General features: G+C 64.6%; 115 protein-coding genes and 2 tRNA genes (2 of these 117 cut by a window edge). 48 read left to right on the top strand and 69 right to left on the bottom strand.

Annotation, left to right across the window (positions count from 1 at the left end; all coding sequences use genetic code 11):
• Both mfd and R4P57_RS22925 read right to left on the bottom strand, forming a co-directional pair.
• On the bottom strand, positions 1–2,627 hold the 5' portion of the coding sequence (mfd, locus tag R4P57_RS22930; protein WP_317805188.1) for a transcription-repair coupling factor. Its footprint begins 952 nt before the window's first position; 2,627 of the gene's 3,579 nt are visible here — the first part of the coding sequence; it begins with the start codon at positions 2,625–2,627; its stop codon lies off the left edge, out of view.
• Positions 2,628–2,844: 217 nt separating this feature from the next.
• The gene (locus R4P57_RS22925; protein WP_317805156.1) at positions 2,845–3,414 is read right to left on the bottom strand and encodes a TetR/AcrR family transcriptional regulator; all 570 of its coding nucleotides are present in this window, start codon (positions 3,412–3,414) and stop codon (positions 2,845–2,847) included.
• Positions 3,415–3,469: 55 nt separating this feature from the next.
• On the opposite strand from R4P57_RS22925, the gene R4P57_RS22920 reads away from it, so the two are divergent.
• Complete coding sequence (locus tag R4P57_RS22920) at positions 3,470–4,450, top strand: alpha/beta hydrolase (protein WP_317805154.1); 981 nt, start codon at positions 3,470–3,472, stop codon at positions 4,448–4,450.
• Here R4P57_RS22920 and R4P57_RS22915 read toward each other — a convergent pair whose 3' ends face one another.
• Positions 4,451–5,095: a ScbR family autoregulator-binding transcription factor gene (locus tag R4P57_RS22915; RefSeq protein ID WP_032395696.1), complete on the bottom strand. Its 645-nt coding sequence runs from the start codon at positions 5,093–5,095 to the stop codon at positions 4,451–4,453.
• Between the two features lie 189 nt (positions 5,096–5,284).
• Positions 5,285–5,923 carry a TetR/AcrR family transcriptional regulator gene (locus tag R4P57_RS22910; RefSeq protein WP_094613864.1) on the bottom strand — a complete coding sequence of 213 codons (639 nt, stop codon included), beginning with the start codon at positions 5,921–5,923 and terminating at the stop codon, positions 5,285–5,287.
• Positions 5,924–6,144: 221 nt separating this feature from the next.
• On the opposite strand from R4P57_RS22910, the gene R4P57_RS22905 reads away from it, so the two are divergent.
• From R4P57_RS22905 to R4P57_RS22865, 9 genes are all read left to right on the top strand, one after another.
• Positions 6,145–6,215, top strand: a tRNA-Gln gene (locus R4P57_RS22905).
• Positions 6,216–6,268: 53 nt separating this feature from the next.
• A complete protein-coding gene (gene glmU, locus R4P57_RS22900) occupies positions 6,269–7,741 on the top strand; it encodes a bifunctional UDP-N-acetylglucosamine diphosphorylase/glucosamine-1-phosphate N-acetyltransferase GlmU (RefSeq protein ID WP_317805153.1) in 1,473 nt (490 codons plus the stop codon).
• Positions 7,738–8,721 (top strand): ribose-phosphate diphosphokinase, encoded by a 984-nt coding sequence (locus R4P57_RS22895; RefSeq protein ID WP_317805152.1) that lies wholly within the window; start codon positions 7,738–7,740, stop codon positions 8,719–8,721. Before glmU ends, R4P57_RS22895 begins: the two co-directional genes overlap by 4 nt.
• A gap of 172 nt (positions 8,722–8,893) precedes the next feature.
• Positions 8,894–9,523, top strand: a complete 630-nt coding sequence (locus R4P57_RS22890; RefSeq protein WP_317805150.1) for a hypothetical protein — start codon at positions 8,894–8,896, stop codon at positions 9,521–9,523.
• A gap of 18 nt (positions 9,524–9,541) precedes the next feature.
• Complete coding sequence (locus R4P57_RS22885; RefSeq protein ID WP_317805149.1) at positions 9,542–10,738, top strand: sensor histidine kinase; 1,197 nt, start codon at positions 9,542–9,544, stop codon at positions 10,736–10,738.
• Positions 10,738–11,397, top strand: coding sequence for a response regulator transcription factor (locus R4P57_RS22880; protein WP_317805148.1), 660 nt, complete (start codon positions 10,738–10,740; stop codon positions 11,395–11,397). Before R4P57_RS22885 ends, R4P57_RS22880 begins: the two co-directional genes overlap by 1 nt.
• Positions 11,398–11,478: 81 nt before the next feature.
• Entirely contained in the window at positions 11,479–12,231 is a 753-nt protein-coding gene (locus R4P57_RS22875; protein WP_317805147.1) for an ABC transporter ATP-binding protein, read from the top strand.
• On the top strand, positions 12,228–13,610 hold the full coding sequence (locus R4P57_RS22870) for an ABC transporter permease (RefSeq protein ID WP_317805146.1): 1,383 nt from the start codon (positions 12,228–12,230) through the stop codon (positions 13,608–13,610). The genes R4P57_RS22875 and R4P57_RS22870 overlap by 4 nt, the downstream gene beginning before the upstream one ends.
• A 784-nt stretch (positions 13,611–14,394) precedes the next feature.
• Entirely contained in the window at positions 14,395–14,673 is a 279-nt protein-coding gene (locus tag R4P57_RS22865; RefSeq protein WP_317805145.1) for an endonuclease domain-containing protein, read from the top strand.
• Positions 14,674–14,781: 108 nt separating this feature from the next.
• Here R4P57_RS22865 and egtD read toward each other — a convergent pair whose 3' ends face one another.
• Genes egtD through egtA form a run of 4 tightly spaced genes read right to left on the bottom strand, consistent with a single transcriptional unit; the run spans position 14,782 to position 19,058 of the window.
• Complete coding sequence (gene egtD / locus R4P57_RS22860; protein ID WP_317805144.1) at positions 14,782–15,750, bottom strand: L-histidine N(alpha)-methyltransferase; 969 nt, start codon at positions 15,748–15,750, stop codon at positions 14,782–14,784.
• Between the two features lie 9 nt (positions 15,751–15,759).
• On the bottom strand, positions 15,760–16,500 hold the full coding sequence (egtC, locus tag R4P57_RS22855) for an ergothioneine biosynthesis protein EgtC (protein ID WP_317805143.1): 741 nt from the start codon (positions 16,498–16,500) through the stop codon (positions 15,760–15,762).
• On the bottom strand, positions 16,501–17,805 hold the full coding sequence (gene egtB, locus R4P57_RS22850; protein WP_317805142.1) for an ergothioneine biosynthesis protein EgtB: 1,305 nt from the start codon (positions 17,803–17,805) through the stop codon (positions 16,501–16,503).
• Positions 17,802–19,058: an ergothioneine biosynthesis glutamate--cysteine ligase EgtA gene (egtA, locus tag R4P57_RS22845; protein ID WP_317805141.1), complete on the bottom strand. Its 1,257-nt coding sequence runs from the start codon at positions 19,056–19,058 to the stop codon at positions 17,802–17,804. Before egtA ends, egtB begins: the two co-directional genes overlap by 4 nt.
• Positions 19,059–19,205: 147 nt before the next feature.
• On the opposite strand from egtA, the gene R4P57_RS22840 reads away from it, so the two are divergent.
• On the top strand, positions 19,206–20,375 hold the full coding sequence (locus R4P57_RS22840) for an aminotransferase class V-fold PLP-dependent enzyme (RefSeq protein ID WP_317805140.1): 1,170 nt from the start codon (positions 19,206–19,208) through the stop codon (positions 20,373–20,375).
• On the opposite strand, the gene R4P57_RS22835 is transcribed toward R4P57_RS22840, so the two are convergent.
• A complete protein-coding gene (locus R4P57_RS22835; RefSeq protein ID WP_317805138.1) occupies positions 20,318–21,253 on the bottom strand; it encodes a DMT family transporter in 936 nt (311 codons plus the stop codon). The two genes, R4P57_RS22840 and R4P57_RS22835, sit on opposite strands and share 58 nt — an antisense overlap.
• 73 nt (positions 21,254–21,326) lie before the next feature.
• Between R4P57_RS22835 and R4P57_RS22830 the strand changes: the two genes are divergently transcribed.
• From R4P57_RS22830 to pth, 3 genes are all read left to right on the top strand, one after another.
• Positions 21,327–21,899: a helix-turn-helix domain-containing protein gene (locus R4P57_RS22830; protein ID WP_317805137.1), complete on the top strand. Its 573-nt coding sequence runs from the start codon at positions 21,327–21,329 to the stop codon at positions 21,897–21,899.
• Positions 21,900–22,113: 214 nt separating this feature from the next.
• On the top strand, positions 22,114–22,776 hold the full coding sequence (locus tag R4P57_RS22825) for a 50S ribosomal protein L25/general stress protein Ctc (protein WP_317805135.1): 663 nt from the start codon (positions 22,114–22,116) through the stop codon (positions 22,774–22,776).
• Positions 22,777–22,857: 81 nt separating this feature from the next.
• Positions 22,858–23,463 carry an aminoacyl-tRNA hydrolase gene (gene pth / locus R4P57_RS22820; protein ID WP_317805134.1) on the top strand — a complete coding sequence of 202 codons (606 nt, stop codon included), beginning with the start codon at positions 22,858–22,860 and terminating at the stop codon, positions 23,461–23,463.
• On the opposite strand, the gene R4P57_RS22815 is transcribed toward pth, so the two are convergent.
• Positions 23,464–25,098 (bottom strand): fatty acyl-AMP ligase, encoded by a 1,635-nt coding sequence (locus tag R4P57_RS22815; RefSeq protein WP_317805133.1) that lies wholly within the window; start codon positions 25,096–25,098, stop codon positions 23,464–23,466.
• A 161-nt stretch (positions 25,099–25,259) separates the two neighbouring features.
• Between R4P57_RS22815 and R4P57_RS22810 the strand changes: the two genes are divergently transcribed.
• The 3 genes from R4P57_RS22810 to R4P57_RS22800 all read left to right on the top strand — a co-directional run bounded on the left by R4P57_RS22810 (position 25,260) and on the right by R4P57_RS22800 (position 28,427).
• Positions 25,260–26,954 carry a peptide chain release factor 3 gene (locus tag R4P57_RS22810; protein ID WP_317805132.1) on the top strand — a complete coding sequence of 565 codons (1,695 nt, stop codon included), beginning with the start codon at positions 25,260–25,262 and terminating at the stop codon, positions 26,952–26,954.
• A 6-nt stretch (positions 26,955–26,960) separates the two neighbouring features.
• Complete coding sequence (gene pnuC, locus R4P57_RS22805; protein ID WP_317805131.1) at positions 26,961–27,614, top strand: nicotinamide riboside transporter PnuC; 654 nt, start codon at positions 26,961–26,963, stop codon at positions 27,612–27,614.
• A gap of 147 nt (positions 27,615–27,761) precedes the next feature.
• Positions 27,762–28,427 (top strand): hypothetical protein, encoded by a 666-nt coding sequence (locus R4P57_RS22800; RefSeq protein WP_317805130.1) that lies wholly within the window; start codon positions 27,762–27,764, stop codon positions 28,425–28,427.
• 10 nt (positions 28,428–28,437) lie between these two features.
• Here R4P57_RS22800 and R4P57_RS22795 read toward each other — a convergent pair whose 3' ends face one another.
• From R4P57_RS22795 to R4P57_RS22780, 4 genes are all read right to left on the bottom strand, one after another.
• Positions 28,438–29,436, bottom strand: a complete 999-nt coding sequence (locus R4P57_RS22795; RefSeq protein WP_317805129.1) for an enoyl-CoA hydratase/isomerase family protein — start codon at positions 29,434–29,436, stop codon at positions 28,438–28,440.
• A 45-nt stretch (positions 29,437–29,481) separates the two neighbouring features.
• Positions 29,482–30,165 (bottom strand): DUF4166 domain-containing protein, encoded by a 684-nt coding sequence (locus tag R4P57_RS22790; protein ID WP_317805128.1) that lies wholly within the window; start codon positions 30,163–30,165, stop codon positions 29,482–29,484.
• 79 nt (positions 30,166–30,244) lie between these two features.
• A complete protein-coding gene (locus R4P57_RS22785; RefSeq protein ID WP_317805127.1) occupies positions 30,245–32,041 on the bottom strand; it encodes an ABC-F family ATP-binding cassette domain-containing protein in 1,797 nt (598 codons plus the stop codon).
• Positions 32,041–32,976 (bottom strand): 4-(cytidine 5'-diphospho)-2-C-methyl-D-erythritol kinase, encoded by a 936-nt coding sequence (locus R4P57_RS22780; RefSeq protein ID WP_317805187.1) that lies wholly within the window; start codon positions 32,974–32,976, stop codon positions 32,041–32,043. Before R4P57_RS22780 ends, R4P57_RS22785 begins: the two co-directional genes overlap by 1 nt.
• 105 nt (positions 32,977–33,081) lie before the next feature.
• Between R4P57_RS22780 and R4P57_RS22775 the strand changes: the two genes are divergently transcribed.
• Together R4P57_RS22775 and R4P57_RS22770 are read left to right on the top strand one after the other, a co-directional pair.
• Positions 33,082–34,071 (top strand): YafY family protein, encoded by a 990-nt coding sequence (locus R4P57_RS22775; RefSeq protein ID WP_317805126.1) that lies wholly within the window; start codon positions 33,082–33,084, stop codon positions 34,069–34,071.
• 12 nt (positions 34,072–34,083) lie between these two features.
• Positions 34,084–34,899 (top strand): DNA/RNA non-specific endonuclease, encoded by an 816-nt coding sequence (locus R4P57_RS22770; protein WP_317805125.1) that lies wholly within the window; start codon positions 34,084–34,086, stop codon positions 34,897–34,899.
• 9 nt (positions 34,900–34,908) lie between these two features.
• On the opposite strand, the gene rsmA is transcribed toward R4P57_RS22770, so the two are convergent.
• The 3 genes from rsmA to R4P57_RS22755 all read right to left on the bottom strand — a co-directional run bounded on the left by rsmA (position 34,909) and on the right by R4P57_RS22755 (position 37,894).
• Positions 34,909–35,784 carry a 16S rRNA (adenine(1518)-N(6)/adenine(1519)-N(6))-dimethyltransferase RsmA gene (gene rsmA, locus R4P57_RS22765; protein WP_317805124.1) on the bottom strand — a complete coding sequence of 292 codons (876 nt, stop codon included), beginning with the start codon at positions 35,782–35,784 and terminating at the stop codon, positions 34,909–34,911.
• Between the two features lie 52 nt (positions 35,785–35,836).
• On the bottom strand, positions 35,837–36,964 hold the full coding sequence (locus R4P57_RS22760) for a transglycosylase family protein (RefSeq protein ID WP_317805122.1): 1,128 nt from the start codon (positions 36,962–36,964) through the stop codon (positions 35,837–35,839).
• A gap of 102 nt (positions 36,965–37,066) precedes the next feature.
• A complete protein-coding gene (locus tag R4P57_RS22755) occupies positions 37,067–37,894 on the bottom strand; it encodes a TatD family hydrolase (protein ID WP_317805121.1) in 828 nt (275 codons plus the stop codon).
• 21 nt (positions 37,895–37,915) lie between these two features.
• Here R4P57_RS22755 and metG point away from each other — a divergent pair, with 21 nt between their 5' ends.
• Positions 37,916–39,460, top strand: a complete 1,545-nt coding sequence (gene metG, locus R4P57_RS22750) for a methionine--tRNA ligase (protein ID WP_317805120.1) — start codon at positions 37,916–37,918, stop codon at positions 39,458–39,460.
• Between the two features lie 69 nt (positions 39,461–39,529).
• Here metG and R4P57_RS22745 read toward each other — a convergent pair whose 3' ends face one another.
• Positions 39,530–40,909: a wax ester/triacylglycerol synthase family O-acyltransferase gene (locus R4P57_RS22745; protein WP_317805118.1), complete on the bottom strand. Its 1,380-nt coding sequence runs from the start codon at positions 40,907–40,909 to the stop codon at positions 39,530–39,532.
• A 170-nt stretch (positions 40,910–41,079) separates the two neighbouring features.
• On the opposite strand from R4P57_RS22745, the gene R4P57_RS22740 reads away from it, so the two are divergent.
• Positions 41,080–42,099 (top strand): alpha/beta hydrolase, encoded by a 1,020-nt coding sequence (locus tag R4P57_RS22740; protein WP_317805117.1) that lies wholly within the window; start codon positions 41,080–41,082, stop codon positions 42,097–42,099.
• A gap of 14 nt (positions 42,100–42,113) precedes the next feature.
• On the top strand, positions 42,114–42,542 hold the full coding sequence (locus R4P57_RS22735) for an SRPBCC family protein (protein WP_317805116.1): 429 nt from the start codon (positions 42,114–42,116) through the stop codon (positions 42,540–42,542).
• A 4-nt stretch (positions 42,543–42,546) separates the two neighbouring features.
• Here R4P57_RS22735 and rsmI read toward each other — a convergent pair whose 3' ends face one another.
• Positions 42,547–43,371: a 16S rRNA (cytidine(1402)-2'-O)-methyltransferase gene (gene rsmI / locus R4P57_RS22730; RefSeq protein ID WP_317805115.1), complete on the bottom strand. Its 825-nt coding sequence runs from the start codon at positions 43,369–43,371 to the stop codon at positions 42,547–42,549.
• A 107-nt stretch (positions 43,372–43,478) separates the two neighbouring features.
• Between rsmI and R4P57_RS22725 the strand changes: the two genes are divergently transcribed.
• Positions 43,479–44,990 carry a dolichyl-phosphate-mannose--protein mannosyltransferase gene (locus R4P57_RS22725; protein ID WP_317805186.1) on the top strand — a complete coding sequence of 504 codons (1,512 nt, stop codon included), beginning with the start codon at positions 43,479–43,481 and terminating at the stop codon, positions 44,988–44,990.
• Positions 44,991–45,029: 39 nt separating this feature from the next.
• Here R4P57_RS22725 and R4P57_RS22720 read toward each other — a convergent pair whose 3' ends face one another.
• From R4P57_RS22720 to R4P57_RS22710, 3 genes are all read right to left on the bottom strand, one after another.
• Positions 45,030–45,452, bottom strand: coding sequence for a DoxX family protein (locus tag R4P57_RS22720; RefSeq protein WP_317805114.1), 423 nt, complete (start codon positions 45,450–45,452; stop codon positions 45,030–45,032).
• 66 nt (positions 45,453–45,518) lie between these two features.
• Entirely contained in the window at positions 45,519–45,887 is a 369-nt protein-coding gene (locus tag R4P57_RS22715; protein ID WP_037191990.1) for a GntR family transcriptional regulator, read from the bottom strand.
• 10 nt (positions 45,888–45,897) lie between these two features.
• Positions 45,898–46,566, bottom strand: coding sequence for an NAD(P)H-binding protein (locus R4P57_RS22710; RefSeq protein WP_317805113.1), 669 nt, complete (start codon positions 46,564–46,566; stop codon positions 45,898–45,900).
• 65 nt (positions 46,567–46,631) lie between these two features.
• Between R4P57_RS22710 and arsC the strand changes: the two genes are divergently transcribed.
• Complete coding sequence (arsC, locus tag R4P57_RS22705) at positions 46,632–46,979, top strand: arsenate reductase (glutaredoxin) (RefSeq protein ID WP_317805112.1); 348 nt, start codon at positions 46,632–46,634, stop codon at positions 46,977–46,979.
• 4 nt (positions 46,980–46,983) lie between these two features.
• Here the strand turns inward: arsC and R4P57_RS22700 are convergent, their stop codons facing one another.
• The gene (locus tag R4P57_RS22700) at positions 46,984–48,222 is read right to left on the bottom strand and encodes an arginine deiminase (protein ID WP_317805111.1); all 1,239 of its coding nucleotides are present in this window, start codon (positions 48,220–48,222) and stop codon (positions 46,984–46,986) included.
• 64 nt (positions 48,223–48,286) lie between these two features.
• Between R4P57_RS22700 and soxR the strand changes: the two genes are divergently transcribed.
• Positions 48,287–48,787 (top strand): redox-sensitive transcriptional activator SoxR, encoded by a 501-nt coding sequence (soxR, locus tag R4P57_RS22695; protein ID WP_317805110.1) that lies wholly within the window; start codon positions 48,287–48,289, stop codon positions 48,785–48,787.
• Here the strand turns inward: soxR and R4P57_RS22690 are convergent.
• From R4P57_RS22690 to R4P57_RS22630, 13 genes are all read right to left on the bottom strand, one after another.
• Positions 48,703–49,605, bottom strand: a complete 903-nt coding sequence (locus R4P57_RS22690) for an SDR family oxidoreductase (protein WP_317805109.1) — start codon at positions 49,603–49,605, stop codon at positions 48,703–48,705. The genes soxR and R4P57_RS22690 overlap by 85 nt on opposite strands.
• 75 nt (positions 49,606–49,680) lie before the next feature.
• Positions 49,681–49,851, bottom strand: a complete 171-nt coding sequence (locus tag R4P57_RS22685; protein ID WP_170945719.1) for a hypothetical protein — start codon at positions 49,849–49,851, stop codon at positions 49,681–49,683.
• Positions 49,852–49,909: 58 nt separating this feature from the next.
• On the bottom strand, positions 49,910–50,584 hold the full coding sequence (locus R4P57_RS22680; RefSeq protein WP_317805108.1) for a ScbR family autoregulator-binding transcription factor: 675 nt from the start codon (positions 50,582–50,584) through the stop codon (positions 49,910–49,912).
• A 189-nt stretch (positions 50,585–50,773) separates the two neighbouring features.
• Positions 50,774–51,208, bottom strand: coding sequence for an effector binding domain-containing protein (locus R4P57_RS22675; protein ID WP_317805107.1), 435 nt, complete (start codon positions 51,206–51,208; stop codon positions 50,774–50,776).
• Positions 51,208–51,660 carry an effector binding domain-containing protein gene (locus R4P57_RS22670; RefSeq protein ID WP_317805106.1) on the bottom strand — a complete coding sequence of 151 codons (453 nt, stop codon included), beginning with the start codon at positions 51,658–51,660 and terminating at the stop codon, positions 51,208–51,210. Before R4P57_RS22670 ends, R4P57_RS22675 begins: the two co-directional genes overlap by 1 nt.
• A 408-nt stretch (positions 51,661–52,068) precedes the next feature.
• Positions 52,069–52,932 carry a glycosyltransferase family 2 protein gene (locus R4P57_RS22665; RefSeq protein WP_411742417.1) on the bottom strand — a complete coding sequence of 288 codons (864 nt, stop codon included), beginning with the start codon at positions 52,930–52,932 and terminating at the stop codon, positions 52,069–52,071.
• A 166-nt stretch (positions 52,933–53,098) separates the two neighbouring features.
• On the bottom strand, positions 53,099–53,743 hold the full coding sequence (locus R4P57_RS22660) for an acetyltransferase (RefSeq protein ID WP_317805103.1): 645 nt from the start codon (positions 53,741–53,743) through the stop codon (positions 53,099–53,101).
• Entirely contained in the window at positions 53,740–54,582 is an 843-nt protein-coding gene (locus tag R4P57_RS22655) for a glycosyltransferase family 2 protein (protein WP_317805102.1), read from the bottom strand. Before R4P57_RS22655 ends, R4P57_RS22660 begins: the two co-directional genes overlap by 4 nt.
• A 350-nt stretch (positions 54,583–54,932) precedes the next feature.
• Positions 54,933–55,005 (bottom strand) — tRNA-Ala (locus R4P57_RS22650).
• 55 nt (positions 55,006–55,060) lie between these two features.
• Positions 55,061–55,930: a gephyrin-like molybdotransferase receptor GlpR gene (gene glpR / locus R4P57_RS22645; RefSeq protein WP_317805101.1), complete on the bottom strand. Its 870-nt coding sequence runs from the start codon at positions 55,928–55,930 to the stop codon at positions 55,061–55,063.
• Between the two features lie 150 nt (positions 55,931–56,080).
• Positions 56,081–56,728 carry a GNAT family N-acetyltransferase gene (locus R4P57_RS22640; protein WP_037191969.1) on the bottom strand — a complete coding sequence of 216 codons (648 nt, stop codon included), beginning with the start codon at positions 56,726–56,728 and terminating at the stop codon, positions 56,081–56,083.
• 72 nt (positions 56,729–56,800) lie between these two features.
• Entirely contained in the window at positions 56,801–58,060 is a 1,260-nt protein-coding gene (glp, locus tag R4P57_RS22635) for a gephyrin-like molybdotransferase Glp (protein WP_032395737.1), read from the bottom strand.
• Between the two features lie 33 nt (positions 58,061–58,093).
• On the bottom strand, positions 58,094–59,047 hold the full coding sequence (locus R4P57_RS22630; protein ID WP_037192236.1) for a UTP--glucose-1-phosphate uridylyltransferase: 954 nt from the start codon (positions 59,045–59,047) through the stop codon (positions 58,094–58,096).
• Between the two features lie 107 nt (positions 59,048–59,154).
• Between R4P57_RS22630 and R4P57_RS22625 the strand changes: the two genes are divergently transcribed.
• From R4P57_RS22625 to mscL, 4 genes are all read left to right on the top strand, one after another.
• Positions 59,155–59,751 (top strand): 5-formyltetrahydrofolate cyclo-ligase, encoded by a 597-nt coding sequence (locus tag R4P57_RS22625; RefSeq protein ID WP_317805100.1) that lies wholly within the window; start codon positions 59,155–59,157, stop codon positions 59,749–59,751.
• A gap of 153 nt (positions 59,752–59,904) precedes the next feature.
• Positions 59,905–60,249, top strand: coding sequence for an FmdB family zinc ribbon protein (locus R4P57_RS22620; RefSeq protein WP_037192233.1), 345 nt, complete (start codon positions 59,905–59,907; stop codon positions 60,247–60,249).
• 89 nt (positions 60,250–60,338) lie between these two features.
• Positions 60,339–61,001 carry an SAF domain-containing protein gene (locus R4P57_RS22615; RefSeq protein WP_317805099.1) on the top strand — a complete coding sequence of 221 codons (663 nt, stop codon included), beginning with the start codon at positions 60,339–60,341 and terminating at the stop codon, positions 60,999–61,001.
• 43 nt (positions 61,002–61,044) lie between these two features.
• A complete protein-coding gene (gene mscL / locus R4P57_RS22610) occupies positions 61,045–61,512 on the top strand; it encodes a large conductance mechanosensitive channel protein MscL (protein WP_317805098.1) in 468 nt (155 codons plus the stop codon).
• A 110-nt stretch (positions 61,513–61,622) separates the two neighbouring features.
• Here mscL and R4P57_RS22605 read toward each other — a convergent pair whose 3' ends face one another.
• From R4P57_RS22605 to R4P57_RS22570, 8 genes are all read right to left on the bottom strand, one after another.
• Positions 61,623–62,066 carry a hypothetical protein gene (locus R4P57_RS22605; RefSeq protein WP_317805097.1) on the bottom strand — a complete coding sequence of 148 codons (444 nt, stop codon included), beginning with the start codon at positions 62,064–62,066 and terminating at the stop codon, positions 61,623–61,625.
• 145 nt (positions 62,067–62,211) lie between these two features.
• Positions 62,212–62,985: an MspA family porin gene (locus R4P57_RS22600; protein WP_317805096.1), complete on the bottom strand. Its 774-nt coding sequence runs from the start codon at positions 62,983–62,985 to the stop codon at positions 62,212–62,214.
• Positions 62,986–63,548: 563 nt separating this feature from the next.
• Positions 63,549–63,752 carry a hypothetical protein gene (locus tag R4P57_RS22595; RefSeq protein ID WP_317805095.1) on the bottom strand — a complete coding sequence of 68 codons (204 nt, stop codon included), beginning with the start codon at positions 63,750–63,752 and terminating at the stop codon, positions 63,549–63,551.
• A gap of 8 nt (positions 63,753–63,760) precedes the next feature.
• The gene (locus R4P57_RS22590; RefSeq protein WP_037191958.1) at positions 63,761–64,258 is read right to left on the bottom strand and encodes a molybdenum cofactor biosynthesis protein B; all 498 of its coding nucleotides are present in this window, start codon (positions 64,256–64,258) and stop codon (positions 63,761–63,763) included.
• A gap of 89 nt (positions 64,259–64,347) precedes the next feature.
• Complete coding sequence (locus R4P57_RS22585; RefSeq protein ID WP_317805094.1) at positions 64,348–65,892, bottom strand: S1C family serine protease; 1,545 nt, start codon at positions 65,890–65,892, stop codon at positions 64,348–64,350.
• Between the two features lie 101 nt (positions 65,893–65,993).
• Positions 65,994–67,445, bottom strand: a complete 1,452-nt coding sequence (locus tag R4P57_RS22580; protein WP_317805185.1) for a HAMP domain-containing sensor histidine kinase — start codon at positions 67,443–67,445, stop codon at positions 65,994–65,996.
• Entirely contained in the window at positions 67,445–68,131 is a 687-nt protein-coding gene (locus tag R4P57_RS22575; RefSeq protein ID WP_032395747.1) for a response regulator transcription factor, read from the bottom strand. Before R4P57_RS22575 ends, R4P57_RS22580 begins: the two co-directional genes overlap by 1 nt.
• A 65-nt stretch (positions 68,132–68,196) precedes the next feature.
• Positions 68,197–68,811, bottom strand: coding sequence for a trimeric intracellular cation channel family protein (locus tag R4P57_RS22570; protein ID WP_317805093.1), 615 nt, complete (start codon positions 68,809–68,811; stop codon positions 68,197–68,199).
• Positions 68,812–68,922: 111 nt separating this feature from the next.
• On the opposite strand from R4P57_RS22570, the gene R4P57_RS22565 reads away from it, so the two are divergent.
• Positions 68,923–69,204, top strand: a complete 282-nt coding sequence (locus R4P57_RS22565; protein ID WP_317805092.1) for a PASTA domain-containing protein — start codon at positions 68,923–68,925, stop codon at positions 69,202–69,204.
• Positions 69,205–69,351: 147 nt separating this feature from the next.
• Entirely contained in the window at positions 69,352–70,368 is a 1,017-nt protein-coding gene (corA, locus tag R4P57_RS22560; RefSeq protein ID WP_317805091.1) for a magnesium/cobalt transporter CorA, read from the top strand.
• A 63-nt stretch (positions 70,369–70,431) separates the two neighbouring features.
• Here corA and R4P57_RS22555 read toward each other — a convergent pair whose 3' ends face one another.
• From R4P57_RS22555 to mrf, 6 genes are all read right to left on the bottom strand, one after another.
• Positions 70,432–72,150 carry a metallophosphoesterase family protein gene (locus R4P57_RS22555; RefSeq protein ID WP_317805090.1) on the bottom strand — a complete coding sequence of 573 codons (1,719 nt, stop codon included), beginning with the start codon at positions 72,148–72,150 and terminating at the stop codon, positions 70,432–70,434.
• Positions 72,151–72,313: 163 nt separating this feature from the next.
• On the bottom strand, positions 72,314–73,495 hold the full coding sequence (locus tag R4P57_RS22550) for an RtcB family protein (protein WP_317805089.1): 1,182 nt from the start codon (positions 73,493–73,495) through the stop codon (positions 72,314–72,316).
• 320 nt (positions 73,496–73,815) lie between these two features.
• Entirely contained in the window at positions 73,816–74,874 is a 1,059-nt protein-coding gene (locus tag R4P57_RS22545; RefSeq protein ID WP_317805088.1) for a VIT1/CCC1 family protein, read from the bottom strand.
• Positions 74,875–74,900: 26 nt separating this feature from the next.
• Complete coding sequence (gene rpmF / locus R4P57_RS22540; protein WP_317805087.1) at positions 74,901–75,068, bottom strand: 50S ribosomal protein L32; 168 nt, start codon at positions 75,066–75,068, stop codon at positions 74,901–74,903.
• Positions 75,069–75,071: 3 nt separating this feature from the next.
• Positions 75,072–75,332, bottom strand: coding sequence for a type B 50S ribosomal protein L31 (locus tag R4P57_RS22535; protein WP_317805085.1), 261 nt, complete (start codon positions 75,330–75,332; stop codon positions 75,072–75,074).
• Positions 75,329–76,561: a ribosome hibernation factor-recruiting GTPase MRF gene (gene mrf, locus R4P57_RS22530; RefSeq protein WP_317805184.1), complete on the bottom strand. Its 1,233-nt coding sequence runs from the start codon at positions 76,559–76,561 to the stop codon at positions 75,329–75,331. Before mrf ends, R4P57_RS22535 begins: the two co-directional genes overlap by 4 nt.
• Before the next feature lie 138 nt (positions 76,562–76,699).
• On the opposite strand from mrf, the gene rpmB reads away from it, so the two are divergent.
• The 7 genes from rpmB (at position 76,700) to R4P57_RS22495 (ending at position 79,804) form a co-directional block, all read left to right on the top strand.
• Complete coding sequence (gene rpmB, locus R4P57_RS22525; RefSeq protein WP_032404320.1) at positions 76,700–76,936, top strand: 50S ribosomal protein L28; 237 nt, start codon at positions 76,700–76,702, stop codon at positions 76,934–76,936.
• Complete coding sequence (gene rpmG / locus R4P57_RS22520) at positions 76,933–77,103, top strand: 50S ribosomal protein L33 (protein WP_170944568.1); 171 nt, start codon at positions 76,933–76,935, stop codon at positions 77,101–77,103. Before rpmB ends, rpmG begins: the two co-directional genes overlap by 4 nt.
• Before the next feature lie 3 nt (positions 77,104–77,106).
• Positions 77,107–77,412 carry a 30S ribosomal protein S14 gene (rpsN, locus tag R4P57_RS22515; protein WP_317805084.1) on the top strand — a complete coding sequence of 102 codons (306 nt, stop codon included), beginning with the start codon at positions 77,107–77,109 and terminating at the stop codon, positions 77,410–77,412.
• 16 nt (positions 77,413–77,428) lie between these two features.
• Entirely contained in the window at positions 77,429–77,683 is a 255-nt protein-coding gene (gene rpsR / locus R4P57_RS22510) for a 30S ribosomal protein S18 (RefSeq protein WP_008719028.1), read from the top strand.
• A gap of 85 nt (positions 77,684–77,768) precedes the next feature.
• The gene (locus tag R4P57_RS22505; RefSeq protein WP_317805083.1) at positions 77,769–78,695 is read left to right on the top strand and encodes an AEC family transporter; all 927 of its coding nucleotides are present in this window, start codon (positions 77,769–77,771) and stop codon (positions 78,693–78,695) included.
• A gap of 46 nt (positions 78,696–78,741) precedes the next feature.
• Positions 78,742–79,206 (top strand): hypothetical protein, encoded by a 465-nt coding sequence (locus R4P57_RS22500; protein ID WP_317805082.1) that lies wholly within the window; start codon positions 78,742–78,744, stop codon positions 79,204–79,206.
• 25 nt (positions 79,207–79,231) lie between these two features.
• On the top strand, positions 79,232–79,804 hold the full coding sequence (locus R4P57_RS22495) for a DUF1707 domain-containing protein (protein ID WP_317805081.1): 573 nt from the start codon (positions 79,232–79,234) through the stop codon (positions 79,802–79,804).
• A 1-nt stretch (position 79,805) separates the two neighbouring features.
• On the opposite strand, the gene R4P57_RS22490 is transcribed toward R4P57_RS22495, so the two are convergent.
• The 13 genes from R4P57_RS22490 to R4P57_RS22430 all read right to left on the bottom strand — a co-directional run bounded on the left by R4P57_RS22490 (position 79,806) and on the right by R4P57_RS22430 (position 96,429).
• Complete coding sequence (locus R4P57_RS22490; RefSeq protein WP_317805080.1) at positions 79,806–81,752, bottom strand: VWA domain-containing protein; 1,947 nt, start codon at positions 81,750–81,752, stop codon at positions 79,806–79,808.
• Positions 81,752–83,137, bottom strand: a complete 1,386-nt coding sequence (locus R4P57_RS22485) for an ATP-binding protein (protein WP_317805078.1) — start codon at positions 83,135–83,137, stop codon at positions 81,752–81,754. Before R4P57_RS22485 ends, R4P57_RS22490 begins: the two co-directional genes overlap by 1 nt.
• A 215-nt stretch (positions 83,138–83,352) precedes the next feature.
• Complete coding sequence (locus tag R4P57_RS22480; protein WP_317805077.1) at positions 83,353–84,123, bottom strand: hypothetical protein; 771 nt, start codon at positions 84,121–84,123, stop codon at positions 83,353–83,355.
• A gap of 150 nt (positions 84,124–84,273) precedes the next feature.
• Complete coding sequence (gene purH, locus R4P57_RS22475) at positions 84,274–85,830, bottom strand: bifunctional phosphoribosylaminoimidazolecarboxamide formyltransferase/IMP cyclohydrolase (RefSeq protein WP_317805076.1); 1,557 nt, start codon at positions 85,828–85,830, stop codon at positions 84,274–84,276.
• Positions 85,827–86,441 (bottom strand): phosphoribosylglycinamide formyltransferase, encoded by a 615-nt coding sequence (gene purN, locus R4P57_RS22470; protein WP_317805075.1) that lies wholly within the window; start codon positions 86,439–86,441, stop codon positions 85,827–85,829. The genes purH and purN overlap by 4 nt, the downstream gene beginning before the upstream one ends.
• A gap of 80 nt (positions 86,442–86,521) precedes the next feature.
• Positions 86,522–87,970: a DUF6350 family protein gene (locus R4P57_RS22465; protein WP_317805074.1), complete on the bottom strand. Its 1,449-nt coding sequence runs from the start codon at positions 87,968–87,970 to the stop codon at positions 86,522–86,524.
• A gap of 75 nt (positions 87,971–88,045) precedes the next feature.
• Positions 88,046–89,227 carry a DUF5336 domain-containing protein gene (locus R4P57_RS22460; protein ID WP_317805073.1) on the bottom strand — a complete coding sequence of 394 codons (1,182 nt, stop codon included), beginning with the start codon at positions 89,225–89,227 and terminating at the stop codon, positions 88,046–88,048.
• Between the two features lie 95 nt (positions 89,228–89,322).
• A complete protein-coding gene (gene sfnG / locus R4P57_RS22455; RefSeq protein WP_317805072.1) occupies positions 89,323–90,447 on the bottom strand; it encodes a dimethylsulfone monooxygenase SfnG in 1,125 nt (374 codons plus the stop codon).
• A gap of 107 nt (positions 90,448–90,554) precedes the next feature.
• Positions 90,555–91,778, bottom strand: a complete 1,224-nt coding sequence (locus R4P57_RS22450; protein WP_317805071.1) for an acyl-CoA dehydrogenase family protein — start codon at positions 91,776–91,778, stop codon at positions 90,555–90,557.
• Between the two features lie 77 nt (positions 91,779–91,855).
• Positions 91,856–92,203 (bottom strand): DUF2200 domain-containing protein, encoded by a 348-nt coding sequence (locus R4P57_RS22445; protein WP_317805070.1) that lies wholly within the window; start codon positions 92,201–92,203, stop codon positions 91,856–91,858.
• 130 nt (positions 92,204–92,333) lie between these two features.
• On the bottom strand, positions 92,334–93,245 hold the full coding sequence (sucD, locus tag R4P57_RS22440) for a succinate--CoA ligase subunit alpha (protein WP_317805068.1): 912 nt from the start codon (positions 93,243–93,245) through the stop codon (positions 92,334–92,336).
• Between the two features lie 8 nt (positions 93,246–93,253).
• Complete coding sequence (gene sucC / locus R4P57_RS22435) at positions 93,254–94,417, bottom strand: ADP-forming succinate--CoA ligase subunit beta (RefSeq protein ID WP_317805066.1); 1,164 nt, start codon at positions 94,415–94,417, stop codon at positions 93,254–93,256.
• Positions 94,418–94,563: 146 nt separating this feature from the next.
• A complete protein-coding gene (locus R4P57_RS22430) occupies positions 94,564–96,429 on the bottom strand; it encodes a hypothetical protein (protein WP_317805065.1) in 1,866 nt (621 codons plus the stop codon).
• Positions 96,430–96,669: 240 nt separating this feature from the next.
• Between R4P57_RS22430 and R4P57_RS22425 the strand changes: the two genes are divergently transcribed.
• Positions 96,670–97,704 (top strand): M23 family metallopeptidase, encoded by a 1,035-nt coding sequence (locus R4P57_RS22425; protein ID WP_317805064.1) that lies wholly within the window; start codon positions 96,670–96,672, stop codon positions 97,702–97,704.
• A 69-nt stretch (positions 97,705–97,773) separates the two neighbouring features.
• On the opposite strand, the gene R4P57_RS22420 is transcribed toward R4P57_RS22425, so the two are convergent.
• Positions 97,774–100,269 carry a UvrD-helicase domain-containing protein gene (locus tag R4P57_RS22420; protein ID WP_317805063.1) on the bottom strand — a complete coding sequence of 832 codons (2,496 nt, stop codon included), beginning with the start codon at positions 100,267–100,269 and terminating at the stop codon, positions 97,774–97,776.
• Between the two features lie 294 nt (positions 100,270–100,563).
• On the opposite strand from R4P57_RS22420, the gene R4P57_RS22415 reads away from it, so the two are divergent.
• Positions 100,564–100,854, top strand: coding sequence for a chorismate mutase (locus R4P57_RS22415; protein ID WP_032396247.1), 291 nt, complete (start codon positions 100,564–100,566; stop codon positions 100,852–100,854).
• A gap of 49 nt (positions 100,855–100,903) precedes the next feature.
• Here R4P57_RS22415 and R4P57_RS22410 read toward each other — a convergent pair whose 3' ends face one another.
• A complete protein-coding gene (locus R4P57_RS22410; protein WP_317805182.1) occupies positions 100,904–102,355 on the bottom strand; it encodes an NAD-dependent succinate-semialdehyde dehydrogenase in 1,452 nt (483 codons plus the stop codon).
• Between the two features lie 82 nt (positions 102,356–102,437).
• Between R4P57_RS22410 and pgi the strand changes: the two genes are divergently transcribed.
• Entirely contained in the window at positions 102,438–104,087 is a 1,650-nt protein-coding gene (gene pgi, locus R4P57_RS22405; protein WP_317805062.1) for a glucose-6-phosphate isomerase, read from the top strand.
• Between the two features lie 129 nt (positions 104,088–104,216).
• On the top strand, positions 104,217–105,185 hold the full coding sequence (locus tag R4P57_RS22400) for a hypothetical protein (protein WP_317805061.1): 969 nt from the start codon (positions 104,217–104,219) through the stop codon (positions 105,183–105,185).
• A gap of 57 nt (positions 105,186–105,242) precedes the next feature.
• On the opposite strand, the gene R4P57_RS22395 is transcribed toward R4P57_RS22400, so the two are convergent.
• Positions 105,243–106,859: an acyl-CoA dehydrogenase family protein gene (locus tag R4P57_RS22395; protein WP_317805060.1), complete on the bottom strand. Its 1,617-nt coding sequence runs from the start codon at positions 106,857–106,859 to the stop codon at positions 105,243–105,245.
• The gene (locus R4P57_RS22390) at positions 106,846–107,448 is read right to left on the bottom strand and encodes a TetR/AcrR family transcriptional regulator (RefSeq protein WP_317805059.1); all 603 of its coding nucleotides are present in this window, start codon (positions 107,446–107,448) and stop codon (positions 106,846–106,848) included. Before R4P57_RS22390 ends, R4P57_RS22395 begins: the two co-directional genes overlap by 14 nt.
• A 61-nt stretch (positions 107,449–107,509) precedes the next feature.
• On the opposite strand from R4P57_RS22390, the gene R4P57_RS22385 reads away from it, so the two are divergent.
• The 3 genes from R4P57_RS22385 to R4P57_RS22375 are packed head-to-tail and all read left to right on the top strand — an operon-like array spanning position 107,510 to position 109,780.
• Entirely contained in the window at positions 107,510–108,274 is a 765-nt protein-coding gene (locus R4P57_RS22385; RefSeq protein ID WP_121870687.1) for a crotonase/enoyl-CoA hydratase family protein, read from the top strand.
• Positions 108,271–109,518 (top strand): hypothetical protein, encoded by a 1,248-nt coding sequence (locus R4P57_RS22380; RefSeq protein WP_317805058.1) that lies wholly within the window; start codon positions 108,271–108,273, stop codon positions 109,516–109,518. The genes R4P57_RS22385 and R4P57_RS22380 overlap by 4 nt, the downstream gene beginning before the upstream one ends.
• Positions 109,519–109,534: 16 nt before the next feature.
• A complete protein-coding gene (locus tag R4P57_RS22375; protein ID WP_317805057.1) occupies positions 109,535–109,780 on the top strand; it encodes a DUF2630 family protein in 246 nt (81 codons plus the stop codon).
• 14 nt (positions 109,781–109,794) lie between these two features.
• Here R4P57_RS22375 and R4P57_RS22370 read toward each other — a convergent pair whose 3' ends face one another.
• Entirely contained in the window at positions 109,795–110,553 is a 759-nt protein-coding gene (locus R4P57_RS22370; RefSeq protein WP_317805056.1) for an SDR family oxidoreductase, read from the bottom strand.
• Positions 110,554–110,582: 29 nt separating this feature from the next.
• Between R4P57_RS22370 and R4P57_RS22365 the strand changes: the two genes are divergently transcribed.
• Positions 110,583–112,025, top strand: coding sequence for an NAD(P)/FAD-dependent oxidoreductase (locus R4P57_RS22365; protein WP_317805055.1), 1,443 nt, complete (start codon positions 110,583–110,585; stop codon positions 112,023–112,025).
• Here R4P57_RS22365 and R4P57_RS22360 read toward each other — a convergent pair.
• Positions 112,019–113,425 (bottom strand): APC family permease, encoded by a 1,407-nt coding sequence (locus R4P57_RS22360; RefSeq protein ID WP_317805054.1) that lies wholly within the window; start codon positions 113,423–113,425, stop codon positions 112,019–112,021. The genes R4P57_RS22365 and R4P57_RS22360 overlap by 7 nt on opposite strands.
• 60 nt (positions 113,426–113,485) lie before the next feature.
• On the opposite strand from R4P57_RS22360, the gene R4P57_RS22355 reads away from it, so the two are divergent.
• Both R4P57_RS22355 and R4P57_RS22350 read left to right on the top strand, forming a co-directional pair.
• Positions 113,486–113,614 carry a hypothetical protein gene (locus tag R4P57_RS22355; protein WP_317805052.1) on the top strand — a complete coding sequence of 43 codons (129 nt, stop codon included), beginning with the start codon at positions 113,486–113,488 and terminating at the stop codon, positions 113,612–113,614.
• A 9-nt stretch (positions 113,615–113,623) separates the two neighbouring features.
• Positions 113,624–114,380, top strand: partial view of an IclR family transcriptional regulator gene (locus R4P57_RS22350; protein WP_317805051.1) — the 5' portion only. The gene runs 20 nt beyond the window's last position; 757 of the gene's 777 nt are visible here — the first part of the coding sequence; its start codon is at positions 113,624–113,626; its stop codon lies off the right edge, out of view.

The following is a 114,380-nucleotide window of genomic DNA, read 5'->3' as shown; positions in this document are numbered from 1 at the left end:
TCGAGTGTTTCCTCGTTCATCTGACCGTGCGCTGTGGCCACCCGCGCCTCGGGAACCAGATCGCGAATCTTCTTGGCGGCCTTGTCGATCGAGCTGACTCGGTTGTGCACGAAGAACACTTGGCCGTCGCGCAACAGCTCACGCCTGATGGCCGCCGCGACCTGCTTGTCGTTGTACGCACCCACGTAGGTGAGCACCGGGTGCCGCTCCTCGGGCGGAGTGAGGATGGTCGACATCTCACGGATCCCGGCGAGGCTCATCTCGAGCGTTCGCGGAATCGGAGTCGCAGACATCGTCAGGACGTCCACGTGAGTTCGGAGCGACTTGATGTGCTCCTTGTGCTCGACGCCGAAGCGCTGCTCCTCGTCGACGACGACCAACCCGAGGTCCTTCCAGGCGACACCGGTCTGCAGAAGACGGTGCGTACCGACGACGATGTCGACCGTCCCGTCGGCCAGCCCGGCCATGACCTCCTTGGATTCGGAGCCATGGGTGAACCGGGAGAGCCCCTTGACGGTCACCGGGAACGACGCCATGCGCGCGGTGAAGGTCTGCAGATGCTGTTGCGCCAGAAGCGTTGTCGGAACCAGTACGGCGACCTGCTTGCCGTCCTGCACTGCCTTGAACGCGGCGCGAACCGCGATCTCGGTCTTGCCGTAGCCGACGTCACCGAGAATGACGCGGTCCATCGGAACCGCCTTCTCCATGTCGGCCTTGACGTCGGTGATGGCTGTCATCTGGTCGACCGTCTCGGTGAAGCCGAACGCATCTTCCATCTCGAGCTGCCACGGGGTGTCGGGTCCGAAAGCGTGCCCGGGAGCGGCCTGACGAGCGGCGTACAGCTGCACGAGTTCGCCGGCGATCTCGCGAACTGCCTTACGCGCCTTGCGTTTGGTGTTGGCCCAGTCGGATCCGCCGAGCTTGCTCAGAGACGGCAGCTCACCACCGACGTAGCGCGAGAGCTGATCGAGCGAGTCCATCGGGACGAAGAGTCGGTCTCCGGGATGGCCACGCTTGCTGGGTGCGTACTCCACGACGAGGTATTCGCGTCGGGCACCGCCGATGGTGCGTTCGACCATCTCGACGAATCGACCGATGCCGTGCTGATCGTGCACGACACTGTCGCCGGCGACGAGGGCGAGCGGATCGACCTGATTACGACGCTTCGCGGGGAGCTTGCGTCCCTCGCCCGCTGCGGCCACGCGGTTGCCGGTCAGATCGCTCTCGGTGACGACCACGAGTTTCGCGTCGGGAAACACCAGGCCGTCGTGCAACGATCCGCACAGAACATTCACAACGTCGGCTACCGGAACCGCACCGGAATCGAGATGTGTCGCAGGCACTTCGGCCTCGGCGAGACGTTCGATGATGCGGGTGGCGGTACCTGCGCCCGCGACGGAGATGACCGCCCGACCACCGGTGGCGATATGCGCTCGCAGGGTCGCGAACAGGGCCGTCAGCGCCTCCTCGGACCCCCGAACCTCCGGGACCGAATCGACGGCGAGCTCGACTTCTTCCCCGTTGCCGGATGCCAACGGGCTGATGGTCCACCACGGCCGACCGTGCACCTGCGCGGACTCGCGTACCTGCCGAAGCGAACGGTAGGCCGAGGCACCGAGATCGAGTGACGCACCTTCGAGGCTGGAGGTGTCGAGGGTGGAGGTATCGAGCGGCGCAGCTCCACCGATCGATGCTGCCGTCCAGGATGCTTCGAGGAACTCCTGGCCCGTGCGCACCAGATCTGTTGCGCGCGTGCGGATTCGCTCGGGGTCGCAGAGCAATACGTGTGTTCCTGCGGGGAGGGTATCGGCGAGCAACTGCAACTCACCCGGCTGCAGCAGCGGCAGCAACGCCTCCATGCCCTCTACCGGGACGCCGGCGGACAGCTTGTCGAGCATCTCGACCAACGCGGTATCGCCGGCATTGTCGGCTGCGAGAACCGCGGCGCGGTCGCGGACTTCCTGTGTGAGCAGCAGTTCGCGGCACGGCGGAGCGATGACGAAATCGACCTCGTGGTCGGGTAGCGAACGCTGATCGGAGACCGCGAACGCGCGGAGTTCGGTGATCTCGTCGCCCCAGAATTCCACGCGCACCGGGTGATCTGCCGTCGGCGAGAAGAGGTCGAGGATGCCGCCGCGGACGGCGAACTCGCCGCGCTTACCGACCATGTCCACACGCAGGTAGCCGAACTCGACGAGACGGTGGATCAAGCCGTCGAAGTCGATGTCCAGGCCGACCTTCAGGGTCACGGGTTCGATCTCGCCGAGACCGGGAGCCATGGGCTGCACCAACGAGCGGACGGTGGTGACGATGACGCGCAGAGGATCGCCGTAATCGGTGTCACCGGGGCGAGCAAGCCGGCGGAGCACGTCCAGTCGCTTGCCGACGGTGTCGGCGCTCGGTGAGAGTCGCTCGTGCGGCAGCGTTTCCCACGACGGGAACATGACCACGCCGCCGCCGAGGATCTGGCGGAGTTCGTCGGTGAGATCGTCCGCTTCCCGCCCGGTGGCGGTGACGATCAACAGCTGAGCGTGTTGCGCGATCGCGGCGGCGACGAACGGGCGAACCGAGTGCGGTCCGATCAGCGTGTGCTCGGCGGTTCCGATCGCGTCGGCGACGGCCACCATGGACGAATCGGTCAGCGCGACGCTGGCCAGACCCGAGAGTTGCAGCGCCGCGTCGGGAACGATCGGGGCCGGCCCGGATGGAGAAATGGCAGGCAGAGAATCGGAAGACAACAGCAATGCTCCTACACGCGATTCGAGGCGACGGTTGCATACGCACAGTCATGGACGAGTCTATGGGAGTACACCGACAGCCCGGCAGGCGGGAGAGGCCGACGGGCTACGTCAGAGCTGCATCCACCATCGCCGAGAGAGCCTCGGCAGCAGCAGCCGAGTCGTACTCCGGGTCGTGCAGGCGCTCGGTGACTATCGCGTCGATCCCACCGCCGACGATGATGGACAGGGTGCGTGAATCGACGCCTGCCGTCCCGCGAGTCCGGACGGATGCGTCGATGATGTCGGCCAACGGACGCCATCGGTCCTCCGGGGTGTGCCCCAGAGCAGAGTTGCCGAGCGCCTCGACCAACATGCGGGTGTGCGTCGGGTGATCGCGCAGGTGGCCGACCATCGCACGTACGTACGCCTGGGGGCCCTCCCGGGCGTCGACGGCCTCGACAGCGGCCGCCACATCCTCCACCAGTGCCGCGAGAACGAACCGATACGCGGCGTCGATCACTGCATCCTTGGTTCGGAAGTGATACAGCACAGCAGCTTTGGTGATCCCGGCATTGTCTGCAATGCGTGCGAGCGAGACCTTCGCGTACCCGTGCTGGGCGACCGAGTCGATCGTGACATCGATCAACTGAGCGCGTCGCGCCCGCTCGACGAAGCTCGGTTCTCTCGTTGCCACGATCGCCAGCCTACCGTACGGTTGAATTACTTACCGATCGGTTAGGAGATTCGAAATGACCGTCCGAACACCGAACACGCGGCGTCGATACCTGAAGATCGCCGCTGGGGCGTTGACCGTCGGCGCGCTCGTCCTCGCGTTCGCACTCCGGTCACCGTCACCGGTCGGCCATTGGAACAGCGCAGCGAGCGAGGACAGATTTCTCGCCGCTTACGACCGTGCGTTCGACGATCTGCCCGATCCGGCGGAGACGCTCGACATCAGAACTGACTATGGCGTCGTCCGCGTGTACCGATTCGAGGGCACCGGAACCTCCACGCACCCTCTGCTCTTGCTTCCCGGCCGCTCCTCGGCCACGCCGGTATGGGCGGCCAACCTGCCCGGCTTGCTGACGATAGGCGACGTCTACACCGTCGACCTGCTCGGCGAGCCGGGACGCAGCATCCAGGAACGGCCGATCACCAACGACGAGGACCAGGCCGCGTGGCTCGAACAGACACTCGACGCTCTGCCGACCGACAAGGTCCATCTCGTCGGTCTGTCGATCGGTGGGTGGACCGCAGCGAACCTGGCCCTACACGACAGCACGCACCTCGCCACACTCACGCTGATCGACCCGGCCCAGACCTTCGCCGACATTCCCTGGGGCACCGCGATTCGGGCCCTCCCTGCTGCCGTGCCGTGGCTCCCGAACTCCTGGCGGGACAGCTTCAACTCCTACACCGCGGGCGGTGCCGAGGTCGAGGACGTTCCCATCGCGGACATGATCGAAGCCGGGATGCAGGGCTACTCGCTGAAACTGCCGCAGCCCACGCGCATCGCCGAGGAGCGACTCGCGATGCTCGACCTGCCTGTCCTGGCCGTCATCGCGGGCAGGTCCGTGATGCACGACGCGCAGGAAGCAGTCGCCACGGCCGAGAAGACACTGCCCGACGGGACCGTCCGGCTCTATCCGGACGCCTCACATGCCGTCAACGGCGAGTATCCGGAACGACTGCGCGACGACATCGCTGACTTCGTGATGCGGTACCGGTAGTTACGGGCCGAAGCGGATCACTCGACGCGCCGCGAACTCGCGGAAATAGTCGAGTTTGTTGGCAGGAACCAGGGCCGGCAGCAGGTAATACCACAGGCGTTCCATGCGCGACGGCAGTTCCTCGGTGGTGGAGGTGGCGACCGCAACCATGTGCACGCCGGTGAGAATTTCCAGGACGAGCGAACCGATGGTGCGCGAATCCGAGTTGGGGTCGATGTCGCCCTGTGCGATGGCCTTGGCGGCGAGCCTGTCGAACGATTCGCTCCACCCGGCCATGACATTGCCCTCGGTGCCCCGGTAATCGCCGATCTGATGGCTCAATCGGAGCATGGCCGAGACCATGGGATCGCTGACCGACAGGTCGACGACGATGTAGGAGATGCCGATCGCCGCCTCGAGCGCCGGGATACGGCCGTCGTTGAACTGCGAGCAGGCCGTGGTCAGACGAGCGTTGCCCTCGTCGATGACCGCACGCGCCAGTTCTTCCTTGGACCCGAAATGGAAGTACAGCGCGCCTTTGGTGACCTGAGATTGAGAAATGATTTCGCTGAGGCTCGCGTTCGCGTACCCGAGGCGAAGGAAAACGTTCGCTGCGCCCGCGAGCACGGTGTCGCGGGTTATTTCAGCGCGGGCCTGCCTGACCATGGGATCCGCCTTCGCAATTCTGAACTGCCACTGCGCAAATTACGCCCGAACGGTACCACTGAGTGGCTTTACGTCTCATGCCAACATGCATCGGTCCGGTTGAGCACTACCTCGAGAGTGACGTAGCTCTCATGGCCGACAAAGGGGACGATACCCCTTCTTTCAACGCGAAGAGACGAAACCGAGTACTCATTCCTCGGTCAGTCGAGGGTCCGCTTCCAGATTTGTCAACCCGTTCCAGCACAAGTTGACCACGTGTGCTGCAACCACTTCTTTCGACGGTGTTCGTACGTCGAGCCACCATTGCGCCGTCATCGACACCATTCCGACCAAGGCCTGGGCGTACATCGGCGCGAACTCGGGATCGAGTCCGCGGCGAGAGAAATCCCCGGCCAGCATGTGCCCGACGCGACCGATGGCCTCGTTGAGCAACGACGAGTACTTGCCGTCCTCGGCGGCCGCAGGGGAATCGCGAACGAGAATGCGGAAACCGTCGGTCCGGTCCTCGATGTAGGTCAGCAGTGCAAGTGCGACACGTTCGACGCGAATCCGCGAGCGATTGAGGTCGAGCGATTTGGTGATCATCCCGAGAAGCGTCGACATCTCCCGGTCGACTATGACGGCGTAGAGACCTTCCTTGCCGCCGAAGTGCTCGTAGACGACCGGCTTGGACACGTTCGCGCGTCCGGCGATCTCCTCGACCGACGCGGCCTCGTACCCGCGTTCGGCGAACAGCGTCCGGCCCACCTCGATCAACTGCTCACGCCGTTGCGTCCCGGTCATTCGGACCCGAGGTGAGCGTTCCTGCTCGGAGGCTGCGCCTGTCATGGAAAACCGCTCCCGTTACCGACCCTGCATTTCCCGACGCCGGAATCGACGCCGCCTCCACACTAGCGATGTCCGATCCATCCGTTTGTCCTTGCCAATCTGGATCGCGGTTCGACTCACCACCACCTCGCGTGCGAGGATCGGTGCGCTCAGTGGGAGCGCAGCGGCAGACGAATGAGTCGTTCGATTCGTCGGCCACTGGTGAAACCGCTGGCCGTTTATCCGCCGTGGTGTAATGGCAGCACCTCTGATTTTGGTTCAGATAGTTCAGGTTCGAGTCCTGGCGGCGGAGCGAGCAACATCATTCATGCATTCCGTCATTCGCGTTACCGCCTGAGGAGCTCAATGCCTGTGCAGACCGCCGTGGTCGTTCTCGCTGCGGGTGCAGGTACCCGAATGCGGTCGAAGACTCCGAAAGTTCTGCATCCCCTCGCCGGACGCACCATGCTCGCGCACGCCCTCCACGCAGCCGCTGACCTGGGCCCCGACCACCTGGTGACCGTCGTCGGACACGATCGTGAACGAGTGACCGAGGCCGTCCAGGACCTTGCGGCCACCTTCGGTCGGACGATTCACACCGCCGTCCAGGATCGCCAGCTCGGCACCGGGCACGCCGTCCAGTGCGGCCTGGCTGCCCTCCCCGACGATTTCGAAGGCACGATCCTCGTCACCGCGGCCGACGTACCCCTGCTCGACGGCCACACTCTCAAGGCTCTGCTCGACGAGCATCTGAGCGCCCCCCGGCCCGCGGCCGCCACGGTTCTGACCTTCCTCCCCGACGATGCCAACGGCTACGGCCGTATCGTCCGCACCGACGACGGCGAAGTGGCCGAGATCGTCGAGCACGCCGACGCCACCCCCGCTCAAGTGCTGATCGGTGAGGTCAACTCCGGCGTCTACGCGTTCGACGCCGTTGCGCTGCGTACCGCCCTGGGCAAACTCAGCACCGCCAACGCTCAGCACGAGCTGTATCTGACCGACGTCGTCAAGATCAGCAAGGCCGACGGCAAAGCCGTCTACGGCACCCAGCTCGCCGATCCCGATCTGGTCGTGGGCGTCAACGACCGCGTCCAGCTGGCCCACGTCACCTCCGTGTTGAACCGTCACATCATCGAACGACACATGCGGGCCGGCGTCACCGTTGTGGATCCGTCGACCACCTGGATCGACATCGACGTCACCCTCGGCGCGGACGTCCGCATCGAACCCGGCGTCCAGCTCCACGGCAAGACCCACATCGCCGACGACGCGATCGTCGGACCCGACTCGACGCTGCGTGACGTCGAGATCGGCGAGCGCGCGTCGGTCGTGCGCACCCACGCCGAGCAGGCCGTGATCGGACCGGACGCCACCGTCGGACCGTTCACCTACCTGCGTCCCGGCACGGTGCTGGGCGAGGGCGGCAAGCTCGGGGCGTACGTCGAAACGAAGAATTCGACGATCGGCAAGCACACCAAGGTTCCGCACCTCACCTACGTTGGGGACGCCACGATCGGCGATTACAGCAACATCGGTTGCTCCAACGTCTTCGCCAACTACGACGGCGTCAACAAGAGCCGCACGGAAATCGGATCCCACGTACGGACCGGTTCCGACTCGACGTTCGTCGCTCCCGTACATGTGGGCGACGGCGCTTACACCGGTGCAGGAACAGTGGTTCGGGACGATGTTCCTCCCGGCGCGCTGGCCGTCTCCGGTGGCAAGCAACGCAATATCGAAGGCTGGGTCATCGACAACAGGCCCGGAACCGAAGCTGCGAAAGCAGCGGCGCTCGCAGATCGTGATCGGCACGAACAAAAGGACGGCGAAGAGCAGTGAGCACCCCCAATTGGATCGACAACCAGAAGAACCTGATGTTGTTTTCTGGTCGAGCACATCCGGAGTTGGCCGAGCAGGTCGCCAAGGAACTCGGGATCGAGATCACCCCGCAGACCGCGCGTGACTTCGCCAACGGCGAGATCTTCGTTCGCTTCGAGGAGTCGGTCCGCGGATCGGACGCCTTCGTGCTGCAGTCGCATCCGTTCCCGCTCAACACGTGGCTGATGGAACAGCTCATCATGATCGACGCGCTCAAGCGCGGATCGGCCAAGCGCATCACCGCGATCCTGCCGTTCTACCCGTACGCCCGTCAGGACAAGAAGCACCGGGGACGCGAGCCCATCTCCGCTCGTCTGGTCGCAGATCTGCTCAAGACCGCCGGTGCCGACCGCATCATCACCGTCGACCTGCACACCGATCAGATCCAGGGCTTCTTCGACGGCCCCGTCGATCACATGCACGCACACAGCCAGCTCGCCGATCACATCCGGGCGACCTACAGCCTCGAGCACATCACCGTGGTCTCCCCCGACTCCGGCCGCGTGCGCGTCGCCGAGAAGTGGGCCGACTCGTTCGACGGCGCGCCGCTGGCGTTCATCCACAAGACGCGTGACCCGTTGGTGCCGAACCAGGTCAAGTCCAACCGCGTCGTCGGTGACGTCGAAGGCCGCACCTGCATCCTCATCGACGACATGATCGACACCGGCGGCACCATCGCCGGTGCCGTGAAGGTGCTCAAGGAAGCCGGAGCCGGTGACGTCGTCATCGCCGCCACCCACGGCGTTCTGTCCCACCCGGCCGCCGAGCGTCTCGCGAACTGCGGTGCCAAGGAAGTCGTCGTCACCAACACTCTGCCGATCAGCGACGAGAAGCGCTTCGCAACACTGACCGAGCTCTCGATCGCGCCGCTGCTGGCTCGCACCATTCGCGAGGTCTTCGAAAACGGCTCCGTCACAAGCCTTTTTAACGGCAGCGCATAGTACCCCTGGGTCGTTCCGCAGGCCCCACTCCCGACCTCCAGGTCTGTTTCATCCCGCCCCGCCCACTCTCCGTCCGCGCCGCATGAACTACGTCACGTCCGTGACCGGAACCTGCAGCTCGCGAGACGGGGGTGTGCGGGGCGGGTTTTGTTGTCACCTAAGATGACTCGTCGTGATCGACGCAGACTCTCCCCACGGCCCGGCTGGAACTACTACGGTCAGAATTGCCCGATGGACGCCGGGCGGGTGCGTCTGGTGCGGTAGCACCGACAGCGTCGAGGACTTCCGAAACGAGCCGCGCTGCGGTCTGTGCCGCGAGAAGGAAGCCGTCATCGACGAGGCCAAGCACTTCATCGGGATGTATGGTCTGCGGCCCTTGGGCGGCACGCTGGCGTCCGAGGACGAAGAGGAGCGCGAGTACCGCGTCACCGCTCGGGATGCGCGTGAGGTGCTCAACCGTATCCGCCTCGAAAAGCTGCCCGATCCGGCTGCCGTCCGCAAAGCGTTGCGTCCCAGGGCCGCTGCTGCGGGGAACGCGCCGGCCTCTACGGCGTCCGGAGCGCCCGCCAAGGCACCGACGAAGAAGTCGCAAGCCGGTGTCACCGGCATCGATGCAATCGAACTGCAGTCCCGTGTGCAGAAGTTGCTCGGCCAGCTCACCTCCGTCGACGAGCAGATCAGCGCGCTCGACGGCGTGCAGGGCCTGCCGGCACGTGCTCGCATGAAGGATCTCGAACGGCAGCGCACCACCGTACTGTCGACTCTGGCCGCGCTCGAGAAGGCTCGTCGCCGCACCAACTGATCCACGTAGTCTGATCGAGTGCTGCGCAAGCGTTCGATCTCACGGCGGGTGCTCGATGTCACCTACGCCGTCGTCTTCGTTCTGCTCCTGCTGCCGTCCACGCTGAACGGAGCCTTCGGTACCGGAGCCGTCGGTGTGTTGGCCGGCTTCGGCGTCGCGTTGGCCATCCGGCGTCGCTCACCCCGATTGTCGTTGGCACTCGCCTGGGTTGTGGCCATCGTGCAGATGGTCAGCGGGGTGCTCCCCTTGTCTGCCAATACGGCAATCTTCGCGATTCTGTACTGCTCGGCCGCGTACGGCGACAGCGTCGTTCGACGCTTCGGGCTCGCGTCGGCCGTCGGCGGCGGAGTGATCGCGGCGCTGTACATGGCGTATGTGGACGGCAATCCGTTCGGCCCGCCCACGGAAGAGGGCTACCAGGAACCCCGGATCGCGCAGTTCGCCCTACTCCTCGCCGGCCTGTGGGCCATGCTGGGGTTGTCCTGGGCACTGGGCCGCCTCGCCTACGCCCGGCGCACCGCCATCGAATCCGCACACGCGCGCGAGCTCGCCGAAGTACATCAGGCCCGCGCCGAACACGAAGTGGCAATCGAGCAGGAGCGCAACAGAATTGCCCGCGACATGCACGACATCGTGGCGCATTCGCTGGCCGTGGTGATCGCGCAGGCCGACGGTGCACGCTATGTGCGCGCCGTCGATCCCGCTGCCGTCGACACTGCCCTGACGACCATCTCCGACACCGCGCGCGGGGCACTCTCCGACGTTCGGGTGTTGCTCGGACAACTTCGGCACAGTCAGGGCGATCTACCGAACCCGACACCCGACGATCTCGAGCGCCTGTTCGACCAGGTGCGCGCAACCGGACTGACCATCGACTCCTCGATCGACACCACGTCGGTGTCGTTGGGTGCCGGGGCGCACCTGGCGCTCTACCGGATCGCGCAGGAATCGCTGACCAATGCCCTACGTCACGGCGATCCCGACCAGCCGGTTACCGTCACTATCGAATCCGACTCCGCCGGCATCGAATTGACGGTGCGCAACAGTGTGTCCTCGGTGCGTTCGGCATCGGAATCGGGCGGCCACGGAATCGCCGGTATGAAGGAACGCGCCAGTCTCGCCGGTGGCATGTGCACCGCGTCCGGCGACGGCTCGTCGTGGACCGTGACTGCCTGGCTTCCTGCTGCCGGCTCGTCCACGAAGGGAATCAACTGATGGCCGATCGAATCAAGGTGGCTCTGGTCGACGATCAGCAGCTGTTCAGGGCGGGCATTCGCATGCTCATCTCCTCGCAGGCCGATCTGGAGTTCGTCGGTGAGGCGGGGAACGGAAAGGAAGCCGTGGAGCTCGCCGCGTCGGCGCGGCCCGACGTGATGCTCATGGACGTCCGGATGCCGGTGCTCGACGGTATCGCCGCGACCGAGCAGATCGTGGCCGCGTCCGATACTCCACCGCGCATTCTGGTGCTCACGACGTTCGATCTCGACGAGAGTGCGGCGCGAGCGATTCGTTCGGGGGCAAGTGGATTCGTACTCAAGGACGCGGACCCGGAATTTCTGCTCGCGGCGATCAGGACGGTTCATGCGGGCAACTCGGTGATTGCCGCGTCGGCGACGACGGGGCTGCTGGCGCACTTCACACCCACACCCGTGGTGCCGAAGGTCCCTGCAGAGTTCGCCACCCTCACCGCACGGGAGAAGGAGCTCTTCCGACTCACCGCCCGTGGGCTGAGCAACTCCGAGATCGCCGCGATGGAGTTCTTGAGCGAGGCGACGGTGAAGACGCACATCAGTCGAATCTTCGCCAAACTCGCGCTGCGCGATCGGGTGCAGTTGGTGGTCTACGCGTTCGAGCACGGACTCACTGGAGACTGACACCGAAGTCATCCTCCCGATGTACGAGGCGAAGACTCGCGCCTGATTACTCCGGTCCGCCGAATTCATAGCGTTGTGGGCATGACGATCACAGCAGGCCCCGTTGCCCGGGCATTTCAAGTCAGCAAACATTTCGGCGACTCGTCCAATCCGGTGAGCGCCCTCGACAACGTGTCTCTCGACATTCACGGCGGCCAGTTCACCGCCATCATGGGACCGTCCGGCTCCGGCAAATCGACCCTGATGCATGTGATGGCAGGACTGGACAACGCCAGCTCCGGACATCTGATGCTGGCCGGTGCCGACATCACAGCGGCCAACGACGACGCACTGACGACGCTGCGCCGCACGCAGGTCGGCTTCATCTTCCAGTCGTTCAATCTCGTTCCCACCCTTGATGTTCGGGGCAACATACTGCTGCCGTTCGAGCTCGACGGCCGCGCACCGACCGCCGAGGAGGCGGCCTGGATCGAGCAGCTCATCGACACTCTGGGATTGCAGGGGCGGGTGAACCACCGCCCGCATCAGCTCTCGGGTGGGCAGCAGCAGCGCGTCGCGATCGCCCGCGCGCTGGGTACGCGGCCACACCTCATCTTTGCCGACGAACCCACCGGCAACCTCGATTCTCGCACCGGCCGTGAGGTTCTCGGCCTACTCGCCGCAGCGGTGCGCGAGTACGGCCAGTCGATCGTGATGGTCACGCACGACCCCATCGCGGCCAGTTACGCCGATCGCATCGTCTTCCTCGCCGACGGTCACATCGTCAACGAACTGGGACGTTCGACGGCGGAGCAGATTTCGAGCTACATGCTGGGAATGGAGAGCGTCCGATGAGTGCGCTGACTTCGGCTCAGGCGTCGAAGGAGCACGGTGCCAGTCTTCTGGTCACGTCGCTGGCGTCGTTCTTCGGTGTGGTGTTGATTCAGGCGACCGCGTTCTTGGTCGATATCTTCGGCGGCGGGGAAGGCGGCGCGGCCATCACCGCGCTGTACAGCGTGGCCCTGGTGTTCATCGGTCTTGCACTGTATGTCGCGGCGGTGGTCACCTCGAACACGTTCGCGACGATCGTCGCGGGACGCACCCGCACCATCGCCCTTCTTCGGCTACTGGGTGCCCGGGCGCGTGACCTGCGTCGATCGGTGGCCAGGGAAGGCTTCCTCGTCGGGTTGTTCGGTGGTGCAGTCGGTGTGGTTCTCGGAATCGGTGCCAGTCACCTCGCGCGGGCGGTTGCGGTCTCGGCCGGTCAGTTGCCGGATGTGGAGTACACGTCCGTCCAGCCGCTGGTGATCCTGCCGGTCGTCATCGTGGTGCTGACGACTACCCTCGCGTCGTACGTCGGGTCTCGAAAGGTGTTGGACGTGACACCTGTTCAGGCCACGGGAGGCGCAGTGGACACGGGAGTGGAGGCTCCGCGGTCGCGTCGTATCAGGACGGTGCTGTCGATCGTGCTGATCGCGGGCGGAGTGGCGTTGCTCGGGCTCGGGATCCTGATCGGGATGGTGAACCCGACCGGCGTTCTGGTCGCGTTCCTCGGCGGTGTCGCCTCGTTCACCGGCATCATGGTCGGTGCCTATCGAATTCTGCCCGCGACGCTGAGGCTGGCCGGGAGACTGTTCGGCCGCGGACCTGCGGCGAGATTGGCCTCGGCCAACGCAATTCGCTATCCGGATCGCAGCACCCGCACCGCGGTGGGATTGCTGATCGGGGTGACGCTGGTGACCACGTTCGCCGTCGCGATGTACAGCTACCGGTCGATGCTCGTCAACGAGTACGACGAAGCCTCCGTCGACCAGGTACTCACCGTGACCGTAGGAATCATGACCGGACTGATCGGGTTCTCGGCTGTGATCGCGGCGGTCGGGATGGTGAACAACCTGCTGTTGAGCATTCTGCAGCGCACCCGAGAGATCGGTCTGTTGCGTGCACTCGGATTCACCCGCAAGCAGATTCGGGCGATGATCGTCTCGGAGAGCAGCCAGATGGTGGTCGCCTCGATGGGCTTCGGTCTGATTCTCGGCATCGGCTACGGCTGGGCCGCAGCACAATCGCTGCTGGGCTCACTGGATTCGCGCGGGCTCACGGCCCCCACTCTGCCGTGGGCCGTGATCGCCGGAACCGTGCTGTGCGGTGGACTCCTCGCGCTCGGGGCCTCACTGACTCCGGCACGACGGGCGAATCAAATTTCGCCGGTGGTCGCGTTGGCCGACGCCTGATCTCGAGGTCGGTGGTGCTCGGCGATGCCGGCCGGGCAGGGTTGCGCACTATCGACGCCGATCGACGGGATTCCGTCGATCGGCGGTCGTAGCGTGCACTGGTGCCCACTCTGCCGGGCACTGCCTGTGGATAACGTCATCGAGTTATCCACAATTGCGAGATTGCCACTGTTGCGCGGGCTCCCCAGCCGCAACGGTGTAGCAATGGGGGTTTACACAGTGCAACAGTTGGTGGCGCAAGGACTCAGTACGAGTGGCATTTCGAGGCGATCGCAGTCGGGAGAGCTCGTACGCCTGTTGCCGAAGGTCTACGCGACAGAGAAACCGGACTACTTCGGACTGTGCACCGGTGTGACTCTGTGGAAACCGAATGCCGTACTGAGCCACGAAAGTGCCGCCTGGTTGTGGGGACTGATCGAGTACGAACCGCGTCTGGTCGACGTCACGGTTGCCCCGAACGTCCAGTCGAGGTCGGTGCCATGGGTTCGAATTCATCGCCGACGCCTCATCGAGGTCCAGCTACACCGAGGCCTGCGAGTGGTGTCGCTGGAGCAGACATTCGTCGACGTCGCGACCTCGTTGTCGACGCCTGATCTCGAGAAGTTCTTCGACACCGCCATCGGCCATCATCTGCCGTGGCGACGGGTTGCCGAACTGTGCACCACGGCAAAGGGAATGCACGGGATGGCTGCCGTCCGGAAGCAGCTTGGAACATGCTGCCCGAGAACAAGATCCGAGCCGGAGCGCGTCGTAGCGCGGGCGTTGACCGCTCGCAACTTCCGCGATGGAGATCAATGCGCGCGTGGGGAAGTTCTACGGCGACCTGGTCGACTTTTCCGCACGAGTCATCGTCGAAATCGACGGCCGAGAGTTCCATACGGATTCCGCAACGTTCAACACCGATCGTCGACGCCAGAACGAGTTGGTACTCGATGGATGGTTGGTGCTGCGATACTCGGCGGCCACGGCGCTTGCGGACCTCGACCGCGTCGTGGACGAAATCATCACCGTGGTGCGGCGTCGTCGGAAATCGATCGCAGCAACGGACCGTCGACTCCCGTGAATACGCGGATGCGGCGGGCCAGGTTGCACGCTACGCGCGCTGATCGACGGGATCCCGTCGATCAGCGGTCGTAGCGTGCAATGGTGCCCACTCTGGCCGAGTAGGTCGCTACCCGCCCTTCCGAGCAAGGATGAGCGCGAAGCGAGATTCTGCATCGGACCACAGATGCTCGACGTCGAATCCTGCTGCAGCGAGTTCTTCTGTGATTCCCTCGGGCCGGAATTTCGCCGAGATCTCCGTGCGTAGGTCCTCACCGGCCTCGAAATGCACGTGCAGATCGAGGTCGGCGAGGTACACCTCCTGCGGCGAGGTAGCCCGCAGTCGCATCTCGATCCACTCCTGCTCGGCATTCCACAGCGCGACATGCTCGAAGGCATCGGGATCGAAGTTGCCGCCCAGGCGAGAGTTGATCACCGACAGCACGTTTCGATTGAACTGTGCAGTCACCCCGGCAGCGTCGTCGTACGCCGGCACGAGCACGTCCGGGTCGATGACCAAACCGACACCGAGAAGCAGATACTCGCCGGGATCCAGGGCGTCGGCGATGGCCTTCAGGAATTCCTTGCGCTCATCGGGCGTCAGATTACCGAGCGTTCCGCCGAGAAAAGCGATGGTCCGGCCATCGCCGCCCGGCAGATTGTGCAGGGTGTCGGTGAAATCGCTGACGATGCCGTGCACCTCGAGCGCCGGAAACTCCTGCGTGATCTGGCCGATGGCACCCTCGAGCGCCGAGATGGATACGTCCTGTGGCACATAAGTTTTCAGTGATCCGTGCTTGACTCCGGCGGAGAGCAGCAACTTCGTCTTCTCCGACGAGCCGGAACCGAGCTCGATCAACATGGTGGATTCGGTTGCCTCGGCGATGTCCAGAGCATGCTCCTCGAGGAGGGCGCGCTCGGTGCGTGTCGGGTAGTACTCCGGCAGCACCGTGATCTGCTCGAACAGCTCGCTGCCCAGAGCGTCGTAGAAGTACTTCGGCGAGAGCCACTTCGGTTCGGCAGTGAGACCGTCGCGCACGTCCTTGCGCAATTCGTCGACCAATGCTGTGTCGGCCAGATGTACGTCCACCGTGCTCATGAGGCTCCTTTACGATTCCAGGCTGGAAATGGTGAGGTCGGTTGTCGTGGCGACGACCATGCGTCGGTCGTCGATGAAAATCCAGTCGGGTCGATCATCGAGGGGTTCGGATGCGATCGTCACCGAATCCTCGGTCCGCAGAACCGACAGTGAATGATGCACCGCCGTGGCGTACATGCTCTCGCCGTCCGACAGTAGAAAGTTCAGACGAGCCTTGGGCGAGGTTGCGAGGACCCTACGAACCAGCATGCGCAGTGCCGACTCGGGATCGTGGGCGCGCAGCAGGGTCTGCAGCACGACCCACAGGGCGGCGGCATCGGTGGGCGCGGGCAACGCGAGCGCATCGATCGGCGGTACCTCCGACCACAATTCGGCCATCGACTGCGGCCAGCCGAACACCACACCGTTGTGACTGAACGCCCATCGGCCGTCGGTGAACGGGGCGCAGGCGCTGCGCTCGACCGGCATCCCGACGGTTGCCGATCGCACTGCAGCGATCACCGACCTCGACTGCACCTGCGGCAGAACATCGTCGACTGCCGGGTCTGTCCAGATGGGCATCGGGTTGCGGTAGCTGTGCACTGCACTCTTGCTGTCCCACCACGCGACACCGAATCCGTCGGCGTTGACGGTGCCGCCGCCGCGCATGTCGTTCGGTGCGAAGGATTGGGTGCGCAGTGAATGATCACCCTGCGTCAGCAGCGACCCGACAGAGGTGGCCGCGCCCAGATACCCGAGATGACGGCACATTCAGCTGGGCTCGACGTCGCGGGCCAACCGGAATCCGCTGAAGATCTGGCGGCGGATCGGGTGGTCCCAGTTGCGGAACGTGCCTCGACACGCCACCTCGTCGGTGCCGAACGAGCCACCGCGCAACACCTTGTAGTCGCCGCGGAGAAACACCTCGGAGTACTCGGCATAGGGGAACGCCTCGAACCCGGGGTACGGCTCGAAATCCGAGGAGGTCCACTCCCACACGTCACCGATGAGGTGATGCACACCGGCCGAGGAGGCACCGTCGGGATACGCGCCGACGTCCGCCGGTTCCAGATGCCGCTGATTCAGATTGGCATGTGCAGCAGTGGGTTCGGCGTCGCCCCACGGGTAGGCGTTGCTGGTGCGAGTGTCGGCGTCGAAACGCGCGGCCTTCTCCCACTCGGCCTCCGTCGGCAGACGCTTGCCTGCCCAGCGGGCGTAGGCGTCGGCCTCGAACCAGCACACGTGCACTACGGGCTGATGCGGGCGGACCGGCTTACGCACGCCGAAGCTGCGACGCCACCACGTGCCATCGGAGTCGGACTCCCAGAACTGCGGCGCGGTCAGGTTCGCGTCGAGGAGATGCTGCCAACCCTTCTCGGTCCACAGTTCACGGCGTTCGTAACCGCCGTCGGCAATGAAGTCCATGAACTGCGCGTTGGTGATCGGGGCCCGATCGATGGCGAAGGTCGGCACGTGCACGGCATGAGCCGGTCGCTCGTTGTCCAGTGCCCACGGGTCGAGCGAGGTCCCCATCGAGAACGGACCACCGGCAATGACGGCCTCACCCGACACCGGCACCACCGAGGCCGGTGAAGCAGGAGCCGTCAGAACCGCAGGCCCCGAACGCAATTGATGGGTCCCGAGCATGGTCTCGTCGTGCTGCTGCTCGTGCTGGGCGATCATGCCGAACGCGAAACCGTGCTTTTCGACCGGCCGACCCTCGAAAGTGCTGCGGCCGAGCACATCCCAGGCCTTGTCGCGGACGGTCCGAACGTAGACACGCGCCTCCTCCGGAGTGAGCAGCGGAAGCGACGTACGTGAAGAACGCGAGTGCTTGAACGCGTCGTACAGCTCGTCGATGTCCGGACGGACGGGGTCACGGCCCCCGACGTCGCGCACGAGCCAGAGTTCTTCCTGGCTACCGATGTGTGCGAGATCCCAGACCAGCGGACTCATCAACGGCGAATGCTGCGCCATCAGTTCGGTCTCGTCCACGCAGTCGGTGAGTGCTGCACTGCGGGCACGACTGCGAGTGAGGACCGTTTCGATCCTGCTCCTGAGTTGCTCAGCGCTCACACCGATTCCTTTCGAGTCTGAAATGCCCTTGTCGCCGTGTCGAATTCACTGGGGGGCTCGCCGGCACCGCACCGGCGAGATGCCGCCGACAGGTACTCGGAGAACTCGCCACCGACATCTGCTGCGAGGTCGAGCAATTCGGTTGCGGCGATGCGTAGGTCACGATCTGCCAGCCCGACGCGGGCCGCGTCGAGCCACCGTCCGGCCGTCCCGCCGCCGATCTCGGTGGCGCGTGCCACCAGTTCGGGTGTGGACAGCAGTGCCTCGAACGCCGCCGCCGGAACCACCCATTGACCGTCCGGCTGCGCGTCGAGATAGCGAATCTCGAGGTGCCCGCAGGCGCGTACCTGGGGGAACAGGGTGGTCAGGTGATAGTCGAGGTCACTGGAGTTCGGCGCGCGTCCGACGATGTCGGGATCGTCCAACCACTGAGCGAACGTGGTGCCCACCGGCGCTTCCCAGTTCTGGGTGCCGCCTTGGATGCAGAGCAGTGGAACGTCGAGTGCCCAGCGTGCGTAGTCGGCGATCGGGTCGCCGGTGTTCGGAGCCGCAGTTCTGCTGGAATCGGTTCTGCTGGAATCGAGTTCGATCCAGGTTCGCATCCGCTGCGATGCCCAGTTCCCCCCGGGCGCGCCGGCGAGTTCGGGAGAGCGCGCAAACGCGGCCACGAAGGCAGGACCGATGACGTGCAGCATGTGCCAGCGCGCGGCCACCTCGGCGCGATCACGTCCCGCGTCGACGCTCACCTGAGCCGCAGCGGTGTTGCACATCATCAACTTCCCGAAGGGGCCGATGGTGGTGAACCGATTCTCCATCGCGCAGTACCGCGGTAGAACGAGGAGGCGTTCGGGTGCCCGAACGGTATCGGCCGGAACAGATGCGATGTCGATGCCGGCACTACCGAGAATGTCCCGCAGCAGCCGCGCATCGGCGTCGAGCATCGGTGCGAGATGGGAAACGGATGCATAAGGCGAACTGGACAATTCGACCTGACCGCCGGGTTCGACGGTGACGATGCTGCCGCCCGGCAACGACAGGGCGGGTGACTCGGGATCGAGACTGCGCGGGGAATGAACACCGAGCGCAGCGGCCAGAGCTGAGAGGGTCGGACGGGTTCCGTCGTCGAGGGCGGTGAGCCACTCGAGTTCGGCACCGATGAGAGCCGGCGGCCCCAGTTTGAAACACACCTTCGACACATATGCCTCTGCTGCCGGGCGCGAGCTCAGCCCGAGAGACTTCTCGTTGGACGACACTTTTTCCTTCTTTCCGCACTCAACACGTTTTCCGCTTGGAGAACGTACCCAGCTGCGGGGATCGAAAACGCCGCGATCCCTCGTCTTGTCGAGGCTACCGATTGTGGAACTCTGGTGCCCGAGAGTTCGCCACCGAAAGGACGACCGATGCTCGATCACGACCGCATTCGACGCGACACCCCCGGCGCGTCGGGCCGGGTGTTCCTCGACAGCGCCGGATCCTCGTTACCTCCGACCGTCGTCCTCGATACTGCGATCGCGCACCTGCGACGGGAAGCAGAAATCGGTGGCTACCGGGCCGCACACGAACGACTCGATGACCTCGCCGCGGTCAAGACCTCGATCGGAACCTTGATCGGAGCCCCGGCGTCGACCATCGCACTGAGCGATTCTGCGACACGAGCCTGGACCGACTTCTTCTACTCGGTACCGCTGTCCCCTGGCGACCGAATCCTGCTGTGCGAGGCCGAATACGCCAGCAATGCCATCTCGGCCCTCCACCGCGCCGAGGTCACCGGTGCAACGGTGGAGATAGTCCCGAGTGACGAATCGGGACGCATCGACGTGCACGCACTGGAATCGATGCTCGACGACCGGGTGAAACTGGTCTCGGTGGTACACGCCCCCACCAACGGCGGCCTGATCAATCCCGCCCGCGCCGTCGCCGATCTCGCGCACCGCCACGGCGCACTGGTCCTGCTCGACGCCTGCCAGTCCATCGGGCAGATGCGCGTCGACGTCGAGGAACTGGGAGTCGATGCGCTCTCGGCCACCGGCCGCAAATGGCTGCGCGGCCCGCGCGGAACCGGCTTCCTCCACCTGCGACCGGGCTTGGCGTCGACGCTGCATCCGCCGGCTCTCGACTTGCACAGCGCCCAATGGGTCGACCGACAGACGTATCGAATGGCCGACGATGCCACGCGATTCGAGTTCTGGGAATGCGACGTCGCGGCCAGGCTCGCACTCGGCGCTGCCGTCGACTATCTACTCGAGCTCGGTCTCGACCGCGTCGAAGAAGCAGTCGCCGAACGCGCCGAATACCTGCGCGCCGGACTCCGGAGAATCCCCGGGGCGACGGTGCGGGATCTGGGCGATCGCAAGAGTGGCATCGTCTCGTTCACCGTCGACGGCGAAGATCCCGTCGCCGTGCGTGACCGACTCGCCGACAGCTCGGTGACGGTGACCGTCAGCCACCGCAGCTCGACGCGCCTGGACATGACGGGCCGGGGACTCGACGCCGTCGTTCGTGCATCTCCCCACTATTTCGTCACGTTCGCGGAACTGGACACGATGCTCGCTGCGCTCGCAGGTGCATGAAACTTCGGCGTCTGGGTCGAAGTTCCACTCACATAGGCAGCAACCCCGATTGCCGAGACCACCAGACCACCGACTCCGAGCCAGGTGATCGCATCACCGAACATGAGCCAGGCCCACAGCATCGTCGTCGGCGGAGTCAGATAGAGCAGCACGCTGGCGCGAGTGGGGCCGTTGCGACGCACCACGAACAGGTACGCGCCGTATGCCCCGAAGGTCGAGAGCACGACCGTCCAGGCGACAGCCGCGAGGAAGCCCGTCGTCATCGGCGGTGCGACATCGCCGGCCAGCGCGCTCCACGTCATGAATCCGACTGCACTGATGGAACATTGGATCGCCATCGCCAAGGGGATCGGCTCCTTGGGGTCGAGTATCCGTTGACCGATCGTGCCCACCGACAGTGCCAGCATCCCCGCAGCCGGTAGTAGATAGACCGGCCAGGCGAGATCGGCACCGGACAGGTCTCCGACCACCACCAGAGAGACACCCGCAATCCCGACGACGAGTCCCAGGGTCTGCCGTCCTCCGACGCGTTCGCCGAAGATCCGGCTCGACGCCATCGCGACCACCAGCGGCTGCAGTGCGGCGATCAACGCGGCGACACCGGGTGGCACGCCCATCCCGATGCCGGTGATGGTGGCACCGAGGTAGAGAAACTGACAGAACAGGCCGAGGACTGCGTGGATTCGGATGGCACGCCAGGTGGGGGTCAACTTCCGGTACCGGCACCACGCGATCAGCAGCGCGACGGCGGCGAGGTAGCGCCAGGCCAGAAGGGTGTGGGCCGGTGCTTCGGCGGTTCCGAGTTCTGCTCCGATGAAGCCCGAACTCCACAGCACCACCAGTGCAGTACCTGCGATGGCGTCGACGCGTGATCTCATGAACCGATGTAAACATACAGGTCTGTATACTTGCAGTGCACCTGCCGCTGACCAGCGCTTTCGAAAGGCAACCATGCTCGACAAGCCACTCACCCCGGCCGGAGAACGCATCCTGACCGTCGCCAGCGAACTGTTCTACGCCCGGGGCATCCGAGCCGTCGGAGTCGACCTCATCGCGGAGGAAGCCGGCACCACGAAGAAGACCCTGTATGACCGATTCGGCTCCAAGGACGGCCTGGTGCAGCGCTACCTCACCCGCCGATACGGTCTGTGGTGCGATCACGTGACGCAGTACGTCGAATCCCTCGAACCCGGCGACGCGCGCATCCTCGGGGTGTACGACGCCCTCGACATCTGGATGCGCGACAACCATCGTGGCTGCGGATTCGTCAACGCCTTCGCGGAGTTCGGCGGCACCGACAGCCCGGTGCTCGCGATCATCGAGTCCGAGAAGAACTGGACGAGATCGTTGTTCGCGCGACTAACCGGCGAAGCCGGATACCCCGATGCCGAACAGCTGGGAACACGGCTCGCGGTGCTGCACGAGGGCGCGGTGGTGATGGGGACGGCCGGCGGCCGTGATGATGCGATATCCGTGGCGCGTGGTGTTGCCGCCGAGTTGCTCGCTGCGCTCGCAAGTGAGTGACACTTCGTAGCAGGGGTCGAACTTCCACGCACATGACGTGGTCGTGTATTGTTTTCCAGGTTGTCTCGGCGAGGGTAGATCCGACGAATTCCGGGTCCACCGTTATCGACGCGGCTCGGCCCCGTTGGCCGCGCTCGATCGTGTCCGCCCCGACGAGCTTGACCGCCCGACGAAGTACGCCGCACGAACCACAGTTATCAGGAGCAGTAGCACCATGGCATCGAAGACCAACAATCTCACCGCACTCGTCCGCACCGAATTCGGCAAGGGCGCAGCACGCCGCACCCGCCGCGACGGCCTCGTGCCCGCCGTTCTGTACGGACACGCCACCGACCCCCGCCACCTCGCACTCGACGCCCGCGCATTCGCAGCAGTGCTCCGTAACAACGGAACCAACGCCGTGCTCACCCTCGACATCGACGGCACAGAGCAGGTTGCACTGACCAAGTCGATCGTCGTGCACCCGATCCGTCGCAGCATCGAGCACGCCGACCTCCTCGTCCTGAAGAAGGGCGAGCGCGTCACCGTCGAGGTCAACGTCATCGTCGAGGGCGACGCCGCCGCCGGCACGCTGGTCACCACCGACTCCACCTACGTCGAGATCGAAGCCGACGCACTGGAGATCCCGGAGTCCATCACCGTCTCCGTCGAGGGCGCGGAGATCGGCACGCAGATCACCGCAGGCGACCTGCAGCTGGAAGACGGCGTCGTGCTGATCTCCGACGCAGAACTCCTCCTTGTCAACGTCGTCGAGGCTCCGTCCGAGGAAGACCTCGAGGCCGATGGCGAAGGCACCGAGCCGATCACCGAGGAAGGCGAAGCCGAGACTCAGGAAGAGGCAGCGTCCGAGGACGAGAACAGCTCCGACGAGAGCTGATACTCACCCAGCACGAAAGAACGGCGCGCCACTTCTCACGGGAGGTGGCGCGCCGTTCGCCTTCGAATAGTCGATGAGAGAATGACGCACGTGAGCACCGAACCTGCCCCACTCGACGGGCCCGCACTGATCGTCGGCCTGGGAAATCCCGGTCCGCAGTACGAAAAGACCCGTCACAACGTGGGATTCATGGTGGCCGACGCCCTAGCCGGACGCATCGGCGGGGCGTTCTCCTCGCACAAGAAGTCCAACTCCGACATCGTGCAAGCCCGTCTCGGCAGCCGCTCGGTTGTCATCGCCAAGCCGCGCACCTTCATGAATCTCTCGGGACAGCCGGTGGCTGCGTTGGCGCGCTTCTTCTCGATCGAGCCGGCGAACATCGTGGTGGTGCACGACGAGCTGGACATCGACTTCGGTGCACTGCGGCTCAAACTCGGCGGCGGCGAAGGCGGCCACAACGGCCTCCGCTCGATCTCGCAGCACCTGAGCACCAAGGACTACCTGCGGGTGCGCGTCGGCGTCGGGCGGCCACCGGGGCGGATGGATCCGGCGTCGTTCGTGCTCAAGCCGTTCTCCGCGGCCGAGCGCAAGGATCTCGGCGTCGTCGTCGAGGAAGCCGCCGATGCCGCAGAGCTCCTGCTCTCGGCCGGCCTCGAAGCGGCACAGAACAGGGTGCACCCGCGCTGATCACGCCAGCAGCGACGCCGAATTCGCCCGTCGTAGTTTGCCGCTCGACGTCTTCGGAATACTGCCCGGCCCCAACACCGCAACGGTTCGCGGCCGCACACCCACCTCCGAGTGCACCGCGTGGATCACTTCACGTTCGATGCGCTTGACCTCGTCCGGCTTGTCCACGTCGTTGGTTTCCACTGCCACCGCGAAACTTTCGCGTTTGTCACCGGCATCGAGCCGGATGGCGACGGCATTGCCCGGCCGCACACCGGCAACAGTGCCCGCGGCCCGTTCGATGTCGGTGGGATAGATGTTGCGACCACCCATGATGATGACGTCCTTGATGCGCCCGCAGACGACCACCAGTTCGTCCTCGGTGATGTAGCCGACGTCGCCGGTATCGAGCCAGCCGTCGGCGTCGAGCGTCGACACCGGGCCCTCGACGGTGATGTATCCGGGCGTGACGGCCTTGCCGCGCACCTCGATGATGCCGACGCCCCGTGCGGTGAGCACCTGCCCCTCCTTGTCGACGACGCGTCCCTCCAACCCGGGGACGAACCTGCCGAGCGTCGCGAGGGAACGGGTGTTGCCGCGAGTGGACGGGACGGCGCGACCGAGGGTCTCGAGCAGGTCCGCGTCGACCACGTCGATCACCTGCCCCTGAGCGGGATCCGGAATCGACACTGCGAGAGTGGTTTCCGCCATTCCGTAGACCGGAGCCAGAGCCAGAGGGTTCAGCTTGTACTGGGCCCCGGCCTCGGCGAGCGCGATCATGGTGTCCGGATCGACCGGCTCGGCCCCGTTCCAGGCGTAACGCAGAGTCGACAGATCGAGATCCAGATCGTCCTCGGCCTGACGCAACCGCCGCGCCAGCAGCGAGTACGCGAAGTTGGGCGCTGCGGTGACGGTTCCGCGGTACTTGTGAATCAGCTTGGCCCACAACAGCGGCGAGCGCAGGAAGTCCAGTGGAGTGATGCTGACGACCTCGGCACCGACCTGCATCGGCACCGACAGAAAGCCCACCATCCCCATGTCGTGGAACAGTGGCAGCCAACTGACCATCACATCGGAATCGACATCGAATTCGATGCGGTCGATCATGGCGTAGGCATTGACGTAGAAGTTCTCGTGCGTGATCCGCACGGCCTTCGGCGAACCGGTCGAGCCGGACGTGAGTTGCTGCAGCGCGATATCGGACTCGGCTGTCGGCACCGGATCGATGTCGCGACCGGTCTTCATGTCCTCGATCTTCAGCACGGTGATGCCGCGCTCCTCGAGCACGGGTGCGGCGATGTCGAACGGAGCCCCGAGAATCACGGCCTTGGCCTCGATCATCCGTACGACGGTCTCGGTGTCCTCACCCCAGACGGCGAGGTCGGTCCTCGGAGTGGGCTGGTGCAGCATCGTCACCGATCCCCCGCGCATCCACGTCGCCTGGCACGCGGGCGCGATGTCCACCGGCTGACCGGCCAGGATCCCGATCGCGTCCCCGTGTTCGACGCCTGCGTCGGCCAGAGCTCCGGCCATTCGCCGCGCCTGCTCGTGGATCTCACCCCAGGACTGCCGAAGCGCCTCGTCGGGCTCGCCGGTGACCAGACCGTGCTTGCTGGTGCTCGCGGTCTCGAACATCTCTTCGGTGAACTTGCTCAACGCGCGTCTCCTCGTGAGGGATCTCCCGGCCCACCGTTCACAGTAGGCACTCCCGCCCCGACCGAGGGGAACAACGGGCCGCGTATCCTGAGAAATCGAATGCAGGATTTCTGCTCCGGCCACTCTTTCGGTGCCGCCCTTGCTACGAGAATGAGGTCTTCGTGAGTACCCCGTCCAGCACCCCCGACGTCGACGCAACGCTCGAAGGGTCCGGACCGGCAGCGCTCGACGAGTCCGGGACCACCCGAAGCCAGGCCAAAGAGCTCGAGACCGAGGTCGCGAGGCGTCGAACATTCGCGGTGATCTCGCACCCCGACGCCGGTAAGTCGACGCTCACCGAGGCTCTGGCCCTGCATGCACGTGTCATCTCCGAGGCCGGTGCCATCCACGGCAAAGCCGGCCGCCGCTCCACCGTCTCCGACTGGATGGAGATGGAGAAGGCCCGCGGTATCTCGGTGAGTTCGACTGCGCTGCAGTTCAATTACCAGACCTCGCCCGACGCCGAGATCACCAACGTCATCAACCTCGTCGACACCCCCGGTCACGCCGACTTCTCCGAGGACACCTACCGCGTGCTCACCGCCGTCGACGCGGCCGTGATGCTGATCGACGCCGCCAAGGGCCTCGAACCGCAGACCCTCAAGCTGTTCCAGGTGTGCCGCCAGTTCGGCATCCCGGTCATCACCGTCATCAACAAGTGGGACCGCCCGGGCCAGTCGCCGCTCGAGCTCCTCGACGAGATCGAGTCGCGGATCGGCCTGACGCCGACGCCTCTCTACTGGCCCGTCGGGATCGCCGGTGACTTCCGCGGCCTGCTCGACGTACAGGACGGCAGCTACATCCGCTTCACCCGGACCGCCGGTGGTGCGACCATCGCGCCCGAGGAATTCATGACGGCCGAGGCCGCGGCCGAACGTGAGGGCGTCGACTGGGACACCGCCGTCGAGGAGAGCGATCTGCTGATCTCGAGCGGTCAGCAGCACGATCAGGAGATGTTCCTGGCCGGTCAGACGTCGCCGGTGATCTTCGGCTCCGCGATGCTCAACTTCGGCGTCCGGCAGATTCTCGACACCCTCGTGGCCCTCGCGCCGCCACCCGGCCCGCGAGACGACGTCTCGGGCGGTGTACGCGAGGTCGACGACCCGTTCAGCGCCGTCGTGTTCAAGGTGCAGGCGGGCATGGACACCGCGCACCGCGACCGACTGGCTTTCATGCGTGTGGTCTCCGGAGTGTTCGAGCGCGGCATGGTCGTCACGCACTCGCAAACCAAGAAGCCGTTCACCACCAAGTACGCATTGACGGTGTTCGGTCGCGATCGTACGACCGTCGAGAACGCCTACCCGGGAGACATCGTCGGCCTCGTCAACGCGACCGCACTCGCCCCGGGTCACACGCTCTACACCGACAAGAAGGTCGAGTTCCCGCCCATTCCGTCGTTCGCACCCGAGCACTTCTCGGCCCTGCGCGTCGACAGCGCCGACAAGTACAAGAAGTTCCGCCGCGCCGTCGAGCAACTCGACTCCGAGGGCGTCGTTCAGGTGCTGCGCAACGACATTCGCGGCGACGCGTCCCCCGTACTCGCCGCCGTCGGACCCATGCAGTTCGAGGTGGTCACCGCACGAATGAAGACCGAGTTCGGCGTCGACGCTCGGATGGAACCACTCGGATACTCCCTTGCTCGACGCACCGACGCGGCCTCGGCCGTCGAGTTGGGTCGCCAACGCGGTGTCGAGGTCTTCACCCGCACCGACGGCGCGCTGCTGGCGCTGGTGAGCGACAAGTGGCGTCTGCAGTACATCCAGAAAGAAATGCCCGAGCTGACCCTCGAACCACTCGTCGCCGCGGGTGATCAGTAGCACCCCGTGCTGATCGATCTGCTCGACGCAGAATTCTCCGTTCTGGGGCACCCGATTCTGTGGCGTGAGGTGGTCGGCAACGGTTTCGGCTTGCTCTCGGCGATCGGCGGGATGCGCCGCGTCGTATGGGCGTGGCCGGTGGGGATCATCGGAAATGCGCTGCTGTTCACCGTCTTTCTGGGCGGCGTGTTCCACACTCCGCAGGCGCTCGATCTGTACGGCCAGGCCGGGCGACAGCTGATGTTCATCGCCGTGAGCGTCTACGGGTTGATGCGCTGGCTGCGGGACTCGAAGCGATCGGGGGCCGCGGTTCTACCGCGGTGGGGCACAGCGCGGGAGCGGACGGCGATGATCGTCGTCGCGATCGTCGGCACGGTGGTGTTCGCGCAGCTGTTCGGCTACCTCGGCTCGTTCGGCAAGTGGGCCGACGCGTGGATTTTCACCGGATCCATGCTGGCGACCTTCGGAATGGCGCGTGGACTCACCGAGTTCTGGCTGATCTGGATAGCGGTGGACATCGTGGGCGTTCCGTTGCTGATCGTCGCCGGGTTCTATCCATCCGCGGTTCTCTACCTCGTGTACGCCGCGTTCGTGGCCTGGGGATTTGCGGTGTGGTTCAGGATCCAGAACAAGAACTTCGGTCAAAAAATGGCGTCTTAAACAATCGTGATGCTACTCTCAGTGGGTCCGAACAAACTTCGAGTACGTTTTTGCGTGCTCGACGCCGAGTAGCCCGTCCTGATCGATACCCGATCGTGACATCTCGGCGCGGAACCACCTGGGAATCACGATGAAGTGGACAACGACATGACTAAGGGATCGAACTACCCATTGGCCGGGATCAAGGTCGGTGGCGCTCCCGCGCATCGTTTGGCGACGCCGCCGAAGTCCGACTCCGCTTCACCCGCCGGTGGCCGCACCGATTCTTCGGCGGCTGCGCCCGCCGAGAAGGCGGCCGAGACCCCTATCACCGAGAAGTCGGAGGCAGTGGTCACGTCCACCGAGAAGGCGTCCGCAACAACGCCTGCACCAGCAACGTCGTCCGCCACGGATTCAACGACCCCCCGCGCGGATCGACGTCGTCCAGAGAAGCCCGCCACGGAATCGAACGAGGTTGAAGTGACTACAAGCGATCAGATCTCAGAACACGGCCTGCCCACCAACGGCCGCTCTACCACTCACGGCTCCAGCGCCGGCACGTCGCCGTCGCTCGGTCGCGGCCAGGGACCCGACCGTCGCACCGCCATGGGCGTCGCCTCGGTACGCATCGCAGGCCGCTTGACCCAGAACGAGCTCGGCAGCCGCACCGGAGACATCCGCACCCCCGACACCTCCGTCGGCCCCGACGAGCTGCTCCAGCTCCTCGGCGAATACCTCGTCTCGGGTGGCCTGCAGAACCCCGAGATCCACGTGCGCTCCAACGGCCAGACCATCGTGCTGGACCTGCAGAACCCCGCCAAGGGCTACCGCTGACCCGTAGCGGTCACAACAGCTGCTGGAATGCCTCTGGTCGCACCATCTCGAGTACCAGAGGCTTCCATTGCGGCGCTCGGTCCTTGTCGACCAACACTGCACGAACGCCCTCGGCGAAGTCCGGTTCGGTGATGATCCACGTCGCCATCCGCAACTCCCGATCGAGGCATTCACGCAACGTACTGCCGGCCCCGCGTGTGATCAGCGCGTCGGTCGCCATCAGGGACGTCGGCGACAGCGTCGCCAACTGAGTCTTCGTGGTCCGCGACCAGGGTGTGTCGCACACCAGAGCATCGATGATGTCGACGAGTGAGTTCCTCTCGAACACTGCTGCCACCGCCTCCGCATCGAACGACAGCTCGGTCGTCGGCGGCGCAGTGGTGTGTCGATCCAACACCTCGTGCAGATCCACGCCTGCGAGAATGTCCGCCTTCAGAGCCGACACGACCTCACTCGGGCAGAAATGCGTCGCCAATCCCAGCGCGAGCGCGTCGGATCCGGTGATACGAGTTCCCGTCAGCGCCAGGTAGCGTCCGACATGGCCTGGCAGACGCGAGAGAAAGTAGCTCGACCCCACGTCCGGCACAAAACCGATCGCCGTCTCCGGCATGGCCAACACGGCGTTCTCTGTGACGATGCGGATGCCGCCGTGAATCGAGATACCCAAGCCACCGCCGAAAGCCGCAGCTTCGATGACGGCGATGTACGGCTTGGGGTAGTCGGCAATCAACTCGTCGAGGTCGTACTCCGCCGCGAAATACGCCGGACCGGCCTCGTGGTCACCGTCGACGACGGCCTGCCGAATCGCCTTGATGTCGCCGCCCGCGCAGAACGCCCGAGGTGAACTGCTCGTCACCAGAACGGAAGTGACCGCATCGTCGTCTCGCCACGCATCGAGTGCGGCGCGGATGCCGTCGATCATGGCACCGTTCAACGAGTTCAGAGCCTCCGGCCGGTTCAGGACGATATGCCCTACGCCACCCACGATCTCGGCTTCGACAACGGCCACTGTTGACTCCTTCACACGCAGATCGTTCGACGCGTAACAGTAGCGCTATTCGCGAGCCTCGACCGACCGCGGACGCGCGTCACCGGGAATGTCGGTGGTGAGACAGGGCCGCTCTTCTGCAGTGAACCAACCGCGATAGAGAAACAGCTGTCCGAGCACCGGGCTCTTCACCTCGATCTCGATGCGATGGCGTTCCTCGGCCGCATCCCACCACTCCCGACCGATCGTCAACGCCGACGCCACCTTCGGCAACTTCGGTGCCACAGGGCCCAGCAGGAATCGCGGCACCTCGCTCTCGAGCACCAGGCCACCATCGGCATCGACCTCACACCTGGTGTGCACCACCATGTCCGACGAGAAACCCAGGTAGTCCAAGGCATACGTGTCGGACTCGGCGGAGGACACCATCACCGAATTCATCCCCTGCGGGCGACCCGCGAAAGCGAAGCGACGCACGAAAGACATTGTCTCGCGGCCCAGTTCGTCGACATACGCATAGTTGGCGATGGTGAACGGCACGTCCTTGCCGACACCGGCGGGAAAGAGACCACGTTTGCGTCCGGCCCACAGCAACGGCGGCGGCACGAGCCGAGAATGCGTCATCTCCTCCATCACGCCCACCCCGAACTGAGCAAGATTGTCCGAGGACTGCAATCCGAAGCGCCACTGAACCTTGGGATGCAGACGAGCAAAATCCGAACCGAGTACTTCCGCGACGACCGATGTCATGACTCCAGTATGCGCTGCGCGCATGTGAGCGAAACTTCGTAGTGGGCTACGAAATACCACTCACATGCGGCGGAGCCGCTCACTCGAGCTCGGCGGCCAGTTCCATCCATCGTTCCTCGGCGACATCCTTGTCGGCGAGGACCTGCTTGAGCTCGGTGTCGAGGGCGACGAGCTTGCCCTGCTCGGTGGACGCGTCGACGAGTTCGGCGTGCAACTCGACCTCACGCTTGGAGAGCCGAAGCACGAGCTTCTCGAGCTTGCTGAGTTCCTTGCGGGCTGCGCGCTCGGAGGCCGCATCACGGGTGGCCTTGCGCGGTGCCCCGCCGGTGGTCAACGAGTCCGGCGTCGCGTCGGCGGCGAGAACCGCGCGGCGACGCAGGTACTCGTCGATGCCGCCGGGAAGATTGGTGAGTTTGCCGTCGCCGAACAATGCCCACGTCGAATCACAGATGCGCTCGATCAGGTACCGATCGTGGCTGATGACAACGAGAGTGCCCGCCCAGCCGTCGAGGATGTCCTCGAGCTGCTGCAGGGTGTCGATGTCCAAATCATTGGTGGGCTCGTCGAGCAGCAGCACGTTCGGCTCGGCCATCAACACGCGAGTGAGCTGCAGCCGACGACGCTCACCGCCGGAGAGATCGCCGACGGGGGTGCGCTGACGTGCCGGGGTGAAGCCGAGCCGCTCCGCGAGCTGGCCGGCAGAAATCTCTCGGTCGCCCAGGGTGATCCGCTCGGCCACTTCCTTGACCGCATCGAGAACACGCAGCTTCTTGGGTAGGTCGTCCAATTCCTGCTTCAGCCAACCAATCTTGACGGTCTGGCCCTGGATGCGCTTGCCTGCAGCAGGCTGCAGTTCACCGGCGAGCGTGCGGAGCATCGTCGTCTTACCCGAACCGTTGACGCCGACGAGACCGACGCGCTCACCGGGAGCCAGACGCCAGGTGAAGTCCTTCACCAATTCGCGGCCGTCGGGGGTCTCCAGGCGCGCGTCCTCGAGTTCGATGACGACCTTGCCGAGACGGCGCTGAGCAAACGAGGACAACGCGACGGAGTCGCGCGGGGCGGGAACGTCGGCGATCAGAGCCTCGGCCGCCTCGATGCGGTACTTCGGCTTGGATGTGCGGGCCGGGGCACCGCGGCGCAGCCACGCCAACTCCTTGCGCGCGAGGTTGCGTCGCCGCTCCTCGGACGCGTCGGCCTGACGGGACCGCTCGGCGCGGGCGAACACCCAGTCGTTGTAGCCACCCTCGTAGGCCTCGACGCCGCCGCCGACCACTTCCCACGTGCGATTGGCGACGGTGTCGAGGAACCAGCGATCGTGGGTGACGACCACCAGCGCGCTGCGACGGTCGACCAGGTGGGCGGCCAACCACTGCACACCCTCGACGTCGAGGTGGTTCGTCGGCTCGTCGAGCACCAGCAGGTCGAGGTCCTGAACCAGGGCCGCTGCCAACGCAACTCGTCGACGCTCGCCGCCAGAGAGGTTGTCGATCGGTGCGTCGAGTCCCGAACTACCTGCAGGCCCGAGGTCGGCAATGCCGATGCCCGTCAAGATGTTTCGCACTCGCGAGTCACCCGCCCACTCGTGCTCGGCCATTCCGAGTGGGTCGAGGACCACCTGGCCGACGGTCGACCCGGGCGGCAGCACGCCGCGCTGCGTGACGACGGCCATCCGTAGGCCGTTGACCCGGCTGACGCGTCCCGAATCGGGCGGCTCGATGCCGGCGAGAACTTCGAGGGTGGTGGTCTTACCGCCGCCGTTGAGGCCGACCATGCCAATGCGTTCGCCCTCCTGCACGCCGAGCGAGACGCCGTCGAGCAGCGGCTTGACACCGAAGGACTTGCTGACGTTTTCGAGGTTGACGAGATTGACCATCAGGAAAAACCAATCGATTCGGTAGTGACAACACGAGCACCGGGAACCGGTCCACTCGCAACACGGACGGTGCGGCACACGCCTGCACCGGACAATTCAGCGCTCACCGACACCGCAGCGTCGGCGTCGGCGCACAGGAACGCGCAGGTGGGGCCTGAGCCCGACACGATGCCCGCCAACGCCCCGGCCGTGACTCCCGCACGCAGCGTGCGACGCAACTGCGGCATCAGCGACACCGCAGCGGCCTGCAGGTCGTTGCCGAGCAACGGCGCGAGCGCGCGCGCATCGCCGGACGCCAGCGCATGCATCAGATCCTCGGTGCCGCCGAGACGAGGCGGATCACCCTTGGCGCGCAACTCGTCGAGTTCGTTGTAGACGGCAGGCGTTTGCAGACCGCCCTTCGCCAACGCCAGCACCCAGTGAAAACTGTTGCGCGAGAGCACCGGAAGAAGCTTCTCCCCGCGACCGGTTCCGACCGCGGTTCCGCCGTGCAACGAGAACGGCACGTCGCTGCCGAGTTGGGCCGCCACCTCGTCGAGCTCGTCGCGCGAGAGATCGAGATGCCACATCGCGTTCAGCGCCACCAGGGTCGCGGCGGCATCGGCGCTTCCGCCTGCCATCCCACCGGCCACCGGAATTCCCTTGTCGATGGTGATCTCCACCGATGGCTCTCGCCCGACCCGATGCCCCAGCAACTCGGCGGCCTTCCACACCAGATTCCGTGAATCGGTGGGAACCACCCTCGCGTCGTCGCCGCGCACCCGAACCGAGAGTGTCTTGGCCGGAACCACCGACAGTTCGTCCGAGAGCGAGAGCGCCTGGAACACCGTCGTCAGCTCGTGGAAGCCGTCGGGACGCAGGTCACCGACCGACAGATGCAAATTCACCTTCGACGGGGCCCGAACGACGACGGGTGTGGGAACGACAGACAGCACGAGTAACCACAGTAGTGGAGAAACAGCGGCCGAGTTCACCACCAGAGCGGGGTCCGTCGGCCAATGCGGACCGTAGTTGTCCGCATTGCGTGGCATCGTGGCCTCATGAAGGAAACATCGGCTCGGTTGTTGCGGCTGTTGTCTCTGCTGCAGACGCGTCGTGACTGGGCGGGCGCGGAATTGGCGGATCGGCTCGACGTCACTCCTCGCACGCTGCGGCGCGATGTGGACAAGCTGCGCGACATCGGTTATCCGGTCAATGCGACGCCGGGTGTCGGTGGTGGCTATCAGCTCGGTCCCGGCGCGGAGATGCCTCCGCTGTTGCTCGACGACGACGAGGCGCTGGCGGTGGCGTTCGGGTTGCAGTCCGCCGCCGGGGGCTCGGTCGCCGGCATCGGGGAGGCGTCGTTGCGGGCGTTGACGAAGTTGCGGCAGGTCATGCCGTCGCGCATCCAACATCGGCTCGACGCGTTGCGCATCGACGTGGTGGACAGGACTCCGCGTTCGGCGGTGGATGCGTCGGTGTTGTCCACGGTGGCGGCGGTGTGTCACGCACACGAGCGGTTGCGGTTCGATTACTGCAAGCACGACGGTTCCGAGTCCAGGCGCGAGGTGGAGCCGTACAGCCTGGTGCGGGCGGGAGCGCGCTGGTATCTGCTGGGTTGGGATGTGCTGCGGGAGGATTGGCGGTCGTATCGGGTGGATCGCCTGACTCCGAAGATTCCGACGGGTCCGCGGTTCACGCCCCGGGAACTTCCGCCGGGCGGTGCGGCGGCCTTCGTCTCGAAGGGAATCGATCGAGCGTTCGCCCGAGTTCAGGCGCGGATCGCGTTGCACGCCCCGATCGAGACGATCGCCCCGATGATCGACGAGCAATGGGGCACACTCGAATCCATCGACGACAGTACCTGCGCAGTGGTGTTGGCCGGAGATTCGCTGCCCTCGATCGCGCGGTGGCTGGCGGCGTTCGACACCGATTTCACGGTGCTCGATCCACCGGAACTGCGCGAGGAATGCCGCATCGTCGCCGAGCGCCACGCGAGGCTGAACGAGCGATACCTCGCGGCGGTTCACCCTCCGGTAACCGGTACGTGAGTCAATGGGCAGATGACGACACCACTCGGTTTCGACCCGAAGTTCCTGGCCGACATCGACGTTCCGTTGCCCGATCGCGCTGACGTGGTGGTACTTCCGTACACGCACTTCTCGGTGTCCATCGACCCTGCCCGACGCCTCGCCGCGGTCACCGGCGTCAACATCGACGGCGCGAGCCTGCAGGATGTCGAGCGGGGAGACAACTGGCGACTCGACGATCGGCTACCGGCATCGCAGCAGGCAGGCAACGAGTTGTACTCGAACAACGACCTCGATCGCGGGCATCTGGTTCGCCGGCGAGATCCGGTGTGGGGTGAGCTTGCGGTGGCCAGGCGCGCCAACGAGGACACGTTCCACTACACGGTGTGCGCCCCGCAGACGGCGACTCTGAACCAGTCGAAGACACTGTGGCTGGGTCTCGAGGACTACGTGTTGGGAAACGCCGAGCAGTACGGCCGCAAGCTCTCGGTCTTCAGCGGCTGTATCTTCGCCGAAAACGATCCGATCTACCGCGGTGTCGCCATTCCTCGGCAATTCTTCAAGATCGCGGCGTGGTCGCAGGATTCGACTCCCGCATGCACCGGATACGTGCTCGACCAGTCGCCGTCCCTCGACCCGATCCTCGACAAACCGCTGCGACTCGAGACCGATCCCCCGCCTCTCGGCCCGTACCGGACGTACCAGGTTCCGGTGGCCGACATCGCGTCGATGACCGGTCTCGAGCTGGATGTCTTGATCGAGGCCGATCGCTACGCACCGGTGGCCGCGGCTCGCGCGGAGGCGTCGCGGTGGACCGAGCTGACGCGACAGTCGGACATCCACCTGTAGAGCGAGCCGTCAGGCTTCGGTGGCGGCCAAGCGGACGAACGCTGCGGCGTCGATGGTTTCGCCTCGCGCCGTCGGGTCGATTCCGGCCTCACGCAATCGGCGTTCGGCCGCCACCGGTGAGCCGGCCCACCCCGCCAGAGCTGCTCGTAAAGTCTTGCGCCGCTGCGCGAATGCGGCGTCGATCACCGCGAACACGGCCTTGCGATGCGCGGTGTCTGTCGGCCACGGCGGCTCGGCGTACCGATCGATGCGCACCAGGCCCGACTCGACTTTGGGTACCGGCCAGAACACCGAACGACCCACTGCGCCTGCCCTTTTGACATCACCGAAGAATCTGGCCTTGACGCTGGGGATGCCGTAGATCTTGCTTCCCGGTACCGCGGCGAGTCGATCGGCCACCTCGGCTTGAACCATCACCACGGCGACGCGAAGACTCGGCAATTCCGAGAACAGATGAATCAGCACGGGAACCGCGACGTTGTAGGGCAGGTTGGCCACCAGAGCGGTCGGCTCCCCCGCAATGTCTGCGGCTCGAACGCGAAGCGCGTCGGCCTCGATCACCGTCAGCCGATCTGCCAGAGTCGGGGCCCGGTCGGCCACCGTCGTGGGCAAGCGGTTCGCGAGCTTGGGGTCGATCTCGACGGCGATGACGGATTCGGCCACATCGAGCAACGCCAGAGTCAACGAACCGAGGCCGGGGCCGACCTCGAGGACTGTGTCCTGCGGGCCGACTCCCGCGGAGGCGACGATGCGTCGAACAGTATTGGCGTCGTGCACGAAGTTCTGCCCGAGCTGCTTGGTGGGACGCACATCGAGCTCGGCGGCGAGGGAGCGCACCTCGGCGGGACCGAGCAGAGCTGCAGCTCCCCTCACATGTTCGGACACGGCGGAAACTCTACGTGGGCAGGAGTGGAGCCCGCGGAACGACCCAAGACAGTCAGCGATAACCCAAGCGCGAGGTGCAGGCCGGCCATGCGCCCCAGCCCTGCGACTTCTGCGTCACCGAGGCGATTGCGATCTGCTCCTCGCGGGTGGCGAGGTCGGCGCGCGGAGCGTATTTGAGGCCGCCCTGACGTTCCCACGTGTTCTGGTCGAACTGCACGCCACCGTAGAAACCGTTGCCCGTGTTGATCGCCCAGTTGCCGGTCGCCTCGCACTGCGCGAGCGCGTCCCAGATCGCACCGTTCTCCACCGGCGGCACCTCGGTGCCCGGCTTGGCTCCGACGCGCACGGTCTTCGGCTGCGCGGGTACCTGAACCGTCTCGTCGACCTTCTCGCGACCGACCTCGACGCCGTTCACCATGTTGATCTTCCAGGTGATGTCGGAGACACCGGGAGCGCCGGGGTTCTCGACGACGGTTTTGCTCATGTTCATCGTCGGATCTTCGATGCGCTGCTCGGGAGCATCGACATCCGTGGTCTCGGTCTTGGTGACCGTGCGGTCACGCGTCACGACGATCTCTGCGCCGTCGGTGACGGTGGCGTCGGGATCCGGAGTGACGGTGTCGGCTTCTTCGAGCGGCTTGCCCGCTGCTTCGAGGAATTCACGCACGGTCGGTGCGGCCAGGGTGACCGGAGTTACGGGGGATCCGCCGTCGACCAGCGAGACCTGCTTGGGCAGCGCCACGTCCAACTCGGTGCCGTCGAGCGGTAGCCGCTCCGAACGCGAGGCGGACACGTGCACGTCCTCGGCCAGGCCGGTCTGCTGCAGTGCTTCCTCGACGGTCAGTGCCGTGGTCCAGATGTCCTCGGGCTTGCCGTCCACATTCAGCGTGATCTCGCGGGCGCGGCGCAGCACCACGGTGTCGCCGTCGCTCAGACCGGAATCGGGAGCGGGAACGACCAGGTCCTTGTCCGACGGCGCGTAGCCGGCGTCGACGAGGGCGCTGTTGACGTCGGTTTTCATCGTGCTCAGCGAAATCATGTCGCCGTCGACGTCGATGGTCACGGTCTTGTGACGGCTCACGGCCATCACACCGCCGGCGACGAGCGTCATCAACAGGGCCGCGATGACCAGGTAGAGAGTGGTCGAACGGGCGGAGTTGAGGCGTCTGATAGTCGACAAGTTTCGTATTCCTGGCGGTTGCGAGCGTGACTTCGGCGTCGAAACGCCCGAGTTCGGTCACGGTACGGTAACGAATTAGTACCCACGCCGCAACTTCAGCAGCTAGAGGCCGTACACCCTCTCCGCATTGGCTGTCGCGTGCGCAGCGAGCACCACCGGATCCTGACCGCGAACCTCGGCCAACGCCCGCGCGGTGTACGGCAGGCAGTACGGCTCGTTCGGTGCACCTCGATACGGATGCGGCGTGAGAAACGGAGCGTCGGTCTCCACCAGCACCAATTCGTCGGGCACCAGAACCGCGGCCTCCCGTAACGCGTGCGCATTCTTGAAACTGACGGTCCCCGAAAAGCTCAGAACGTAGCCGGCGTCGACGCAGGCCTTCGCGGTCTCGGGACCGCCGGAGAAGCAGTGGAAGATCACCGTCTCGGAAGCACCCTCCGCCGTCAGAACGGCCAGCAAGTCCTCGTCGGCCTCGCGGTTGTGGATCATCAACGGCTTGCCCAAGCGCTTTGCCAGGTCGATGTGCCACCGAAACCCGTCGTGCTGCTCGGCCACCGTGGCGCAACCGTCGAGCTTGCCGGGCCAGTAGTAGTCCAGCCCGGTCTCCCCCACAGCGACCACACGAGGGTCGGACGCCAACCGCTCGATCTCGGCCTTGGCTGCGTCGTCGAGCACGTTCGCGCGGGTGGGATGAATCGCGACCGCGGCCCAGACCCGCGGATCCCAGGACGCCGCGTCGACCGCGAAGCGCGCTGCCTCGAGATCGTCGGCGATCGTGACCACGCGCGTGACACCGACGGACTCGGCCTTGTCCACGATCGCGGCCACACTCGTCGCGTCGGTCGCGCCGCACGCATCGAGGTGGGTGTGCGCGTCGACGAGAATGCCGACGGGCTCGGGCAACGGTGGTGCGGGACGGTCTCTGCTCACGCTGGTTAGAGTAGGCGAACCATGACTGCGCCAGCTGATGCCTCACGGCCACCCTTCTACGTCACCACGGCGATCGCGTACCCCAACGGCGCTCCGCACATCGGACACGCCTACGAGTACATCGCCACCGACACCATCGCGCGCTTCAAGCGCCTCGACGGCTACGACGTGCGATTCCTGACGGGCACCGACGAGCACGGCCTGAAGATGCAGCAGACTGCGCAGACCGAGGGCGTGGACGTGCGCGAACTCGCCGCGCGCAACTCCGACGCATTCCAGACCGCGCAGGACCTGCTGAAGATCTCGTACGGACGCTTCATCCGCACCACCGATGCCGACCACCACGCCGCCAGCCAGGAACTGTGGAAGCGGATGGAAGCGAACGGCGACATCTACCTCGACTCCTACTCCGGCTGGTACTCGGTGCGAGACGAGGCGTTCTACACCGAGGCCGAGACCACCCTTGCCGAGGACGGCTCCCGCGTCGCGACGGAGACGAATACTCCGGTCGAGTGGACCGAGGAGTCGTCGTACTTCTTCAAGTTGTCGCAGTACCAGGACAAACTGCTCGAGCTGTACGACGCGTCGCCGGACTTCATTGCACCGAACACGCGCCGAAACGAGATCGTGAATTTCGTCAAGGGTGGTCTACGCGACCTCTCGATCTCTCGAACCACGTTCGACTGGGGTGTACCGGTTCCCGGTGACCCCGCGCACGTGATGTACGTCTGGGTCGACGCGCTCACCAACTACCTCACCGGTGCCGGGTTCCCCGAGACCGAATCCGAGGCGTACCGGAAGTTCTGGCCGGCCGATCTGCACATCATCGGCAAGGACATCACCCGCTTCCACACCGTCTACTGGCCTGCGTTCCTGATGTCCGCGGGCATCGAGCTGCCCAAGCGGGTGTTCGTGCACGGGTTCCTGAACGTCAAGGGCGAGAAGATGTCGAAGTCTCTCGGCAACGTTCTGGACCCGAAGTCGTTGGTGGAGAACTACGGTCTCGATCCGGTGCGCTTCTTCTTCCTCCGCGAGGTCTCGTTCGGTCAGGACGGCAGCTACAGCCACGAGGCCATCGTCGCCCGCGTCAACGCCGACCTGTCCAACGAACTCGGCAACCTCGCGCAGCGTTCGCTGACGATGGTCGCCAAGAATCTCGGCGGAGCACTCCCGGCACCGGGAGAATTCACTGCCGAGGACGACGCGATGCTGGCTCGCGCGGATGCACTCCTCGAGATCTGCCGACGCGAATTCGACGTTCAGGCACTGCATTCCGCGCTCGAAGCGATCTGGTCGGTGCTCGGTGAGACCAACCGTTACTTCTCGCTGCAGCAGCCGTGGGTACTGCGCAAGACCGATCCCGATCGCATGGCCACCGTGCTGTACGTGACGCTCGAGGTACTGCGCATCGTGGGCATCCTGACGCAGCCCGTCATGCCGGATTCTGCATCACGCATCCTCGACCTGCTCGGCGCATCGAATCGCGAATTCACCGACATTGCAACACGTTCGGTGCCCGGTACGGCACTGCCGACCCCGACGCCGGTGTTCCCCAAGTACGAGTAGAGCGCTGCGCGCACGTGTGCGGAACTTCGACCCCTGCTACGAAGTTCCGCTCACGTGCGGCGAAGCCGCTCACAAGGTCTTTTCGAGCTCCTCCAACGTGTTCTCGAGATGCGTCAGCATGCGCTGCAGGTGCGGCACACTGCGTCGGCATCCGATGAGCCCGAAGTTCAACGAGTCACCGTTGCTGGCGACGGTGATGTTGAGCGCCTGCCCGTCGGCCACGATCGATGCAGGGTAGGTGCCGTCGAGTTTCGCACCGTTCCAGTACAGATCCTCCTTGGATCCGGGAACGTTGGAGATGATGACGTTGAACGGCGGCGGGGTGTAGTCGACGAATCCCGGCACCGGACCGAACAGCAACGGAGCCATGGTGATTGCGCCGACGGTGAGTGCTTCGAGGGTGTTGAGTTCGCTCATCATCTGCTTGCCCTTGACTGTCGAATCCTTGATTCGCTCCAGCCGCAGGATCGGATCGGATTCGTCGGTACCCAGATTGCACAGGATGACCGTCACCGAGTTGCCGGCCTCTCTGTCGTCGCCCTCCTTGCGGAGCGAGACCGGCACCATCGCGATCAGCGGCTGTTCGGGCAACGCGTTCTGATCGATGAGGTACGCCCGTAGTGCCCCGGCGCACATCGCGAGCACCATGTCGTTGAGCGTCGCATCCAGCGCCGTACCGACCGTACGGATGCGCTCGATCGACCAGCTCTCGGCAGCGAAGCGGCGCGCGCCGCCGATAGGCACGTTGAACATGGTGCGCGGTGCCTGCAACGGTAGCTGCGCCCCTTCTTTCTTCAACGCGCGCAACCCGATTCGCGCCGTCGCGGGCGCGAAGTCGACGAGGTCCCCGACGATCTTGCGTCCCATCGAGAGCCCACTACCCAGCTGAGCAAGCCGTCCCGGCTGCTCGACGGCGACCTGCTTCTTGCGCCGTCCGAACAGCGACGGGTCCCACGTTGCGACGCCACTTCGATCGTCAGGATCGGTGGTGAGCGTGCGCTGCATCAATTTCAGTGCGCTGACACCGTCGACCAGGGAGTGATGCACCTTGGTGTACAACGCAATTCGGCCGTCCGCCAGTCCCTCGATGATGTGCAGCTCCCACATCGGTCGGTACCGATCGAGCGGTGCACTGTGATTGAGCGAAAGAAACTGGAACAACTCACGAATTCGACCGGGAGCAGGCAGCACCGTGCGGCGAACGTGGTACTCGAAGTCCACGTCCGGGTCGAAGGCCCAGGCCAGATTGCCCATGATCTGCACCGGACGCGACGGCCGCTTGCGGAAGAGCTCGTGCACCTCCCCGGTGGTGAACTTGCGGTGCACTTCCTCGGCGAAGTCATGGGGATCGCCGGGCGGTATGAACAGCTGCAGACCACCGACGTGCATCGGGTGCTCCCGAGACTCGGCGATGAGGAACATGGATTCGGTGATGGGCATGAATGCCATGAGCGGTCTACTTCCATTTGTTTTCGGTCACGGTACGGCACCGAATGTGACTCAGAACACGACCTTACGTCCGGTCCCGAAAAGCTACCCGCTATTGTCCGTTACCAGGGGTTCCAAATAGAGCGGGGTTCCGACGCACGGCGCACACGCGCCGCGCAACGACGACGGGGATGGAGGCGACGGCTATGAATCCGGCGCTCACCGTAGTGAAATCGACCGATCCGGCAGCTACCGCACGCAGGCGCGATATCCGCGGCGCAAGCCTGCAGTCGCAGATTCTGTCCAAGTACCTGCAGTTCACGGTGCGTCCGTTTCTGACCGTGTGGGCACAGACCCCCTCACTTCCGTGGCCGATGGGGTTGGTCGACTACGCCGGACTGCTCGTCCCCCAGATCAGCGGCACCACACGCAGCCGCGTCATGCTGGCCGAATGCGAGGCCGAATGGATCCGTGCCGAGGGCACCGGAACCGATCGCGTGGTGCTCTACCTGCACGGCGGCGCATTCGTCTGCTGCGGGCTGCGGACACATCGCCGAATGACCTCGCGAGTCTCCAAGGACGTCGACGGGTCGGTTCTGTCGGTGAACTACCGCATGATGCCACGCAATCCGATCAGCCATGCCGTCGAGGACGGCGTCGACGCGTACCGCTTCCTCCTCGATTCCGGATTCCGACCGGAGCAGATCATCCTGGGTGGCGATTCGGCAGGCGGATACCTCGCGTTCATGGTCACCCTGGCGCTGCGCACCGTCGGTCTGCCCGCGCCTGCAGGAATATTCACCATGTCCCCGCTGACCGACATGGACCCCACCCGCAAGCTCGATCACGAGAACGCGTCGAAGTGTTCGGTCTTTCCGTCCAACGCAGTTCCGGCGCTGACCGCATTGGCCGATCGTGTCGACGCGCGCATCGTCGTAGAAGGCGCACAGGGCCCCCGGGTATCACCCGTCGACGGAGATCTCGAGGGCCTTCCGCCGGTGCTGATTCAGGTCGGTTCCACCGAAATGGTCTATGCCGACGCAGAACTCATGGCTCAGCGCCTCGCTGTCGCCGGAGTCGAGTGCGAACTCCAGGTGTACGAGGATCAGGTCCACGTGTTCCAGGCAGCCGACTTCATCCCCGAAGCCCGCCGCGCGCTGAGAGCGATCGGCGAGTTCGCGCGGAACGTCAGTCCCCGCAGAGAAAGCTGAGATACCTTCTCCCCATGGCAGTCACAGCGAACAAGTCAGTCGACATCGACGCAGATGCATCGGCAATCCTCGAAGTTCTCGCCGACGTCGAGGGCATTCCCTCGTGGTCCCCGGTCCACAAGAAGTGTGAGGTCGTCGATCGGTTCGACGACGGCAAGCCACATCACGTCAAGATGCACGTCTCGATCATCGGCGTCAACGACGAGCAGCTCGTCGAGTACACATGGACCGAGAACGAGGTGTCGTGGACGCTGGTGGAGAGCACTCAGCAGAAGGCCCAGGACGGCCGATACACATTGACGCCCAAGGGCAACGGCACTCACGTCGAGTTCGAGCTGACGGTCGACCCGAAGATCCCGCTACCCGGCTTCCTGGTGAAGAAGGGGACCAAGACGATCCTCGAAGCGGCCACCGAGGGCCTGCGTCAGCAAGTGGTGGGCTGACCCGCTACTGCTCTTTCCGCGCAGCGAGAACGGCCTCGTAGACCTCACGCTTGGAGACGCCGTCGACCGCAACCTGGGCGCAGGCGTCCTTCAACCGCATGCCCGACGCAACCAACGTCTCGACGTCGGCAACGAGATCCTCCGGTTCCTCGGCGACGGCGACGGCACCTTCGAGTACGACGGTGATCTCGCCGCGCACTCCATCTCTCGACCATTCGAGCAGCTCGCCGAGACCGCCGCGGCGGACCTCCTCGTAGGTCTTGGTGAGCTCACGACACACCGCGGCGCGGCGGTCCGGGCCGAGGACGTGGACGGCGTCTTCGAGGCACGCGACGAGGCGATGCGGTGCCTCGAAGAACACGATGGCGCGCGGCTCGGCGAGTACCGACCGAAAGTAGGTGCGTCGCTGTCCTTGCTTGCGCGGGGCGAAGCCGTCGAAGCAGAAGCGTTCGACGGGCAGACCCGACAGCGCAAGAGCGGTGGTGACTGCACTGGGCCCGGGTAGGCACGTCACCGGCAGATCGGCCTCGACGCAGGCTGCCACGAGGCGGTAGCCGGGATCGCTCACCGACGGCATCCCCGCATCGGTCACCAGCAACACCGTCTTGCCTTCCGCCACGGCCTCGACCAGAGCCGGAAGGCGGGCCGTTTCGACCTGATCGTAGAAACTGACGACCCTGCCCGTGATCGCCACGCCGAGAGACGAGGCGAGTTGTTTGGTGCGCCGGGTGTCCTCGGCGGCGACGATATCGGCACTGCCGAGGGCATCACGCAGGCGCTGCGAGGCATCACCGACATCGCCCATCGGGGTGGCGGCAAGGATGAGCATGCCTCCAGTGTCCCGCATGCGATGCAGTGGCCTGTCGGGCACTGCCGATCAACGCCTACGATCGGTACGTGACCTTGCTGACCCCTGAGCGCTCCGGCGACCGGTCGATGGTCAGTCCCGGGCCCACCGTTGCCGCGCGCGACTGGTTCCACGACACCGATGCCCGCCGCGGTTGGATCGTCACCATCGTCATCACCGTCATCTGCGCGATCACTCGCTTCACGATGTTGCGGTACCCCACCGACGCCGGAACTCCGGTCTTCGACGAGAAGCACTACGCCCCGCAGGGCTATCAGGTACTCACCGGCGGAGGGCTCGAAGACAATCCGGCGTACGGGCTGGTGGTGCATCCACCGGTCGGCAAGCAGCTGATCGCCGTCGGGGAAGCGTTGTTCGGCTACAACGGGTGGGGTTGGCGTTTCTCGTCGGCGGTCGCCGGAACCCTGTTGGTACTACTGGTCATTCGGATCGTGCGACGGCTCGCCCGATCGACACTCGTCGGTGCGATCGCAGGGATTCTGCTGACCGTCGACGGCGTGACGTTCGTCAGCAGCCGAATAGGCATGCTGGACATCTTTCTCGCCTTCTTCGTCACCGCTGCATTGGGCTGCTTGGTCGTCGACCGCGACGACATGCGGCAGCGACTGTCGAAAGTGCGCGCCGAAGGGCGACTGGATGCCAGTGCTCTGGGCCCGCGAATGGGTGTGCGGTGGTGGAGATTCGGGGCCGGCGTGATGTTGGGTCTCGCCTGCGGCACCAAGTGGTCGGGTCTGTACTTCATCGCGTTCTTCGGATTGCTGAGCGTGGCGTTCGATGTGGCGGCGCGGCGGTCGTACGGCGTCGGACGCCCGTGGCGGGGTACTGCGTTGCGAGACATCGGGCCAGCGCTGTACGCGCTGGTCGTCGTTCCGATCGCGGTGTACCTGATGACGTACTGGGCGTGGTTCACCTCCGAGACCGGCGTGGACCGGCACGAGGTCGGCAACGGAATCGGTGCAGGCGGGCCGTTCTCGTTCGTTCCCGAAGCACTGCGTTCGCTCTGGTACTACAGCAGCAACGTGCTGCAATTCCATGAGGGCCTGACCAATTCGGCAGGCAACCGCCACCCGTGGGAATCGAAGCCGTGGACATGGCCGATGGGCCTTCGCCCGATGCTGTACTACTACGCCGACGGTGAGAGCGTGTCCGGTTGCTCGGCGTCCTCGTGCGTGAAGGCGATCATGCTGATCGGCACGCCCGCGATGTGGTGGCTGGCACTGCCGATGCTGGCCTGGGTGATCTGGTCGGTGTTCGTCCGACGCGACTGGCGTTACGCCACAGTGCTCGTCGCGTACTCCGCAGCACTGTTGCCCTGGTTCACCACACTCGACCGGCAGATGTACTACTTCTACGCGGTGGCGCTCGCGCCGTTCATGGTGATGGGCTTCGCCTTGGTGCTGGGCGACATCATCGGCAAAGCCACCGCGTCGGCCGAACGGCGAGGTACCGGACTACTACTGGTGTCCTTGTACCTCGCCGTGGTGATAGCCAACTTCGTCTGGCTGTGGCCGATTCTGACCGCTATGCCGATCACGCCGCAGATGTGGCAGGAACAGTTGTGGCTGCCGAGCTGGCGCTAGATCAGCTACGCGAGGCAGGAGTGGAGCCTGCGGAACGACCTACGCGAGTATCGCTGTCTTGCCCTTGGTGAGTCCGTCGATACTGATGCGTCCGGCACCGAATGCGGCGAGCAGCAGCGCGCCGACACCGAGAGCAACGACAAGTTCGTAGCCGTTGTCCGTCGCGAACACGCCGTTCTCGAAGTGCACGAAGATGGCGGCACCGAGCATGTTCAGGAACAGCAGCAGCCCTGCGATGGGAGTGAAGATACCCAGTACGAGCGCACCGCCGCCGACGAGTTCGACGAACGTGGCGAAGTAGGCGGACGCCGTGGGCAGCGGGACGTTCATCATCTCGAAGCTCGCGGCGGTGCCGTCGAGTCCGTAGGTGTTGAGCTTCTGCCAGCCGTGGGCGATGAAAACGATACCCAGACCGATTCGAGCTACGAGGGCAACGGCGTCGCGGGCGACGGTGGAGTTCATGACACATCCTTCTGACAGGGCTATACGGGCAGCCCTACCCTGACAGAAGTAAGTTGAAGCGTCAACTTAACTGCCGCTCGCACCTTTGAGAGCAGATTCCAGGAACGAGCGGGCCTGGTCGTCGTCCAGGCCGATGGACCGGACCGTTCTGACGAACTCTGTCGCCGCCCGGGCCGCGATGTCACGCGACGGATCTCCGCCCGACGCGACGAACGAACCGGATCGGCCCCTCGTCTCGATGATCCCCTGCTGCTCGAGTTCGCGGTAGGTCTTCGCCACCGTGTTCGGTGCGATCTTGAGTTCCTCGGCCAGACCCCTGACCGTCGGAATTTTGGTACCGGCAATCAAATCGCCCGATCGCACCAGCCCCAGAATCTGCATCCGCAGTTGCTCGAACACCGGGGTGGTGTTCGACGAATCGATGTGTACGCGCACGGTCGATGCCCTATCCGAGCGCGTCGACTGCGTCGACGACAGAGGTCGGACCGGACGTCAGCATCAGCGTCTTGTGCACGGCCGAGTCGGTGTGGAGCAACTGTGCGATCACCGCGGCCACATCGGCGCGCGTCACCTCGCCCGGGTCCAGCGGCGGCTCGGTGAGAGCCACCGAGTCGGTGGGGTCCTCATCCGTCAACTTACCCGGACGCACAATCGTCCAATCCAATCCGCTCCTGGCCGAAACATTGTCTTCTGCAGCAGTTTTGGCTTCGATGTAGGCCTTCCAGCCGGCGTCGAGATCCTCGGCGACCGGCTCTCCCGCACCGAACGAGCTGATCAGGACATAGCGGCGAACACCGGCCTTCTCGGCGGCATCGGCCAGAAGCACCGCGCCCGCACGATCGACCGTGTCCTTGCGCTCGGGACCGCTGTTCGGGCCTGCACCTGCGGCGAACACCACCGCGTCTGCGTCGGCCAACACTGCAGCAACCTCGTCGACAGAGGCCGATTCGAGGTCGATCACCTGCGGCAGCGCGCCCAGCGCGGTGACAGCATCGACGTGGTCGCTGTTGCGAATCAGCGACACCGCACGATCTCCGTGCGCTGTGAGAACCTGAGTCAGATGTTGGGCGATCTGGCCGTGGCCACCTGCAATGACAATGCGCTTGTCGGTCATGTCGACTACTCCCGTTCATGGCGTGAATCTGTCGGGGTGGCTACCCGCGTGGCAGGATTGCAAACATGACCGCCTCGGCAACCATCTACCACAATCCGCGGTGTAACACCTCTCGCACAGCGCTGAAACTGATCGAGGACGCAGGTGTGGTTCCGAGGGTGATCCGGTACCTGGAGACGCCTCCCACCGAGGACGAACTCCGCACGCTTCTCGCCGACGCCGGACTCGAACCCCGTCAGGCCCTTCGAACTCGCGAGAGCATCTACAAGGAACTGGGACTGGAGAGCGCGGATGCCGACACGCTGATCGCGGCGATGGCCCAGCACCCGATTCTCATCGAACGCCCGATCGTGGTGACCGACAAGGGCACCGTGCTCGCCCGACCGGCCGACAAGGTGCAGACCGTCCTGTAGAGCGCTACAACCTCTCGCGGGACACCGGGCACGACATGCATCGGGGACCGCCTCGGCCCGAGCCCAGTTCCGATCCGGAGATCCGAAGCACCTCGATGCCCGACGCCTCGAGCCGTGCATTCGTTTCGACGTTGCGCTCGTACGCGACGACGACTCCCGGCGCAATGGCCAGCGTGTTGTTGCCGTCGTCCCATTGTTCGCGCTCGGCGGTGACGTGGTCGAGTCCGGTATCGATCAACCGCAGCTTGCCGATGCCCATCGCTTCGGCGGCCGCCTCGAGAAACGGGTCGGCACCGCGAATACTGACGCCTGTGTCCTCGCGGCGAATGGTGAAGGCGGACAACGTGTCCTGAATCGCCGGGTACATCACCACCGCGTCGGTATCCACCATGGTGCACACCGTGTCCAGATGCATCGACGCGCGCTCCTGCGCGATCGGCACCACCAGCACACTGTGCGCCAGACCGTCCTCGAACAGGCTGCGCGCCAACGCTTCTGCACCGGCGGGCGTGGTGCGCTCCCCCACTCCGACGGCCACCACGCCCGGGGCGAGCAGCAACACGTCCCCACCCTCGACCGGAGCGGTCCGCGACTCGTACGCGCGCCGCACGCCCCGAAACATCGGATGGAATGCGTAGATCAGATCGGTCAGCGATGTCTCCCGCACTCGGGCAGGCAGAGCCAGCGAGGTGATCGCCACTCGATCGTCCATCCAGAACGACGAGTCGCGGGTGAACAACAGGTTCGGCAGCGGATCGATGACGAAGTCCCCACCGTGATGCATTCGCCGAACCAGCGATGTCCCGATCGGTTGCGGCTCCCCCGTTTCCGCCTCGAGCAATTCGTCGAATGTCATGCCTGCCATCAGGATCTGCGCCAGTTCGGCCGCGGGTACACCTCGCAGATGTTGGGCGAGGTCCTCGGCGAGCGCCCGGCCGAGCCGTCGGGCATCGACAGCGGCGGAGATACCCTGCATTCGCGCTGCGCCGCTGACCGTCATGGCCTCGGTGAGAAGCTCACCGAGTAGCAGTACCGTGACTCCGCGACCACGCAGGAGATCGGCGAACGCGTCGTGCTCGTCCTGTGCGCGATCGACCCACGGCAGACCGTCGAACAGCAGCTGATCGTTGTTTCGCGGGGTGAGGCGTCGAAGCTCGTCTCCCGGCCGGTGCAGCATGACGGTGCGCAGCACCCCTACCTCGGAGTTGGCACCCAATGTGCCCGCAGCCGCATCGACACTCATGAACGAACGGTAAACCCATTCGCCAGTCGCCGCTGGGATCAGGACCTGAAGTATTGTCGAGGTCGTGCCGATGCCCGAGTGGAACGTTCGCGAATTGACCCCCGGCCAGCTGTCCGAGCGCAGCGGAGTCGCGGTCTCGGCGTTGCACTTCTACGAGAAACAGGGGCTGATCAGCAGCCGTCGAACCTCGGGTAACCAGCGCAGATTCCATCGCGAAACTCTGCGACGGGTTGCCTTCATCCGGATCTCGCAGAAGGTCGGGATCCCACTGGCGAACATACGTCAGGCGTTGAGCGAACTACCGGACGAGCGGACGCCGACGCGCGAGGACTGGGCCAGGCTCTCGACGCGGTGGCATCGCGAACTCGACTCTCGGATAGAGCAACTGATTCGGCTCCGTGACAACTTGACCGGGTGCATCGGGTGCGGTTGCCTGTCGTTGGCCGGCTGCGCACTGGCCAATCCGCACGACGAGCTGTCCTATTCGGGGCCGGGTGCGCGCACGTTGGACGTCGATTTCGACGAACCCTCGACTCGACGCGGCTCGAGCAGCTTGGAGAACTGATCGTTTGCCTTCTGCAGTACGAACTCGTAGGGCGGGGCGAACTTTCTGGCGACCCAGTACCCGAATCTGATGTCGTTGGAGGAGTAGACAAGGTACTTGCGCTTGGCGATTCCGGCGAGAATTGCCTCGGCAACCACAGACGGTTCGACCGCACGCTTCTCGAATCGGTGTTGCAACTTCTGTACGCGCGGATCGTCGCGATCGACGCCGGCGATCTGAAGAGTCTGCACCAGGCCGGTTTTGACACCACCGGGCACCACAAGGCTGACGCCGATTCCGTGGCGCTTGAGGTCGTACTTGAGCACCTCGGACACCCCGCGCAGGCCGTACTTGCTGGCGCTGTAGGCAGCGTGCCACGGCAGAGGAATCAATCCGGCGGCAGACGAGACGTTGACCAGATGGCCGCCGCGTCCGGCCTCGATCATCGGAGGCAGGAACTTCTCGATGATGTGAATCGGACCCATCAGGTTGACGTCGATCATCGACTTCCAGTGCCGGTGCTCGAGATTCTCGACGGTTCCCCACGCCGAAATACCAGCGACGTTCATCACGACGTCCAGGCTGCCGAACTCGGCGTGAATGTCGTCCGCGAACGCGGTGACGGCCTCGAAGTCGGACACGTCGAACGGCAACGAGTGACTGACGGTACCGCCCGCGCGACCGACCAGGTCCACCGTCTCCGCCAAACCGGTGCTGTTGATATCGGTGAGGAAGAGCTCGGCTCCCACTCCCGCAGCAGCGATGGCCGTTGCCCGGCCGATTCCGCTACCTGCTCCAGTGATCAACGTCTTCTTGCCGCGCAGATCGTATGTAGCCATCGAAGCTTGTATCCCCCACCGGTTGCCACGTGTCAGTTCGATTTCGACCCTACGCGGTGACGACCGGGAGGGTCGTCACAATCTTTGCGACATCTCGTCTCGGTAGTCGGCGATGGTGCGCTCGATGCGCGCAGCATCGTCGTCGGCACCATGCTTGCGTGCATCGTCCGCACGTTGCTGCAGGGTGCCGATCGCTTTCCGGAGCTCGTTGTCCGACATCCGCGGTTGCTGCACAGTGTGTTCCATGTCACACAGTGTGCCCGGCAAACCCGGGTGCGGCAAGCACCCCGAGATCACGAGATTCTCAGACGGTGACAGATCCCGACGTCATGTTCTCGCGTACGAAACTGGACAGACTCCGCGCAGCGAATTCGCGGAAGTACGCGAGTTTGTCGGCGGGCACCAGTGAGGGAAGGACTGTGTTCCATACCCTCTCCATGCGCGAGGGGGCATCCTCCAGACGCGACTGCGCCTCGGACACCATCAGGACTCCGGCGAGCATCTCGCACACCAGCAACGCCGCGTTGCCCGCATCCAAATGATCGGCGACGTCACCGTGCTCGATGGCCCGCTCGAAGAGATGCTCGAAGATGTTTCCCCAGGTGCCGAACACACTGCCGCGGGCGGTGTCGGATCCGTCGATCTCCATCTGCAACCGGTACATGACGCGAACCAAGGGGTCCGATGCCGCCAGTTCGAGTACCGAATACGAGATTCCGATGACGGACTCGAGAGCCGGGCTGCGACTGTCGACCAAGCCGGCGCACGCAGTGGACACGCGCTCGTGACCTTCGTCGACGATCGCACGGGCCAATTCTTCCTTGGACGCGAAATGGAAGTACAGCGCACCCTTGGTCACACCGGACTGCGCTGACACCTGACTCAGCGTGGCATTCGCGTGCCCCACCTCGAGAAAGAGATCTGCTGCAGCGCGCAGCGCGGCCGCTCGAGTGGCTTCTGCTCTGAGTTGTCTCACCATGCTGGAACACCCCTGCTCTGTCGACCTTGCCATGACATCGACGCTCTGTACGCGCTGGCCACCCGTCGACCGATCGAGGTGAACGTGGAATTCACTTCGCCATATCGGACCGCCAGCGCTCGCCAATAGTAACCGGTTCGGTGGCTACTTTGTGATTCGAAAGTGACAATTGCATGAAAAACGGCTCGTTTACAAAACGATTGAAATGAAAAGTTCCACCTCTCCGATATTTGTAACGACTTCGACTTCCTCTTTGTAGGCGCGAAATATCGATCCGGACACAACGCAATCGTCGACCTGAGCCCACACGTCCTCGATCGGATCCGCCAAAGCCCCGCTGGGCACGAATACCGCGAACACGCCGGTCGGTACCGAGACGAACACATCCCCGACGGCGACGTCACCGGGTGAGTCCACCGAGACCGCGACCACCGCATTGACCGTGCCGTGCGGATCCGGAACGTACACCGTGATCACCTGGGTTGCGTCGATATGCTTCTCGCGCACTCGATCTCGTAAGAATCGCATCCACTCGCTGCCGCTCGATTCCGCGCCGGGCTTCACCCGCGGTGCCACCAACCCACTGAACAGCTCTGCGCTGCGTGCCGTGACACGGAAGGTCATCACGAACCGCCGGGCGCAATGATCGCCAGATAGAGGTCGACCTTGTACGCGTGCGGATAGCACTCGTAATCGCCGGTGAACGACCGCACGATCTCGCCCTGCTCTTCGGCATGATCGATCTGAGTCCACAATCGGGTCAGAACCTCGGGGAAATACCCCACCGCAGAAAAGCGCGCATATTTCGCCGCGGGCACTTTCGCAACCAGATGTCCGCGCGCAACCTGACCGAGCGAAGAACACAGATAACCGACTACCTGCGTATTGTACGAGCCGATACCGGGGGCAAAGTCGGTATAAATGGATGCGAGCGGACCGGAGGTCTCCTGATTGAGAACTGCGGACCACGCTTGATCGAGTGCCGGATCGTCGAGGCGGCCGAGCGCCCGTTTGGGGCTGCGAACGGGAAGACCCGCGACCCACGTTTCAGCGAGGTCGACGATCTCGAACGACATTCACACTCCGTAGAGAAGTTGCAGGGACAGATCCTGTGTTCGGAACCGGCCCGTTCACAATATCGCCCGTCAATCTACCGGCGCCACTGGTAGGTGGATCGTCAATCGATCAACCATACTGCGCACCCGTTTCGACCGCCGCAACAGCTGTCGCCGACGGTTTCTCCTTCGGAGCTCACGAGGTGGCATCGCCTGTGTCTTCTACTGCCCCACCGCTCCTTGCGTCCCGCCGGATGCAACCACAATGCCAGCTGAACCGCCGCACCGGTAACTCAGGCCGCGCCGGCACTGGTCGAATACCTGGACACGAAAACCGGTACAGACCGACAATCCCTCGAAAGACCCGGTTTGGTGACCCTTTCCGCATTCCTCACGCGAGAAATCGGGCAGACGACAATGCCGAAGGATCTACTTTCCGCGCATCGCGGCAGCATAACTCTCGTCGCGAATACTTGACAGATCACGCACAGATGTATTGCCCACTCCGTAATGCGAGACCGGGAGAATCCGAGATTCACACGACGACAGAATTCGCGTCAGGGGCCAATGCACCGTGTGCAGAACCAGGTCCGAAATCAGTAATCTGCGCAACCAACCACTGGCCAGCCCATGATGGGCCCACGTTCGATACGAGCTCTGGACATAATGCCGGTACTCGAGTGGTGGCGTCAGTAACCGACGTCCAGAAACCTCGACGCGCATCGGCTCGATCTGTGCGATACGCAGACCGACCTTGTTGAGACACAGCGACAGATCGATGTCCTCGTGCAGGTCGGTGCGCAGGCTCGTGCGACCGCGAACGGCCTCCCACGCGGATCTGCGGATAGCGAAATTGTTCCCCGATGCGGCAGAAACCCACTGCGCAGAAGGCCTGTTCCGCACGGAACGGTTGACGAACGCCCGGTACGGTCGCGCCCACGGCGAGTCGTAGAGGTAGATCGGCCCGGTGACTGCGACATAGTCGAGTCGGCGATCGAAGAAGTCGAGTACCGAGTCGACCCAGCCGGCCTCGACACGGGTATCGGCGTCGATGCGGCCGATGATCGATCCGCAGGCGTGATCGAAACCGGTGTTGCGTGCGTGTACGACGCCGCGCTCGGACTCCCGCAGCAGAACCACCTGCGGAAATCGCCGCGCGTATTCTGCGACGATGGCCGCGGTGTCGTCCGTCGAATTGTTGTCGACGACAATGATTTCGCGAATGCGTTCGCGCTGAACGAGCAATGCATCCAGGCATTCGCGCATATGAGCCGACTCGTCGAACGCAGGCACAACAATGGAAAGAGTATTCACAACGCCAACCCCTGACACATTTTTGGCAATCGTGTAGCTCGATACCCTTACACGGTGACCGCATTTGATTTCGAGCCGCTGACGTTGACGATGCTACATCATTACTTCAAGAAAAGAACCCGTCGAATTATTCGGACTTTACGGATCAGAATTCAGAATTCGGCGGAAGTATCAATCTTTGCATTGCCTCCCGATCACGAAATTCGGCCTTGTCCCCGATCCATTGCTCCGATGCGGGAAGGTCGTTCAACTCTCGGCGACGACGCGCCGGAGAGCCGACGTACACACCGTCCGGTTCACAATCTCGCGTCACCAGCGAGTTCGCCCCGATGATGCAGCCGGCACCGATGTGTACGCCCGGCATCACGACCACGCCGGACCCGATCCACACTCCTGGACCGATCACCACCGACTCTCCCCGCAATGCGCCTGCGCGGTGACCCGACGGCCCGGTCTCGTGAGTACTCGTGAGAATACGAACGTGATCCGCGATGAAGACATGATCACCGATCACGATGTCGGCAACGGCGTCGAAATAGCAGCCGAAGTTCACGAACACGCCGGTGCCCAACCGAACCGATGCTCGCCCTTGAATCATCGAACCGCCGTACATCAGGCACGGCCCTGTTGTCCGCAGCCCCGCGGGCCGCAGAACCGATGCGCGCAGCACAGCAGGCAGGAACGGCACATTCGCCAACGAGACGATGGTCGCCTGATGCATCTGAGCGAGGGCCCAGCGGACGTCCGACGGGCTACGCATCCACTCGCGGATGCGCGAGCCGGCCGTCACGCGGCGGCTCGCATCCGTTCGTCGGACTCGGCACGATCATCGACCGGCAATGCCCGGCACGGAACTGCTGCGAACAGTCGTGAGATCGGCCACCGCAGTGTGTGCATCAGCCAATCCATGGCCACGATGCGACCGAGCTTGCGCGACGCGAGACCATGCGCCTGGTACGAGCGGTAGCCCGCCAACGCATAGTGGACGTACTTCGCCGGCGATGTCGTCGCGCGCCTACCGGACACCGAGGCCTTCATCCACCCGTTCTGCGCAACAGGCAGATGCTCGGCGGCCAGGCACAGGCACAGGTCGATGTCTTCGTGCACGCAGGTTCGCTCACTGACCGCACCGCGAACCGCACGCCAGGCGGATGCGCGGATCGCGAAGTTGTTGCCCGATACCGCAAGGGCCGAGCGCACCGACGGTTCACGTCGTTCGGCGCGCGAGTGCATCCACGCCAGAGGTCGAGCCCAGGGGGATTCGTACAGGAACGTTCGGCCGCCGGTAGCAGCGACGGAGGAATGCTCGTCGAAGAAATCGACGATGGAGCGCGCCCACCCGGGTCGAACACGGGTATCGGCGTCGATTCGACCGATGATCGACGAGTCCACCAGGTCGAATCCGGTATTGCGAGCATGGACCACGCCGCGATTGGGCTCGTGTACCAACACGACCTTGTTCGTCACCGCGCGAATGTTGTTCACCAGCGCAAGCGTGCCGTCGGTCGACCCGTTGTCCACGACGACGATGCTGTCGATATCGTCGCCCTGATCGAGCAGCAGCGTCAGGCATTCGCCCAGATGGTCGACCTCATCGAGCACCGGAATTACCACACTGAGAGTGTTCATTTCGATCCCCTGACAAATTCCGACATTGAATTCAGCCCAGCCACGTCTTCGAACTTACGACATGTTCCAGAAATTGCCTAAAGCTGACCGAATTGCATATCCGCAGCTCAGCGGCTTGAAAGATTCTCCAAGTCGGGTCGCGTCGTTCCAAGCAATCGAATCGAAGGTTTCGCGCGGCAATTTTACAATCGGGGCTTATCGATTTGCGTCTTCGAAAGTCGAATCCCGAACCGACCATCTAGTTCGGTCCGCATAAATCCATTTAGAATTCACTTCGCGGTAACACTCGTCTCCGCCGTTGCCGGACAACGAAAAACCGCCACTCGCCTGAGTGACGGTTCCCGTGTCGGTGGAGCTGAGGGGAATCGAACCCCTGACCTTCTCGATGCGAACGAGACGCGCTACCAACTGCGCCACAGCCCCTTTGCCGTCATGCCGACCGGCTGGGTAACTCTAGCAAAGCCGCTTCGGGCGGTAGCTACGCGCCCTGGGCTCTGCGCAAGTCCCGGTCCTCGTCACGACGTGCCTGGAACGGCTCCTCGTAGTGATCGAGATGCTCGAATTCGGGATCCTCGTCGTCGATCTCGAGTACCACCGCGCCGGGGCGACGCAGTCGTTGCGGGACGAGCTCGAGCTCGTCGTCGGTTTCCGATTCCACGCCGAGACGGGATCGGCCCATCCGAGTGAGCCGACGCCTGCGCACCTCTTCCTCGATCTGCACCTGACGACGCAGGTAGTACAGGTAACCGACGAGAACGGCGACGGACAGTCCACACAGCCACCAGACCGTCGGGGAGATGATGAAGGCCAGGGCCGCGGTGGTGATCGCCGCGAAGACCAGCCCCAGAACAGCGCGCTGCCGAAATGCGTATCGCGCGGCCCGGGCAATCGCATCGGCCTCGGGATCGAAACCGCCGCGGCCGCGTCGGCGAGGGACGAAATCGTCGTCGACGACACCGGGTTCGTGCGCGGGCGAACTACCGCGCGGTGCTTCCGTGTCCGGTGCATCGCGATCGAGGTCGTTCTCTGCTGCGTGAGTGTCCATCGGGTCCTCCGCGGTACCGGGTAGATCGGGTGAGTCTGGACGAACAGTCGCGATGGTGGCGCCGAAGATCTCTCGGGCCGGCGCGGAGACTCGCAGGTCGTCTTCCGGTCGCCAGTCGGGATCACTGCGGTGCCCGGTCGCGGGGCCGCGCTGCTTTCGCTTGGTGCCACCCCGATGGAGCACTCGCGTGGCGAGCGCAGCGTCCGTGGTCTGCATGATCTGCGGACGCTTGGTCATCAGCATGGGTAGAAGAACGAAGAGCCAGACGGCCACGAGACCGATCCAGATGATCGAGTTCGGCATCGGCGTTGTTCTCCTCCCTTTCGGCGACGGCGACAGTGAAAGACGTTCTCAGGCTATGCGGAGGAGTTACGAGAACGATGCAGACGCGCCGACCCGAATTACACTCCTGTCACTTTGACAACACGAGTGCCTGTGCCGCAGCACCGGAAATCAGGCCCAGGCAGCCCGGCCCGCGCGAACCAACCGATCGACGACGGTTCCCTGCACCTCGCCCGAGGTGATCGCGACGAGCTTGTGATCGCGCCATTCGCCGTCGACGTCGAGGTACTTGTAGAGCAGCCCCTCTTCGCGAAAACCGACATTGCGCAGCACTGCCTGACTGGCAAGGTTCTCCGGTCGCACCGTCGCTTCGACGCGATGGAGTCCGACGGGACCGAAGCAGTGGTCGAGCCCGAGCGCCAAGGCCGCGGTCGCCACGCCCTTACCGTTGACCTCCTTGGACACCCAGTACCCGATCCAGGCCGATCGGAGTGCTCCCCGCACGATGTTTCCGGTGGTGATCTGGCCACAGAATTCGCCGTCGACCTCGATCACCAGCGGCAGCATGTGTCCCTTGCGTGCCTCGGATTTGAGCCCCGAGCACAGGCTGGGCCACGAGGAGATGTGATGCCGTGAGTTCCAGCTGCCTTCCCCGCTGGGCTCCCAGGGTTCGAGGTGGGCGCGATCCGCGGTGCGAATCCGGCTCCAGGCGGCCGCGTCGCGCATCCGCACCGGCCGCACGGTCACGGTTCCGCCGGCCACTCTCACTGGACCCAATTTCGCCGGCCAACCTGGGTGGCTCGACCACGTTCGCGGCATCCGTCGATGTTATGCGCTCCGCGCAGTGGCGTGGTTATGCGCCCTCCGCGGCACTCGAACATGCCACTGGCGTCAGCCACGTTGAGCGAGGAACGAGACCTTCACTTCTTCGCCGGTTCGGATTTCGGTGACCTCGGGATCGATGACGACCAGGCAGTTCGCCTCGGCGAGTGTCGCGAGTAGATGCGAGGACGATCCGGGTGCGCCGCCGAGGGCCTGAACCAGATATTCGCCGGTTCCCTCGTCGCGCATGAGCTGGCCGCGGAGGAATCCCTTGCGGTCCTCGATCGAGGTGATCGGCGCGACGGTTCGCGCGGTGACGGTCCGTCGCATCGGCTGCCGTCGTCCCAGAGCGATACGAATCAGCGGACGCACCATGACCTCGAACACCACCAGCGCGCTGACGGGGTTGGCCGGCAACAGAAAGGTGGGTACTTCGTCGCGTCCGAGTTGACCGAAGCCCTGGACGGATCCGGGGTGCATCGCAACTCGCTCCACTTCCATGTCGCCGAGTTCGCCGAGCGCCTCACGCACACCGTCCGATGCGCCGCCGCCCACTGCGCCTGCGATGACCACTATCTCGGATCGAATCAGCTGTCCCTCGACCACCTCGCGCAGTCGCTTGGGATCGGTACTGACGATGCCGACGCGGTTGACGTCGGCTCCGGCATCGCGCGCGGCGGCGGCCAGCGCATAGGAGTTGACGTCGTACACCTGACCGGGCCCGGGGGTCCGATCGGTGTCGACCAACTCGCCGCCCACGGAGATCACCGACAGACGCGGCCGAGGATGCACCAGCACCTTGTCGCGCCCGACGGCAGCAAGCAGTCCCACCTGAGCTGCGCCGATGATCGTGCCTGCGCGAACCGCCACGTCACCCGGCTGCACGTCGTCGCCGATCTTCCGGACGTAGTCGCCCGAGCGCACCGGTCGGAACACCTTGACTCGGGCGCGACCGCTGTCGGTTCGGTCCAGGGGCAACACCGCGTCGGCCAGGGTGGGCAGCGGCGCCCCGGTGTCGACTCGTACTGCCTGACGCGGTTGCAAACGGATGGGTTGACGCGACCCGGCGGACACCTCGCCGACGACGGGAAGCGTCAGATCGATGCGTTCGTCGTCCTCGTTGCGCAGGTCGGTGCCCGCGGCAGCCACATCGACGCTCCGTACCGCGTAGCCGTCGATCGCTGCCTGGTCGAAACCGGGAAGGGGACGCTCGGTGACCACTTCTTCGGCACACAGCAGGCCCTGTGCTTCCGAGATGGCGACCCGAACAGGCCGTGGAGCCACCGCCGCGGCGGTCACCCTGGTCTGCTGATCTTCGACCGAGCGCATCTGGCCCTTCCTCTATGGCATCGACCCGCGATGCTATTCGTACGTGGTCAGTTCCGGTGCCCAGCTGTCGCTCAAGCGTTCGTTCAGCCATTCGCGCAGCGCCGGGCCGTAGTCGTCACGTTGTAGAGCAAAGTCAACCGCAGCGCGCAGGTATCCCCCGGGATTTCCGAGGTCGTGTCTCGATCCGCGGTGCACCACCACGTGGACGGGATGGCCTTCTTCGATCAGCAGCGCAATGGCATCGGTGAGCTGCAGCTCGCCGCCGGCACCGGGCTTTATCCGACGCAGAGCGTCGAAGATCGCGCGGTCGAGCAGGTAGCGGCCCGCGGCAGCCAGGTTGGACGGGGCGTCCTCCTGCTTGGGCTTTTCGACCATACCGGTGACCTTGAGGACGTTCGGGTTGACCGCGTCGGGCACGATCTCGACGGAGAAGACGCCGTAGGAGGAGACCTTGTCGTCGGGGACCTCGATAGCGCACAACACCGAGCCACCGCGCTTGGCGCGCACGCGGGCCATGACGTCGAGCACACCGCGGGGCATCACCAGATCGTCGGGAAGAAGGACGGCAACGGAATCCTCGTCGTCGTCGAGGACTTCCTCGGCACAGGCGACGGCATGTCCGAGTCCGAGCGGCTCGTGCTGAATGACCGACTGGACGTCGAGCAGACCTGGGGCCACCCGCACCTTTTCGAGCATCTCGAGCTTGCCGCTGGCCTCCAGCTTGTTCTCGAGTACGAGGTCCTCGACGAAGTGGGCGACGACGCCGTCCTTGCCGGGAGAGGTGACGATCACCAGTCGCTGTGCGCCGGAATCTGCTGCTTCGCCGGCGACGAGCTCGATCCCGGGAGTGTCGACCACTGGAAGCAGTTCTTTCGGAACGGTTTTCGTGGCCGGCAGGAACCGGGTACCCATGCCCGCTGCGGGAACGATGGCCGTGCGGAAATGCACGGGCGTGGCGGCGGTCGTCGCTGTAACGGCTTCTGTCATGGTGCTCACCCTATCCATGGTTTCTGGTGATCTGCTCGCCGTGTGCTGCGTTTTACCCCCGAGTGCATATCGTTGAACGACAGCACAGGAAGGGAGGACGAATCGTTGTGACCGTTCCCGAATTCACGGAGAACACGCCCAAGGATCGTTGGCGGGCACATGTCCTCGCCGAACGCCGACTGCTCGACGATGCGCAGCGCGCGGTGGAGTCCTCTGCACTCTGTCACGTCCTCGGCGAGTTGGCGGCCGAACACCAGGTGGTAGCCGCGTACGTTCCCGTAGGCCGGGAGCCGGGTTCGATCGACATGCTCGACGCGATGGCCGCGGCCGGCTCGACCGTTCTGCTTCCGAGTGCGCACGAGCCGGGTCCGTTGCGGTGGGCTCGGTACGCCGGGCGCGAGTCGTTGGTGACGGCCCCGTTCGGTCTGCTGGAACCGTCGGGACCGACGCTCGATCCCGATGCCGTGTCGGCGTGCTCTCTGGTGCTGATCCCGGCGCTGGCCGTGGACCGGAGCGGAACCAGGTTGGGCCGAGGCGCGGGCTTCTACGACCGCACCCTCGACCTGTGCAGACCCGACGCCGTGCTGGTCGCGGTGGTGCGCGAGAGCGAAGTGGTCGATCGTCTACCCGCCGAGCCGCACGACAGACGGGTGACGCACGTGTTGACCCCCGGCAGCGGGCTCGTACGCTTGGGTACGGAATAACGCTACGATTCGATTCGTTGGCACTCCTGACTGTAGAGTGCTAATGCTCTCCCCAGTTTCGACAGTTTCGACGAACAGACAAGACACCGGCGGTGTTCGGCCTCGGCCAGCAGAGCGGCGAATTTCCTCGGTGACCAGCGCGGAGGAAACACGATGCCCACTTACTCATACGCATGCACCGAGTGCGACAACCGCTTCGACATCGTTCAGTCCTTCACCGACGACACACTGACGGTGTGCCCCGCGTGCTCGGGCAAGCTTCGCAAACTGTTCAACTCCGTCGGCATCGTCTTCAAGGGCAGTGGGTTCTACCGCACCGACAGCCGGGGCGGCTCGGGTACCGCCAGCGAAGGCGCGAGCGAGAAGAAGTCCGATGCAGCGGCCGCGAAATCGGACAGCAAGACGGACTCGAAGCCCGCCGAGAAGAAATCTTCGGATTCGTCGTCGTCGAGTAGTACTTCGTCGTCGTCGACCACGAAAGCTGCTGCCAGCCAGTAGTTTTCCGCTTCATCCACAGGCCGGGCCGTTATCCACAGCCCGGCCTTTTCGGTGCCTGTATCAGCACGGCCACCGATAGCGTTTCCGCCATGGCTGCCGGCAAGAATCGACTCGACTCGACGCTGCTCGATCGCATCACCCTGCGTCCGGCGTGGGTCGGATCCACCAAGTTCAGACGGATCGCGGCGGGAGTTCTGGTCGCGATTGCGGCCGCGCTGTTCGTCGACGACGCTGCCGGTGACGACCGGGTCCGGGTGATCACCGCCGGACGCGACCTGACACCCGGCACCGTATTGACGCCGGCCGACGTCGTAGTTGCCGAGTGGGACTCGACGAACGTCCCCGAGGGCGCACTCGTCGAATCCGAGGCCGTGGACGGCCAGACACTCACCGGGCCGGTCCGAGCGGGCGAATTGCTCACCGACGTGCGCCTGCTCGGATCTCGGACCGCCACGACGGCTCTGGGGACCGAGGCACGCGTCGTACCGGTGCATCTCGCCGACGCCGCGGTGACCGACCTACTGAGGGAAGGCGACCGCGTCGACGTGTTGACGGTCGAGTCTCGCGGCGACCCGAATGCCGTACCCGCGGCACGGGTGTTGGCGTCGGGAGCGATGGTCGTGCTCGTCTCCGCCGACGCCGGTGGCACTCGGCAGCGAGACCGCGTCGTACTACTGGCTCTACCGACCGACGACGCCACGACAGTTGCGGCCGCATCGTTGGTCAGCGCACTCACGGTCACCCTGCACTAACGTTTCTCGCGACAGAACAAACCGAACGTTGGGAGAAGGGCTCATGCTGAAGGGCTTCAAGGACTTTCTACTGCGCGGCAATGTCGTGGACCTCGCAGTCGCCGTGGTTGTGGGCGCGGCATTCACCGCAATCGTCACCGCATTCACCACGAACATCATCAATCCCCTTGTCGCTGCCCTCGGTGGCAGCAACGAATACGGGTTCGGGTTTCAGATCACGTCGTCGCCGGAATCGTTCGTCAACGTCGGCGCAGTCATCACCGCGATCATCAACTTCGTCATCATCGCGGCGGTGGTCTACTTCGTCCTGATTCTCCCGGTGAACACGGCGAAGAAGCGCTACGTGAGCCAGCCGGAGAAGGAACTGAGCGACGTCGACGTACTGGTGCAGATTCGCGACATCCTCGCGGGGGGAACCGCAGCGGGACAGAAACTTTCGACCGCAGCCGACACCACCGGCGGTAGCGGCGAGGCAATCGACGCAGCCCCGGATCTCGGCAAGCGTTCCTAGCACTGACACCGGCCTGTTTCGACGAATGAATGCGCCATTCACACTGTCTGACAGTGTGAATGGCGCATTCATTCGTTGCAGGGGTGCGATGGAGCGCAACCCAGGGGTGCTCAGTTGGTAAAGGTAGACCGCGGAAGTTCGTCGAGGGTGATCGGGGTTCCGTCTGCTTCACAGGCAGAGGCTACGGCCGCGGCGTTGTCGACGAATGCAGTGCCGGATTCGCTGTCCGTGGTGGAGAGTTCCAGCGTGTCCGCAGGCAGCGCATCGACGAAGGTGGTCAGCGAACTCGCGACGTCGCCCGACGCGGAGCCGGGTAGTGCTTTCAGCTTGTCGACAGCGGCCTGCTTGTCGGCGGTCCACTTGTCGATGTTCTCTGCCGATCCGGGTCCCGCTGCAACCACACCCGCGAACGCGTTGTGGTCGGTGGCGAAGGTGGTGCAGACGTCGGTGTTCTCACCGGATGCTGCGGACTCTTCACTGCTGCAACCGGCTGCGAGGCCAAAGGCTAGGAGTGCCCCTGCAGCGACAACTGTGAAACGGGTTTTCGAGTGCATCTTTGCTTCAGTGCCTCTCTGTACAAGTCGAACCAGTGTGTGCCGAACATAGTTCAGGCCCGTACGGATAAATCCGTACGGGCCTGAACTTGTCTCGATTTACTGCAGGTGAAGTGATATCACCGGGCTACAACCGATTCGGAAATCAGTTGAGGCGAACCGGAGCACCGTAGGTGACTGCGACGTCGCCCGTTGCGCTGGTCAGCGAAACGTAGGGACGAATGGTGACGTTACCCAGGATCTGGGTGGCCGTTCCATGCAGGTTGGCGATCTGGATGGAACCGCTGGTGCCGGCTGCGTCACCCTCGGAAGAGGTGAGGTCAGCTTCTTCGCCGACAACTGCGATTGCGCTCTCGGACTGGACGACGCCGGGGCCGTTTGCGAGGTTGATGTAGCCGGTGGCCTGCGGGATCAGCTGGACGCCGACGTCGAGGCCGCTGGTGGAGGTGCCGGTGCCGGTGAGGGGTCCGACGGAAGGCGCGGTTCCATCGAGCGGGAACGTTCCGGTGACAGAGGATTCGTTGCCCGAGCCGAGGTTGAATTCAGCCGAAGGCGAGGACCACTCGACGTCGATGCCGCCACCGAGGCTCATCGGGTAGCCGATCTGGTAACCGATCTTCAGGGTGCCCTCGAAGTCATCGGCCGAGGGGCCCTGGACGTCGTAGGATGCCCGGCCGTTGGCGAACCACTCACGGGTGAGCGGGCTGCCGTCGAGGGGAGCGACACCATTGATGAAAGTGTCGGACAGCGTCACCGTCACGGTGTTGCCATCAGCGTCGACGATCGAGTTCGAGCTGTCGACAGCGGCGGAAGCGGTTCCGGTACCGAGTACCAGGCCGACTACCGAAGCGCTGGCAGCAACTGCGACGCTCATGGACTTGAGTCCCCGGCTGCGCCGCGACTTCTGGATCTCCGTCATTTATTCCTCATCATGTTCAGTCCCAGCGCGGTGTCGCACGGGGAAGCTTGTGGCTTTCACCCTCGAACTAGATCGCACGCAACGATGCGTACGAGCCCGAGCCGGATGGAGCCGTGAAGGCCACATCCTCGATCCAACAGTTCCGAGATTAAGGGCGCGGCACCTGTTGGTCCCACGCCCTGCTGTCGGAAGCTGAGGGGAACATTAGAGGAGATGCCTGATCGTGACAATCCCTACGATCGGCGTCGGAAAGTTGCTGTCCCGTGATGTGTTTCAGGAGCGTGAACAACTTTCACTTGACGATTGCTGGTAACCCGCGTCACACCATCTTCCGACGACACCAAACCGTTACACATCGAAACTGTGAGTAAAACAGCCCTGATATGGGAAGACAGTGATCGGGACCCGACCGATGCGAGCACTCCACAGGTTCCACGGACGGTCCGAATGGCCCTTCCTCGCCCCGTTCCTTGACCTCAGCGGCCCGCCCGGCCGCTAACGGCAGGTAAACGAGTAACTAACAGACCTGTCATTCCGGCCGAATAAATGTGTCGTGGATCACATCAGAAGTAGTGAGGTGGTCGCTGCTGCTTCAACCATTCGCCCGAGGACGAGCCGCCGGATTCAGTGCCTGCACCGTCGCCTCGCTCGTCTCCGGTCGTCTCCGGCAGAACCTCACCGAAGATGCGAGCGAGCCGGGCCCGTTCTGCTCGGGCCCGGCTCGCGTCGTCTTCGGCCGATCGATCGTCGTTCGGCTCGTCGCTCATCGGTATCGCTATGCGTCCAATCCCGACAGCTCGGCTATGACCTGACTCGCCAGCGGCGTCAGCGTCGCCATCCCATCGCGAATCGCAGCCCGCGAGGAGGCCAGATTCACCACCAGGGTGCTTCCGGACACACCGACCAGCCCGCGGGACAGACCTGCGTCCAGCGAACCGGCTGCCAGCCCCGACGATCGCAGTGCCTCGCTGATGCCCGGAATCTCGCGGTCGAGCACCTCCGCGGTGACGTCCGGGGTGACATCGCGCGGCGAGACGCCGGTGCCACCGATGGAGACCACCAGATCGACACCGCCGATCACCGCGGTGTTGAGTGCATTCCGCACGTCCACTTCGTCCGCCGTCACTGCGACGACGCCATCGACGAGGAAGCCTGCCTCGGTCAGCAGTTCCGTGACGAGCGGGCCCTTCGAGTCCTTCTCGGTGCTGTGCGCTGTTCGGTCGTCCACGATGACGACCAACGCGCGCCCTGCCAGTGGTGCGTCGAGTTCCATACCGCTCACCGTAGTAGTAAGGCCCCTACCCGGCTCACGCTGTGCGTAAATCGTTGCAACCGTGCCGCGCCTGCCTGCTTCTCGTAACATCAGCGACCGCCCGGAAGCGACGGGATCTGGAAGGGCAGTTGCTGTTCCTGCTGTTGCGTCTGAGTCTGCGGCTGGGCCGCGGCAGGCTCCGCAGTACCCAGCGTCACCGTCGCTGTCTTCTCGCTGCCGCCCTCGGTGTAGGTGATGTTCACCGAATCTCCCGGTGCATGCGAGCGCACCGCCGCGATCAGTGCGTCGCCGCTGGCGATGACGCGGTCGTCGACCTTGGTGATCACCGCGCCCGTGGGGATGCCCGCCGAGGCTGCCGGACCGCCCTCGGTGACCTCGACGACAGTTGCACCGTTGGCGTCGTCCTGCGAGGGAACCTGCACACCGATCATGGCCTGAGTGGCCTTGCCCGTGGCGGTCAGCTCGTCGGCGATGCGTTTGGCCTGATCGACCGGAATCGCGAACCCCAGCCCGATGGAACCACTCTGGGATCCGGATCCCTGGCTGCCGCCGATCGTGGCGATCGCGGTGTTGATTCCGATCAGTTGGCCGTCCGTGTTGACGAGCGCGCCACCGGAGTTACCCGGGTTGATCGCAGCGTCGGTCTGGATGGCATCGATCACCGAGTTCTGATTGCCGGACTCACCCGACGTGGAGACCGGCCGGTTGAGCGAGGACACGATGCCCGTGGTGACGGTGCCCGCCAGGCCGAGCGGGGAGCCGATCGCGACGACCTGCTGGCCCACTTCGAGGTTCGACGACGAGCCGAGTTCGATCGGCGTCAGGTTCGTCTTGCCCTCTGCCTTGATGACGGCCATGTCCGAGACCGAGTCGGCACCGACGATCGTCGCGTCGGCGACCGATCCGTCGGAGAACGCGACGGTGAGTTTGCCGTTGGCACCCGCACCCGTCGCGACGTGATTGTTGGTGAGGATCAAGCCGTCGCTGCTGAGAATGACGCCCGAGCCCTCACCCTCTTCCTGAGAACCCTTCACCTGAATCTGCACGACACTCGGCAGGACCTTGTTCGCTACCGCCTGAACCGAGCCGTCGGGGAAGTTGGCGGCGGGCTGAGCAGCAGTGACCGTGGAGTTCAACGAGTTTGTCACTCCCCCGCCGTTGCCGTTGGCATTGTTTGTGGCGATAGCACCGACCGCGCCGCCGATTCCGCCGCCGACCAGAACGAGTGCGATGGCTCCGGCCACGAGTACCGACCGACCCGGGCGGGACTTCACCGCGCTCGGTGCCGAATTCGATTGCGGCGCCACGTGCTGGGGTTGAGCGTGGTGAGCCTGGGTGTGCTGCGGATCGCCCTGCTGACCGTACGGCCCGTAGCCGGGCTGGTACGCCCCCTGCCCGTAGCCGGCGTACTGCTGCGGATAACCCTGCTGCGGCGGCTGCGACCCTGCGTTGTGGGGTTGAGGCTGCTGGGACGGGAACTGCTGCGTCGGGTGCTGCTGAGTGGAATCCTGCCGAGTCGGATGCTGCTGGGCCGAGTAGCTCTGTTCGTCGCCGCGCGAAGCCCGGTCCGCCGGATGCTGCTCGCCACCGGCACCCTGTCCGGTCTGTTCGGATTCGTTACGGTCGTCGCTCATCGTTGCTGCTTCCTTCAGTAGAGACCTCGTCGTAGAGGTCCGCCCGCCTTCTTGCTACTCACTGTGCAGGGCGGTACTGAGAGAGCGCTGAGATCCGGCTATCAGTTTGCCGAGAGTGTCGTGGGATCAGGGGCACTTTCGCCGGGCAACACGATTCGTATCAGCGCGCCGCCCCGCTCGGACACCTCGACCCCGATGGTCCCGCCGTGCTTGACGACCACCTGTCGCACGATGGCAAGTCCCAGACCGGATCCGGGCATCGAACGCGACGCCGTCGAGCGATAGAAGCGCTCGAACACCAGCTCGCGATCTTCCTCGGGGATACCTGGGCCTGCGTCGTCCACCGTCAGCTCCAGCAGACCATCGCCGATCTGCCGCATCGTGATTCGCACCTCACCACCGCTCGGACTCCATTTGGCCGCGTTGTCGAGCACATTGAGCACGGCCCGGGACAGTCCTGCTTGATCGCCGTAGACGAACCACGGCATCAACGTCGCATCGAAGTCGATCTCGTTGCGACGGCGGCGTGCTCGCTCGAGGCTGCGTTCGACGGCGTCGGCCAGGTCGACTCGCTCGAACACCGTCTCCGGTGCATCCTCTCGCGCCAGATCGACCAAATCGCCCACCAAAGTGGACAATTCCTGAATCTGTGCCACCACGTCGGTCCGCAGCTCGGCCATGTCCTCGTCCGGGATGGACGGCGCTCCAGGGCGTCCCGCCGCGATCAGCAACTCCATGTTGGTCCGCAGCGAGGTCAACGGGGTCCGAAGTTCGTGGCCCGCATCGGCGACCAATCTGCTCTGCCTGCCGCGAGATTCGGCCAGTGCGCGGAGCATCGTGTTGAAACTCTCGGTCAGACGGGCCAACTCGTCGTCGCCGGTCACCGGGATCGGCGTGAGGTCATCGGTGCGTGCCACCCGTTCGGCTGCCGCCGTCAGTCGGGCAATCGGGCGTAAACCGGTGCGTCCCACGGCCATACCTGCCCCGGCCGCCAGTACAACTCCGCAGGCTCCGACGATCAACAGCACCCACGCCAGACGGTCGAGCACTTCCCCGGTCGGCAACAGCCTCTGTGCGACGACGAGGGTGCTGCCGTCCTTGGTGCGTAGTGCGAGCACCCGCTGATCGTCGAGTGTGCGCAGCGACGATTCCTGTTCTCCGCTCACGACAGCGAGTTCGGCATCGCCGATCGGCACCTTGGGCCCGGGCGGGTTGTAGCTGGACATGTCCGGATAGATCAGCGCAACACTGACATCGGTGCTGTACAACGTGGCTCCGGCAACAAAGCGCGGGTCATAGGACACCAGACTGGACTCCGCCAAAGCCGATGCGCGGGAACGCAATTGAGTGTCCACATCGCCGTACAGCGCTCGCGAGACCACCGTGTACGCGGCAATGGCCATGACCGCCACCGCAATTGCGACGACGGAGGCCGCGAGCAACGTCACCCTCCACCGCAGCGACACCGTCCGTGTCAGGGGCATCGGTGGTCGCATTGCCGTCGGCGAGGAGCCGACGCTGTCGGCCGACTTGCGCCCGAACGACGCGACCATCACGGGGGCGTTTCGCGCAGGACGTACCCCACACCGCGAACGGTGTGGATCAGCCGCGACTCCCCCTCCGCCTCGGTCTTGCGCCGCAGGTAACCGACGTACACCTCGAGTGCGTTGCCCGACGTCGGGAAGTCGTAGCCCCAGACCTCCTCGAGGATGCGGCTTCTGGTGAGCACTCGGCGCGGATTGGTCATCAGCATCTCGAGCAACGAGAATTCGGTCCGGGTGAGACTGATCGATCGTTCGGCGCGCGAGACCTCACGGGTGACCGGATCCAACGACAGGTCCGCGAACGTCATGGTCTCCGAGTCGATGCCCGCTTCCATCGCGGTACGCCGAAGCAGCGCGCGCAGGCGAGCCAGCAGTTCCTCCAGCGCGAACGGCTTGGGGAGGTAATCGTCGGCACCGGCATCGAGGCCGGCGACGCGCTCGGACACCGAGTCCCGGGCCGTCAACACGAGAATCGGCAGGTCGTCACCGACGCTGCGCAACCGACGACACACCTCGAGGCCGTCGAGGCGAGGCATCATCACGTCGAGTACCAGGGCGTCGGGACGTGCCGCCGCAACCTGCTCGAGCGCGTCGAGACCGTCGACCGCCAGGTCCACGGTGTACCCGTTGAACGTCAGCGACCTACGCAGCGACTCACGCACTGCCCGATCGTCGTCGACCACCAATATCCGCATTCGTACAGTTTGTCCTGGTCGACTGAGATATGTCTGAGAGGGGTACCTACTCCACCTGCGACGACCTACAGACCAGGAAGATTTCGGGCGAGCGGGAGGTTCCACTTTCGCCACAGCGCGAGCAGACGCAACCCCGTCGCGAGCACTGTTCCGACGACCAGACCCACGTTCTCCGGCAGACTCAGAACGTCCGCCAACACGACGGCCGTCGCACCGAGCAACGCGGGTAGGGCATAGAGGTCCCGGTGCAGCAGCAGAGGAACTTCGTTGACCAGCACGTCCCGAATCACACCGCCGGCCACCGCCGTCGTCGTGCCGATGAGAGCTCCCGCCAACGCGCTACCGCCGGCAGCCAACGCGATCGTCGCACCGGTCGAGGCGAACAGTCCCATCCCGAACGCGTCGAGCACCAGAACTCCGCGGCGGACCTTTCCCATCTGTCGGTGTGCAACGAACACGACCAGCGAGGCGAGAAAGCCGACGGTGAGATTCGGCCACGTGTCCAGGGACGTCGGCGGGTGGATGCCGAGCAGCAGATCGCGAATGATTCCGCCGCCGATACCCGTCGTGATTCCGACGACGCAGACCCCGAACAGATCCAACCGGCGGTGCACTCCGACCAACGCGCCCGAGGCCGCGAAGACCGCGATACCGATGAGTCCGAGCACGTCGAGAAGCATCGGATCAGCATGTCACGGGACTGACAGGGGTTTGACAGCAACATCCGACCGCTGCCACAGGACCAACGAGCACATTCGAGTCGTCACCGATTCCAACCTCAGGAGCACGTCATGCGTATCGGATTCAAGAAGACCATTGCCACTATCGCCGTAGCCGGTGCCCTCTCACTCGGTGGCGGCGCCATCGCCCAGGCCGCGCCGGACCGGGCCACCATCCCTGCTGTCGCTGGGAGCTCCGAATCGGACGCCCTGCAGGCTCTCTCGGATGCCGGATTCACCGACGTCACCGTCGACTACGACCGCCCCGATGCCACCGTGATCGGAACGAACTTCCAGGCCGGAACCAAGGTCAGCGAACACGCGCCCATTCTGGTGACCGCCGGCAAGGGCTAGCTCGACGGCAACAGGATCGATGCCGGGCAGCCGCTGTCCTGGGGCCAGTGCGTGACATGTACGTGCTGCGTCGCCTCACTGTCGCAGGCGATAGTCTCGATCGAGTGCCGTCCGGCACGTCTGTTTCTCGAACCGAGGTGACCCGAAGTGCCGATCGTCGACAACGCCGTCTACGTCGAGGGGAAGCGAACCGCGAATCCCGAGAGCCTCGATATCACTTTCGAGTGCATGCGAGATCGCCACGGAATGGCATGGATCGGCCTCTATCGACCCGAGCTCAGCGAGATCAACGCTGTGGCAAACGAATTCGGGCTGCATCGGCTGGCCGTGGAGGACGCCATTGCGGCCCATCAACGGCCGAAACTCGAACGCTATGCCGAGCAGCTCTTCGTCGTCCTGCGTCCCGCCAGATACATCGACGAGACCGAAAAGGTCGAATTCGGAGAATTGCACATTTTCCTCGGCGTAGATTTTGTTGTCACCATTCGTCACGCCGAATCACCCGAACTCGGGAAGGTGCGCCACCGACTCGAGGAATCCCCCGAATTGCTCGGACTCGGGCCCGAAGCGATCCTGTACGGCATCCTCGACCAAGTCGTCGACGAGTACGTTCCCGTCATCAAGGGCTTGCAAACCGACATCGACGAGATCGAGGATCAACTGTTCACCGGCGATCCGAGTGTGTCGCGCCGAATCTATTCACTGTTGCGCGAGGTATCCGAATTCGATCGTGCTGCAAAGCCTTTGGTCGACATGATCGAATCGCTCAAGCGTGGGTCGGACAAGTATCACGTCGACGTCGAATTGCAGCGCAATCTACGAGACGTGCTGGACCACGCGATCCGCATCTCGGACCGCATCGAGGCATTCCGGTCCAATCTGCAGAACGCGATGACCGTGCACTCCACCATGGTGGCGCAGCAGCAGAACGAAGAAATGCGCAACATGACGCAGGTGAGCCTGGAACAGAACGAACAGGTCAAGCGCATTTCGTCCTGGGGTGCAATTCTTTTCGCACCCTCGCTCATCGCCGCCATCTACGGCATGAACTTCGACGACATGCCCGAACTGAAATGGCAGTTCGGCTACCCACTCGCACTGGTCGCCATGGTGATCTGTTCCAGCGCGCTGTACGTGGTGTTCAAGCGCCAGAAGTGGTTGTAGAGCGGCTTCGCCGCATGTGCGTGGAACTTCGTAGCAGGAGTCGAAGTTCCACGCACATGGGACCTACGAGGAACCGAACACCGGACCCACCGGAATGTCGCGGGTGAAGGTCAACCTGTCGAACTCGTTGCCGTATTCGTCGATGGCACCGATCGTCATTCTGCTGGCCGTGATGCCCGGAATACCCGGCACCACATCGACTCTGACGAACGAGTAGTTCAGGAAGCGCACTCGCGACCAGGTGATCGACTCGGCCGACTTGGTGCCGTCGGGTGCCCACACATAGCTGTTCGGTACTGCGGTGTCGGGCAGCTCGTTGCCGCGGTAGCTCACGCCCTCGCCGTCCTGGAACGTGTAGCGCGGACGACCGCCACCGCCGACGGTGTAATACACGGTGCCGTCGGTCTTTCCGCTGACCGTCGCGTTGTCGCCTGCGACCCGCGTCGCGCGATTCCCACGGATGGGGTCGGTGCGCTCGAAGACGTGATTGTGAGCCTGGAGCACCACGTCCACCTCGTAACGGTCGAACAGTGCAACCCACGCGTCGCGCACGCCGCCGTCGCTCGCATGGGTGGATGTCGTCGAGTACGCGCAGTGATGGAAGAAGCAGACGATGAAGTCGATGTTCGGATCGGCACGATACCTCGCCAACGTCTGTTCCACCCAGCTGTTCTGGGCTCCTCCGCTGTAACCGGTGTTGGCCTTGATCTCGTAACTGACGTCGTTCGCGTCGAGCGAGAGAACGGCAGTGTTGCCGTAGACGAACGAGTACGCCGACGGGCATCCCTTGGGTCCGTTGGTCGGCTGATCGAGCCGTGCGGCGTGACCGCCGTATCCGTTGGGGCTGTAGAGCGCTTCCATGTCGTGGTTGCCGGTGGCGAACAACCACGGCGCGGTCGATGCGCTGGCTTCGATGGCCTGGAAATACCCGTCCCAGACGAACGGGTTGAACTTGTCGAATCCCTTCGGCGGCGTCTGTCCGTGCTTCGCGAACTGCGGAGGAAGACCGGCACCCGACGGGTCCGCGTACGCGATGTCGCCTGCGAGGATGTGGAAGTCCGGGTGCGATGCCTGAATCTGCCGATTGATGTTGCGGGCGTGCTTGACCGACGGTTCGTTGTCCGCCTTGTAGTACTGGTCGTCGTAGTCGCCGGCGACCAGACCTGCTGGTTGCGAGGGGGTTTCGTCGACGCCCTGATCGCCCATCATCGTGAACCGAAAGGGTGCGATGCGGCCCGACGGCAGCGCCGGAGACGCGCTGCGGATATCGCTCACGAAGCCGTCTGCGGTGCGCCAGCGGTAGTAGTGCGGCAGCTTGGGCGTCAGATTGTCCACGGGTACGTGCACGTAGTACTGCTCGGCCGAGAGGATGCCGCCGTCGGTCTGGGGCACCTGGCTGATCAGGTTGCGCACCTCGGCGGAGGTCGTCGCGCCCAATGCAGGCGTGGGGCCGTGGTCGAGAAAGACGCCGGTGATTCCGGGATTACGCGAGAGCTGAGCGGAGAACCGCAACTGCGTCGCCGGATCGTTTCCGAAGCCCATGTGCCGTCCGGCAACAGCCAACGGAGCGTCCTGCGCGTAGGCAGTGCGCGCGAACACCGAATTCCCGACGCCTACCGCGGCGGCCGTCGCGGCGGCTCCCACCAGGAAATTTCGTCGACTGACCGGGTGCCGCCGCAGGAACGACCGATGCCAATCATGCTGCTCGGCCATGGTCATGTTCTCGGCGAGCGTGCCCGGGATGCCGGTCGCGACGGTCTCGCCTGCGGGATTGAGCGTCATCAGTCGATCGTGGCGGTGACGACCGCTCTATCCGTTAACCAAGCGAAGCAGTTGAGTGAACAACACGCGAACACCGATGCACAACGGGACGAACGCGGACAATCCCGTCGTGCACGGAAATTCGTGACCCACTACGAATTTCCACGCACGACGGGAGGAGGAATCAGGTCCCCTTGACGTTGAGGATCTGCCTCAGCTCGTGCTCGATGCTGACCAAGTCGCGGGCGTCCTCCATCACGACATCGATCGACTTGTAGGCGTCGGGAATCTCGTCGATGAAGTCGGCACTGTCGCGAAATTCGATCCCCACCATCCGCGCCTGCAGGTCCTCGTGGGTGAACCGCTTCCTGGCCTCGGTCCTCGAGAACTGCCGACCGGCACCGTGAGGAGCCGAGCACAGCCCGGCCCGCGAGCCCTTACCGACGACCACGTAAGAACGAGTTCCCATAGACCCGGGAATGATCGCCTTGACGCCCTCGTGTGCGTCTACCGCGCCCTTACGCGTGAGCCACACATCCTTGTGCGCATGCGTTTCCTTCACCGTGTAGTTGTGATGGCAATTGATCCGCTCGACCTCGCGATGGTCGTCGGTTCCCATCCACTCGGCGAACACCGCACCGAACCTGTCCATCATCTCGGCGCGATTGAGGTACGCGAACCGCTGCGCCCACTTCAGGTCTCGGATGTATCGCCCGAATTCCGGCGCACTCTCGGGCAGGTACGCCAAGTCCTTGTTCGGCAACGGGATCCACCACTGCGCGCACAATCGCTGCGCAATGGCAATGTGCTTCTTGGCGATCTTGTTACCGACGCCCCTCGACCCGCTGTGCAGAAACAGCCACACTCGATCGGTCTCGTCGAGGCATAGCTCGATGAAGTGATTTCCGCCGCCGAGCGAACCCAGCTGTTCACGCCACTGCGGTGAGTGGTTCAGCTCGACGCCGTCCTTGGCCGCCAACTCCTCGAGTTCGACCAGCTTGGGCGCAGTGAACTGCCAACGATCGACACCGACGTTGTAGTTGCCGGGCGAGAGAGGAATGCTTGCTTCGATGGCGAGTCGCAAGTCCGTCAGATTGTGGCCGTCGACGTCGTCGAGGGTGAATTCTGTTCGGACGCCGATCATTCCGCAGCCGATGTCGACTCCGACCGCAGCCGGTATCACCGCACCCAACGTCGGGATCACCGTTCCCACTGCACTTCCCATACCGCTGTGAGCGTCGGGCATCAGGGCGACGTGCGGATGCACGAACGGCATCGACGCTGTTTCACGGGCCTGCTCGAGAGTCTTGTCCTCGAGCTGTGAAGCCCAATTGAGCAAACGCAAGCCCACCTTGTTCGGGGGCATGATGTTTCCTTTCTGCCCCCTCCACGAGAGAGCGTTATTCGATAGGTCGAATCCCGAACGGTGCCTGTTTGCCACGGAGAGAATCACGTCGTTCAGGCGAATATGCGCGCAGCACAGCGCTCACACCGGCTCTCGAGTCGAGAGCGGGGAAAGCCAGAACGGTTGCACGCATGACGAGAACCCTATCGAGTGGAACGTTTCCGACGCGAGCGAATTATTCGGATCGTCGGGGATGGGACTGAATGCACAGTAGTGCGCTGTGATGGCGGGATCCCGTCGATGAGGCCGAATATCGTGCAATCCTGCCCACCCACCGGTCTCTACACTCCCCCACCGAATGCGAGTCCCAGTAGATATGTCGCCCCGGCCGCGCCGTAGCCGATAGCCAGCTGCCGCAGAGCGCGTTTGACCGGCGGCCCACCGCTGAGCAGTCCCACCACCAGGCCGGTGCAGATCAAGGCGATTCCGACGAGGACGGCGGCAACGGCAAGTGCCACATAGCCTTCGAGGCCGAACAGATACGGCAGCACGGGGATGACGGCCCCGGAGGCGAAGAAACAGAAGCTGGCCCCGGCGGCACCGACGCCGGTTCCGATGGACTCGTGCTCGTCGACGTCGGGCGCCATCTCGTCGGCAGGTAGTACTCGCAGCACTTCCGCCGCTTTGGCGTCGGCTTCCTCGTGTGTCATCCCCCGGGCTCGGTAGACCAGTGCCAGTTCGTTGGCGTCCACGTCGAGGTGTCGGACGGCGTCGCGCGCGGCACTGTCCGGGGATGACGCCTCGAGCAGCTCGCGTTGCGAACGGACGGAGACGTATTCGCCCGCACCCATGGACAGCGCGCCGGCGAGCAGTCCCGCAAGTCCGGTGACCAGGACGATCTGATTGGACACTCCGGATCCGCTGATGCCGAGGACCAGAGCCAGGTTGCTCACCAGGCCGTCGTTGGCCCCGAACACTGCGGCCCGGAACGTGCCGGACAGTCGATTGCGGCCGCGAGCCGCCAGTGCCCTGATGACTTCGGCGTGGATCTGTTCGTCGGCCGTCATCGCCTCCGTGGCATCGGCGTCGGTGGCGTACGGCGAACGGGTTTCGGCTCGTTGGGCCAGCGCGAGTACGAATACCGAACCGAAGCGACGTGCCAACACCCCGAGGATGCGGGTGCGGATGTCACCCTTGAGCGGCATCCCGACACGGTCGCCGAGCAGGGTTCGCCAATGCTGCTCGTGGCGGCCCTCCGCATCGGCGAGTGCGAGCAGGATCTCGCGCTCCTCGCCGATGCGTCGGCCTGCCAGATCGCGATAGACGGCGGCCTCGGCTCGCTCGTCGGCGAGGTACTGCCGCCACCGCTTCACATCTCGCGCACTGGGTCCATCGTTCATGAACGTCAAGATAGACCCGCTGAGGGTCAGCTCGGGTCGTACACTCCGGTCTGCACTGCTTTGACCAACCTCCGTGGCACTCTGAACTCTCGACCTTCAAAGCGCACGGTCACCAGATCAGGAGCAACGGCTTTCCACTGCGCCCGACGGCTTCGGGTGTTCGAACGCGACATCTTTCTCTTCGGAACAGCCATGATTCAGGCGTCCTTTCGGCTTCGGCGACCGTATCGCTTCTCGAATTTCTCGACGCGGCCCTGGGTGTCCATCACGCGGGCGGCTCCGGTCCAGAAGGGGTGTGATTCGGACGAGACGTCGACGACGATGAGCGGGTAGGTGTTGCCGTCGGCCCATTCGGTCTCGCGCGCGGATGTGACGGTGGATCTGGTGAGGAACTTGTTGCCGGTACTCGAGTCCTGGAACACGACCGGGTGGTAGTCGGGGTGGATGCCTGGTTTCATTCTGTTGCCTCTCGTGTTTGTTCTGCGTACGGGGATTCGCTGCTCTCGCATGGGTCTTCGTGCCACTGACCGAAGGGGTCGTGCCAGGTGGCCCAGGCCGCGGGGTCTGCCATCTCGTCGTCGGATACCAACGCCCACTGCAGGGTTCGGTCGATCTCGGTGGGGTCGGCCTCGTGGACGAGGATCACCAGCGAGGTGTCGCGATCACCGAACTTCTCGTCCCACCGCAGCGCCGCCATTGCCCGACGCGTGGCGTCGACGCGGTCCTGCTGCTCCGGAGTCATTGCGGCAAGCCACTTTCCGGCACCGGCAACGCGAAGACCGCCGCCGGCCGATTCGATCCACAGCGCTTCGTCGGGCTGCGTGGCGACCCACACCCGCCCCCGCGCGGTGACGACGCCGTCGAGCAGTACGTCGATCGCCTCGTGCAGACGCTCGGGATGGAACGGCCGAGTGGCGGTGAACTCGACCAAGGTGACACCACAGTCGACAGCCAGCGGCGGCTGGCCGAGCAATAGCGGTGAGTGCGCATCGCTGATCGCACCACGCCGGGCATCGGCGGGAACGGACGCGAGAAGTGCGGGAGCGTCGACCATTGCGTCCTGAGAAACCCAGACCACGGGTGCATTCGGTGCCAACCGCGCCAGGACAGCAGCGAGCCGGGCGCGTTCCCACGCGTCGACGTCGGGGCCTGCGGTGACGACGAGCGCATCGGCGTAGTCGACCTGCCCGACCACCACTTGCGCGACGGTTCGATCGTCGTCGCCACTGGCGACGATGCCTCGGTCTGCCATGGCGTCGTCGCCGGTGGCGTCGGCCAGCCAGGTTGCGGCGTCGAGGCAGTCGACAACCGCCTCGATGCGGACGTCACGCGAGGCCGGGCCGTCGATCTGCCCCACGATGCCCGCCACGACGACGTTGTCCACGGCCCAGCACAGCGCCTCGGGCTCGAGCGCGGGGTCCATGGCGAGCACGATGCGATCGACGTTGCTGCGGGCGGACAGCGCGCGCAGCAGCGGCAGTAGATCCTCGCGGAGCGTGCAGGAGACGCAGCCGTGCGCCAGTTCCAGGATGGTCTCGCGCGGGGTTTCACCCAGTACGGACACCGTGCGGCGCACGACGCCCTCGGTGACGCGGCTCAGGTCGTGGCGGACCGCGACGGTCCCCGGCGCGAGCAGTGATGTCACGACCGCGTCCATGGCCCCGGTCCAGCCGGAGACGAGGACCATTGGGATTCGATCGTCCGGTGAGTTGTTCACGAGCACCCTTCTTGTCGACAACGATTGTCATTACCTGTGGATGCACGCTACATTCGTGAACACGCTTTGTCGAAAACGATTGTCATAACGGCAAGAAAAGGAGTGCTCATGTCAGCGCACTGCCAAGTCACCGGCCGCACCCCCGGATTCGGAAAATCGGTCTCGCACTCCCACGTGCGCACCAGCCGGAGATGGGATCCCAACATCCAGCGCAAGACCTACTACGCTCCGAGCCTCGGTCGCCGCGTCACCCTCACGCTCTCGGCCAAGGGCATCAAGACCATCGACCGCGACGGTATCGACGCCGTGGTGGCCAAAATCCGCGCACGTGGGGAGAAGATCTGATGGGCAAGAGCACCGATGTCCGGCCGATCGTCAAACTCAAGTCGACCGCGGGTACGGGCTACACCTACGTCACCCGCAAGAACCGTCGCAACGATCCCGACCGACTGGTCATGAAGAAATACGACCCGGTCGTGCGCAAGCACGTGGATTTCCGAGAGGAGCGCTGATCGGTGGCCAAGAAATCGAAGATCGCGAAGAACGAGCAACGCAAGGTCGTCGTCGCCCGCTGGGCAACGCGTCGCGCAGAGCTCAAAGAGACCATCCGCAAGCCCTCGAGCAGCGACTCCGAGCGTGCGGAGGCCCAAGCAGCACTGCAGCGTCTGCCGCGCGATTCGAGTCCGGTACGATTGCGCAATCGTGACGCTGCGGATGGACGTCCGCGCGGTTACCTACGGAAATTTGGGCTGTCCCGTGTGAAAATGCGCGAGATGGCTCACCGCGGGGAGCTGCCAGGCGTCCACAAGTCGAGCTGGTAAAGGGAAAAGGTTTCAGATGGCAGTCAAGAGAGCACCGTCGAAGAAGGTCCGCGCAGAAGCAGGCCGTCGACCGAAGAAGAACCCGTTGAACGCCGCCAAGGTGACCACGGTGGACTACAAGGACATCAACCTCCTTCGTCAGTTCATCTCGGACCGCGGCAAGATCCGCAGCCGTCGGGTCACCGGGCTCACCCCGCAGCAGCAGCGCCAGGTTGCTGTCGCAGTGAAGAACGCTCGTGAAATGGCATTGCTGCCGTTCACCAGCCGCTGATCCAGACTTTCATTCAGAGAGGCCACGTAGCCATCGGCTACGTGGCCTCTCTGTCGTTCCCGATCCAGAGATGAGCAGTCCGTAGATGTCCGGCGTCCTCGAGGGCTTCACCGTCATCTTCGTCGTCATCGCTCTGGGTTACCTACTCGCCCATTTGAAGGTGCTCGGCGAACACGGCCAGTTCGTACTGAGCAGGCTCGTGTTCTTCGTGGCGACACCTGCCTTGCTGTTCGTCACGTTGGCCAACTCGGATCTGTCGGTCATCCTCTCGCCCGTATTGGCCGTCTCCGGTTCCACTGCACTACTCGTCGGAGCGATCTATTTCGTCATAGCCAAGCTCTCCCTGAAACGGACCGTGCCCGACGCGACCGTCGGGGCACTGGCGAGTTCGTACGTCAACGCCGCCAACCTGGGCATCCCGATCGCCGTGTTCGTACTCGGCGACGCCAACTTCGTCGCTCCGCTGCTGCTGTTCCAGATCATGATCTACACCCCGATCGCGGTGACGATTCTCGATGTATCCACCGAGATCGACAAGGTCTCGGTGTTCAAGACCGTCACGACACCGTTCCGAAACCCGATCGTGGTGGCCGGCGCAGCCGGTCTCGTCCTCTCGATCACCGGATTCGAGCTGCCCGAGGCATTGATGCAGCCGTTCCAACTCGTCGGGAATGCGTCGGTCCCCGGTGCGCTGCTTGCCTTCGGCCTGTCCCTCTACGGTGCCCGAGTGCTGCAGAAGGGCATCAGTCCACGGCGGGACGTAGCTCTGGCCACGGTGTTCAAGATGGCACTGCAGCCCCTGCTCGGCTACCTCATGGCCAAGTTCGTGTTCGGTCTGGAGGGGCACGATCTGTTCGCCATCGTCGTCGTCTCGGCACTGCCCACCGCCCAGAACGTGTTCGTCTTCGCCAGCCGCTACCAGCGCGGGGTAGTGCTCGCCCGAGACACCGCGTTCGTGACCACGCTCGTCTCGATCCCCGTCATCGCACTCGTGACACTCTTCCTCGCATGAGCCGAACACAAAGGTTCTCCTCAGCTCACAGCGCTACTTTGAGTACATGAGGTTTCTCGCTGCAGGAGTCATGTTGTGCCTGCTGCTGGTCGGCTGCAGCACCGCCTCCAGCAGCGACGACGAGACGACGCCGACGGTCGGATCCACCACACCGGTCGGTCTCGCTCAGCAACCCAGCGCCCCTCCGGTTCCCCACGAAGTGCCCGTCGGCGACGTCGGCACGATGTTCGAGCCCACCCCCGATCTGATCCGCGCCACCACCACTCCGTTCGAGTCCTGGAGCCAGATCTCCCCCAACACCATCGCGGTCCACTTCGTCACCGGCACTCCCGAGTGCTACGGAGCCGACGCGTCGGTGACCGAGACCGCCACGACCGTCACCATCGAACTGCGTACCGGAACCAGGCCCGACGCCGCCGACAAGTCCTGCATCATGGTTGCCGTCTACGCCACCATGCAGATGTCCCTTGCTTCACCGCTCGGGAGCCGCACCATCCTGAATGCGGCCTGACCCCGGCACCGGTAGTGTCCGGTCGGTGAGCGATCATCTCCCCGACCGAGATCGAAGCCAGATTCGCGCGGCCGATGCGGACAGGAACCTCGTCGCGCAGTTGCTGAGCGACGCTTTCGCGAACGGCCAACTCACCGTGAGCGAATACGACGAGCGCACCGCTGCGGTGTACCAGGCGAAGACCTACGGCGAACTCGACCTGCTGACCGGCGACCTGGTGCTGTCACCTCCCCCTGCAACCGCACCGTCCGGTGGCTCCTCGAACGACCGCGTGATCGCGATCATGAGCGGTGCTGTGCGCAAGGGTGAGTGGACCCCCGCCGCGCGTATCGACGCGTTCGCATTCTGGGGCGGGATCGAACTCGACCTACGCCGCGCGTCGTTCACCGCCGAGGAAACCACCATCAACTGCGTGGCCATCATGGGCGGCATCGAGGTCACCGTGCCGCCCGGAGTGAGCGTCGAAGTCCGCGGCATGGGCATCATGGGCGGCTTCGATCACGTCAGCGCGACGCACCCAGGCGCACCGCGCGTGATCATTACCGGTTTCGCCTTCTGGGGCGGGGTATCGGTGGAGATCAAGCCCGCCGACAAGTGATTCAGGATCGCCGACGCTTCAGGTAGTCCGTCACCACCGCGGCACCGAGTCCGTCGAGATCAGGGGCGATGACACGTCCGCCCACGCGCTCGGCCATCTTGTCGACCACGCGCGCGAGGCCCGGATCGTCGCCGAGCCGGAAGATCGTCACCTGCGCACCGAGTTTCGCGACGGTATCGAGTTCGCGCACGGTCAGCCCGAGAGTCTTCGACGACGGTGGGTAATCGAAGTACGCGTGGCCGTCAGGCTCCAGATGCGCCGTCGGCTCACCGTCGGTGACGATCAGCACCACCGGTTGCGCATTGGGATGACGCCGCAGATGCCGCACCGCAAGCATGAGCGCGTGATGCAGATTGGTGCCCTGGTCGTAGGCACCGTCCAGTCCGGCCAGCTCGGACGCCGTCAATGTCTGTGCGTGTCTGCCGAATCCGATGAGTTGTAGGTCGTCTCCGCGAAATCGGGTGCTCACCAGGTGATTGAGCGCGAGTGCTGTGCGCTTCATCGGCACCCAACGGCCGTCCATCACCATCGAGAACGACGTATCGACCAGCAGTGCCACGGCAGCCTGCGTTCGCGTCTCGGTCTCGCTGATCTCCACATCGGTCACCTGCAACTGCACCGGGAAGCCCGATCCTGTTGCGGCTGAACGCAGTACCGCATTGTTGACCGTGCGGGTCACGTCCCACGGCTCGGTGTCACCGAACTCCCACGCTCGCGACGCTCCGGTGGGCTCCCCCATCGCGCCTGCCTTGCGAGTGTCTCGCTCGCCGCCGCGTCGGGACAGCTTTCCCGCCACGTCCTTGAGCGCGGACTGCCCCAGCTGCCGCATCGCCTTCGGTGACAGTCGCCATTGTCCGTCGGCACCCTTGTCCATGAAACCCTGCTGCTGCAGCGCCTTTTCGAGCTCGGCGAGCATCCTGGCGTCGGCCGCCGCCTCCGGCCCGAGTTGCTTCAGCAACGCGTCGGCGTCGATGTCGTCCAGTGCAGCTCCGTTGTACTGCTGCGAGAGCTGATTTCCCAGGTTCTCGAGGTCCGCGATGTCCTGAAGCGCGCCGGTCCCGTCGCCGAGACCCATCCCGTTCTCGCCACGGAAGTTCTGCGAGCCGTCCCAGTCCTCTCCGGGCCGGGCCTGCTGGAGATTCTGATCGAGCTGATCCAGCTGGCTCAACAGGTTCGAATCGCCGAAGGCCTGCTGCGCCAACGCATCGAGCTCTGCCCGCTGCTCCGGACTCAACGAATTCCGGAGCCGTTGCGCCGCCGCTGCACGTTGAGCAAGGGAGTCCAGCAGCTCCTCGACGCTCGATGGATTCTCCGGGAAGTGCTGCCCGTGCTTGTCCATGAACTGCTCGAACTGCTCATCGGTGTCCTCGCCCTTGTTGTGGGCGTCGAGCAACTCGTTGAGGTCTTTCAGCATCTCACTGATGGCCTGACGGTCCTCGTCGGTGGCACCTTCGAGGGCCTGCTTCATGCCGGCGAAACGCTGGTCCAGCATCTCGCGTCCGAGCAGATCCTTGATCTTCTCGTAGTTCTCGCGTGCCTCCGACGAACGCCAGTCGTAGTCCGAAAGCTCCTGCACCGCTTGAGCAGTGGACGGCGACAGATCGCCGATCTGCATCTCCTGGAACCGTGCATCATCGTCGAGGGCACGTGCAAGTGCCTTGCGTTCCTCGAGTACCGCCTTGTCCAGCAGCTCTCGCACTTCCTGCAGCGTGCCGTCGAGATTGTTCTTCTTCAACAGATCTCGTCGACGCTTGGCGGCCTGCGCGGCCAGGTCGTCGAGACCGCGCATGTTCTTCGTCCCGCGCCGCAGCATCTCCTGCAATGCCCGCCTGGGTGACGCGCCCTCGAGCACGTCCTCACCGATGGCGTCGAGCGCTTCGCGCAGATCCACCGGTGGCGCAAGGGGATCCGGCCCGTCGTGATACCGCCCGTATCTGGAGCGACGCATCAGCTGTACACCGTCTGACCGTCGTCGTCGGGGTCCTTGGAGATACGGCGTGCGAGGTAGAGACCTTCGAGTGCGAGTTCGACCGCGGCCGCTTTCTCGCCGTCCGAGGTGGCGTTCAGACGTTCGTGGATGTCGCCGATGACCTCGACGTCGGGAAGCTCGTCGAGCAACGCTTTGGCGGTGATGCGATCGCCGGTGACGATGGGCTCGCCCGTCTCGATTGCCGTCACCAGAGCTGCGAGGTTGATGCCGCCGAGGTGGGCTCGAACGGTATCGGCAGTCGCTCGGCGCAACATATGTTCGAGGACCTCGATTTCGCGACCTTCCTCACCCGACTCGAATTCGACCTTGCCGCGCAACACCTCGATGATGGTGCCGAGATCCACCGGTCGGGCCACGGGCTCGGCCTCACCGAGTATCGCAGCCCGATGAACGGCTGCGGCAGCGATGGTTTCGGCCGCTGCGATTGCGAAGCGAGCAGAGACGCCGGAGCGCTGATCGACCGACGGCGACTCGCGCAGCAGTCGGGTGAATCGGGCCAGCACCTCGAGCAGATAGCTGGGAACAGCTGCCTGCAGCTCCGCTTCCTGGTCGATGACCGCCACCTCGGCGTCGAGTTCGAGGGGGTAGTGCGTCCTGATCTCCGCGCCGAAACGGTCCTTGAGCGGGGTGATGATGCGCCCGCGGTTGGTGTAGTCCTCGGGGTTCGCGCTCGCCACCAGCATCACGTCCAGCGGCAGACGCAAGGTGTAGCCGCGCACCTGAATGTCGCGCTCCTCCATGACGTTGAGCAGCGACACCTGAATGCGCTCGGCGAGGTCGGGGAGCTCGTTGATCGCCACGATGCCGCGGTGGCTGCGGGGCACGAGACCGAAGTGGATGGTCTCGGGATCGCCGAGGCTTCGCCCCTCGGCAACCTTGACGGGATCGACGTCGCCGACGAGGTCCGCCACCGACGTATCCGGGGTCGCGAGCTTCTCGGCGTATCGCTCGCTGCGATGCCGCCACTCGACGGGCAGGTCGTCGCCGAGTTCAGCGGCTTTGCGAATGCTGGCCGGAGTGATCGGCTCGTACGGATGCTCGCCCAGTTCGGCTCCGGCGATCACCGGCACCCACTCGTCGAGCAGCAGATTGAGGGTGCGCAGCAGCCGCGTCTTGCCCTGCCCGCGCTCGCCGAGCAGCACCACGTCGTGACCGGCCAGAATCGCGCGCTCGAACTGCGGCAACACCGTCGAGCCGAAACCGACGATCCCCGGCCACGGATCGGTGCCGTCACGCAATGCCGTCAGAAGATTTTCCCGCAACTCTTGCTTGATCGACCGCTGCCGATGTCCGGATGCCTTGAGTTCGCCGAGAGTGGAGATGCCAGGTTTGGTAGAGGTCACTTCTCCACGCTACGAGCGTTTGGCCGATGCTGCCATCGAGAGCGAGGTTCCCGTCCCGCCGACTTCGCAGTTGTGCCGCCCGAACAGGGAGAATCGCCTGCACAACTGCGAACTCGCTATACCGGAGCGCCCGCGGCCCGGAGCTTTGCCCTCACACGTGCCACAACCTCGTGCGGGAGCAGCCGCATCTGCTCGGAATTGACGCGGACGATCTGCTACTCGGCTCGGTCGAGATCCTCGAAGCGCTCGATGTCACGGGTCCGCTGACGCTCATCGAGCCAGTGGTGAACACCCTCGTACTCGACCCCTACCCGCCATCGCGGCCACCCCAAGTCGATCCGGGCCACGAACCTGCCGGAACTATCGCGGATCTCGACCTGGGTCTCGGGTTTCGGCAGGCCGGCCCCGACCAGGAGCAATCTGGTTCGAGTCTCCTGCGGCGACGCCGATCCACCATCGGCGAGGTCCAGCGCCTCGAGCAACCGCCGGATCCCCCGTGTGCCCGGTCGGCACGTGGCGTAGTGGCGCACCTTCTCTGCGCGCAGACCCGTTGCCGCCATCACGGAGTCGATGTACACCACAGACTGTGTCGATGTGAACCAGCGCCCGATGTCGAATGCGGTGCGCACCACGGTGGTCACGGCGAATCCCTTGACGACGAGTACATCATCGTCGTCGAAGGCGTCGTGGCGAATCCTCAATCCGGGCAGCTGATGGGAACGACCGGCTGCAAGAACGCTCGGGGGCGCAGTCGAATCGATCCATTTCGCACCATGAATCGCTGCTGCAGAAATACCTGCGATGACGGCACCGTGGCCGACGCAGATCGATGCAGCGACGGCCATCGTTCGCGCATCGAGAGTAGTCCCGTCGCAGACATACGTGTCGCGAAAGACCCTCACGTAGTCGCGGCTCAGCTCGTACCTGCTGAGAGCGCCCGAGCGTATCGCCTGCGAACCCCGAAACGGCCCGACCTGAATCCCCATGGCTTCAACCTTGGCAGGCTCGACACCCTGGAAAGGGCCTGCTCAGCTATCTGTGGATAACTTTCTACCTATCCACAGATAGCCGAACTCGCAGTTATGCAGCCGGAAATAAGGTATTGGGCTGCACAACTGCGAGCTCGGCGTCACGCACTAATGCGCGAAGTGCCGCGATCCCGTCAGATACAGCGTCACTCCTGCATCCTGTGCCGCGGCGATCACTTCGTTGTCGCGTACCGAACCACCGGGCTGCACAACGGCTTTGACGCCTGCGCTCATGAGGACCTGGAGGCCGTCGGGGAACGGGAAGAACGCATCCGAGGATGCGACCGAACCGACGACGCGATCCCCGGCTCGCTGCACTGCGAGGTGGGCGGCGTCCACGCGGTTGACCTGGCCCATTCCGACGCCGACCGACGCACCGTCGTGGGCGAGCAGGATTGCGTTGGACTTCACAGCCCTACCTGCGCGCCAAGCGAATTCGAGATCCTTCAACGTCTGTTCGTCGGCGGGCTCTCCCGCTGCGAGGGTCCAGTTGGCGGGGTTGTCGCCGTCCGCGTCGAGTACGTCCCGCTGCTGCAGCAGTGCGCCGCCGGAGATGGGCTTGAGTTCGACACCGGAGGTGGGCGGTGCGACCGCGAGCAGGACGCGAATGTTCTTCTTGCGCTGCAACACTCCGAGTGCACCGTCGGCGTAGGACGGCGCGATGATGACCTCGGTGAAGATCTCGGCCACCTGCTCGGCCATCTCGACGGTGACCTCACGGTTGGCTGCGATGACGCCGCCGTACGCGCTCACCGGATCGCAGGCGTGCGCCTTGCGGTGTGCCTCGGCGATGTCCTTGCCGACAGCGATGCCACACGGATTGGCGTGCTTGATGATGGCGACAGTGGGCTCAGCGTGATCGAACGCCGCACGCCATGCCGCATCGGAATCGGTGAAGTTGTTGTACGACATCTCTTTACCGTGCAACTGCTCGGCCTGCGCGATGCCTGCGGCAGCGGACGAGTCGACGTACAGAGCCGCCTTCTGGTGCGGGTTCTCGCCGTAGCGAAGCACGGCCGAGCGGTCCCACGTGCCGCCGATCCATTCCGGGAACACCGACTCGGTGTCCGGGGTCAGCACACTGCTCATCCACGACGCCACCGCGACGTCGTAGGCCGCCGTGTGCTGAAATGCCTGTGCGGCAAGCGACGTGCGCTCGGCGAGGGTGAATCCGCCACCGGAGACGGCCGTCAGCACGTCCTCGTAGCGAGCCGGGTCGACCACGACAGCAACCGACGGATGGTTCTTGGCTGCGGCGCGCACCATCGACGGTCCGCCGATGTCGATCTGCTCGACGCATTCGTCCGGCGTCGCCCCACTGGCAACGGTCTCGGTGAACGGGTAGAGGTTCACCACGACGAGCTCGAACGCCTCGATGCCCAATTCCTCGAGCTGCGAAAGATGTTCGGGCTTACGGGTGTCGGCGAGCACGCCGGCATGCACGCGAGGATGCAGCGTCTTGACGCGCCCCTCGAGGGTCTCGGGAAATCCGGTGAGGTCCTCGACCTTGGTGACCGGGATTCCGGCGTCGGCGATCTTGCTCGCCGTCGATCCGGTGGACACCAGAGCGACGCCTGCGCTGTGCAAGCCGGTCGCCAATTCGATCAGTCCGGTCTTGTCGTAGACGCTGACCAGCGCGCGGCGCACTGCTTTACGTTCACTCATCGGATTATCTGAGCCTTTCGTCCATCGGAGGTGACACCTTTGGCGGCCACGGCTGCGATCACGTCGACCAGCAACCGTCGCTCCACAGTCTTGATGCGTTCGTGCAACGCGGATTCGTCGTCGCCGTCGAGAACAGGTACGGCTTGCTGCGCCAGGATCGGCCCGGTGTCGACGCCCGAATCGACCAGATGAACCGTCGAACCGGTGAGTTTGACGCCGTGGTCGAGTGCGTCCCGCACGGCGTGCGCACCGGGGAAGGATGGCAGGAGTGCGGGATGAGTGTTGACGATCCGCCCGGCGAAAGCATCGAGGAACTGCGCGCCGAGGATCTTCATGAACCCGGCGGTGACGATCAGATCCGGCTCGAAGCTCGAGGCGGCATCGGTGAGCGCGTGGTCCCAGGCCGATCGATCGGCGAAGTCTCGCAGGGCGATACGGAAGTGAGGGATCGCGGCATCGTCGGCACGGCGGACTGCGTCGCAGTAGCGATCGGCTCCCACGGCGACGATGCGGGCGGGATACTTCTCGGTGGCAGTCGCGGCTATGAGCGACTGCAGGAGCGAGCCGGTCCCCGATGCGAGGACGACGACCCGCGCGGGTGTCTCACGCAAGGCAGTCAGCGCACTACTCCTGAATTATCGAGGCGGATCGTTCGAGCCAGCGGAAAGCCTAGTCGCTGCGCCCTCGAGCCCTACCGGGCAGGTCCGTCCTGGTCTCCGGGCGGCGCAACGATCTCGGCATCCAACGGTTCGTCGGTAGCGGCCTCGGCGGTCGCATGCGGTTCTTCGGCCGGGGGCATCTCGGCCGGGACGTCGTCCACGATCTCGTCCACGACCTCCGCCTCGACGACTTCCTCGACCTCGTCGACCTGTTCGTGATCGTCGGGCTCGGATGGGGCGGCCTCGATCGCCAGCTCGGCCGCAGGTACGGGGGTCGGAACGGGCTCGTCGTGAGGCGGCTCGGGTTCTGCTCGACGCCACACGACGAGGGCTGCGGAGGCAGAACCGGCGACCGCCAGCCACGCGAATGTCAGCAGCCCGAAGCTCCACACGGTGACTTCGACGGTGCCGAAGGTGCCGAGGTTTCCGCCTGCGGCGTAGCCGAACAGCGCTGCGAGCACCCCGGTTGCGGCCGACACGACCCACACGGAGGACACCGCGACCTGGATGTCGGCGCTGCGGACAGCGCAGTCGCGGCCGAGCAACAGTCCGGCACCGATCGGGACGACGAGCATCACGACCCAGATCGTCTGGGCCGATCCTTCGGGAAGGACGGCCAGGATCGGCAGCGGCGGGAGCGGTCCTCCCGTGGTGGAGAACAGGCTGACCGACGCGTCTCCGAACCCGGCAGTGGAACCGGTGGCCACTGCGAGGGCACCGATGACGACGTTGGGGAGGTAGAGCACCGACAGCACGGTCAGTCCGAGCATGCCGACGACATCGCGTCCGCTCTCGACCAGTGCGCCCGCGGTCTCCCAGGAGGCGAGCAGGGCTAGCAGTACGACGGCCGCGCCGCCTGCTGCAAGGATCGATATCGCGCGCACGAAGGGCGCAACGAGCGCGCGCACCCAGTCCGGGAGTCCGCGGCGGATCACCAGTGAGTCCCAGCGCGCGAACAGCAGACCGGTTCCGGATGCGGCCGCGTGCACGCCTGCGACCCAGGAGAAGGCAACGAGTGCGTTGGGGCTGGACAGTCCGATGACGCTGGACGCGTCCTTGGCGACGGCCAGGGCGATGGCGGTGACGGCGAGCGGGCCGGCCATCGACGCCGCGAACACCCACCGAACCACGCGGCGGTCGGTGCCGGAGTCCACCGCCTGGTGGACGGTGCGGGCGACGGACCAGCCGATGATCAGCGTCGGCAGGAGCGGTGCGACGCCGAGGGACGTCCCGCCGATACTCAGCGGTACCAGGTGCACGGCGAACCACGACCCGGCGATCGCCCCGAGGGTTCCGGTCAGGTCGCTGTTGACCGATACGAGGGTGACCAGAGCAAGGGTCGTCGCGATCACCACGACCAGTCCGGAGGTCTTGAAGGCCACTGCGGCGAGCATGCGCGACTGATCGGGCGTCGGTCCGGTGCCCGCGCGGGGGGCCCGGGCGGCCGCGCGTCGCGTCTCTCGGTTCAATAGATCGCTCATCGCAACGAGAGTCGCATCATCTTCGCGGCGCGCCGGTCAGGCGCGCCGCGAAGTGAGCTGTGATGAAACAATGAATCAGTCGCGCTTGTTCTCGTCCTCGGCGGGAGTGGCACCGAACGACTGCGTGGGCGCGCCGTAGGGCGTCGACTGTTCGCCCGATTCGGGCTCGTCCGACTTCGCCGGGGGCTGGCCGTATCCGGACGGCTGGCCGTACTGGTACTGGTTCGGTGGGTAGGCCTGCCCGGCGGCCGGGCCGCTGGGACCGGTGTACGGCGGCGGTGCGTAGCCGCCCTGGGGCGACGGGGTGTTGGGGGCGGACTGTCCGTACGACGGCTGTCCACCCGGGTTGTAGGCATGCTGCCCCGAGGACTGCCCGCTCGGTGCTTGCCCGAAGTTCGACGAGGTTCCTTGGGGCTGACCGTACGACGGCGGATTGCCGTAGGCCTGCGGTTGCGACGGTCCACCGAACGACGTCGTCGGCGCGTTGTACGGGTTCTGTTGGCCGTATCCCGACTGCTGGTTCTGATTGCCGTAGCCCGCAGGCTTGGGAGCCGGAGCCTTGACGATGCCCGCATCGAGCAGCAGTGCCACCACCGCGGCGGCTGCTTGGACGAAGCCCAGGACGAGCACCAGGATCGCACCGATACCGAGCGAGCTGGTGGTGCTGGCGAACTCGTTGCCCTCTGCGCTGGGCAGACTGAACGACTGGAAGACCAGCACCAGCCAGCCGGTGATCGCCAGGGCGGCCACCACGGCCTGATTCCTGGCGTCCTTCTGCAGCAGCGAGGCACCGGCGATCAAACCCGCTGCCAGCAGTAGAGCAACCGACACCGCGCTACCACCGGAGGCGAAGAAGGTGGTGCTGAACGAGGTCTGGATGCTGCTCGGCAGTTCCTGAGACGAGGTGACCTCGGCGGTGACGAGGTCGAGCAGTCCGAGCAGGAAGGTGACGACGCCGAGCCCGAGGATCGCGAACGTGAGAATTCTCGGCAGGCTCGACAGCGCTGATCCGGGCGACTTCGACTGCGGTGCAACGGAAGCCGGGCCGGCCGAGCCCGGTGCCGAGGTGCCGGGGACCGGAGGGCCGAAAGGATTGGACACCGACGGTTGGTGAAACGGCTGGTTCTGGCCTGGATGACCCTGTGGGTGGGACGACGGCTGATTCGGCGAGGACGACGGGCCGTAGGACGGTCCACCTCCGCCGTAGCCACCAGAGTTGGAGCCCCCTGCTTCAGGGCTGCCGGGCGAGTATGTCATCGCGTCTCCTCATCTGAGATTGTCCGTACCCCAGGTCGGTCGGGTCCGAGAACTCACGCTACTGCACGGACCCGACCGATCACGGAACCGAAAGGTCAGCGGGCTGCCACCAACTCCTGGTCGTTCGCCTCAGCGGCCTCGAGCTCCCGAACCAGCGGCAGGACCTTGGCCCCGAAGTACTCGATCTCCTCCTGGAAGTGCAGGAAGCCGCCGAGAATCAGGTCGACGCCGCGGCGACGGTAGGCGACGATTCGCTCGGCCACCTGCTCCGGGGTTCCGATCAACTGGGTCTTGAAGCCGTCGTTGTACTGAACGAGGTCCTCGAACGTCGAGTCCGCCCACATTCCCTTCTTGTCGCCCGTCGAATTGCCCGCCTGCTGCACTGCTCCCTTGAAACCTTCGACAGCGGGCTTGTTCGCCTTCTCGATGATCTCGCGCAATGTGTCTCGGGCTTCCTTCTCGCTGTCTCGCGCGATGATGAAGCCGTTGAGCCCGAACTTGACCTCACGCTGGTGATCACGCGCGATGCGTCGGAGGTTGTCGAGTTGCTCGGTGACGCCGTCGAAATCTTTGCCGTTGCTGAAGTACCAGTCCGAGTACCGTCCGGCATTCTCCTGCGCCGCAGACGAATTACCGCCCTGGAACAGTTCGGGGTTGGGTCGATCGGGAGTGTTCAGCGGTTTGGGCTTGAGGGTGAAGTCGTGGATCCGGTAGAAGTCGCCGCGGAAGTCGACGTCGTCCTCGGTCCAGATCTTGCGCAGAACCTGCAGGAATTCAGCACTGCGACGGTATCTCTCGTCGTGTTCGAGCCATGGCTCACCGAGGTGGGTGAACTCGTCCTTGAACCAGCCACTGACGACGTTGACGGCGAATCGGCCGTTCGAGAGGTGATCGGCAGTGGCACCGAGCTTGGCGAGTACCGCCGGCTGCCACAGCCCGGGATGCACTGCTGCAATGACTTTGAGCCGTTCGGTGGCCAGCAGCAGCGCGAGCGAGAAGCTGGTCGACTCGTGCTGGAACTCTGCCCCGTAGCTGGCTTCGTAGCGAACCTGACTCAGGGCGTACTCGAATCCGTTGTTCTCGGCCGTCTGCGCCAGCTTCTTGTTGTACTCGTAGTCCCAGCTGGTGCGTTGCTCGATGGTGCTGGTGACCAGACCTCCCGAGACATTGGGTACCCAGTACGCGAATTTGACTGCGTCGGCGATTTTTTCGGTGCTCATGTGTGCGTCATCCTTCGGCGGATGAATGTGCCATTCACACACTCAGATGGTGTGAATGGCACATTCATCCGGAAATCGGGGGTCGGATCAGGGCAGAAAGGTCGGGACTACGAGTACCAGGTCGGCTCGGGCAGTTCACCCGTGAGAACCCAGCGCCCGACCTCGCGTCGCTTGTATGCGACCGGATCGTGCAGGGTGTGCGTACGTACGTTGCGCCAGAAGCGGTCGAAGCCGTACTTACTGGCCGTCGCTCGTGCGCCGAGCGCCTCGAACACTGTCGAGGTGATCTCGAGCGAGACCTCCGTGGCGCGAGCCTTGACTGCGGCCACGCGTACCTCGTGCTCGCCGCGCTCTTCAGCGGTGACGTTCCAGGCGTTGTCGTGGATCTTCTTTCCTTCCAACGCAACTGCGTCGGCGAGAGCTTCGACGGCCCAGAGCTTGGAGGTCAGATCGCCGTAGATGTCGATGATGTACGGCTCGTCGACGGCCTTGTCCACGGTGCTGTGCAGCCACGCGCGGGTCTTGTCCTTGGTGTACGACGCAGCCTCCTCCAGTGCACCCCTCGCGATACCGAGGTAGAAGTTGACGAAAACGAGCTGGATGGTCGGAACATTGAGGGTGTTGTAGACCCTCGGCTGAAAAGCTTTGTCCACGAACCCTGCTGCGCTGGCCCAGTCGACGCGAACCTTGTCGATGGTGACGCTGCCACTCTCGGTCTGACGCAGACCGATGTTGTCCCAGTCGTCGTGGAAGGACAGTCCCTCGATGTTCGACGGCACGATCGCGAAGACGTGATCGGTACTGCCTTCGAGTGCACCTTCGAGCACCGTGACATCGGAGACGCGGCTGCCGGTGGAGAACGTCTTCGAACCGTCGAACACGATGGTGTCGCCCTCGTCGGTGACGGCGACGTCGTTGTCCCGAGGGTTGACGGCACCGCCGAAAAACCACTTGTTCTTCGTGGCGTCTGCCTCGACGGCCTCGATCTGCTCGGGGGTGCCGACGAGTCGGGCGGCCCAGAACCACAGCAGGTGGTATCCGAGCAGCTGACCGATGGACCCGTCGGCTGCGGCGACGGTACGAATGACCTGGTACGCGGTGGGCCAGTCCTGACCTGCGCCACCGTGTTCGACGGGGCCGAGCAGGGTGACGAGGCCCGCATCCTTGAGCAACTGCACCTCGGCGGCAGGAATCTCGCGGCCCTTGTCGCGAGCGACGGCATCGACTGCGAGCAGTTGAGCTACCTCACCCGCGCGGGAAATCCATCCGGCAGCAGTGGTGGGGGCGTCGGGCCAGGACTTGGTGAGGGCACGATTCTCGGTGGTTGTCATGACGATCAGTGAAGTCCGACGACGAATCGATGACCACACTTCGATTCAGCATGATTTTAAGACCCCCGGGTTCGAGGTCATTCGCGCAAGATCTTCTCCATCTTCTTGCCCTTGGCGAGTTCGTCGATCAGCTTGTCCAGGTAGCGGATTTTCTGCATCAGGGGGTCTTCGACGTTCTCGACGCGTATGCCGCACACGACTCCGGTGATCAGGGTCGCGTTCGAGTTGAGGTCCGCTGCCGCGAAGAACTCGTCGAACGTCGTGTCGGCCTGGAGATGACGGTCGAGGGCCGACTGGTCGAAACCGGTGAGCCAGCGGATGATCTCGTCGACCTCGGCTTTCGTCCGACCTTTGCGCTCGGCCTTGTTCACGTAGTGCGGATAGACCGAGCTGAAGGCTGTGGTGAAGATCCTGTGCACGCGCATCAATCTAGACCCTTCGCGTGAATGTCACGTTGCCGCGCCCAGACGTATGCACGGGTCCATTCACGCGAGCCGGGGAACACGAAAAAGCCCGCCACCGAAGTCGGTGGCGGGCTTCTCACAGGAGCGAGTCCTACTTCACGGACAGCGATTCCAGGATTTCGCGCGCGAGTGCAGCGGTCTCGGACGGCGTCTTGCCGACCTTGACGCCTGCGGCCTCGAGTGCATCCTTCTTCGCCTGCGCCGTTCCCAGCGAGCCCGAGACGATGGCGCCTGCGTGGCCCATGGTCTTGCCCTCGGGAGCGGTGAAGCCTGCGACGTAGCCGACGACCGGCTTGGTCACGTTGGCCTTGATGTAGTCGGCTGCGCGCTCTTCTGCGTCGCCGCCGATTTCACCGATCATGACGATGATCTTGGTCTCGGGGTCCGCTTCGAATGCCTCGATGGCGTCGATGTGGGTGGTTCCGATGACCGGGTCGCCGCCGATGCCGATGGCCGTCGAGAAGCCGAAGTCGCGGAGCTCGAACATCATCTGGTAGGTCAGCGTGCCGCTCTTGGAGACCAGGCCGATGGGGCCGGTTCCCGAGATGTTCGCGGGCGTGATGCCGACGAGAGCCTCACCGGGGGTGATGATTCCGGGGCAGTTCGGGCCGATGATGCGGGTCTTCTTGCCCTTCTCCACGTTGTAGGCCCACGCGTACGCGGAGTCCTGCACGGGGATGCCCTCGGTGATGACGACGAGCAGCGGGATCTCCGCGTCGATCGCTTCGACGATGGCGTCCTTGGAGAATGCCGGCGGCACGAACGCGATGGACACGTCGGCTCCGGTCTTCTCGATTGCCTCGGCAACCGAAGCGAAGACGGGCAATTCGATGTCGTTGCCGTCGGCGTCGACGTGCTTGACCGTGGTTCCGGCCTTACGTGCGTTGACGCCACCGACGACCTGGGTTCCGGCCTTGAGCATCAGGGCGGTGTGCTTGGTGCCTTCGCCGCCGGTGATGCCCTGGACGATGACCTTGTTGTCCTTGTTCAGAAAGATTGACATGGTTTCCTCTACTTCGCTGCCAGCTCGGCGGCCTTGTCGGCGCCCTCGTCCATGGTTCCGGCGAGCGTCACCAGCGGGTGCGCGGCGTCGGCGAGAATCTTGCGGCCCTCTTCGACCTTGTTGCCGTCGAGACGGACGACCAGAGGCTTGTTGGCGTCGTCGCCCAGCTTCTTCAGCGCGCCGACGATGCCGTTGGCGACTGCGTCACAGGAGGTGATGCCACCGAAGACGTTGACGAACACGCTCTTGACCTGCTCGTCGCCCAGGATGACGTCGAGGCCTGCGGCCATGACCTCGGCCGATGCGCCGCCGCCGATGTCGAGGAAGTTGGCGGGCTTGACGCCACCGTGCGCCTCGCCTGCGTATGCAACGACGTCGAGGGTCGACATGACCAGTCCGGCACCGTTTCCGATGATGCCGACCTGTCCGTCGAGCTTGACGTAGTTGAGGTCGTGCTCCTTGGCCTTGGCCTCGAGCGGATCGGCTGCGTCCTTGTCCTCGAACTCGGCGTGGCCGGCCTGACGGAAGTCTGCGTTGGCGTCGAGCGTCACCTTGCCGTCGAGGGCGAGGATCTGATCGTCCGGGGTGCGAACCAGCGGGTTGACCTCGACCAGGAGAGCGTCTTCGTTGATGAAGACCTCCCACAGCTTCTGGATGGTCACCGCAGCGGCGTCGAGCACCTCGGCGGGAAGCTTGCCCTTTTCGGCGATTTCACGAGCAAAAGCAAGGTCGACGCCCTTGACGGCGTCGACCGGGATACGTGCGAGTGCGTCGGGGTTCTCCTCCGCCGTCACCTCGATTTCGACGCCACCCTCGACCGAACACATGGCGAGGTAGGTGCGGTTGGTGCGATCGAGCAGGAAGGAGATGTAGTACTCCTCGGCGATGTCGGAGGCTTCTGCAACGAGAAGCTTCTTGACGACATGGCCCTTGATGTCGAGTCCGAGAATCGCTTCTGCGTTCTCGGTGGCTGCTGCGACGTCCTTGGAGTACTTGACGCCACCGGCCTTGCCGCGGCCGCCGACCTTGACCTGTGCCTTGACCATTACTGGCTTGCCGATTTCTTCGGCAATCTCTGTTGCTCCGGCGACCGTGTCGGTGACACGACCGGCGGAGGTGGGTACGCCATGCTTGGCGAACAATTCCTTCGCCTGGTATTCGAAGAGATCCATCAGCTCACCGTCTCGTCTACGTTGACGCCCGCTCCAGGGGTGTGAGCGGGTCTGAGCATGGACTTTATCCAGGTGCCCCGACGGCGCATCGGGCGCATGCATGCTATGTGGCCTATCTCACCGCTTCTGTGTCGATGAAACGGCCGTCACCGATCGGCGCGACGGGCCGAAAGTGCCGCAGCGACACCGAGAACGACGATTCCCGCGACCGACGGCAGCACGCCCGGCCCAATTTCGGGATCGGTGGCGCGCGCGGATGTCAGCGGCAAGGACGAGAGATGCACGACGCCAGCGACCGCTGCGGCAGCCAGCAGGACGCTGCCGCGTGCTGCCCGAGCCCGCGCGGCGACGACGGCGGCAACGACGACTCCGACGGCGAGCAGCATCTGCCCCCAGGTGTCCCAGCCCCATGGAAATTCGGTGATGGTCGCGGCCGTGAGATCGCTACCGCGATACAGCGGCAGAGCCAAGCCCACCGCGAGGAGAACGGCACCGAACAGTCCGGTGCCGAGCACCACGCCGTCGGTCGCTGCGTCCTCGGAGGTGTCGACGTCGTCGCGCTCGGCAGATCCGGCGAACAGTGCCAGCAGTCCGGCGGCTGCCGCTGCGACGACGCCCGCGATGATCGCCAGAGCGCCGATCCCGGTGCTCACCCCCTCGACGTCCTCGGCGAGCACCACCGACTGCAGTACCGCGGCCGCAGTCGACACCGCACCGAGCCAGAACATCGACACGAACGGCCGCGCAGCCGAGGCGAACTCGGAGAACAACAGCGGTACCGAACCCAGAATCATCACGAACCCGGCGACCAGCACCACGCGTGTGGCCACTATCTGTGGCGCGGCGATCTCCGAGTCGGTCTGCAGAATCGGCAACAACGATCCGACGACCGACAACACACCTGCGAGAATGCCTGCACTTCCGGCTGCCGCGTGCCATCTCGTCGTTCCGGGACCGGCGACACCGCGGACACCTCGCGCACCCGTCTCGCGCTGCTGCGTTCTCTCCAGTGCTCGACGGTCACGCGCTGAAGCGACGGGTGCCAGCACAGCGCCACAGACCAGCAGTCCGAGCCCTGCGACCGTTCCCAGGTACGCACCGAGTCCGGCATCCACCCGGTCACCGGTACCGAGTCCCGCCAGCAGACCGACCCCGGCGAACCCGAGCACCCCGAGTCCGGCACCGACGGACGCACCCGACGCCACCTGTGGCGACAGTGCGGCCAGCGCAGATGCGGCCACGACGAGCACGGCAATACCGACAACTCCGGAGCCCACCGCGACGAACACCGGCGACTCCACCACCGCCGTCACGATCACCACGGGATCGGACGAGCGGTACAGCGACGCGAACGCTGCAACGGCCGCCAGCACACCGAACGCGCCGAGCAGCGCCGCGAGCATCGGCCCGACACGCCCCGCAGCCGCGCGCCCCACGTGCTCGGAATACACCGAGTGGCCGTACCCGTCACCGAGCCCGGCGCGGTGCACCGCAGACCACCCCGCAACCCCCGCCAGAACCGACACAGCGTGACCGACGAGCAGAACATAGGCCCCGGCGGTGGCGTCGAGCATCGCGGCACTCAGCGGGCGAAAGAGCTCGAGCCGATTCGCGTCGATGGGATCCGACAGCAGGGCAACGTCGAGCAGTGCGAGTCCGAGTGCCACTGCGCCGTAGCCGGCCAGAAGTGCCGCCGCCAGCTCGATGCGTTTGCCCGCCACGCCCAACGCGGCTCCGATCACCACGAGGACGGGGACGGCGACGGCCAGGATCGCGGCCACTACTGACCCGCCACCTACCGGCGAACCGTCGACGCTGCGGACAACGCCGATCAGCTGGGCCGCCACCGCGGCAACCGCGGCGATCAGCGCGAGTACGACAGCAAGCGCGATGCGGGGGGTGGGCGACGGATCGTCCGCTCGGCCGAACTCTCCGTCCTGAGGTCGGATCCGTTGTGGTTCCGCTCGCTCGGAGCCACGGGCGGACGAGTCGTCGAAGGTGGGAGTCGGCACTCGGATCACGGTATCGGCTCGATCGGTGCGAGAACCGTTACTGTCACCGTGTGCCGTCCACGGGTTCTCGTGTCCGATTACGAATGTGGCTCGTCACGACATAACCGCAGGTCGACTTGTGAGCCATCTCACATATGCCGCCGGTTTGGGCTGTTAACTTGCGCGCCCCGCAATCATTTCGTTACCGTCTGCCGAGTCTTTCAGTAACGGCCAGGTCACGGATAACGGAGGTTGTAGGTCTTGCAGCAACACCGTGCGTCCTTCACTTCAAGCCGGTTCTCTCGACCCTCGGCCGAAGACGCGACCACGGTCTACAGCTACGAGCCCGCCGCCGAAGCAGTCGCGGAGCCCGCCTACGAGACCAGCGCCTACGACGCCTACGCCTACCCGGCGTACCGGTACGCCGAAGCCGACTTCGCCGAGACCCCGCACATCGCAGCCGACGAGTCGCCGACCGTTGTCACCTCGTTCGCCACCACCGCAGACGCCACCCCCGTGGCCCGTCGCGGCGGCGCACACCGCATTCCCCTTCCTCCCACCGCACTCAAGGGCCGAGCTGCTGTTCTCGCAGTTGCCGCAGGTGCGGTTGTCGCGGCAGGCCAGGCCGTCGTCAACGACGACTCACCCGCCGCAGTCGCCACCTCCGAGTACGCACTCGCCGCAGGTGAAGCACCCGCCGCAGCAGCAGTCGCGGCCACCACCACTCCGCAGACCACCGAAATCGACGCCGACTCGTCCAGCGCGACGCCGTCGGAGGCACCGCAGATTCTCAGCATCGCTGCGCCGGTGGATCTGAGCCAGTTCAACGACCTGCTCGCCAAGGGCCAGCGCTTCAGCGAAGAGCGTGCCGCACGCGAAGCCGCTGCTCGCAGGCCGCTGTTCGCACTTCCGGCGCAGGGCACCTACACCTCCAACTTCGGCACCCGCTGGGGCGTTCTCCACGCCGGCGTCGACGTTGCCAATGCCATCGGAACTCCGATCTACGCCGTCGCCGACGGTAAGGTGATCGACTCCGGTCCGGCCGCAGGCTTCGGCATGTGGGTTCGCGTGCAGCACGCAGACGGCACGATCACCGTCTACGGCCACATCGACACCACCCTCGTCGCTGTCGGTCAGGACGTCATGGCGGGCGATGAGATCGCGACGATGGGCAACCGCGGCTTCTCCACCGGCCCGCACCTGCACTTCGAGGTCCACCTTCCGGGCGAGGTCAAGATCGACCCGCTTCCGTGGCTCGCTTCCCGAGGAATCTCCCTCGGCCCCGAGATGGACTGAATCGACCAGCTTTCAACTCGAAGCCGGACCCCGCTTTCGCAGGGTCCGGCTTTCGCGTTCTCGGCTCTCTTACAGCTTGGTCATCGGGACGCCGCCGATGAGCATCATCTTCACGCGGCCTGCCGAACCGAAGTCGACCAACACCATCGCCTTGACTCCGGCACCGGTCGATTCCAGCACCGTGCCCAGGCCGTACTTGTCGTGGCTGACTCGATCACCCACGGCGAGAACGAGGTTGGAGTTGCGCCCCTTGGCCGCACCGAAACTCGGAGTCGAACTCTGACCGCGATTCGAGGACCCGCCGTAGCTGCCCGAGCCGTAACTGTTCGAGCCGTAACTGTTCGAGCCGTATCCGCCACCACCCGAGCCGTAGCTGCCGGATCTGCCCCCACCGATGGCTCGGCCTCCCCCGGTGCCCGGATCCTCGCGTCGCCAGTCGATCAGGTGTTGCGGAACTTCTTGCAGGAAGCGCGATTCCGGGTTGGCGATGGGCTGACCCCATGCCGAACGCATGATCGCGCGCGTGAGATAGAGCCGCTGCCGCGCACGGGTGATGCCCACGTACGCCAGACGTCGTTCCTCGGACAGTTCGTTCGGGTCGCCGAGCGCCCGCATGTGCGGGAATTGGCCGTCCTCCCAACCCGTCACGAAGACGACCGGAAATTCGAGACCCTTCGCGGTGTGCAGCGTCATCAGGGTGACGACGCCGGTACCCGAATCGGGGATCTGATCGGTGTCGGCCACCAGGGAGACCCGTTCGAGGAACGCCGCGAGCGACCCCGGCTCGGCCAACCCGTCGACGCCACCGTCTTCGTCATTGTTCTCGTCGTCCCCGGTTTCGAGAGCTTCCGCCGCCACTGCGGCCTGGTTGCGCGCCTCGGAGGTGAATTCCCGTGCCACGCTGACGAGTTCGTTGAGGTTGTCGAGACGCGCACCGTCCTGCGGATCACTGCTGGCTTCGAGCTCGGCACGGTAGCCGGTGCGGTCGAGAACGGCTTCGACGACATCGCCGATGTCTGCGATGTCGTTGCCGTCCCCATCGGTCGCGGTGAGCACTGCACGTAATTCGTCGAGCAACTCCATGAACTGCGCGATCAACTTCTGCTGCCGCGAGTTGAGCAACGCCACCGTGCCCGCGGCCGCGGCGTGCAACGCGCGCGAGAAACTGATGTCGCGCTGCTCGGCGTGCACGGCGACACAGGCCTCGGCACGATCGCCGATCCCCCGGCGCGGAGTGTTGAGGATGCGTCGCATGCTGACGGTGTCGTCCTCGTTGGACAGCACACGCAGGTACGCGACGAGATCTCGCACTTCCTTGCGCTCGTAGAATCGGACGCCGCCGACGACCTTGTACGGCAGTCCGAGTCGGATGAAGATCTCTTCGAGCGCCCGCGAGGAATTGTTGGTTCGGTAGAAGACGGCCACCTCGTCGAAGCGCACGTCTCCGCCGTCGACGAGTCGGTCGATCTCCGAGGCCACGAACGACGCCTCGTCGTGCTCGTTGTCGGCGACGTAACCGACGATCAACTCGCCCTCTCCGGTGTCGGTCCACAGCTTCTTCTCGCGTCGGCCGATGTTGCGCGAGATCACCGCGTTGGCGGCCGAGAGGATGTTCTGCGTCGATCGGTAGTTCTGCTCGAGCAGGATGGTGCGCGCGTCGGGATAGTCGCGCTCGAATTCCTCGATGTTGCGGATCGTGGCACCACGGAATGCGTAGATGGACTGATCCGCGTCGCCCACCACACACAGCTCGCCCGGTGCGACGGTGCCCTCGAGTGCGCCGTCGGCGTCGGGTGTACCGACCAGTTCTCGGACCAGCATGTACTGGGCGTGGTTGGTGTCCTGGTACTCGTCGACCAGAACGTGCCGAAACCGGCGTCGGTAGTACTGCGCCACCTGGGGGAACGCCTGCAGAATGCCCACCGTTTCGCCGATGAGGTCGTCGAAGTCCATGGCGTTGGCCGCGCGCAGCCGCTGCTGGTAGATGCCGTAGACCTTGGCCACCAGCCGCGGGAGCTCGGCGGGATCGCCGTCGGCTTCCTCCACCGCCTTGTCGGGGCCGATCAGCTCGTTCTTCAGGTTCGAGATCGCCGTCGAGAGCAGCCGTGCCGAGAACTTCTTGGTGTCGATCTGCAGATCCTTGGAGATCATCGTCAGCAGTCGCCGAGAGTCGTCCGCGTCGTAGATGGAGAAGTTCGAGTTCAGACCGGGCAGCAGCGCAGCCTGCGCTCGCAGAATCCGCACGCAACTCGAGTGGAACGTCGACACCCACATGGCGTTCGCTCGCGGTCCCACGAGTCCGGCGACTCGCTCGCGCATCTCGGCAGCGGCCTTGTTGGTGAACGTGATGGCCAGAACCTGGCCGGGTGACACTCCTCGCTCGGCCAGCAGATACGCGATCCGACGCGTCAGCACAGCCGTCTTGCCCGACCCGGCCCCGGCCACGATGAGCAGCGGAGATCCGGTATGCACAACGGCCTCACGCTGCTGAGGATTGAGACCTTCCAGCAGTGCGTCGGACGAGGTGTTCTGTCGGGACTGGAGGCCCTGGAGGAATGTGTTCATCGTCTGGTCAGGTTACCGGCGCGTACCGACAAACCCACATCGCGTGGTCGTCGGCCGAACCGACGACTTTTCAGGAGGGTTGACCCGTGGCACACTGAGCGGTGATCGAAAAAACCGTACGTCATCGCCTGCATCGGGTCGGCCGCTGTTCGGCCGCGCATGCAGGAGCCTGTCGATAGACGCAACGCCCTGATTCCGGACGAGAACCGAACGATCGGCGATGCAGTTCCGAATACGAAAGGCGTAACGGTGACGGACGACGCAACGATCCAAGATGTGACCCGAGGAGAGACGATGGCCATGACGACGAAGATCGACTCAGAGACCGCATTGCCCACCAGCGAAGCCGAGATCAACGACCTGCGCCAGGAAATCGACCGCCTCGATGCCGAGATCCTCGCCGCAGTGCGACGTCGATCCGAGGTCTCGCAGATCATCGGACGCACCCGCATGGCCTCCGGCGGACCGCGCCTGGTGCACAGCCGTGAGATGAAGGTTCTCGAGCGTTTCAGCAGCCTGGGCCAGGAAGGCCACACGCTGGCCATGCTCCTGCTCCGCCTCGGCCGCGGTCGTCTCGGACACTGATTCCACCCCCAGGTCGGGCGCGCCGTGTGCGCACCCGACCTGCGTTCGTTCACTTCAGAGCGATGTACTTGGTCTCGAGATATTCCTCGATTCCCTCGGATCCGCCTTCGCGGCCGAATCCCGATTCCTTCACCCCACCGAACGGCGCTGCCGCGTCCGAGATCACTCCGCGGTTCACGCCCACCATGCCACTGTCGATGGCGTCGGCCACCCGTAGCGCACGATCGAGATTCTCCGTGTAGATGTACGACGCGAGGCCGTACTCGGTGTTGTTGGCCGCGTCGATACCTTCCTGCTCGGTGTCGAAACCGACGATCGGAGCCACCGGCCCGAACACCTCTTCCTTGAGGATTCTCGCCTCGGCAGGCACATCGGTGAGGACGGTCGCCGGGTAGAAGTAGCCGTCCCCGCCCGGTGCAGTACCGCCGAGTGCGACCGTCGCACCCTTGGCCACCGCGTCGTCGACGAGCTCCTGGACGGTCTCGAGCTGGTCTGCATTGATCAGTGGTCCGAGCTTCGTATCGGGGTCGACGCCGGGGCCGAGCTTCATCTCGGCCATCTTCGCCACGAGTTTGGTGGTGAACTCCGCACGCACGCTGTTGTGCACGTGCAATCGGTTCGCCGCGGTGCAGGCCTCGCCGCCGTTGCGCATCTTGGCGAGCATCGCGCCGTCCACGGCGTCGTCGATGTTCGCGTCGTCGAACACCACGAACGGTGCGTTGCCACCGAGTTCCATCGAGGTGCGCAGCAACCTCGTCGCGGACTTCTGGACGAGAGACTTGCCGACGCCCGTCGAGCCGGTGAAGGTGAGTTTGCGCATCCGCGGATCCTCGATGAGGGGTCCGGTGACGTCACCGGACTTCGACGTCGTCAGCACCGAGAGCACACCTTCGGGCAGGCCGACCTCGTCGAAGATCTGAGCCAGCAACAGCATCGTCAGCGGGGTCTCACGAGCGGGCTTGACGACGATGGTGCAGCCAGCGGCCAGAGCGGGCCCGATCTTTCTGGTGCCCATCGCCAACGGGAAGTTCCACGGGGTGATCGCCAGGACCGGTCCGACCGGCGCTTTGGTGACGAGGATTCGTCCATTGCCCGCCGGGGCCGGGGTGTAGCGACCGCCGATGCGTACCGCTTCCTCTGCGAACCAGCGGAAGAACTCGGCCCCGTACTTCACCTCGGCCTTCGATTCGGCGAGGGCCTTACCCATCTCCAGGGTCATCAGCAGGGCGATGTCGTCGGCACGTTCGGTGACCTTCTCGAATGCCGCTCGAAGAATTTCACTGCGTTCGCGGGCAGGTGTTGCCGCCCAGCTCTTCTGCGCCGCCGCGGCTGCGTCGAGCGCCTTCATCGCGTCGGCAGGCGATGCGTCGGCCACCTCCGTCAGGGGCCGCCCGGTGGCCGGATCGTTCACCGCGAACGTCTTATCTCCTTCGGCGTCGACGGCCTTTCCGCCGATCCACAGTTTTGCCGGAATCGAATCGATCAATGCACGTTGGTCCATACCGTCCATGATGCCTCCGCAGCGCCCCACGCAAACGAGAACGACGCGCGCGTGACTGTGCACGGGATTACTGTTGGTGCGTATGAGCGTCGATATCACCGGCACGGATGCCTGGCAGAAGCTGACCGATCACCACTCCACGATCGCCGATACTCATCTTCGGACTCTGTTCGCCGATGACGCCGACCGAGGCCGTACGTTCACCCTCGAGGCCGCAGACCTGCACATCGACTACAGCAAGCACCGCATCACCAGTGAGACCGTCGCATTGCTCGTCGAACTGGCCAGTACCGCCGATGTCGAAGGCAAGCGCGACGCCATGTTCGCGGGCGAGCACATCAACACCTCCGAGGACCGCGCCGTTCTGCACACTGCACTGCGTCTACCGGCGGACGCTTCGCTGACCGTCGACGGCCAGAATGTGGTTGCCGATGTGCACGAAGTCCTCACGGCCATGGGCGAATTCACCGACCGAGTGCGGTCGGGCGAATGGGTCGGGGCCACCGGGGAGAAGATCACGACCGTCGTCAACATCGGCATCGGCGGTAGCGACCTCGGACCGGTCATGGTCTACAACGCGCTCCGCCACTACGCCGACGCCGGGATCTCCGCGACGTTCGTCTCGAACGTCGATCCCGCGGATCTGGTCGGTGCGCTCGACGGACTCGACCCCGCGTCGACGCTGTTCATCATCGCGTCCAAGACGTTCTCCACCCTCGAAACGCTGACGAACGCCACCGCGGCCCGGCGCTGGCTCGTCGATGCGCTCGGTGAAGATGCCGTCGCCAAGCACTTCGTCGCCGTGTCCACCAACGCCGAGCGCGTCGCGGACTTCGGTATCGACACCGCCAACATGTTCGGTTTCTGGGATTGGGTGGGCGGACGCTACTCCGTCGATTCGGCAATCGGGTTGTCGGTCATGGCCGTTGTGGGCAAGGAAGCGTTCGGCGAGTTCCTCGACGGCTTTCATCGCATCGACGAACACTTCCGCACCACACCGCTGGCCGAGAACGCGCCGGTTCTGCTCGGCCTCGTCGGCCTGTGGTACAGCTCCTTCTTCGGCGCGGAAACCCGTGCAGTGCTGCCGTATTCGAATGATCTCTCCCGTTTCGCGGCTTACCTGCAGCAGCTGACCATGGAGTCCAACGGCAAGTCCGTCAAGGCCGACGGCTCCCCCGTCGCCACTCCGACCGGCGAGATCTTCTGGGGCGAGCCGGGCACCAACGGGCAGCACGCCTTCTACCAATTGCTGCATCAGGGAACACGTTTGGTGCCTGCAGACTTCATCGGATTCGCCGAACCCACCGACGATCTGCCCACCCGTGACGGCACCGGCTCGATGCACGATCTGCTGATGAGCAACTTCTTCGCCCAAACGAAGGTGCTCGCCTTCGGTAAGACCGCGGAGGAGATCGCCGCCGAGGACACTCCGGCAGATGTGGTGCCGCACAAGGTAATGCCCGGCAACCGCCCAACCACCTCGATCCTCGCCCCCAAACTCACACCGTCGGTGGTCGGCCAGTTGATCGCCCTGTACGAGCACCAGGTCTTCGTCGAAGGCGTCATCTGGGGAGTCGACTCCTACGACCAGTGGGGCGTCGAACTCGGCAAGACCCAGGCACTCGAACTGACGCCGGTCCTCACCGACGCCGAAGCTCCTGCCGCGCAATCGGATTCATCCACCGACGCACTGGTGCGCTGGTACCGGACGCAGCGAGGTCGTTCGGCCTGAGTCCCACTCCGCCGCGAATCAGCTCCCCAGTTTCGGATTTCTGCCTCCGATCGGCGTCGGATATCCAAAACTGGGGAGCTTTTTCGTTGCATACGGATCCGTTTCGGCGCCCGGCGCGTCCAAGCAGGCATGGACTTACCCCAGACGGATCTGTTCACCCGGGCCGATGCACTCGCGTTCGGACTGACCGACGACGACCTGCGTCGACTCCGCCGCACCGGTGAGCTGTCGTTACTGCGACCCGGCTACTACGTGCCGGGCGCGGTGATGCAGTCGGCCAGTCCGACAGAACGTCACTCGTTGCTCGCACGGTCCTACCTGTTGTCGGCACCAGCCGGCGAAGTTCTCAGCCATGTTTCGGCGGCCATTGCCTGGGGCTTCGACATCTGGCAGCTTCCACTGGACAAGGTGCACATGACGCACGGTCTCGACTACGCCAGCAAACGCCGCCCGCTACGAATTCTCCACGGCACCACACTGGATCCCACGGAGCGTACGACGATCGACGGCTTTCCGGTCACCTCGGCAGCCCGCACCATCGTCGACATCGCGCGCACCACCACCGTAGAACGGTCCGTGTGCGTGGGTGACAGCGCGCTGAGGTCCGGCAACACGGATTCCGACGCCCTGTCGACGGCGGTGGAGTCGGCGCGGTTCCGCACCGGTATCTCCGCCGCCCGACGAGCGGTGTCACTGATGAGCGGGCGCGGCGAGAGCGTCGGCGAATCTCGAAGTCGCGTGCTGTTCGAGACGCTTCCCATGCCGACTCCACTGCTCAATCAATGGGTGTACGACGGTGCGGGCCGTTTCGTCGGACGGGTCGACTTTCTGTTCTGGGAGTTCAAAGTGATCGGTGAGTTCGACGGGGAGTCGAAGTACGACTCCAAGCGTGTACTGCTCGACGAAAAGTATCGCGAGGACCGACTACGCGAGTTGGGATGGGTGATCGTGAGGTGGAATTGGCGGGACCTGGACGATCCGCGAGCACTACTTCGCCGCTTCGAGCACGCCTTCGCCCGCGCGGCAGGCCTTCCTACGCCGGCCGGGTGGTTCGGGGACCAGCGTCTGGCAGCGGATCAGCTCCCCAGTTTCGGATAACCGACTCCGATCGGCGTCACAAATCCAAATACGGGGAGCCGATCAGCATCAGCGGCATCACACCCGCGTCAACACCGCCGCCGTATCGACTCCCGTCGGCAGGGTGCCGAAGGCGATGCCCCAGTCTCGGTCGAGTCGACTGGCGCAGAAGGCGTCGGCAACAGCGGCATCCCCGTGCATCACCAGTTGCGCGCCCTGGAAGGTCAGGGCCATCAGTTCGACGACTCGCCGGGCCCGGTATTCCATGTCGGAGGTGTCGGAGAGTTCCTTGCCGACGCGGGCGATGGCGTCGTCGAGGCGAGAATCCGCGCCCGACGCCTGGCCGATCTCACCGAAGAACGCCTCGACGCTGTCGGGTTGACGGGCCAGTGCGCGTAGAGAATCGAGTGCGGCGACGTTGCCGGAGCCTTCCCAGATCGACATCAGCGGCGATTCGCGGAACAACCGAGGCATTCCCGATTCCTCGACATAGCCGTTGCCACCGAGACATTCGAGTGCTTCGGCGGCGTGGGCCGGTGCTCGTTTGCACACCCAGTACTTGGTGACGGCCAACGCGATTCGGCGCAGTGCACTCTCCTGTTCGTCACCGCGCGCCGAGCCGTCGGTGGCCTGTGCCAGGCGGATCATGGCGGCGGTGGCGGCTTCGGATTCGATGGTCAAGTCTGCCAGCACGTTTCGCATCAGAGGCTGATCGATGAGTGCAGCCCCGAACGCAGCTCGGTGACGCGCATGATGGACTGCGCGCACGGTGGCGTTGCGAATTCCGGCCGCTGACCCGATGACGCAGTCCAACCGGGTCATGTTGACCATCTCGATGATGGTGCGCACGCCGCGACCCTCTTCGCCGACGAGCCAGCCGGTGGCCCCGTGGTATTCGAGCTCACCGGATGCATTCGACTTGTTGCCGAGCTTGTCCTTCAAGCGCGCCAGCATCATTCGGTTGCGGGTGCCGTCGGGCAGTACACGCGGCAGCATGAAGCACGACAGCCCGCCGGGTGCTTGGGCGAGGGTGAGAAACATGTCCGACATCGGTGCGGAGGTGAACCACTTGTGACCGGTGATCGAATACGTTCCGTCCGAAGACGGCGTGGCCGTGGTGGTGTTGGCCCGTACGTCGGATCCGCCCTGCTTCTCGGTCATGGACATGCCTGCGATCAGTCCACGCTTGCTCGACGGGGTCCGCAGGCCGAAATCGTATTCCCTCGACGCCAGCAGCGGCTCGTACTGCGCAGCCAGAGAAGCATTGTGCCGCAACGCCGGGACGACGGCGTAGGTCATCGAAATGGGGCACATATGTCCGGCCTCGGCCTGCCCCCAGACGTAGAACTTCGCGGCGCGGGCGACGTGTGCACCCACGCGGTCGTCGGCCCACGGACTGGCGTGCAGCCCGTGCTCGACGGCAACGGTCATCAGATCGTGCCAATGCGGGTGGAATTCGACCTCGTCGATGCGGTGCCCGTACCGATCGTGGGTCTTCAACACTGGCGGGTTCTCGTTGGCGAGCCTGCCCCACTCCTGGGCCGCCGCGCCACCGGCGAGTGTCCCGAGTTCGCGGACCTCGTCGAGTGCCCAGCCTGCGCCCGCCCGCGTCACGCCGTCGAGCAACGACTGGTCCGCGGAGGTGTCGTAGGGCGTCAGGTCGATTGCCTGGTTGAATACCTCATGCGTGTCCATCTCGAACTCCTAACGCGCGCAACGACAATGCGACGAGACTGGGTACAGGATCCACCGATTCGTGCGAGGACAACGGGCCGACCATCACTTCGCCGACGGCACCGACCAAAGCCGCTGCAGAGATTGCCGCGTCCTGCTCGGGGATCTCTCCGGCGTCGATGCCCGCCACGATCGCGTCGGCGAAGGCGTCGGTGAATTTCCGCCGAAACACCAACCGCTCGGCGTCGACGGCCGGGTCAACAGGTTCGGCCAACAGGGCATACGCCATCGTCCGGTTCTTCAGGGCGCGTCCGGCGAAGGTCTGCACCACTGCGGTCACTCGCTCGACGGCGCTGCCGTGCCCGGCAACGTCCACCACTGCCGCGACCTCCCGACTGCAGACCTCGCGGAAAATGGCGACCACCAGATCCGACTTGCCCTCGAAATGGGTGTAGACGCTGCCGGAGGACACTCCTGCGGCCGCGGCGACCGACGCCACCGACAGGCCGGCGTACCCCTGCGTCGAGAGAACCTCGATGGCGGCGGCGAAGAGTTTCTTGCGTGCGGCATCGAGCCTGGCCTGCACTGCAGGGGTTCGTCGGTACGGCATGCAAGGATTGAAGCACTGATTCACTGCTTCACGCAAGAGAACTCGAGTAACGTTCACTGACATGCCGGTACGGATCGAGCGATCAGGCCCCGTCACCACCATCGTCCTGTCGCGCCCGGAGGCACGCAATGCCGTCGACGGCCCCACCGCCCAGGAGTTGATCCAGGCGTTCGAGGAGTTCGACGCCGACGAATCCGCCTCGGTGGCAGTGCTGTGGGGCGAGGGCGGCACGTTCTGCTCGGGAGCCGACCTCAAGGCACTGGGCACACCGCGCTCGAATCACGCGACCGAACACGGGGACGGGCCGATGGGCCCGACGCGAATGCGGTTGTCCAAGCCCGTCATCGCGGCCGTGTCGGGATACGCCGTCGCGGGCGGACTGGAACTCGCACTCTGGTGCGACCTACGCATCGCCGAGGACGACGCCACGTTCGGCGTCTTCTGCCGGCGCTGGGGAGTTCCGTTGATCGACGGCGGCACAGTGCGATTGCCGCGCATCGTCGGTACGGGCCGGGCGATGGACATGATCCTCACCGGTCGCGCCGTCGACGCCGAGGAGGCGTTGAACATCGGACTGATCACCAGAGTGGTTCCGGTGGGCCGAGCCCGGTCGGAAGCGGAGGCGTTGGCCGCCGAACTCGCGCTGCTGCCGCAGACCTGCATGCGTGAGGATCGACTGTCCCTGCTGGAACAGGACGGCCTCGACGAAGAGTCCGCCCTGAAGAACGAATTCCGACACGGTGCCATCTCGATCAATGCCGACGCGCTCAGCGGCGCGAGCAGGTTCGCGTCGGGGGCGGGACGACACGGCACCGCGAGCCCGTGAAATCCACACGCCTGTCGGTGATCGACGAGATATTTCTCCGGACCCACCGCGGTTACGGAATTCCCATTGCACTGCAGGGCATCTGGCGCACCACCGAGACGGTGAGCACAGAAGAACTCCACAGGGTCCACGACGAGCTGGCCATCGGGCAGCTCGGCCGTCGAGTCGGCAAGCCCCGCACACCCGGGGCACGACTTCGATGGGACATCTCGTCCGAATCGCTTCCGCTCCACTACGGCACCGAGGCGGTCGACGACATCATCGGATGGGCCGATGCGCAGGCAGACGTTCGACTCGACCCGCAGTACGGGCCCGGCTGGCGGTTGACGGCCGCGCCCGTTGCACACGGCGGCACCGTGCTGTCTCTGGTGTGTTCGCACGCGCTGGCCGATGCTCGGGAGCTCATCGACGCTGCCGCTCGAGCATTCTCCGGGTCGACACCCGTACCGGCGCTGCACCCGGGCTCGGATGTGAAGGACGCGATCTCGATGATCGTCACCGTTCTCCTCCGATCCATCGCGGCGACGGCGAGATTGTGGGTCAGCAAGAAGGCCCGCGCCGAACTGCGGGCGTTCACCACCGCCGACAGCGGCGGCATCGCGCCGCACCACGCGCGCAGGATGCAGTCGGTGATCGTGGATATCGATGCTGCGGAATGGGATTCGGCTGCGCGACGCGTCGGCGGATCGGCCAATTCGTTGTTCGTCTCTGTCGTCGCCGCCACGATGAGCGAACTCGGGTCACCCGCGGTGACCGTCGACATTCCTTTTCGCACCGGGTCCGGTGATGCCAACGCGATCGGCATGGCCACCGTCGCCGTCCGTGGAGACGACTCGCCCGCGGCCATCCGAGCGGCGTGCAAGGCGGCGTTCGGCAAACCGGTCGGAGCACCGGCAGGCTATCCACCCGAGATCGTTCAGCTGCTCCCCCACCGCGTCGCCGCGAAGCTGACGTCGACCCCGGGGCGCGGAGAAGTGTTGTGCTCCAACATCGGCGACATTCCCGACGGCATCACCGCACTCGGCCCCCACCGATCGTGCGGACTCGCGACCCGCGCGATCCATCCGAACCCGTCGGGCGCGCTGTCGACGATCAGAATGTCGACCTACCTCTCCCGACTGGACAGCAACTACACACTGTCGCTCGTCTGCACCGACAACGCCCTGGCCGGATCGACGGCCGAGCTCACCGCGGCCGTTCAACGAGCCCTGGCGACGCGGAACCTGGCCGCCAAACCCTGGTAGGTCTACCGTTGTCGCCATGAACGAGCACGATATCCACACCAAGATCCAGCAGCTCATCGCCACCGAGCACAAGCTTCGCACCGAGACCCAGTCGGGCGACATCGACCCGGATACCGAGAAGGCCCAACTGGCATCCCTCGAGCACGCGCTCGACCAGTGCTGGGACCTGCTCCGCCAGCGTCGGGCTCGCATCGATGCAGGGAAGAACCCCGACACCGCTACCGCAAACAGCGTCGAGCAGGTGGAGGGCTACCTGCAGTAGCCCCTGCCCGACTCCTAGACCATCCGATCCGTCAGCACGTTCGGCAGGAACCGCAGCGCCGCGTCGATGCCCCGCCATTTGAGTCCGGGTAGCGCGGCGCGGCGGGTCTCGCTCTCGATCGCGTCGACCATGGCGGTCACACCCTCGTCGAGAGTGGCTGTGAGAGCGGCACTGTCGCCCGCTTTTGCGGACATGTCGGTGGCGATGAAGCCGGGCAGCAGGGTGGTGACGGCAATGTCGGTTCGCGACAGTTCCGTGGCCAACGATTCGCCGAGCGAGGCCACTGCGGCTTTGCTGGCCGAGTAGGTCGCCTTGGCCCCCGGCAGTCCCCGGTCGGCGCTGATGGACGAGACGAAGACCAGGTGCCCGCGGCGCTGCTCACGAAAGATCGACAATGCGGCCTCGGCCTGCGAGAGCGCTCCGATGAAGTTCGTGCGGGCGGTGTGCAGGTTGGCCTCGGCTCGCCCGGTACCGATTTTCGCGCCCTTGCCGAGCCCGGCATTGACGATCACTCGATCGAGGCCGCCCAGTTCGTCTCGCAACTTTCCGAAGACCTCACCGACGGCGTCGTGATCGGTGACGTCGAGGGCTCGGACCACCACGGTGATGTTCGGGTTGTGGTGCATCAACTCGGCGCGAAGGTCGTCCAACCGCTCGACCCGCCGGGCGCAGAGGGCCAGATCCCGGCCCATGCCTGCGAACCGTCGCGCCATTTCCTCACCGAGCCCCGAGCTAGCTCCGGTGATCAGAATCTTGTTCCGAGTGGTCGCCATAAGCGGCGAGCCTATGTCACTGTGGAGCAATGGCCTCAGAAAGCTCGGAATTCGATGTCATCGTCATCGGCGGTGGACCGGTCGGCGAAAATGCCGCGCAGTACGCGATTGCAGGCAGCGACCGCACCGCTGTGATCGTCGAGCACGAACTGCTCGGCGGCGAATGCTCGTACTGGGCGTGTATGCCGAGCAAGGCGCTGCTGCGCCCCAGCGAGGTTCTCGACACCGCACGAAACATGCCGGGGGTCAAGGAACTGGTCGGCGATCAACCCCTCGATGCCGATGCCGTCCTGGCCCGACGCGAATCCTTCACCCACGGCCTCGATGATTCGTCGCAGGTGACGTGGGCCGAGACGTCGGGCATCTCGGTGATCCGTGGCCACGGTCGCCTCACCGGGGAGAAAACCGTCGAGGTCGACGGCAGTACGCTGACCGCGCGACACGCAGTCGTTCTCGCCACCGGAACCACTGCGTCCGTACCGAACACACCGGGCCTGCGCGACGCCCAGCCGTGGATCTCCCGCGATGCCACCAACATTCACGAGACCCCTGGTCATATCGCCGTCATCGGCGGTGGCGTCGTCGCGACGGAAGCGGCCACCTGGTTGCTCTCCCTCGGGGCGAAGGTGACGATGATCGTGCGCGGCTCGTCGCTGCTGGCCGGTTCCGAGCCGTTCGCAGGCGAACTCGTCGCGAGCGCACTGAAGGATCGCGGCGCAACGATCATCCTCGACGCCACCCTCGAGTCCGTGTCACGAGAGAACCCTGCCGACACCGGCATCGGCCGAATCCACGGCGGCCCGGTCGTTCTCGTCGTCGACGGTGGCGAAATCGTCGCCGACGAAGTTCTCGTCGCCGCAGGCCGCACCCCGGCGAGTGCGGACCTCGGGTTGTCGACTCTCGAACTCGAGGAGGGTCGCTACATCGACGTCGACGATCATCTGAACGTTCCCGGCCATGAGTGGCTCTACGCGGTGGGCGACGTCAACGGACGAGCGCCGCTGACGCACATGGGCAAGTACCAGGGCCGGGTGGCCGGTGACGTCATTGCCGCCAGGGCCGAGGGAAAGCCGCTGGACAGCAAGCGATTCCGTGCGACTGCAGATCACGGTCAGATCCCCCAGGTGGTGTTCACGCCGGTCGAGGTGGCGTCCGTCGGACTGACCGAGGCACAGGCCCGAGAAAAAGGCATCGACGTCGAGATCGTGGCACAGGACATCGCCGTCGCGGGTTCGTCTCTGCAGCAGGACGATTACTCGGGACGTGCGCAGCTGGTGATCGACCGGGCCACCAACACGATCGTGGGCGCGACTTTCGTCGGCCCGGGCGTCGCGGAGCTGGTGCATGCAGCCACTGTGGCCGTGGTCGGCAAGGTTTCGCTGGACGACCTGTGGCATGCGGTGCCGTCGTACCCGACGGTCAGCGAGATCTGGCTCAGACTCCTCGAAGCTCGACGAACTGCCGATCACTGACGCATGTACGCCGCGGCGATGCCCTCGTAGGTTTTCGGGTCGGTGCGCCGGATCCGTAGGGCCACCAGTACACCGAGGATCGCGGCGAGAATCAGCACCACCGGAATCGCGTTGACGACCGCAGAATCGGAACCGGTCAAGATGCTGTAGTTCGTTCCGGCGAGCACCAATCCGGTCATGAAACCGGCGAAGCCGATGCCGGGCGCAATCCCGGTGCGCCACAGGGATCGGTCAGGATGGCCGATGAAGAACACCACCACGGACAGAGCCGCCGCAGCCTGCAGAGCGATCACTCCCAAAGTGCCGAGGCCGATGGCACCGGCGGCGTAGATCAGGTACGGGTCGGCACCGGTCACCGCGAACACGGTCAACGACACTGCGGCAACGATCGAGGCGGTGATGCTGCCGATGTGCGGACTCGAGTGCTTGGGGTGAATTCCGCCCAGGCGCACCGGAAGTACGCGCTCACGCCCGAGAGCGAACAGATATCGACTGGCCGCGTTGTGCACGGCGAGATACGACGCGAGCACGCTGGTGCACAGCAGCACCGCAGTACCGTCGTACAGCACGGTTCCTCCGTACTGCTGCGCCAGCGTGAACAGAAGATTGCCCAGTTCGGTCTGGGCCAGCACCGGTGCGTCGACTCCGCCCGCGGCCCCGACGATGATCCAACTCGTCAGCACGTAGAAGACGGCGATGAGCGAGACCGCGATGAACGTGGCGCGCGGGATGCTGCGCCTCGGATCCTTGGTTTCCTCGCCGTACAGTGCCGCAGACTCGAAGCCGATGAAACTCGAAAAGGCGAACATCATCGCTATGCCCAGCGATCCGGAGAACACCTGCGTCGGGGTGAACGACTCCAGTGGCACCGCCGCGGTTCCCTTGTCACCCACCACCAAGACGTTGAACACCGTCAGAAAAGCGAATTCGAGCACCATCAGCGACCCCAACACCTTGGCCGAAAGGTCGGCATTTCGGAAGCCGAGGAAAGCGACAATCACGACAGCGGCCGCCGTGAAGACGTACCACGGAATGTCGATACCGGAATCGGCGAATACCAGATGCGTGAAATATCCGAATGCGCCCGAAAGCCCGCACGCCAGCGAGGTATAAGCGACAACTGCGACATATGCGGCAGCAACTCCGGGCGGCTTGCCCAGCGAAAGACCGATGTACGTGTAGAACGCTCCGGTGCTGTAGACCTGCTGGCTGATCGCCGCGAACCCTACCGAGAAGCACAGCAGCACAACGGCACTGATCGCGTAGGCCGCAGGCAGGCCGGCACCGTTTCCACGTATCAGGGCCAGCGGGACGTTGCCGATCATGGCCGCCATCGGTGCTGCCGCGGCGACAACGAGAAATACAACTCGACCGGTGGTCAGAGTACGTCGATCGGACATCGTTGGGACGCTACTCGTAGAGGCCGCACAATGCTGACATCGATTACGAAAAAGGCTGACGTGGAATACGCTCGTGGATTCGAGAGACCGGTCGACTTCAGTGACACCGTGGTCGCGAGTGGGTCCTCGCTGTACGTCGCGATCACCTCGGTTCTCATCCTGGCCGCCCTCGGACCGGCCTTCACGTAGATTGGTCGGGTGAGTACCGAGAGCGCGTCGAAGCAGCAACCGCTTCTCGTGCTGGGCAAGATCACCGAGATTCTCGACGCCTTCTCGTTCGACCGTCCGTCGATGACGCTCGGTGACATTCAACAGACCACCGGCCTGCCCACCTCGACGGTGCAGCGCCTCGTCACCAACCTTGTGCAGCAAGGATTTCTGGACCGGGGCGGCGATCGTATTCGCATAGGGGTGCGGATGGCCTACTGGGCCGCGACGGCGACCAAGGACCTCGACGTGCTGTCGGTCGTCAACCCCGTGCTCAAGGACATGCGCGATCTGACGACCGAGACTGCGTGTTTCTTTCGGCCCGAGCAGAACTACCGCGTGTGCGTCGCCATCGCCGAGACCCGCCATGCATTGCGCCGAGACATGTACGTCGGCAAGGTGATCCCGCTCAGCGCGGGATCGGCCAGCCGCGTCCTACTGGCCTGGAACGACGAGCTGGCCGAGCGTGTTCTCTCCCGCGAACTCGAATCCATGACCGAGCAGACGATCACCGAAGCCGAGACGATGCGGACCCTGTTGGCGCAGACCAGGTCCGACGGCTACGCGATCACCACCGGCGAGCGCGAGACCGGCGCATCGGGGCTGTCCGCGCCGGTGTTCGATTCGGCCGCGGACATCGTCGGTGCCGTCACCATCAGCGGACCGACGCTGAGGATGCCGCAGTCGCAGTGCGAGGACTGGGTGGATCTGCTGATCTCCCATGCCGAGCGGATCACGAGGACCCTCG

The organism is Rhodococcus sp. IEGM 1330 (assembly GCF_033142445.1).
Taxonomy (GTDB): Bacteria; Actinomycetota; Actinomycetes; order Mycobacteriales; family Mycobacteriaceae; genus Rhodococcoides.
This window is presented reverse-complemented; position numbering and strand designations above follow the sequence as displayed.

Coding starts and splice junctions, on each gene's coding strand:
- R4P57_RS22920 (WP_317805154.1), top strand. CDS start 3,470: ATGACCGTCCGAACACCGAACACGCGGCGTCGATACCTGAAGATCGCC.
- R4P57_RS22915 (WP_032395696.1), bottom strand. CDS start 5,095: ATGGTCAGGCAGGCCCGCGCTGAAATAACCCGCGACACCGTGCTCGCG.
- R4P57_RS22910 (WP_094613864.1), bottom strand. CDS start 5,923: ATGACAGGCGCAGCCTCCGAGCAGGAACGCTCACCTCGGGTCCGAATG.
- glmU (WP_317805153.1), top strand. CDS start 6,269: ATGCCTGTGCAGACCGCCGTGGTCGTTCTCGCTGCGGGTGCAGGTACC.
- R4P57_RS22880 (WP_317805148.1), top strand. CDS start 10,738: ATGGCCGATCGAATCAAGGTGGCTCTGGTCGACGATCAGCAGCTGTTC.
- R4P57_RS22875 (WP_317805147.1), top strand. CDS start 11,479: ATGACGATCACAGCAGGCCCCGTTGCCCGGGCATTTCAAGTCAGCAAA.
- R4P57_RS22870 (WP_317805146.1), top strand. CDS start 12,228: ATGAGTGCGCTGACTTCGGCTCAGGCGTCGAAGGAGCACGGTGCCAGT.
- R4P57_RS22865 (WP_317805145.1), top strand. CDS start 14,395: ATGGAGATCAATGCGCGCGTGGGGAAGTTCTACGGCGACCTGGTCGAC.
- egtD (WP_317805144.1), bottom strand. CDS start 15,750: ATGAGCACGGTGGACGTACATCTGGCCGACACAGCATTGGTCGACGAA.
- egtC (WP_317805143.1), bottom strand. CDS start 16,500: ATGTGCCGTCATCTCGGGTATCTGGGCGCGGCCACCTCTGTCGGGTCG.
- R4P57_RS22840 (WP_317805140.1), top strand. CDS start 19,206: ATGCTCGATCACGACCGCATTCGACGCGACACCCCCGGCGCGTCGGGC.
- R4P57_RS22835 (WP_317805138.1), bottom strand. CDS start 21,253: ATGAGATCACGCGTCGACGCCATCGCAGGTACTGCACTGGTGGTGCTG.
- R4P57_RS22830 (WP_317805137.1), top strand. CDS start 21,327: ATGCTCGACAAGCCACTCACCCCGGCCGGAGAACGCATCCTGACCGTC.
- R4P57_RS22825 (WP_317805135.1), top strand. CDS start 22,114: ATGGCATCGAAGACCAACAATCTCACCGCACTCGTCCGCACCGAATTC.
- pth (WP_317805134.1), top strand. CDS start 22,858: ATGACGCACGTGAGCACCGAACCTGCCCCACTCGACGGGCCCGCACTG.
- R4P57_RS22800 (WP_317805130.1), top strand. CDS start 27,762: ATGACTAAGGGATCGAACTACCCATTGGCCGGGATCAAGGTCGGTGGC.
- R4P57_RS22790 (WP_317805128.1), bottom strand. CDS start 30,165: ATGACATCGGTCGTCGCGGAAGTACTCGGTTCGGATTTTGCTCGTCTG.
- R4P57_RS22785 (WP_317805127.1), bottom strand. CDS start 32,041: ATGGTCAATCTCGTCAACCTCGAAAACGTCAGCAAGTCCTTCGGTGTC.
- R4P57_RS22775 (WP_317805126.1), top strand. CDS start 33,082: ATGAAGGAAACATCGGCTCGGTTGTTGCGGCTGTTGTCTCTGCTGCAG.
- R4P57_RS22770 (WP_317805125.1), top strand. CDS start 34,084: ATGACGACACCACTCGGTTTCGACCCGAAGTTCCTGGCCGACATCGAC.
- metG (WP_317805120.1), top strand. CDS start 37,916: ATGACTGCGCCAGCTGATGCCTCACGGCCACCCTTCTACGTCACCACG.
- R4P57_RS22745 (WP_317805118.1), bottom strand. CDS start 40,909: ATGGCATTCATGCCCATCACCGAATCCATGTTCCTCATCGCCGAGTCT.
- R4P57_RS22740 (WP_317805117.1), top strand. CDS start 41,080: ATGGAGGCGACGGCTATGAATCCGGCGCTCACCGTAGTGAAATCGACC.
- R4P57_RS22735 (WP_317805116.1), top strand. CDS start 42,114: ATGGCAGTCACAGCGAACAAGTCAGTCGACATCGACGCAGATGCATCG.
- rsmI (WP_317805115.1), bottom strand. CDS start 43,371: ATGCTCATCCTTGCCGCCACCCCGATGGGCGATGTCGGTGATGCCTCG.
- R4P57_RS22725 (WP_317805186.1), top strand. CDS start 43,479: ATGGTCAGTCCCGGGCCCACCGTTGCCGCGCGCGACTGGTTCCACGAC.
- R4P57_RS22720 (WP_317805114.1), bottom strand. CDS start 45,452: ATGAACTCCACCGTCGCCCGCGACGCCGTTGCCCTCGTAGCTCGAATC.
- R4P57_RS22710 (WP_317805113.1), bottom strand. CDS start 46,566: ATGACCGACAAGCGCATTGTCATTGCAGGTGGCCACGGCCAGATCGCC.
- arsC (WP_317805112.1), top strand. CDS start 46,632: ATGACCGCCTCGGCAACCATCTACCACAATCCGCGGTGTAACACCTCT.
- R4P57_RS22700 (WP_317805111.1), bottom strand. CDS start 48,222: ATGAGTGTCGATGCGGCTGCGGGCACATTGGGTGCCAACTCCGAGGTA.
- R4P57_RS22690 (WP_317805109.1), bottom strand. CDS start 49,605: ATGGCTACATACGATCTGCGCGGCAAGAAGACGTTGATCACTGGAGCA.
- R4P57_RS22685 (WP_170945719.1), bottom strand. CDS start 49,851: ATGGAACACACTGTGCAGCAACCGCGGATGTCGGACAACGAGCTCCGG.
- R4P57_RS22680 (WP_317805108.1), bottom strand. CDS start 50,584: ATGGTGAGACAACTCAGAGCAGAAGCCACTCGAGCGGCCGCGCTGCGC.
- R4P57_RS22675 (WP_317805107.1), bottom strand. CDS start 51,208: ATGACCTTCCGTGTCACGGCACGCAGCGCAGAGCTGTTCAGTGGGTTG.
- R4P57_RS22670 (WP_317805106.1), bottom strand. CDS start 51,660: ATGTCGTTCGAGATCGTCGACCTCGCTGAAACGTGGGTCGCGGGTCTT.
- R4P57_RS22655 (WP_317805102.1), bottom strand. CDS start 54,582: ATGAACACTCTCAGTGTGGTAATTCCGGTGCTCGATGAGGTCGACCAT.
- glpR (WP_317805101.1), bottom strand. CDS start 55,930: ATGCCGAACTCGATCATCTGGATCGGTCTCGTGGCCGTCTGGCTCTTC.
- R4P57_RS22640 (WP_037191969.1), bottom strand. CDS start 56,728: ATGCCGCGAACGTGGTCGAGCCACCCAGGTTGGCCGGCGAAATTGGGT.
- glp (WP_032395737.1), bottom strand. CDS start 58,060: ATGCGCTCGGTCGAAGATCAGCAGACCAGGGTGACCGCCGCGGCGGTG.
- R4P57_RS22630 (WP_037192236.1), bottom strand. CDS start 59,047: ATGACAGAAGCCGTTACAGCGACGACCGCCGCCACGCCCGTGCATTTC.
- R4P57_RS22620 (WP_037192233.1), top strand. CDS start 59,905: ATGCCCACTTACTCATACGCATGCACCGAGTGCGACAACCGCTTCGAC.
- R4P57_RS22615 (WP_317805099.1), top strand. CDS start 60,339: ATGGCTGCCGGCAAGAATCGACTCGACTCGACGCTGCTCGATCGCATC.
- mscL (WP_317805098.1), top strand. CDS start 61,045: ATGCTGAAGGGCTTCAAGGACTTTCTACTGCGCGGCAATGTCGTGGAC.
- R4P57_RS22605 (WP_317805097.1), bottom strand. CDS start 62,066: ATGCACTCGAAAACCCGTTTCACAGTTGTCGCTGCAGGGGCACTCCTA.
- R4P57_RS22600 (WP_317805096.1), bottom strand. CDS start 62,985: ATGACGGAGATCCAGAAGTCGCGGCGCAGCCGGGGACTCAAGTCCATG.
- R4P57_RS22595 (WP_317805095.1), bottom strand. CDS start 63,752: ATGAGCGACGAGCCGAACGACGATCGATCGGCCGAAGACGACGCGAGC.
- R4P57_RS22590 (WP_037191958.1), bottom strand. CDS start 64,258: ATGGAACTCGACGCACCACTGGCAGGGCGCGCGTTGGTCGTCATCGTG.
- R4P57_RS22585 (WP_317805094.1), bottom strand. CDS start 65,892: ATGAGCGACGACCGTAACGAATCCGAACAGACCGGACAGGGTGCCGGT.
- R4P57_RS22580 (WP_317805185.1), bottom strand. CDS start 67,445: ATGGTCGCGTCGTTCGGGCGCAAGTCGGCCGACAGCGTCGGCTCCTCG.
- R4P57_RS22575 (WP_032395747.1), bottom strand. CDS start 68,131: ATGCGGATATTGGTGGTCGACGACGATCGGGCAGTGCGTGAGTCGCTG.
- R4P57_RS22570 (WP_317805093.1), bottom strand. CDS start 68,811: ATGCTTCTCGACGTGCTCGGACTCATCGGTATCGCGGTCTTCGCGGCC.
- R4P57_RS22565 (WP_317805092.1), top strand. CDS start 68,923: ATGCGTATCGGATTCAAGAAGACCATTGCCACTATCGCCGTAGCCGGT.
- R4P57_RS22555 (WP_317805090.1), bottom strand. CDS start 72,150: ATGACGCTCAATCCCGCAGGCGAGACCGTCGCGACCGGCATCCCGGGC.
- R4P57_RS22550 (WP_317805089.1), bottom strand. CDS start 73,495: ATGCCCCCGAACAAGGTGGGCTTGCGTTTGCTCAATTGGGCTTCACAG.
- R4P57_RS22545 (WP_317805088.1), bottom strand. CDS start 74,874: ATGAACGATGGACCCAGTGCGCGAGATGTGAAGCGGTGGCGGCAGTAC.
- rpmF (WP_317805087.1), bottom strand. CDS start 75,068: ATGGCTGTTCCGAAGAGAAAGATGTCGCGTTCGAACACCCGAAGCCGT.
- R4P57_RS22535 (WP_317805085.1), bottom strand. CDS start 75,332: ATGAAACCAGGCATCCACCCCGACTACCACCCGGTCGTGTTCCAGGAC.
- mrf (WP_317805184.1), bottom strand. CDS start 76,561: ATGGTCCTCGTCTCCGGCTGGACCGGGGCCATGGACGCGGTCGTGACA.
- rpmB (WP_032404320.1), top strand. CDS start 76,700: ATGTCAGCGCACTGCCAAGTCACCGGCCGCACCCCCGGATTCGGAAAA.
- rpsR (WP_008719028.1), top strand. CDS start 77,429: ATGGCAGTCAAGAGAGCACCGTCGAAGAAGGTCCGCGCAGAAGCAGGC.
- R4P57_RS22505 (WP_317805083.1), top strand. CDS start 77,769: ATGTCCGGCGTCCTCGAGGGCTTCACCGTCATCTTCGTCGTCATCGCT.
- R4P57_RS22500 (WP_317805082.1), top strand. CDS start 78,742: ATGAGGTTTCTCGCTGCAGGAGTCATGTTGTGCCTGCTGCTGGTCGGC.
- R4P57_RS22490 (WP_317805080.1), bottom strand. CDS start 81,752: ATGCGTCGCTCCAGATACGGGCGGTATCACGACGGGCCGGATCCCCTT.
- R4P57_RS22480 (WP_317805077.1), bottom strand. CDS start 84,123: ATGGGGATTCAGGTCGGGCCGTTTCGGGGTTCGCAGGCGATACGCTCG.
- purH (WP_317805076.1), bottom strand. CDS start 85,830: ATGAGTGAACGTAAAGCAGTGCGCCGCGCGCTGGTCAGCGTCTACGAC.
- R4P57_RS22465 (WP_317805074.1), bottom strand. CDS start 87,970: ATGAGCGATCTATTGAACCGAGAGACGCGACGCGCGGCCGCCCGGGCC.
- R4P57_RS22460 (WP_317805073.1), bottom strand. CDS start 89,227: ATGACATACTCGCCCGGCAGCCCTGAAGCAGGGGGCTCCAACTCTGGT.
- sfnG (WP_317805072.1), bottom strand. CDS start 90,447: ATGAGCACCGAAAAAATCGCCGACGCAGTCAAATTCGCGTACTGGGTA.
- R4P57_RS22450 (WP_317805071.1), bottom strand. CDS start 91,778: ATGACAACCACCGAGAATCGTGCCCTCACCAAGTCCTGGCCCGACGCC.
- R4P57_RS22445 (WP_317805070.1), bottom strand. CDS start 92,203: ATGCGCGTGCACAGGATCTTCACCACAGCCTTCAGCTCGGTCTATCCG.
- sucD (WP_317805068.1), bottom strand. CDS start 93,245: ATGTCAATCTTTCTGAACAAGGACAACAAGGTCATCGTCCAGGGCATC.
- sucC (WP_317805066.1), bottom strand. CDS start 94,417: ATGGATCTCTTCGAATACCAGGCGAAGGAATTGTTCGCCAAGCATGGC.
- R4P57_RS22420 (WP_317805063.1), bottom strand. CDS start 100,269: ATGAACACATTCCTCCAGGGCCTCCAGTCCCGACAGAACACCTCGTCC.
- R4P57_RS22415 (WP_032396247.1), top strand. CDS start 100,564: ATGGCCATGACGACGAAGATCGACTCAGAGACCGCATTGCCCACCAGC.
- R4P57_RS22410 (WP_317805182.1), bottom strand. CDS start 102,355: ATGGACCAACGTGCATTGATCGATTCGATTCCGGCAAAACTGTGGATC.
- pgi (WP_317805062.1), top strand. CDS start 102,438: ATGAGCGTCGATATCACCGGCACGGATGCCTGGCAGAAGCTGACCGAT.
- R4P57_RS22400 (WP_317805061.1), top strand. CDS start 104,217: ATGGACTTACCCCAGACGGATCTGTTCACCCGGGCCGATGCACTCGCG.
- R4P57_RS22395 (WP_317805060.1), bottom strand. CDS start 106,859: ATGGACACGCATGAGGTATTCAACCAGGCAATCGACCTGACGCCCTAC.
- R4P57_RS22390 (WP_317805059.1), bottom strand. CDS start 107,448: ATGCCGTACCGACGAACCCCTGCAGTGCAGGCCAGGCTCGATGCCGCA.
- R4P57_RS22385 (WP_121870687.1), top strand. CDS start 107,510: ATGCCGGTACGGATCGAGCGATCAGGCCCCGTCACCACCATCGTCCTG.
- R4P57_RS22375 (WP_317805057.1), top strand. CDS start 109,535: ATGAACGAGCACGATATCCACACCAAGATCCAGCAGCTCATCGCCACC.
- R4P57_RS22370 (WP_317805056.1), bottom strand. CDS start 110,553: ATGGCGACCACTCGGAACAAGATTCTGATCACCGGAGCTAGCTCGGGG.
- R4P57_RS22365 (WP_317805055.1), top strand. CDS start 110,583: ATGGCCTCAGAAAGCTCGGAATTCGATGTCATCGTCATCGGCGGTGGA.
- R4P57_RS22360 (WP_317805054.1), bottom strand. CDS start 113,425: ATGTCCGATCGACGTACTCTGACCACCGGTCGAGTTGTATTTCTCGTT.